Origin of the sequence: Microbacterium sp. ZW T6_19 (assembly GCF_044987465.1) — a bacterium.
Lineage (GTDB): Bacteria > Actinomycetota > Actinomycetes > Actinomycetales > Microbacteriaceae > Microbacterium > Microbacterium natoriense_A.
The window spans coordinates 169,949-273,497 of sequence record NZ_JBJDRH010000007.1; the positions used below are offsets into that span (position 1 = coordinate 169,949).

Genomic DNA, 103,549 nt, shown 5'->3' on the forward strand with positions numbered 1-103,549 from the left:
GGTGCGGCGTCGGTTGTCAGTCCTCGAAGGGGCGGGAGACGACGCCGGATGCGGTCTGAAGGACTTCCCAGCCGGCGTCGAGTTCCGCGATCGCGCGTCCTTCGAGCCAGGTGAGGGTCCAATGCCCGCTCAGTCCACGCGCTTCCACCTCGGCGATCGCCGGGCGGAGAGCTGCGGGGACCGAAGCAGGCGGCTCCGATCCGGTCGCCCAGCGCGTGCCCAGCTGCATCAGGCGCCCTCGACCGGAGCGAGTTCGATCGCCGTGACGGCGAAGGCCTCGGCTTCGGTGAACTCGAGCTGCTCGACGCGACCCACCGCACGAAGGTCGTCGGCAGCCGCGCGCAGGGCATCGAGCTTGGCCGACGGCGCGGCGATCGCGGCCCGTGAGACGGGGGTCTTCTGAGAGGCCTTGGCCTCGGTCTTCGCGCGGCGGATGCCGATAAGCGCTTCACTCGCCGCCGACAGCACCGCGGGGTCACCCTCGATGCCGAGCGGCTCGGGCCAGGATGCCGTGTGCACCGACCCCTCCTCGAACCACGACCACACCTCTTCGGTCGCGAAGGAGAGGATCGGTGCAAGCAGGCGGAGCAGGGTCGACAGGGCCAGGCGCAGCGCGAGGGCGGCGGATGCCTGTCCCACGTCGTTCTGGTTGTACGCGCGCTCTTTCACGAGCTCGAGGTAGTCGTCGCAGAACGTCCAGAAGAAGGCCTCGGTGACTTCGAGCGCCTTCGCCTGGTCGTAGTTCTCGTATGCCTTCGTGGCTTCGGCGATCACGGAGTCGAGCGCCGTGAGCATCGATGCGTCCAGCGCATGAGTGACCTGGGCGCCCTCCGGAACGGGGAAGGACAGCACGAACTTCGCCGCGTTGAGGACCTTGATGGCCAGGCGGCGGCCGATCTTGACCTGCGTGGGGTTCTGCGGGTCGAACGCCGCGTCCATGCCGAGCCGGCTCGACGCTGACCAGTACCGCACAGCGTCCGACCCATGCGTGTCGAGGATGTCCGCCGGCGTCACCACGTTGCCCTTGGACTTCGACATCTTCTTGCGGTCGGGGTCGACGATGAAGCCGCTGATCGCGGCGTTGCGCCATGGCGAGCGGCCGTCCTCGAGCGTCGAGCGCAGCATGGTCGAGAAGAGCCAGGTGCGGATGATGTCCTGTCCCTGCGGGCGCAGGTCGAACGGGGCGGTGAGCTGCCACAGCTCATCGTCGCGCTGCCATCCACCCGCCAGCTGGGGAGTGAGCGAGGAAGTCGCCCACGTGTCGAGGATGTCGGCTTCGGCCTCGAAGCCGCCAGGCACGCCGCGCTGGTCCTCGACGAACCCGTCGGGCACGTCGGTCGTCGGGTCGATCGGCAGAGCCGCGTGGTCAGGCGTCAGCACGCGGGCGTAGTCGCGCTCGCCGTTCTCGTCGAGCGCGTACCACAGCGGGATCGGCACGCCGAAGAAGCGCTGGCGAGACACCAGCCAGTCGCCGGTGAGACCGCCGACCCAGTTCTCGTAGCGCACGCGCATGAAGTCGGGGTGCCAGGCGAGTTCGTTGCCGTGCGCGATCAGCCGGTCGCGCAGTTCTGCGTCGCGAGCGCCGTTGCAGATGTACCACTGGCGTGTCGACACGATCTCGAGCGGGCGGTCGCCCTTCTCGAAGAACTTCACGGCGTGGTTGAACGGCTTGCCGACGGCGGTCATGTCGCCGGTCTCCTGCAGCTTCTCCACGATCTCCTTGCGAGCGGAGAACACCGTCTTGCCGGCGAGGTGCTCCTCGTACCAGGCACGGGCGTCTGCCGATCCGACCAGGGAGGGCGCCTCGGGGAGGAATCGTCCGTCGAGGCCGATCGTGGTCATGTTCGGCAGATCACGGCCATCGGCGGTGCGCAGCTCGCGCCACCAGATGATGTCGGTCACGTCGCCGAAGGTGCAGACCATCGCCGCGCCCGTGCCCTTGTCGGCGAGGGCGAGGTGGTGACCGTGGATCTCGATCTCCGCGTCGAAGAACGGCGTCTTGACCTTCGTGCCGATCAGATGCTTGTGCGGACCCTCGGGGTGCGTCACGATCGCGATGCAGGCGGGAAGAAGCTCGGGCCGTGTGGTCTCGATCGTGATCGCGCCGCTGCCGTCGGCGAACGGGAAATCGATCGTGTGATACGCCGTCTGCTGATCGCGGTCCTCGAGCTCCGCCTGCGCGATCGCCGAGCGGAAGTCGATGTCCCAGAGCGTGGGCGCCAGCGCCTGATAGGCCTCGCCGCGCTCGATGTTGCGCAGGAAGGCGAGCTGGCTCTGACGGATCGTGTCGTCGGAGATGGTGCGGTACGTCTGCGTCCAGTCCACGCTCAGTCCGAGCTGGCGGAAGAGCGCCTCGAACTGCTTCTCGTCCTCGACCGTCAGCCTCTCGCACAGCTCGATGAAGTTGCGGCGGCTGATCGGCTTCTGGTCGGCTGCGCGCGACGACTTGTTGTCGCCGCCCTCGAACGGCGGAGCGAAGTCGGGGTCGTAGGGGAGCGAGGGATCGCAGCGGACGCCGTAGTAGTTCTGCACACGACGCTCGGTGGGCAGGCCGTTGTCGTCCCAGCCCATCGGGTAGAAGACCGTCTTGCCGCGCATGCGCTCGAAGCGCGCCTTGATGTCGGTGTGGGTGTACGAGAACACGTGACCGATGTGGAGGGAGCCGGATGCCGTCGGCGGGGGCGTGTCGATCGAATACACGCCGTCGCGGCCCGACTGCGCGGCGCGGATGCGGTCGAACAGGTACGTGCCCTGCTCGGACCACGCCTCGTTCCACTTCGCTTCGAGACCTTCGAGTGCGGGCTTGTCGGGAATCACGGACATAAGGGAGGTCTCCTCGAGCGATGTATACGGCACTGTGTGAGCGTGCCTGAGTGTGGATGTGCTCCCAGTGTACCGACCGCGTAACGACCGGGCCGTACATCGACCGGGTCCAAGAATCGGCCGTAGAATCGGAGCATCCCGAATCGAACTTCCTGAGGAATCGTCATGCCTGCACGCCTCACGCGTCGCCTCCTTCCCCTCGCCGCGATCGCCGCGGCATCCGCACTCGTCCTGAGCGCCTGTGCGCCATCCGCCGGAGGGGAGAGCGGTGGCGACGAACTCGTATGGTCGATCGAAGGTGCGAATCTCTCGGCCGGGCACATGGATCCGCAGGTGAGCCAGCTCGACGTCTCGGGAATGGTTCAGCGCGCAGTGCTCGACTCGCTCGTCTTCCAGGAGGACGACGGCAGCTTCTCACCGTGGCTCGCCACGAAGTGGGACGTCTCTCCGGACAGCACCGAGTACACTTTCACGCTCCGCGACGATGTGACCTTCACCGACGGCGAGAAGTTCGACGCGGCCGCCGTCAAGGCGAACTTCGACCGCATCGTCGACCCCGAGACCGAATCGGCACAGGCGGCCAGCATGCTCGGCGCCGACTTCTACGACGGCACCGAGGTGATCGACGACTACACGGTGAAGGTCAGCTTCACGCAGCCGTACGCACCGTTCCTGCAGGCGGCGAGCACGCCGCAGCTCGGCTTCTACTCGCCGAAGGTTCTGAAGGAGTCGGCCGACAAGCTCAAGGCCGGCGGCCCCGGCATCACAGTCGGCACCGGCCCCTTCGAACTGACCGAGTACACGCCCGACCAGGAGATCGTGTACACGCGCAACGACGACTACGCCTGGGGCCCGGGCCAGGAAGGCTCGAAGGCCCCGAAGTTCGAGACGCTCCGCGTGGAGATCCAGCCCGAGGCGTCGGTGCGCACGGGCGTCATCGAGAGCGGCGAGTCCGATCTCGCCAGCAACGTGCCGCCGAACCTCGTGGCGGGCCTCGATGACGCGATCACGGTCGACTCCGTCGAGTACCCCGGTCTGCCGTACTCGCTGTACCTGAACGAGAAGTACGGCGTCTTCGCCGACGAGAAGGTGCGGCAGGCGTTCTCCCGCGGAATCGACATCGACGCAGCCGTCGACGAGATCTACTTCGGACAGTTCCCGCGCGCGTGGAGCGTCCTCGGGTCGACCACACCCGGCTACGACGCCTCTCTCGAGGGAACCTGGCCCTTCGACCAGGATGCGGCGAACACTCTTCTGGACGAGGCAGGCTGGACCGCACGCGACGCCGACGGCATCCGCATGAAGGACGGCAAGCGCCTGTCCGTCCGCTGGATCGCGTGGACCCCGATCCCCGACGACCGCGCCGCTCTCGCGAACGCGATCCAGTCTGATCTCAAGGAGATCGGCTTCGAGGTCGTACGCGAGGAGCTCGAGCCCGGCGCCTACAACGAGCAGTACGGACCCAAGACGTTCGATCTGACCGATTGGGGCTTCTCGGGCGTCGACCCCGACTTCCTGCGCAATCACCTGCACACCGACGGGTTCCAGAACGCCTCGCAGGTCTCCGATCCGGCGCTCGACGCACTGCTCGAAGACGCTGTGGCCACGAGCGATCAGGGCGCCCGTGACGAGCTCTACACCGAGGTGCAGCAGTGGAATGCGCAGCACGTCGCGATCGTGCCTCTCTACAGCCCCTCGGCGATCACCGCCGTGGGCGAGCGCGTCAAGGGACTCGACTACGACCTGTACGGCCGGCCGCTGTTCTACGATGTGAGCGTCGGCTGAACCCCAGCGGTCGTTGAGCGAGCACAGCGGGCGCCGTACCGAGCGAGCGGAGCGAGTCGGAGTGACGAAGCGCGTGAAGGCGGTGCTGCTGAGGATCGCCGGGATCGCCGCATCCGCTCTCGCCGTTCTCTGGGGGGCAGCCACCCTCGCCTTCCTCGCGTTCCGGGTGATCCCCGGTGACCCGGTGTCTGTCATGCTCGGGCCCCAGGCCCAGGTGAGCGACGCGGTCAAGGATTCCATCCGGGCGGAACTGGGACTCGATCGACCTCCGCTGGAGCAGTACGCGGCGTTCATCGGGCGACTCGCGCAGGGCGACCTGGGCGAGTCGTACCAGCTGCGGATGCCGGTCGCCGAGGTGATCGGCAGACAGCTCGGTGCGACGCTGCAGTTGTCGGCGGTGGCTCTCGTCATCGCGGTGGTCCTGGCTCTCACAGTGACGGTGCTGGTGCGGGGTCGGCTCGGGAGGGCGTTGGCCGCGGGCGTCGAGCTGGTCGTGCTGTCATCGCCGGTGTTCTGGATCGGCCTCGTGCTGCTCAGCGTGTTCGCGTTCGGGCTGGGTTGGTTCCCCGTATCAGGAGCGCGCAATCCGGCCACCATCGTGCTTCCCGCCGTCACTCTTGCGTTGCCGGTGGCCGCGCTTCTGAGTCAGGTGCTCAGAGACGGCCTGGTGCAGGCGGAGCGGATGCCGTTCGCCGAGACAGTCCGCGCACGCGGCGCCGGGCCTTCCTGGTTCACGGTGCGGCACGGACTGCGGCACGGCGGTGCAGGAGCGATCACGCTCGCCGCGTATCTGACGGGGTCTGTGCTGGGCGGTGCCGTGCTCGTCGAAACGGTGTTCGCACGCCCTGGGCTCGGACGCATCACGCTCTCGGCGATCAGCAACCGCGACCTGCCGGTCATCACCGGCATCATCCTGCTGAGCGCCCTGGTGTTCGTGTGCGTGAACATCGTCGTCGAGCTGTCGCATCCGCTTATCGACCCACGGCTGCGTTCACAGGACAGAGCTGCTCGATGAAGCGCGTACTGCTGTGGACGGCGGTCGCGGTGCTCGCCGTGATCGCGTTCGCGGCGCTCTTCCCCGACGTGTTGACCGCCAGAAGCCCACTGGAGACCGATGTGCGCTCCGCCCTGCTGCCGCCCAGCGCCGAGCATCTCTTCGGCACCGACCAGAGCGGACGCGATGTGTTCTCCCGCGTGGTCCACGGCGCCGGCCGGTCGGTGGGCATCGGGCTCCTGGCGACCGCTGTCGCTCTGATCGCGGGCCTGCTGATCGGTGCGATAGCGGGCGTCGCGCCTCGCGGCGTCGACGTCGCGATGATGCGCGTGAACGATGTGCTGATGGCCTTCCCTGAGTTCCTCGTCGCGCTCGTGGTCGTGGCCGTGCTGGGGCCGGGCGCGGTCAACATCGCGATCGCGGTGACGCTCGCGGCCGTCCCCGTCTACATCCGGCTCGCACGCGTGCAGACCCGGTCGCTGCGGCTCGCAGAACACGTCGAGGCCGCGCGGATCCTCGGAGTCCCGCCGCTGCGGGCGTTCGTGCGGCACGTGATGCCCGGTGTGCTCGGCTCCCTCAGCGTGCTGGCCACGATCGGAATCGGTTCGAGCATCCTCGCCGCAGCCGGCCTGAGCTTCCTCGGACTGGGACCATCGGAGCCGACGCCCGAATGGGGGCTCATGCTGGCGGGCGGGCGCAATGTGCTCGGCCAGGCGTGGTGGATCTCGGTCTTCCCCGGCATCGCCATCACGCTCACCGTGGTGGCGGCCACAGTCGTCGGTCGGGTGCTGCGCTCAGGGAGGGCCTCGTGAACCCAGCGCTCGAGGTGCGGGGGCTGCGCGTGAGCTTCGGCGGAACGCAGGTGGTCGACGGGGTCTCGCTCGCCGTCGAACCAGGGGAGTGCGTCGCGATCGTGGGGGAGTCGGGTGCGGGCAAGTCGCTCACGGCGCGGGCGCTTCTGGGGCTCCTCCCCGTCGACGCGTCGGTGTACGCTGATCGACTGCTGATCGACGGCGTCGAAGCCGACGGCATCGGCGAGCGCGGGTGGCGCAGACTGCGCGGTTCGCGCATCGCTCTCGTCTCGCAAGACGCCCTCGTGTCGCTCGACCCGCTCCAGCGCATCGGCCGTGAGGTCACGGAGGCCCGTCGGCTGCACGGTCTTCCAGACGGCCGCGATCAGGTGCAGGCGCTGCTGAGGCGAGTGTGGATGCCTGAACCCGAACTCCGAGCACGTCAGTACTCGCACCAGCTGTCCGGCGGTCTCCGGCAGCGGGCCCTGATCGCCTCGGCACTGGCGGCAGATCCGGCGGTCCTCGTGGCAGACGAACCCACCACCGCGCTCGACGCCACGGTGCAGGCGCGCATCCTCGCCCTGTTGCGGGAGATCGCGGATGCGGGCACCGCCGTGCTGTTCATCAGTCACGACTTCGCCGCCGTGCGCCGCCTCGCCGATCGCGTGCTGGTGATGCGTCGGGGCGTCGTCGTCGAAGAGGGCCCTGTGAGCGAGGTGCTGGAGAACCCGCAGCACCCGTACACGCGTCAGCTCATCGAGGCGACGCAGCATTCACCCCGAGACGTGCAGATGCCCGTGTCGGATCACGTACTCGTCGCGACCCGGGTGTCGAAGGTCTTCGGCGAGACGGCGGCGGTGAGCGAGGCGTCGTTCGCGGTGCCGAAGGGGCGCACACTCGGCATCGTGGGGGAGTCGGGGTCGGGAAAGACGACGCTCGCGCGGATCGTGGTCGGCGTGGAGCGGCCGGATGCGGGCGAACTGCGCTGGGCGGGGGAGACCCGCGTGCAGCTCGTGCACCAGAATCCCCTGGGGGCTTTCGATCCGCGTTGGACGATCGGCCGGTCTCTCCGAGAAGCGCTCGCCGCGGGCGGCGTGCCGCGAGCGAAGCGCGCGGAACGGGGCGCCGAGCTCATGAACGAGGTGGATCTCGATCCTGTGCTGGCTCTGCGCCGGCCACTCGCACTCTCCGGTGGGCAGCGTCAGCGCGCGGCGATCGCCCGAGCGCTCGCCGCGGATCCGGACGTGCTCGTGCTCGACGAGCCCGTGTCGGCTCTCGACCCCTCCGTCCGCGAGCGGGTGCTGCAGCTGCTGGTCCGTCTGCAGCGAGAGCGGCGGCTCACGATGGTCTTCGTGTCGCACGATCTCGACGTGGTCGGGGCCGTGGCGGATGAGGTTCTCGTGATGCAGGACGGGCGGATCGTCGAGCAGGGCGCGACCGGTGCCGTGTTCGCGGCTCCGCAGCATCCGTTCACGAGGGAACTGCTCGCCGCCGGGTCGTGACCCTCAGTCCTTGACCTGGATGCCGATGCCCGCAGCGAGAACCGGCGCGAGCTGCTGAACCTGGAACGACGTCAGCGTGGTGCCGCGCAGGCTGTTGGCATCGAGGTAGCTCATGGCGTCGAGCCCTCGGAGGTCGACGTTGACCGCTCGCAGGCCGCGTGGATCCACTTCGTCGCTGGATGTTCCCGTGAAGCGCACCCGGGTCAGCTCTGCCTGCGGGAGATCGATCGTGCGAATGGCGCAGTCGACGATCTCGACATCTGTGGCCTTGGCTCCGCCGAGGTTCAGGTAGTCGAGGCGCAGGTCGCGCAGCTCGAGTTCGTCGATGCGCGCCTCGCTGAGATCGAGAGTGCCGATCCTTCCGCCGGAGATGCGCAGGCGTCGGATGCCGGCGTCTCGCATCTTCAGGGAGGCGATGCGGGCGCCCGTCACGGCGACGTCGAGAATCGTCGCGCCGGTGAGGTCGACGGCATCCGCGTCTGCAGCGATCGTGCACTGCTCGAGCGAGGCGTAGGCGAGGTTCGCGGTGCCCGTGAGATCGAGCCGGGCCGCGAGGAGGTCTGCACCTCGCGCCGCCACGGCAGGATCGAGATCATCTGGCAGGTCGGGCGGCGAGACGCGCGGTGCGGCAGGGGATTCGGGAGAGCGAGCCATGGTTCGAGCGTAGGTGCTGTCTTGGACACCGGTCGGCGGCAGCGCTTCGGAAGGCATCCTGCGCTTGAAAAGGACGTTCAGACACGGGGGATCCTTCCCTGGCGCAGTTGTCCGTCGCTGGAGCGGTTGAACCCCGCCACCACCCGCTCTGCACACCGCAGGGCTAGGACGGGTTCTCCACCGAACCGGGCGTTTCGCTGAGTCCGGGCGACCAAGCGGCCAGTGGATCCGGATACTGGCGGAGTGGCATCCACCGCTCAACTGCTCGCGCTCCTGACCGAACTCGGCGGGGTCGTGCGCGCTGTCGTGGTCGCTGAGCGCGGGATCTCGCGATGGGTTCTCGACGATGCCGTCGCGCGCGGTCAGGTGATCCGCCCGCGACGCGGCTGGATCGCTCTGCCCACGGCCGAGAGAACGCTGGTCGCCGCGGCGCGATTCGGCGTGGTGCTGACGTGTCGGACCCAGGCGAGTCTGCTCGGGCTGTGGGTTCACCATCACGGAGGGCCTCCGCATTTCGCCGTTACCCACAACGCCAAGCGCAAACTCGCGGTCGAAGCGAAACTCCACTGGGGCAGGCCCCTCGTGCCGAGAGATCCTGGCGCGCTCGTGGATCCCATCGAGAACGTCCTCGCGAACATCGCCGAGTGCGAGCCCTTCGAGCAGGCGCTCGCCACATGGGAATCCGCGCTCAACAAGTCTCTGGTCGCACTCGACGCCCTGCGCGGCTATTCATGGAAGCCCGCAGCGCGGCGGGTGCTCGAGCAGGCCATGCCCTTCGCGGATGCCGGGCTCGAGACGTATCTGCGAACTCGGCTCCGCTGGCTGAGAGTGCCGATCCTGACGCAGATCTGGATCGCAGGGCACCGCGTCGACACCTTGATCGGCGATCGTCTGATCGTCCAGATCGATGGTGCGCATCACGTCGGCGCACAGCGCTCGGAGGACATCCGGCACGATGCCGAGCTGCGGCTCATGGGCTACACGGTGATCCGGGTCTCGTACACCCAGATCATGTTCGAGTGGCCGATGGTACAGGACCTGATCATGCGCGCGGTGGCTCAGGGTCTGCATCTGGCGGTCTGAGAGCCAGCGCTTCGGAAGGCGAACAGCGGTTGAGCCGGACGATCGCAACAGAATCTTCCGTCCCAGGCGCGGTTTGCCTTCTAGGGTGCAGTCCGGTTGGAGGGAGAAGGAGCGGCGAGTGAAGAGGAGAGGGATGCGGCGAGCGCAGACCCGGGCGGGTGCGAGCGGATGCCGCCGCGCAGCGCGTACACTGGAGGGACGAGCATCGATCCGGCCATCACCGGGGAGCTCTCGGAAGAACGCTTTCGGCAGACGCAGCGCACGCGGCGGGTCGGAGTCAATAGAACCGAGCGGGGCAGGCCCGTCACAGCCGCAGTGAGAGTGGCCCCGCCGTGAGGCGCGGTAAGCGAGGTGGTACCGCGGTTCGCCTGGTCAGTGATCCAGGCAGATCGTCCTTGCGGCAGCATCCGCCACGACTCCTGCGAGACGACATGACCTACCCCCGCACCTCCGCCTTCGGCCCCGCGGCCGACGCTTCGACAGGCTCAGCGACCCAGGTCGTCGCACCGAGCCCGCGCTTCCCTGACATCGAGCGCGAGATCCTCGACTTCTGGCACGCTGACCAGACGTTCCGTGCGTCGATCGACCAGCGCGAGGGAGCCGACGAGTGGGTCTTCTACGACGGTCCTCCGTTCGCGAACGGCCTGCCCCACTACGGCCACCTGCTGACCGGCTACGCCAAGGACGTGTTCCCGCGCTTCCAGACCATGCTCGGCAAGAAGGTCGACCGTGTCTTCGGCTGGGACACGCACGGTCTGCCCGCGGAGCTCGAGGCGATGAAGCAGCTCGGCATCACCGAGAAGAGCGAGATCGAGGACATGGGCATCGACGTCTTCAACGCGAAGGCGAAGGACTCGGTGCTCGCTTACACGCACGAGTGGCAGGACTACGTCACCCGCCAGGCCCGCTGGGTCGACTTCGAGCGTGGATACAAGACGCTCGACCTCGGCTACATGGAGAGCGTGCTCTGGGCGTTCAAGACCCTGTACGACAAGGGTCTCGCCTACGAGGGCTACCGCGTGCTGCCGTACTGCTGGCGCGATGAGACGCCGCTGAGCGCGCACGAGCTGCGCATGGACGACGACGTCTATAAAGACCGCCAGGATCCGTCGGTCACAGTGTCGTTCCCGCTGGCCGGGGCGGATGCCGAGGCGAAGGGCCTCGCGGGCGTCCGTGTTCTCGCGTGGACGACCACGCCATGGACCCTGCCGACCAACATGGCGCTCGCCGTGGGCCCGGAGATCGAGTACGCCGTCGTCGCCGCGGGTCCCGAGGGTGCGTCCGAGGGCCTCGAGGGCGTGAAGTACCTCCTCGCGCAGGATCTCCTCGCCGGCTACGCGAAGGATCTCGGCTACGAAGACGCCGCGGCTGCGGCAGAGGCGGTCGAGCGCACGATCAGCGGTGCCGACCTCGGCGGGCTCCGCTACGAACCGCTCTTCGACTACTACGCCGACACCGAGACCTACGGCACCGAGAACGCCTGGCAGATCCTCGTCGACGACTACGTGTCCACCAGCGACGGCACGGGCGTGGTGCACCAGGCGCCCGCCTACGGTGAGGACGACCAGCGCGTGGCGGAGGCCGCCGGCATCCCGACCATCCTGTCGCTCGACGACGGCGGACGCTTCCTCTCGAACGTCACCGACGTCGCGGGCCTGCTGTGGATGGACGCCAACACGCCGATCATCCGTCTGCTCCGCGCAGAGCAGCGACTCGTGCGCGAGCAGAGCTACGTGCACTCCTATCCGCACTGCTGGCGCTGCCGGAACCCCCTGATCTACAAGGCCGTCTCCAGCTGGTTCGTCCGCGTGACCGACATCAAGGACCGGATGCTCGCGAACAACGAGCAAATCACGTGGGTGCCCGAGAACGTCAAGCACGGCCAGTTCGGCAAATGGCTCGAGGGCGCACGCGACTGGTCGATCAGCCGCAACCGCTACTGGGGCTCGCCCATCCCGATCTGGAAGAGCGACGACCCGGAGTATCCGCGCATCGACGCCTACGGCTCTCTCGAAGACCTCGAGCGCGACTTCGGCACGCTGCCGCGCAACCCCGAGGGCGAGATCGACCTGCACCGTCCCTACATCGACGACCTGACCCGTCCGAACCCCGACGACCCCACTGGGAAGTCCACGATGCGCCGCATCGAGGACGTGTTCGATGTGTGGTTCGATTCGGGATCGATGCCCTACGCGCAGGTGCACTACCCGTTCGAGAACCAGGAGTGGTTCGACTCGCACGCACCCGCCGACTTCATCGTCGAGTACATCGGGCAGACCCGCGGCTGGTTCTACGTGATGCACGTGCTCTCGACCGCGCTGTTCGACCGTCCGGCGTTCACCGGCGTGAGCTGCCACGGCATCGTGCTCGGCTCCGACGGCTACAAGATGTCGAAGTCGCTGAGAAACTACCCCGACGTCTCCGAGGTGCTCGACCGCGACGGCTCCGACGCCATGCGCTGGTTCCTCATGTCGAGCTCGGTGCTCCGAGGCGGCAACCTCGCCGTCACGGAAGAGGGCATCCGCGCCGGAGTGCGCGAGTTCCTGCTGCCGCTGTGGAACTCGTGGTACTTCTTCGCCACCTACGCCAATGCGGCGAAGGAAGGCGGATACGAGGCGTCCTGGAGGACCGACTCGACCGACGTGCTCGACCGCTACATCCTGGCGCGCCTCGGCGACCTCGTCCGCGAGGTGAAGAGCGACCTCGAGGGCCTGGACTCGACCACGGCATCCGCTCGTCTGCGGGACTTCGCCGAGGTGTTGACCAACTGGTACATCCGTCGTTCGCGCGACCGCTTCTGGGCCGGCACATCGACCGAAGCGTTCGACACGCTCTACACGGTGCTCGAGACCCTGTGCCGCGTGGCTGCCCCGCTCGTCCCGCTCGTGAGCGAGCGCGTGTGGCAGGGACTCACCGGCGGACGCAGCGTGCACCTGCAGGACTGGCCGGATGCCGACGCCTTCCCCGCCGCCGACGAGATCCGCGACGCGATGGACGCCGTCCGGGAGCTCTCGAGCGTCGGCAACGCGCTGCGCAAGAAGGAGAAGCTCCGCGTACGCCTGCCTCTCGCACGCCTGACCGTCGTGTCGCCGCACGCTGCGACGCTCGGACAGTTCGAGGACATCCTCCGCGAGGAGCTGAACGTGAAGTCCGTCGAGCTCGTGCCGCAGTCCGAGACCACGGCAGCCGACTACGGCATCGATCACCGCCTCAGCGTCAACGCCCGCGCGGCCGGCCCGCGCCTCGGCAAAGAGGTGCAGAAGGTCATCCAGGCCGCACGCAATGGCTTCTGGACCGAGGAGAACGGGATCGTCACGGCTGACGGCATCGCTCTGGAGCCGGGGGAGTACGAACTCGTGCTCGAGACCACCGGGCGTCCGGAGGGCGAGGCGCTCGCGATCGTCCCCTCCGGCGGCTTCGTGCTGCTCGACACGGCGACCACCCCGGAGCTCGAAGCCGAGGGCCTCGCCCGCGACGTGATCCGCGCCGTGCAGGAGACCCGCAAGAACGCGGGCTTCGACGTGAGCGACCGGATCAGGCTCGACCTGATCTTCGCGAGCGAAGCGGATGCGGATGCGGTCGACGCTGCCTTCGAGATCGCCGATGTCGCGGGGGAGACCCTGGCGCTCGAGCACGGAGTCCACCGCGGAGACGCCGGGGCGCCTGCTGCGGAGTTCACCGCCGTGATCCCTGCAGGGACCTACGCGAACACGGGCGACTTCACGGTCGCCGTCAGCCGGATCGGAGCAGCCTCATGAGTGCGCGCGAAAGAGCGGATGCCGTCTACGAGGCGCTTCTGAGCCGGGCGGGGGAGCGCTGGGTGCAGCCGCGCAAGGAGCGCGTCGCGCGCATCCTCGCGTTCCTCGATGATCCGCAGAAGACGTACCGCGTCGTGCACATCACGGGCACGAACGGCAAGACGTCGACCGCGCGCATGATCGAGACGCTGCTCCGGGCGCACGATCTGCGCACCGGTCTGTTCACGAGCCCCCACCTCGAGCGGTTCACGGAACGCATCATGATCGACGGCGAGCCGATCTCGGACGAGGCCGTCGCCGACGCCTGGGATGAGATCGAACCCTTCATCGGCATCGTCGACGCCGAGCTCGAAGCAGCCGGCGACGCGCCCCTGACGTTCTTCGAACTGCTCACGGTGCTCGCCTTCGTGGCTGTGGCGGACGCCCCGGTCGATGTGCTCGTGCTGGAAGTCGGCATGGGCGGTGAATGGGACTCGACGAACACGGCTGACGGAGACGTCGCGGTCTTCGCCCCGATCGACATCGATCACGCAGACCGGCTCGGAAGCACGATCGCGGCCATCGCCGAGGTCAAGGCCGGCATCATCAAGGAGGGTGCGGCCGTCGTCTCGGCCGAGCAGCCGGCCGAGGCCGCCGCGGTGCTGCGCCGGGTCGCCGCCGAGAAGAACGCCACGATCTCGTTCGAGGGAGCGGATTTCGGTCTCGCCGAGCAGAAGCTCGCCGTGGGCGGCCAGCTGCTGACGATCCGCGGACTCGCGGGAACCTACGCCGAGGAGTACCTGCCGCTGTACGGCGCTCACCAGGGCCACAATGCGGCCCTCGCGGTCGCCGCCGTAGAATCCCTGATCGGCGGCGGCAGCAAGCCGATCGCGGCCGACATCGTCACCGATGGCCTGCAGTCGGTGACATCGCCCGGTCGCCTGCAGCTGTTGGGCATCGCGCCGACTGTGATCGTCGACGCCGCCCACAATCCGCACGGTGCGGCCGCGCTCGTGCAGGCGATGGACGACAGCTTCGACTTCGACGAATGGGGCGTCGTGCTCGGCGTGCTGGCCGACAAGGACGCGGCGGGCATCGTCGCGCATCTGGCGCCGGCATCCGCTCACGTCTTCGCGACCGCGCCCGAGAGCGACCGCGCCAGCGACGCCGACGCCATCGCCGACCTCGTCGAGGCAGCCGGCCGCAGGGCGAGTGTCCACCCGACGCTGGCCGACGCCGCCGATGCAGCGCGCGAGTGGGCGGCCTCATCGGATCGACGGGCCGTCGTGATCGCGGGGTCCGTCGTGCTGGCAGGCGAGGCGATCGCTCTCGCCGAGGAAGAGGACTGGAAGTCCGGGTGGCGCGCGTGAGACCGCAGCGCACGCTTGTGCAGAAGCTCGCCCCGATCGTCCTGGGCTTCGAATCGATCGTGGTGTTCCTCGCCGGCCTCACGGTGTTCGGTCTGAAGGCGCTGCCCGCGGGCGTACCGCCTTGGTGGGGCATCGTCGGCGGCGCGGTCATGGGACTTGCGTGCATCGCCGTCGCGGGGATGATCACGAAGCCGTGGGCGATCACGGCCGGCTGGGTGATCCAGGCGATCATCGCCCTGTCCGCGGTGCTCGTACCCTCGATCCTGCTCGTCGTCGTGATTTTCGGCGGCATGTGGGCGTATGCGACGATCATGGGGGCGAAGCTGGACGCACGACGCCCCGCCGCCGAATCCCCGACTCAGACAGAGAGTGAATGACATGGCCACCGAAGAAACCCTCGTCCTCGTGAAGCCCGACGGCGTCGCGCGCGGCCTCACCGGCGCGATCCTGGCTCGCATCGAGGCCAAGGGATATGCGCTCGTCGACATCCGCCTGGTCGATCCGGACCGCGACCTGCTCGCCGCGCACTACGCCGAGCACGAGGGCAAGCCGTTCTACGAGCCGCTGCTCGAGTTCATGCTCTCCGGACCGTCCGTCGCGATCCGTCTCGCCGGCAACCGCGTGATCGAGGGCTTCCGCTCGCTCGCCGGCACCACCGACCCGACGACGGCCGCGCCCGGCACCATCCGCGGCGACTTCGGCCGCGACTGGGGCCTGAAGGTTCAGCAGAACCTCGTGCACGGCTCGGACAGCCCTGAGTCCGCCGCTCGCGAGCTCGGCATCTGGTTCGACTGAATCTGCCCGGAAACACGACGAACGCCCTCCCCGCCGGGAGGGCGTTCGTCGTTTCCGGTGAGGATCAGAACAGGCTGATGACCGACCCGATCACGTCGACACCTGCGAACTGCGCGAGAGCGATGATGAGCACGAAGGCGACGATGGAGGCGAGCGGCACCCACACGCCGAGGCGCTGCGCACGCTCGCGTGCGGACTCCGAGACGGGGAAGGTTCCGTTCTGGAACAGCTGCAGGACCGTGGAGAAGAACGTGGGAATGACGACCACGTACGTGAGAGCGCACCAGGGGCACAGCGTGTGCAGTTCGAAGAAGCTCTGCCCGATCAACCAGCAGATGAACACGAAGGCGCCGGTGATGCCGAGTCCGTACAGCGCCCAGAACCAGCGCGGGAACCTCGCCCCGGCGAGGATCGCGACTCCGACCACGAGAGGCGCCATCCACCCGGTCAGGCCGATGATCGGGTTCGGAAAGCCGAACACCGAACCCTGCCATGACTCGAGATTGGTGCCGCACTGCAGGAAGACGCTGACATTGCAGTTCAGGTTCGCGTCGGGGTTCTCCAGCACGGCGAACTTGTCGAGGGTGAGCTGGAACGCCGCCCACCAGCCGAAGACGCTCGCGATGATCAGCCAGACGGCATAGACGACGGGGCGGGTGCGCTGCTCGCTCATATGTGGATTATCACAGTGATGGCTATGCATCGGGCGAAAGCGCACCGGCGAAAACGACGCGGAGCCGCCTGGATGCCGCGAACCGCGGCACATGGTGCGATAATGGCCTGTGATGCATCGCTCGGCACACGCCACGGCGCGCATCGACGAAGACTTCGGGGCCGGATGCCCCACGTGACCAGAGCCATGAGCCGGTCGCACAACCAGTGAGTTCGCGGCACCCGCGGGTGCGGCATGAGATTTCGCGGGCACCATGTGCCCCGCGCGAGGAGCAAGCCAGAGATGGCCGATGAGACCAATGACTACGACGCCCCCACCCTCGACTTCGCTGCGGATGCTGACGCGCCCGCAGCGGTAGTCCCCGACGCTCCGGAGACCTCCGCGGTCTCCGAGGCAGCGGAGGGCACCCGGCCGGAGGACGCCCCGGAATCGACTGACGCGCCTCAGGACGAGGCAGTTGCATCCCCGGAGGCGAGCGACGCCGAGGCGCCGGAGGCCTCGAGCGATGGAACCACGGCTGAGCAGGCCGAAGAGGTCCAGGCGCCGGCTGATGCAGAGCCTCAGGCATCAGAGGTCGACGCGCCGGCGCAGTCCGCACCCGAGACGCCGAGCGTCGAGGAGCCTGCACCCGTCGAGACCCAGGTCACGGCCGTCACGCTCGGTCTGCTGCCCGAGGTGTTCGTCTCGCAGGTCTCCACTCAGCTGCACTTCTATGCTCCGGAGGTCGTGCCGCTGCCGGCCCGCACCGGACGCATCTTCGACCGCATCGCCGAGCGCGACCAGGAAGACGCCCCGGCATCCGCTCGTGGCCGTCGTCGTCGCCGCGGGGGCCCCGAGGGTGACGAGGAGCGTTCCGAGCCGCGTCAGCCCCGTCAGCGGGTGGTGGAGTACATCACCGAGCCGAAGGCCATCAAGGGCTCCACGCGTCTCGAGGCGAAGAAGCAGCGTCGTCGTGACGGTCGCGACGCCGGTCGTCGCCGTCCCGTCGTCACCGAAGCCGAGTTCCTCGCGCGTCGTGAATCCGTCGACCGCAAGATGGTCGTCCGATCCAAGAACGGCCGCACTCAGATCGGCGTCCTCGAGGACGGGGTGCTCGTCGAGCACTACGTCGCTCGCAACCAGGACGCGTCCCTGATCGGCAACGTGTACCTCGGTCGCGTGCAGAACGTGCTCCCCAGCATGGAGGCCGCGTTCGTCGACATCGGCCGCGGTCGCAACGCCGTGCTCTACTCGGGCGAGGTCGACTGGGACGGTGTGGAGACCGGAAACCAGCCGCGTCGCATCGAACTCGCGCTCAAGCCCGGCGACCGAGTGCTCGTCCAGGTCACGAAAGACCCGGTCGGTCACAAGGGCGCACGCCTCACCAGCCAGATCTCGCTCCCCGGCCGTTACCTCGTGTACGTGCCCGGCGGCTCGATGAACGGCATCAGCCGCAAGCTCCCCGACAACGAGCGTGCTCGTCTGAAGCGCATCCTCAAGGAGGTCCTCCCCGAGTCCTCCGGTGTGATCGTCCGGACCGCGGCGGAGGGCGCCACGGAAGACCAGCTCACCCGTGACGTGCAGCGCCTGACCGCGCAGTGGGAGCACATCCAGAAGCAGGTCGAGAATCAGCAGGCTCCCGCACTGCTGCACGCCGAGCCCGACCTGCTCGTCAAGATCGTCCGTGACGTCTTCAACGAGGACTTCACGAAGATGCTCATCCAGGGTCTGGACGCGCAGCAGACCATCCGCGCCTACCTCGAGAGTGTCGCGCCTGATCTGCTGGAGCGCGTGGAGCCCTACGAGGACGAGACCGACCCGTTCGACGCGTTCCGTATCACCGAGCAGATCGAGAAGGCGCTCGACCGCAAGGTCTGGCTGCCCTCGGGCGGATCGCTCGTGATCGACCGCACCGAGGCGATGACGGTCGTCGACGTCAACACCGGCAAGTTCGTGGGCTCGGGCGGAAACCTCGAGGAGACCGTCACGAAGAACAACCTCGAGGCGGCGGAGGAGATCGTCCGCCAGCTGCGCCTGCGTGACATCGGCGGCATCATCGTGGTCGACTTCATCGACATGGTGCTCGAGTCGAACCGCGACCTCGTGCTGCGCCGCCTGATCGAGTGCCTGAGCCGTGACCGGACGAAGCACCAGGTCGCCGAGGTCACCTCGCTCGGTCTCGTGCAGATGACCCGCAAGAAGCTCGGCCTCGGCCTGCTGGAGACCTTCAGCGAGGCGTGCGACGTCTGCGCCGGACGCGGTGTCGTCGTGCACCACGACCCCGTCGTGAAGCACCGCGCGCCGTCCAACGGCAACGGTCAGCAGAACCGCCGCCAGCGGGGAGGCAGCCCGCAGGGGCCTGCTCAGAGCGCGCCGCCCGTGCAGGTCACGACGCACAGCATCCCCGAGGGCGCGAAGTCCGCTCTCGCTCAGATCGCCGCATCCACTCGAGCGCCGCATGCCGACGAGGCAGCGGATGCCGTAGCGCCCGCTGCGGAGCACGCGTCCGGCTCCGAGCGTGCCAAGAAGCCCCGCAAGAAGCGGGGTGGCGATCGCAAGGCGCCCAAGTCGCCGGCGGAGGCGCTTCTGGACTCGGTCCTCGACGCCCTGCCGGAGCCGAAGGCTCCCGGTCAGGGACGGGGCCGTCGCCGCGTCACCACGGCCGCGCTGACCGGCACGCCGGTGGCCGTCAACAACGACGCCTCAGCGCCGGTCTCTGGCGGGGATCCGCAGTCCTGACGCGATGAGCCTGCGCACCAGCTCCTTGCCGGAGACATGGTGCGCGCCGGCGGCGACGAGCCGGGGGAGCATCTCCTCCGGCACGTCGTAGTGGTCGAGGTCGAAGGCGCGCGTAGGCACGCTCTGCGACCGAGCGAACGCGTGGAGCTCCTCGAGGCTCTCGTCGCTGACGAGATGCGCCCACAGCCGTCCGTGCGCGGGCCAGCGGGGGTCGTCGACGAGAACGGTCATGTGTCCAGCGTAGGTTCAGACACACCGCCTCGGGCGTTTTGCCTCAGTGCCCGGCATCCGGTAAAGTAGTCCCTTGGTGCGTAAGCCGCATCGTCCTCAATGGACGGAGCGGAGAGTCTTGCGTTCGCACCCGTCGCCCCGCGGCGCATGCAAGCAACAGTCTTCCCGTGAGATTCTCGGAGCCGACGTGCTCCCCAACGAAACAGGTATGAAGTGGTTTACGCAGTAGTGCGCGCCGGTGGGCGGCAGGAGAAGGTCGAGGTCGGCACGATCGTTCAGCTCGACCGTGTGCAGGCTGCCCAGGGCGAGAAGATCGAGCTGGCCGCTGTGCTGCTCGTCGACGGCGCCACGGTGACCACCGACGCCGACAAGCTCGCGAAGGTCAAGGTCACGGCAGAGGTTCTCGGCAACCTCCGCGGCCCGAAGATCATCATCCAGAAGTACAAGAACAAGACCGGCTACAAGAAGCGTCAGGGCCACCGCCAGGAGCTCACGCGCGTCAAGATCACCGGCATCAAGTAAGACCGAGGAGACCAGGACATGGCACACAAAAAGGGCGCAAGCTCCACCCGTAACGGTCGTGATTCCAACGCACAGCGTCTTGGCGTCAAGCGCTTCGGCGGCCAGCAGGTCCTCGCCGGCGAGATCATCGTCCGCCAGCGCGGCACCCACTTCCACCCCGGCGTGAACGTCGGCCGTGGTGGCGACGACACGCTGTTCGCTCTGGCCGCCGGTGCGGTCCAGTTCGGCGCGAAGGGCGGCCGTAAGGTCGTCAACATCGTCGCAGCAGCTGAGTAATCACAGCAGCACAGCAGACATCCGATTCGGGGCGGGCTTCGGCCCGCCCCGAATCTGTTTTTGAGGAGAGAGAGACATGGTCACCTTCGTCGACACCGTGACGCTGCACTTGCGTGCCGGTAAGGGCGGCAACGGCTGTGTCTCCGTGCACCGCGAGAAGTTCAAGCCGCTGGGCGGCCCCGACGGCGGCAACGGCGGCGACGGCGGCGACATCGTGCTCGTCGCCGACTCCCAGACCGGCACGCTGCTCTCGTACCACCACTCGCCCCACCGCTCGTCCGGCAACGGAGGACCCGGTATGGGCGACCACCGCTCCGGCTTCCTGGGTGAGACGCTCGAGCTCCCGGTCCCGGTCGGCACGGTCGTGAAGAACCCCGCCGGTGAGGTGCTGATCGACATGATCATCCCCGGTGAGCGATTCGTCGTCGCCAAGGGTGGTCAGGGAGGCCTCGGCAACGCGGCCCTCGCGACGCCCAAGCGCAAGGCTCCCGGGTTCGCGCTTCTCGGAACGCCAGGATACGAGGGCGACGTCGTCCTCGAGCTGAAGACGGTCGCCGACGTCGCTCTGGTCGGATACCCGTCCGCGGGCAAGTCGAGCCTGATCGGCGCGATCTCGGCTGCACGTCCGAAGATCGCCGACTATCCGTTCACGACCCTGCACCCGAACCTCGGGGTCGTGCAGCAGGGCGACTTCCGCTACACCGTCGCCGATGTACCGGGTCTCATCGAGGGCGCGAGCGAAGGACGCGGACTCGGCCTCGAGTTCCTGCGGCACGTCGAGCGCTGCTCGGCTCTGCTGCACGTGCTCGACTGCGCCACGCTCGAGCCGGGGCGCGACCCGATCTCCGATCTCGACGTGATCCTCGCCGAGCTCGCAGCCTACGAGGTGCCCGAAGGTCAGACGCCGCTTCTCGAGCGTCCGCAGCTCGTCGCGCTCAACAAGATCGACGTGCCCGAGGCGCGCGACCTCGCCGACCTCGTCCGTCCCGAACTCGAGGCGCGAGGATTCCGGGTGTTCGAGATCTCCACGGTGTCGCACGAGGGTCTGCGTCCTCTGACATTCGCGCTCGGCGAGATCGTCGAGAAGCACCGCGCCGAAGCAGCGCTGGAGGTTCCGCCGGAGCGGGTCGTCATCCGCCCCAGGGGCTCGAAGAAGGACTTCACGATCCGGGTCGAGGGCGGAACGTACGGCAACGTCTACCGCATCCTCGGCGAGAAGCCGGTGCGCTGGGTGCAGCAGACCGACTTCCAGAACGAAGAAGCCGTCGGCTTCCTCGCGGATCGCCTCGAGAAGCTCGGGGTCGAAGACGAGCTGTTCCGTCTCGGCGCGGTTCAGGGATCGACCGTGGTCATCGGCGAGGGCGACAGCATCGTCTTCGACTGGGAGCCGACGATGGCGTCGGCCGCCGAGCTGATGGTCGCCCCTCGTGGCACCGATCCGCGTCTGGCCCCGAACGCCCGCCGAACCACGTCCGAGCGCCGTGAGCACTACTACGAGCGCATGGACGCCAAGGCCGAGGCCCGTGCGGAGGTGGAGGCTCAGCGCCTCGCGGCATACCGCGAGGACGAGAAGTGACAGCCCGCACCCGCGCGGATCTGTCCACCGCCTCGCGCATCGTCGTGAAGGTGGGTTCGTCCTCGATCAGCGGCGACTCCTCCTGGCGCATTCCGATGCTCGTGCACGCGCTGGCGGCCGCGCACGCCCGCGGCACCGAGGTCATCCTCGTGTCGTCGGGGGCGATCGCCACCGGCATCCCGTTCCTCCGCCTCGACGCCCGCCCCACTGACCTCGCCACTCAGCAGGCCGCGGCGGCCGTGGGGCAGAACATCCTGATCTTCCGCTACCAGGAGGCACTGCGCCCGTTCGACATCGTGGCGGGTCAGGTGCTGCTCACCACGGGCGATCTCGAGCACCCGATGTCGCGATCCAACGCACGTCGCGCGATGGAGCGTCTGCTCGGGCTCCGGATCCTGCCGATCGTGAACGAGAACGACACGGTCGCCACACAGGAGATCCGCTTCGGCGACAACGACCGCCTCGGAGCCCTCGTCGCCCAGCTCCTCGAGGCGGATGCGCTCGTGCTGCTCAGCGACATCGAGTCGCTCTACACCAAGCCTCCGACCGACCCCGGCGCCCAGCCGATCGACACGGTCGCCCCCGACGCGGATCTCGCAGGTCTCGAGTTCGGCTCGACCGTCGTGAACAGTGTGGGCACAGGGGGAGCCGCGACGAAGGTGTCTGCCGCGCGACTCGCCGCCGCATCCGGAATCGGCGTGCTCGTTACGAGCGCAGATCTCGTCGAGAGGGCCCTGAACGGCGACGAAATAGGAACCTGGTTCGAACCGGCCGTCTCCTAGACTGGCGGGATGACCGATCAGACCCCGCAGGTGCGCCTGGAGCGCGCCAAGGAGGCGTCTCGCGCCACGGCCGCTCTCACCAGCGACGACAAGGCGCGAGTGCTCGAGGCCATCGCCGTGGCGCTCGAGCAGAATGCCGCGCAGATCATCGAGGCCAACGGCAAGGACATCGTCCGAGGTCGCGAAGGCGGCATCGGGGAGTCTCTGATCGACCGTCTGCGTCTCGACGAGAAGCGCGTCGCCGCTCTCGCCTCGGCTGTGCGCGAGGTGGCAGCTCTTCCCGACCCGGTCGGGCGCGTCGTGGGGGGACATCGGATGCCGAACGGCGTCGCGCTCGAGCAGGTGCGCGTGCCGTTCGGGGTCGTCGGCGCCATCTACGAGGCCCGGCCGAACGTCACGGTCGACATCGCCGCTCTCGCGCTGCGGTCGGGGAACGCGATCGTGCTCCGCGGCGGCAGCGCCGCACTCGAGTCGAACACCGTGCTGGTCGCAGTGATGCGCGACGCGCTGGCCGGAGCGGGGCTGACGCCCGAAGCGGTGCAGACCGTCGACGACTTCGGCCGCGATGGCGCCAAGGCGCTCATGCACGGACGTGGATTCATCGACGTGCTCGTTCCCCGTGGCAGCGCGGGGCTCATCGAGACGGTCGTCACCGAGTCCACCGTGCCCGTCATCGAGACCGGTGCGGGCAACGTGCACATCGTGCTCGACGAGAGCGCGCCCGACGACTGGGCACGCGACATCGTCGTGAACGCGAAGGTGCAGCGCCCGAGCGTCTGCAACGCCGTCGAGACGGTGCTCGTGCACCGTCAGGCGGCGCCTCGTCTGGTTCCTCTCGTCGCGAGCGCACTGCAGAGCGAGGGCGTCGCGATCCACGGAGACGACATGGTCGCGGGCCTCGTGTCGAACGTGATCCCCGCGACCGAGGAGGACTGGGCGACCGAGTACCTCAGCCTCGACATCGCGATGAAGGTCGTGGACTCGCTCGACGAGGCTCTCGAGCACATCCGTCGCTACAGCACGGGCCACACCGAGTCGATCGTGACGACCGATTCCCGCAATGCCGAGCGGTTCCTCGCCGAGGTCGACTCGGCCGTCGTGATGGCGAACGCGTCGACCCGGTTCACCGATGGCGGCGAGTTCGGCTTCGGCGCCGAAGTGGGCATCTCGACGCAGAAGCTGCACGCGCGCGGTCCGATGGGTCTTGCCGAGCTCACCAGCACGAAGTGGTTGGCGCGTGGAGCAGGTCAGATTCGCGGCTGAGGACTAGACTTGGGGGCGCTGTACAGCCCGCAGGTCACGAATTGGAGCAAGGATGAACCTCGTCGCACAGATCGCGATGGCCGCCGCAGAGACCGAGCACCACGGAAACGTGGCGCTCGAGACGCTGATCTTCGGAGTCATCGCCGCGATCGTGTTCACCGCGCTCGCTCTGGTGACGCTGTCGTACAAGAACGTCGCCAACCGTCATTCGGCCAAGGCCGAAGCATTCGCCGCGAAGCACGGCAAGGACGGGCACGGGGCGGGGCACGGCCACTAAGACCGCATGAGCACAACGACCTCGCGCGCTCCGCGCATCGGCGTGATGGGCGGGACGTTCGATCCGATCCACCACGGACATCTGGTCGCCGCCAGCGAGGTCGCGCACTCGTTCGATCTCGACGAGGTCGTCTTCGTGCCGACGGGCCGCCCGTGGCAGAAGCAAGACGTGACCCCCAGCGAGCACCGGTATCTGATGACGGTGATCGCGACGGCATCCAACCCGCAGTTCACGGTCAGCCGGGTGGACGTCGATCGAGAAGGGCCGACGTACACCATCGACACCCTCCGCGATCTGAAGCGAGATCGTCCGGACGCCGAACTGTTCTTCATCACGGGAGCGGATGCCGTAGCGCAAATTCTCAGTTGGAGGGACCATGATGAGTTGTGGGAGCTGGCCCATTTCGTCGCGGTCTCACGTCCTGGACATGTCCTGAGCACAGACGGCCTCCCACCCGGTGACGTCAGCCAGCTCGAGGTGCCGGCGCTGTCGATCTCGTCGACGGCATGCCGTGAACGGGTGCACGACGGAGAGCCGGTGTGGTACCTCGTTCCCGACGGGGTCGTTCAATACATCGCGAAGCATCATCTGTATCGGAGCAAGGCATGAGTACATCGGATCAGCAAGAGCACGGTCCGCTGACGCGCAAGCAGTTGCGAGAGATCCGACTGACGGGTTCGACGCCGGTCATCTCGGCAGAAGAGGCGGCGGCCGCAGCGGCAGCGCCCGCGGCGCCGCCCGTTCCCCCGCCGGTCCCGCCTCTGCCGCGTGCTGCGGAGCCGGCAGAGATCGCCCCCGCGCCAGGCGACGACGTCGATTCCTCCGGCGCTCCGCTGACGCGTCGTCAGATCCGCGAGCAGGAACGGGTCAAGACCGCATCCGTGCCCGTGCTCGGTGGCGACGAAAGCGCTTCGGCTGCCGAGGAGCCCGCCCCGCAGGCTCCCGCCGAGGGGCCGATCGAAGAGGACGTCGAGGAAGAGGCTGCCGCTACCGACGTCTCTCCGGCTGAATCGGAGGAGATCGTCTCCGGCGTCCCCGCGTTCGCGCCGCCGAGCTCTGCGCTCTCCGACGACGAAGACGATGACGACGACGAGCAGGTCGACGTCGCCCCTGTGAGCGCCGCCGCGGCCGTCGACACGGTCGGCGACGTGCCTCTCACCGAGAGCACCGCGCGGGTCGAGATCGATCCCGCGCACGTCGACGACGATCCCGTGGCAGCCGTCGCGGCGCTCGGCATCGAGGTGCAGGAGCCGCAGGATACGGAGCACGACGACGCGGACGACGTGCTCGCCGATGTGAAGCGCATCGACGACTCCGATCTGCCCGAAGGCGAGCGTCCTGTCGTGAGCGAGGCGTTCGGATACGGCGTCCTTGCGGATGCGGCTGAGCCGCAGCAGTCGTTCACTCCGTCGTTCGATGAGCTTCTCTCGGCCGACAGCTCTGGAGGCTCGCAGCACACCGCCTCCAACACCCTCATCTTCAACCCGCCGGCAGGGGAGGGGTCCCTCGACGGACCCGTCGCCTCGACCGGAGAGATCCTCGTCACGGGCTCCTACGAGCTTCCGCAGGGGATCGGCTCACAGGGCCACGCGCACGGCGTCGCCGACGGCAAAGACGTCGACTCCGTGCTGATCGACGGCGAGCTGCCTCCGGCTTCCTCGCCGACCCCGATCGCGGCGAGTGCCGCGATCAGCACCATCAAGCCCGCCGGTGAGGTCATCCGACCGCCGGCCCCCGAAAAGGGCAACAAGCTCATGCTCACCCTCGCGATCGTGGCGGGCGGTCTGGCGCTCGCGCTGGGTGTCGTCCTGATCGTCGCCTTCACAACGAAGTTGATCTGATGCAGTCACCTGAAACCGCCGAAGAAATGCTGCAGATCGCAGTCGATGCCGCCGTCAGCAAGGGCGGGGAGGATCTCGTCGCGCTGAACGTGTCCGAGCCCCTGCCGCTCGTCGACATCTTCCTGCTGGTCACCGGCAACAGCGAGCGCAACGTCGCCGCGATCGCCGACGAGATCGAGGACAAGCTCCTCGAGTCGGGGCACAAGCGCGTGCGTCGCGAGGGGCGAGCGGAGTCCCGTTGGGTTCTGCTCGACTTCGGCGACCTGATCGTCCACGTCTTCCACCAGGAGGAGCGGGTCTACTACGGCCTGGAGCGCCTCTGGAAGGACTGCCCGGTCGTGCCGTTCGAGCTCGCGGCCGACCCGGCCTGACATGCCCTTGCACCTGCTCACCGGAGCCGGTTCCGGAATAGGCTCGGTGGTCGCCCGACGACTGATCGACCGCGGTGACCAGGTGGTTCTGCTGGTGCGGGATGCCGGGCGCGCGCGACAGCTGGCGGAGCGGTTCCCCGGGGCTCAGACGCTTGTCGGCGACCTGTCGAATCCCGGCCGCCTGTCGTGGGCGCTGTCGAAGCAGGCGCTGCCGGAGCGCATCGATTCGCTGATCCATGTCGCAGGCGTGGTCGACCTCGGCGCCGTCGCCGATCTGCCGCCCTCCTTGTGGGAGCAGCAGCTCGCGGTGAACCTCGTCGGCCCGGCCGAGCTCACGAGGCTCCTCCTGCCGGTGCTGCGCGTCTCCCGTGGACGGGTGGTCTTCGTGAACTCTGGCGCAGGGCTCAATGCGCACGCCGGCTGGTCGGCGTATGCCGCGTCGAAGCACGGGTTGAAGGCGCTGGCGGATTCGCTGCGTGCTGAGGAGGCATCGCACGGCGTGCGGGTCACCTCGATCTACCCTGGCCGCACGGCGACGCCCATGCAAGAGAAGGTCCACCAGCAAGAGGGGCGCGAGTACGACGCCTCTCGCTACATCGCCGCCGAGTCCGTGGCGACGACCATCCTGCTTGCGCTCGACCTGCCGGACGACGCGCATCTCACCGATCTCACGGTGCGGCCGACCGGGTGATCGTCATCCGGCTTCTCCGCCGGATTGTCAAGGGTCTTCACCTGTGCCACGGCGTCGGGCAGGCTCTCTTCTGAGAGAACCTGGAGGGCCGCAGGATGGCTGCCGATCCCGATCCACGCTATGTGCTTCGCCGTATCACGACGTCGGAGTGGGTGATCAACGACCTGAGGTTCGCTCAGGACGACACGAGGCATGTGGTGGCCTGCGTGTACGAACTCGCGCCGACTGAGGTCGACGTGGTCTGGCTGAGAGACCTGCCGCTGCGGGGAACCTACGCGACCGCGTTCGAGGTGCTCGAAGACCTGGAGCGCATGCACGCGCCCAGCCGAGCCACGAAGCCGGTGCAGATTCCGCACCTGCCGCCGCTGATGGCAGACTGACCTTCTACTCGTCGGCGTCGGCGTGCTCGCCCAGCCAGCCGCGCCGGCGGAACAGGGTGAAGGCGATCACGTCGATCACGACGATCGCGATACCGGTGACCAGCCAGCCGTACTCCCACCTCACGAGAGGGAGGTTCTTGAAGTTCATGCCGTAGATGCCGGCGATCACGGTCGGGATGGCCAGGAGCGCGGCGAACGCCGAGATGGTCCGCATGTCCTTGTTCTGGCGGGTCCCCACGTTGCTCTGGTGACTGGAGACGAGTGCGTCGAGGGACTCGTGCTCGGTGGACGTCAGCTCTGACACTCCGCGGGCGTCGTTCGCAAGATGAGCGAAGTACGGACGCAGATGCCGCTGCTGCTCTGTGAGCCGCGCAATGTGCTCGCCCGATTGGCGTAGCGCCTCAGCGAGCCCGGATGAAGCTCTGTCGATCTGGCCGATGCGCTGCCTGAGCCGGTAGATGCGCCGGTAGTCCTCGCGTACGCGGCTGTCGAAGACCTCCGTCTCCAAGTTGTCCAGGTCCTTCTCGACGGCCGCCCCGAGTTCGACGAAGTCGCGCACCACGGCGTCGAGCACGCGATGCGCCGCGGCCAGGGGGGAGTCGACGCTTACGGCACCCGGCCCCTCGAGCAGCGCGTCGAGATCGCGGAACTCCGCCGTGTCACCCCTCTGCACGAGGACCAACTCGTCGGCGGTGAGGATCAGCGCCAAGTCGGTGTCGGTCATCGTCGTGCCTTCGTCCCCACGGTCGATGTCCCAGATCGAAAGGTACAGCTGCCCGTCGAACGACTCAGCCTTGGGCTGCTGACGCCCGGCGAGCAGATCGTCGATGACGAGCGGATGCAGGTCGAGGCGCTTCGCGATCTTCTCGAGCTCTTCGGGACCGGGGTTGGTCAGACGCGTCCAGGCACGCGAGGGCACGGGGTGTTCAGAGGCCGTCGGACTCGGAGTAGTCAGACTCATCGTCCGCCTCCGATGCCAGGCGGTCGGCAGCGTAGCTGTCGACGGCGTCCTGGTTGGCATCGGTGTCGAGCACCGTGTCCCCGTCGACCTCGCGGGTGGGCACGTCGTCCGTCTCGTCGTCGGCGTCGTCGGGGAACGGAAGCGGGGGGATCGGATTAGACATGGTCTTCCTCCTCATGATCGGTGCGGTCACGATACGACGCCGGGCGGCGTCTGCAGAGAGGGTTGACCCGAGGACTGCCGAGCGCTAAAAGCGTCGCGCGGGTCGTGGAGCGACGCGCCCGGGCGACGATCGCCGATTGGTGCTCGCGGCGATTCGTGTTGTATTCTTTTCAAGTTGCCCCGGCTGGTCCGGGGAAGCAGATGGGCCTGTGGCGCAGTTGGTAGCGCACCTGCATGGCATGCAGGGGGTCAGGGGTTCGAATCCCCTCAGGTCCACCGAATGAAGGCCCTCGGCTCTGCCGGGGGCCTTCTGCGTACCCGGATGCGAAGCTCCGGCGGCGGGCGTCAGCGACGGCTTCCCAGTAGGCTGAAGGATGCCGTTCCCACCGGAGCGGCGTGTTTTGAGATCATCCGTTTCGGGAGCAGTGTGACCGGTACTCGAGCCGAAGCGGCGTATCTGCGCGCTCGTGCCGCGTTCAAGATCCCCACGCTCGATCTGCTGCACGGGCGCTACGCGCCCTTCGTCGTCGCGGTGCTGAGCATCATGTTCACCGCCGAGCGGCCGACGGTAGCCGTCGCCGACGCGCATGTCGAGGTGGGCGAGATCCTCGCCGAGCTCCGCGCGGCCGGCTACGAGCAGGACGGCCGGGGACTGCCGTCGACGACCGGGCGCGAGGTCTGCCGATACTGGGTCAAAGTCGGGTGGCTCGGCCAGCAGATCGAAGGCGACACAGAGGTGTACCGCTGCACGGCGCACGCGGTGCGGGCGCTGGAGATCGCCGATCTCACGGGCGGCAGCACCCGAGTCTCGCACTCGCGCGTGCGCACGCTTCTCGATGCCGTCGAACGGCTGGCGGGTGACGCCGACGACGACCCGGCCAGACGGCTGGCCAGGTTGAGGGCGGAACGAGATGCTCTGGACGCGCAGATCGCGGCGTTCGAGAACGACGAGGCAGAACCCATAGCCGACGACGAGCTGCTCGAAGAAGCCGAGAACGTGCTTCATCTCTCCCGCAGCCTCCCGGCCGACTTCACCCGGGTCGCCGAGTCGATCAAAGCGATGCAGCGCGATGTCATCCGTGATCTCCGCCGTGATGAGCGGCCTACCGGCGAGGTCCTGCGCGAGTACCTTCTCCGTGGACAGCAGGTCATGCAGTCCACACGCGAGGGGCAGGCGTTCGCCGGCGCTCTGCGCGTGATCGGCGACCCCGAGCGGATCGACGCGCTCACCGAGCAGCTGCATGACCTGCTCTCGCGCCCGTTCGCGGACATGCTCGACGCGGCCCAGCGCGCGGAGCTCGACACGATCGGACGGCGAATGGAACTGGGCGTGCAAGAGGTGCTCACCGCCCAGCGGCGCGCATCGCACGTGATCGCCGCCCAGGTCCGCACGCACGACCCCGCGCGCGACCGTCAGGTCGACGAGCTTCTGCGCGACGTCATCTCGGGACTCCAGGCCTGGACGCAGACGCGTACACCCGAGACCCCCGTCGAGCCGCTGCGCCGGTTGCCGATCGCAAGCATCGGACACCTGCGGCAGTCTCTCAGCGATGTCCGTCCGCCCGAGCCCCCGGCGCCACTCGCGGATCGTGGCGACGACGCCGTGTTCCTCGACGCGGACACCCGGGCCTGGGGCGGCCCTCGGTATGCCGAGCTGGAAGCCTACGTCGCGCGACTCGGCGACGAGTTCGACCTCGGTGAGGCGTTCCTCGGGACCGACGAAGACACGCGGCGGCCGGTCGATCTGCTCGGCCTGCTCGAGATCGCGCACCGCAACGGGATGACCGAAAGCGAGGACGTGTCGATCGTCGAGGCCCTGCGGCCCGACGGCACGACGCGGCGGTTCGCTTTCGCAGCGGTGACCGCACAGACGACGAAGAACTCTGCGATGGCGCAGGCCGCGAAGGAGCAGACGGATGAGTGACCACGAACCCACCACGGCAGAGGGCTTCATCGAGCCGGTCTCGATGGAGGAGGACCTCCCCGAGCTGTTCCCCGGCGACAGGGGCGTGCTCGATCCCGAGGTCCGCCGCACTCTCGCGCTGATCCTGCACCGCCGCTTCCTGTTGGCGGACCGCAACCGTCAGGAATGGCGCACTCTGCTCGATCACCAGACCGTGATCGAGTCGCGGCTCAACGATCTGTACATCCGTCTGATCGTCGATCACGAACACGGTCTCGCCTACAAGCAGCAGATCCGCATCGACGAGCTCGACATCCCGATCCTGCTCCGCGACACTCCGTATACGCGTTCCGAGACCCTCGTGCTCGTGCATCTGCGCACGGTGTACGAGCGCGAGAACGTCGCAGGCGAGGCGGCGCCGCGCATCGACATCGAAGACGTCGAGCAGACCGTGCTCAGCTACTTCACCGATGCCGACGGCGACATCGCGCGACGGCAGAAGGCCGTGCGCGACGCGATGCGCAAGCTGGCGAACGACGGCATCATCAGCGAGGAGACGACGGGCCGCTATCGCATCGGCCCGCTGGTCGAGGTCGTGCTGAGCGCTCAGAAGCTCACCGAGCTTCGGGACTGGCTGCGTGAGACGGCGGCCGCTCGGGCGGCAGACGCCGTGGAGGCCGAGGACACGCGGGAAGGCGTGCTGTCATGACGATGATCGAGACGCTGTTCGGACTCATCCCGCAGGGCTCTCGCGGCCAGCAGTGGTTGGCGGAAGACCTGCAGCTGGTGAACTGGGGCGGCTACGACGGCGGACCGCACCGTGTGCGATTCTCTCCCGAGGCCACACTTCTGTGCGGAGGGTCCGGATCGGGCAAATCCACGCTCATGGACGCGTACATCGCGCTCATGATGCCGCACACGACGCCGTTCAACGGCGCCTCCAACGGCGGGGTCACCGGCCGCCCGCGCGGAGACGAACAGCGCAACGTGCTGTCCTACGGACGCGGAAAGCTCGACGAGACCCGCACCGAGGAAGGCACGAAGGTGCAGGTGCTCCGCGGCGACGGTGAGGACACCTGGACCGCGATCTCGATGACGTGGCTCGACCATGACGGCGCCCGGTTCACGGCCGTGCGCGCCTGGTACATTCCCGCGGGAGCACGGGTGCTCGAAGACACCGTGCGGGTGCGGGCGACCGTGCACGGCGCCTTCGATCTCGGCTCTCTCGAGCGCGCAGCCACCCAGCGCCTGACCGACGCATCCGTGCGGACCGCCGGCCTCGATCCCGTCGGCACCGACCGGGAGTTCTCAGCCCGCCTGCACGCGGTGCTCGGCATCGGGGCGGCCGGCGCCGGATCCAACGCGATGAGTCTGCTGGCCCGTATCCAGGCCGGGCAGCAGATCACCACGGTCGACGATCTGTACAAGCGCCTCGTGCTCGAAGAACCCGAGACCATGCGCACGGCTGACGCGGTCGTCACCCACTTCGACGAGCTCGAGAGCACCCGTCAGCGCATGCTCGTCGCCCGCCAGCAGGTGGCGGCGCTCGAGCCGATCCGTGATCTCCGTCTGAAGATCGAGACCACCGCGGAGCGGATGAGCCTGATCGACGAGGTCGGCATCTTCGCCGATCCGTCTTCACTGGCTTCGCTGTGGCGAGCCGAGCGGCGGATGGCTCTGCTGCGCGACGTCGAGGAGGAGCTGCGCGACCGCAAGCTGGCGCTCGACGCGTCGATCCGCGAGAAGCGCGTCCAGGCGGATGCGGCGGATGCCGAGCACGACGGACTCCGAGACCTGCTCCGCGAACACGGCGGCGACCGCCTGGAGACCGCGCAGCGCGAGCTTCGCGGGGTCGAGCGGCGCCTGCTGGAGGCTGAGGAGGCGCGGTCGCGCCTGGACCAGGACCTCCGGATGCTCGGCGTCGATGTCTCCACGAAGGAGCAGTTCGAGGCGCTGATCGCCCGGGCGCGCGCTGCGCTCGACGATTCCGCTGCGAAGGCGCGGGCTCGTGACGACTGGGCGCAGGCGCGGAGCGCCCGCGATGCGGCGTCGGCCGAGCTGTCGCGACTCGAACGGGAGCTCGCGGCATCCACGTCGTTCACCGGCAACATCCCCGCCGATCTCTACCAGTCGCGCGCGCGTCTCGCCGAGGCCGCAGGGCTCGAAGCCCACGAGCTGCCGTTCGTGGGCGAACTCGTCGAGGTGCAGACCGAGTACGAGCCGTGGCGGGAGGCCTTCAACCTCGCACTCGGCGGGTTCGCGACCACCCTGTTGCTCGATGTCGCTTACCTAGACAGGTTCCGCGCTGCGATCGACAGTGTGCGGACGCCACGGCGCCTGAACTACCAGGGCGTGCACACCGGCATTCGGCCGGGACGCGGAGGAGCGGCCGACACCCTGCCAGGTCGTCTCGACTACAGCAGCACCCCGTTCACCGGCTGGTTGCAGCTGCGGCTTGAGGAACGGTTCGGTTTCGTCTGCGTGAACAGTGCGGAGGAGTTCGCCGCGCACGATCAGGCCGTGACGATCACCGGACAGATCTCGCGGGGTGAGCAGGGAGCGCACGGCGGTCACGGGCGCGCGAACGTGCTCGGCTTCTCGAACCAGAGCAGACTCCGCGAACTGCGGGCCGCCGTGGACGCGGCTCGTCGCGAGCTCGACCAGGCCGAGGTGCGGCTCGACGTCGCCGCGGCCGATCTTGACGGCATCGACGCGCAGCGCGCGGCCTACGCGAAGATCGTCGACGTCACGTGGGACCGGATCGATGTCGACGCGCTGAACGCCGAGCGCGAGCGCTGGCAGTCGGTCGAATCCGATGTCGCACAGGCGAATCCCGACATCGCCGGCCTGCGCGACCAGATCGACAAGGCGAAGAAGTCCATGACCCGATTGCGTGAGGAGATCGCGGCGGCGACCGTCGAGCGGAACCAGGTGGAATCGACCTGGGGTGACATCATCGACGACGTCGACGCAGCCCAGAAGCTCATCGACGAGGCAGCCGACGGTGCCCGCGCGTTCGACACCGAGCATGCCGCGTATCTCGATGACCGCTTCGCCGCGCCGAGCGGCAGCGCGGCCACAGCATCCGCTCTGCTGACCCGCTTCGACAACGCGCTGTCGAGTGCGGGCCAGCGTCTCGCCGAAGATCACTCGCGCGCCGTCGAAGCCCATCAGGAGCAGCGCGAAGGCATGCGACGGCTCATGCAGACGTTCCTGGAGCGCTGGGAGAATCCGAATCTTCTGGCAGACCCCGACCTGTACGTCGATGATTTCGAGAACATCCTCACCGCGCTCGAGACGAGCGGCCTCCACGAGCTCGAGGGGGAGTGGCGCGACAGCCTGCTGAACCTCTCCGGCAACGACCTCACGAACCTCGATTCGACGCTCGCCCGCTCGCTCCGCGAGATCCGCGAGCGCATCGAACCGATCAACCGGATCATGCAGGATCTGCCGTTCTACGACGACGATCATCGGCTGCAGATCACCACGCGAGACAGCCAGTCCGAGGCTCGCAAGCGCTTCCGGCGCGATCTGCGCGAGGTCCGAGGACTCATCGAAAACGCCTCGACCGACGCCGAGCGCGAAAACGCGTATCGCAGGATGTCTCGGCTGATCGGACACCTGCGCAGATCGGCTCCGGACTTCAACGATCTCGTCGACGTGCGCAATCACGTGCGGGTGAGCGCCGAGCGGGTGACGGCCGACACCAAGCAGCACGTGGCGCTGTACGACCACATCGGGGAGAAGTCCGGCGGCGAGTCGCAGGAGCTCATCGCGTTCATCGTCGGCGCGGCACTGCGCTACCAGCTGGGGGATGCCGGCGCCGAACGCCCTCGCTACGCACCCGTCTTCATGGACGAAGCGCTGATCAAGGCCGACGCTCACTTCACCAAGCGCGCGATCGGCGCCTGGCGCGGTCTCGGCTTCCAACTCGTGATCGGCGCGCCGAACGACAAGTACAGCGCGATCGAACCGCATGTCGACGTGGAGTACGACATCCTCAAGGACACGCAGGGACGCTCGTGGGCGAAGCTGAAAGTCGGGCTCGCAGAGGAGCCGGCACGGGCGTGAACGTCGGGTGAACTCTTCCGGTGGCCCGGAGGCGTGAGCTGTGCCGAGTGCGAGACTCGCACCATGTCCGGCGAGCTCCTCATCCTGATCCTCGTGATCGTCACCGCCATCGGCTTCGACTTCACGAACGGATTCCACGACACCGGAAACGCGATGGCGACGTCCATCGCCACCGGCGCGCTTAAGCCCAAGGCCGCCGTCACGATCGCCGCGGTACTGAACCTCGTCGGCGCGTTCCTGTCGGTCGAGGTCGCCGCGACGATCACCAAGGACGTCCTGAAGATACAGACCGAGACCGGCGGTCTCGTCGAGGGGCTCAGCGCCCAGACGGCGATGACGATCATCTTCGCGGGCCTCGTCGGCGGCATCCTCTGGAACCTCATCACGTGGCTGCTCGGGCTTCCGTCGAGCTCCTCGCATGCGCTGTTCGGAGGATTGATCGGGGCGGGCCTCGCAGGCGCGGTGACGATCAACTGGGCAGGCATCATCGGCAAGATCATCGTCCCCGCCTTCCTCTCGCCGGTCATCGCCGGAGCCGTCGCCGCCGTCGGCACCTTCCTCGTCTACGCGATCACGAAGCGCGTGGGGGAGAAGCGTCGAGAGACGGGATTCCGCTGGGGCCAGATCGGCACCGCATCGCTCGTGTCCCTCGCCCACGGCACCGGTGACGCGCAGAAGACCATGGGCGTCATCGCTCTCGCGCTCATCGCCCACGGATCCCTCACCACTCAGGGCATCGAGGACGACGGCCTTCCGGTGTGGATCATCGTCGTCTGCGGCCTCGCCATCGCCGTCGGCACCTACCTCGGGGGCTGGCGGATCATCCGCACGCTCGGCAAGGGACTCGTCGAGATCGAGTCGCCGCAGGGCATGGCGGCGGAGGCGTCGTCGGCGGCCATCATCCTCACATCGAGCTCGATGGGCATGGCACTGTCGACCACCCACGTCGCCACGGGATCGATCCTGGGCTCCGGAGTCGGCAAGCCCGGGGGAGTCGTGCGCTGGGGCGTCGCGGGACGCATGGCGGCGGCCTGGCTCATCACGATGCCCGCGGCCGGCATCGTCGGCGCGCTGTGCTACTTCATAGCGAACGGCATCGGCGGGGTCACCGGCGCGATCACGGTCTTCGCGCTCCTGATCGTCCTCTCCGCGTACATGTATCTGCGCAGCCGTCGCCAGAAGGTCGACGCCTCGAACGTGAACGCTGAGTGGGACGGCAAGGTCGTCCCCGAAGCATCGGCCGCCACCGCAGCCTGAACGCACGCGAGAGAATCGGAGTCATCATGGACATCATCTGGAGCGACATCGCCCTCGCCGCCGGCCGCGTGCTGCTCGTCGGCGCGTTGTTCGGAGCCGGGCTCCCCGCGCTGTTCGCCCTCGGGCTGCGTCTGCACGCGGCCGGCGCGGGCGATCTCGACGGCGCTGAGCGCCGGCCCGCGTTCACAGTTCTCGGATACGTGCTCTTCGCGATCGTCGTCGCCGCGGTCGTCACCGGTGTGCTCTGGATCACCCGGTCGAGCCTGCACCACTATCTCGGCATCTCGTTGTTCGGAGCCTGAGGAGATCATCATGACCGACACCGTCGTCTCGTCGATCCTCCGCTGGCTTCGCGCCGGGTATCCGGAGGGCGTGCCGCCGAAGGACTACTATCCGCTGCTCGCGTTGCTGCGCGACACCTTGAGCAACGAGGAGTTCGAGGAGATCATCTCGCGCATCGAATCGCTGGATGCCGACCCTATCCGCGTGCGGGACATCAGGGCGGCCATCGAACACGTGACCTCGGAACGCCCGGGTGACGACGACGTGCGAGCCGTCGCGGCCCGCTTGGCAGCGGTCGGATGGCCGCTCAGCGGCGGCGCACGCAAACGCGCCCAGGAGCACGCAGCCGAGATCCCGGCCGAACCCGAGAGGGCGCACGCGAATCCCGTGCAGCGCGCTCTGGCGTGGTTGCGGGCCGGTTACCCGGACGGCATCCCCGAGACCGACTACGTGCCTATCCTCGCCCTTCTTCGACGTCGTCTGAACGACGATGAGGTGCGGGAGGTCGCTGATGCGCTCATCGCGCACGACATCGAGCAGGACGGCGTCGCGTCCCGTGTCGATGCGCGGGTGCTCATGACGAAGATACTCGGTGAGCTGCCGTCCGATGACGACCTGCGCCGCGTCGAAGCCCGCCTTGCCGAGTCGGGCTGGAACCTGGTCTGAGGAGCATCCCTGCAAGCGGCGTCAGGACGCCGCACTCGTCGCCACGCACACCGGCTGCACCCATTACCAGATCGCGCTCTGACGGCCTGCGGAACAACACGGCAGCCGAGGGCGTTGATGACGTCGTGAGCATCCTCGGCAGTGTGGTGATCGGAGCAGGTCAGGCCGGTCTGTCGGCGTCGTACCACCTGAGCCGTCTCGGTATCGGTCACGTCGTCCTCGACGCCGACGACGAACCAGGCGGCGCGTGGCGGCACCGCTGGGATGCCCTGACGATGCGCGACGTGCACGGCGTGGCCGAGCTGCCTGGCGATGCTCCTCCGCCTCGCGACGCCCAGCGCGCGAACGTCGCGGTGCCGGCGTACTTCGCGGCCTACGAGAAAGCCCACCGGCTGCCGGTGGTCCGACCGGTGAGAGTCGATCGGGTCGACGACGAAGACCGCGTGCTCGTGGTGCGCGCGGGGGAGCGCACCTGGCGGGCGAAGACGATCGTGAACGCCACCGGCACCTGGACACACCCCTTCCTGCCGCACTATCCGGGAATGGAGACGTTCCTCGGAGAGCAGCTGCACACCATCGACTATCCCGGGCCCGAGCACTTCCTCGGCAAACGGGTGCTGGTCGTGGGTGGCGGCGCCTCTGCGGTGCAGTTCCTCGGCGCTCTCGCACCGATCACCGACACCCTCTGGGTCACGCGCCGCGAGCCCGTGTGGCGTGACGACGACTTCACGCCTGAGGCGGGTGCTGCGGCCGTCGCGCTCGTCGAGCAGCGGGTCTCGCGCGGCCTGCCGCCGCAAAGCGTCGTGAGCGTCACGGGCCTCATGCTCCGCCCGCAGGAGCGCGAGGCCGAGCGCCTCGGCGCGTACGCCGCCCGCCGGCCGATGTTCGAGCGCATCGAGCCGGACGGCGTGCGCTGGGCCGACGGCTCCTTCGAACGGGTCGACGTGATCCTGTGGGCCACGGGTTTCCGCCCGGCCATCGGACATCTCGCACCGCTGCATCTGCGTTCGGCAGCTGGCGGGATCCAGCTCGATCGTGGCGGACGCGGCACGACGGCCGTCGCCGACCCGCGAGTGCAGCTGGTGGGGTACGGCCCCTCGGCGAGCACGATCGGTGCGAACCGGGCGGGGCGCTCGGCGGCGAAGGGCGTGCAGCGGATGCTGACGGCGGAACTGGCCAAGACGCGCTGACGTCTGCAGGAATCGTGATCGGTAGAGGGACTCGGTCGATAACCTGAGCACATGCTCCGCATCGTGTTCCTGATCGTCTGGCTGCTGCTGTCGACGTGGCTGCTCATCTGGACGGGCGAAGGCCTGTTCGGCGTGAATCAACGGCAGTCGATACTGCCCTTCGGCGGTGAGGACACTCTCGGCGCGCCGATCATGATCGGTGTCGCCTGGGGGCTGATCCTGACCTTCGGCGGAACCATGTCGGGGCTGGGGCGTCGCAAGAGGGTGAAGGGCGAGGCGCACATCGGCGTCGGCCGCATCGTCGAGGTCTCCCGCACCGGACTCACCGTGAACGACGTGCCGCAGTACGACCTCTTCATCAGAGTCACGCCAGGCAGCGGAGACGAGTTCGTCGCCCAGCTGCGAATGCTCGTCGATGCGAGCGACTTCGCGAGCCTGCAGGTCGGTCAGCCGGTGCCGGTGCGCTACAGCCTCACGGATCAGGACACGGTCGAGCTCGCCGACTTCAGCGACCCCGCCGTGCGCGACGCGATGCTCCAGTGGCGTATCGATCGTGGTCTCATCGACCCACGGCTCGTGAAGGCCAGGACGACGGGAACGCAGGTGCCGGCATCCGTGCTCGAGATGCGGCCGACCGGTCGCAGGCTCGAAGGGCAGAGCGAGCTCGCTCTGCGGGTGCTGATGGCGCCGGAAGGCGCCGAGACCTGGGAAGCCGAGACGACCGTTTTCGCCTACCCGCAAGCCCTCTCGCACTTCCAGGTCGGCGCTCCCATCTGGGCGTTCTACCGACGAGAGGATCCGCACACCGTCGCGGTCACGATCGAGAAGGAGGACGCGCGATGAACATCCTCGACACGCTGATCTGGCTGGTGAACTTCCCGGCCTCGCACGGCTACGCCATGGTGTTCATCGCCGGATTCTCGATCCTCGGGCTCTTCGCGATGTCAGCGGCGGGATCAGCACCCGGCGGCGCGCTGCGACGCGTCCGCGAGCGTGAAGGGCTCCTGAGGGAGACGGGCCCTCAGCCGGGGCGGATCACGGGTCGGCTCCGGCGCATCGGATTCCGCGTCCTCGCCTTCCTGATGCTCGCGAACCTCGTGATCGGCATCCTCAGCCTCACCGGTGTCCCCGTCACCCGGGCGTACATCTACGAGCATGGCCAGCCGACTGCCGCGACGCGTGACGGCGACTGGGTGACCTTCACGACCGCCACCGGCGTCGAATACACCCTGGAGAGCAACTTCTTCACGCCTGCCGTGTACCCCGATCGCGACGCGTACATCCCGTCGGGGGAGCCGGTGACCGTGCGCTACCTGCCGGGCCATCCGCAGGCGTTCGTGATCGACAGCACCCAGGGCCAGCGCTGACGTCGGGATGGGAGCGTAGGGTGAGAGCATGTCCCGTGTCATCGTCTTCGGCGGCCACGGCCGCATCGCACTCCTGCTCGCGCCGCTTCTCGTCGAGCGCGGCGCCGAGGTGACCTCGGTCATCCGGAACCCCGATCATTCCGCTGACGTCGCCGCAGGCGGGGCGCAGCCCCTCGTCGCCGATGTCGAGCAGCTCGACACGGCGGCGCTCGCGGAGATCATCCGCGGCCACGACGCCGTCGTGTGGTCGGCGGGCGCCGGCGGAGGCGATCCGCAGCGCACTTACGCGGTCGACCGCGACGCCGCCATCCGCACGATGGACGCCGCAGTTCTCGCGGAAGTGCCGCGCTACGTGATGGTCTCGTGGCTCGGCTCGACGGCCGATCACGGCATCCCGGAGGACGCCGGCTTCTTCCCCTATGCCGACGCGAAGTGGGCGGCCGACGAGCACCTGCGCGGCACCGACCTCGAAGGAACGATCCTCGCTCCTGGCACGCTGACCTTCGACGAACCGACCGGCCGCATCCGCCTCGACCCCGAGGGGCGCGGTGAGGTCTCGCGCGCCGACGTCGCCGCGGTGATCGTCGAGGCGCTCGACTCACCCGCGACGATCGGACGCACCATCCGCTTCGGCAACGGCACCGACGAGAACGCGGTCCCGATCGCCGGGGCCCTGTCGAACTGATGCCCCGGCGGCGTGCCGGTGCTGTCGCGCTCGCGATGATGATCGTCGCCGGTGCGATCCTGGGCGCACCCGTTCACGAGGCGTCGGCCTCATCCGCCGAGCATGCGGCCGTCGCGGGCGAAGCCGGCGGGCCCGCGGCGCGCGCGGCCGATCTCGTCGCGAGCATGACGACAGCCGAGCAGGCCGCAAGCGTGATCATGGGACACATCCCGTCGACCGACCCCGCCGCATTGAGTGCCTACATGGCGCAGGGGTTCGGCGGATTCATCCTGATGGGCGCGAACATGCCTGCCGCGTCCGCCGATCTGCCGACGGTCACGGGCTCTCTCACCGTGGACACCTCGCTGCCTCCGCTCATCGCGATCGACCAGGAGGGCGGGATCGTCTCGCGCCTGAGCGCAGACACCTATCCGGGTTCCACGGCGTTGAAGTCGCAGCCGGCCGATGTGACCGCGGCCGCTTTCGCCGCCCGCGCCTCCCTGGTCGCGCAGGCGGGCATCTCGGTGAACTTCGGCACCGTCGCCGACGTCACCGCCGATCCGTCATCGTTCATCTTCGGCCGTGCGCTCGGCACGGATCCGCAGGCGTCAGCCGAGCGAGTGGCCGCCGCGACGGCGGCGCAGGAGCCGTTCCTCGCCTCGACGCTCAAGCACTTCCCCGGTCACGGCGCGGCTCCCGGCGACTCGCATCACGCGATCCCTTCGACGAGCGAGTCCTTCGAACAGTGGCGAACGTCGGATGCAGTGCCGTTCGCGGCCGGAGTGGACGCCGGCGCGTCGGTGCTGATGTTCGGCCACCTCACGTACACGGCCGTCGACGCCGCGCCCGCATCGCTGTCGGCCCGGTGGCACGAGATCGCCAGAGACGACCTGGGCTTCGAGGGCGTGATCGTGACCGACGACCTTGGCATGCTGCTGTCCTCCGGCATCCCCGAGTATCGCGATCCCGTCGCCGACGCGGTCGCGGCGCTTGCCGCTGGTAACGATCTGGTGCTCATGATCGCCGGGTCGACTCCTGATACGGCGGGGCAGATGGCGGCGGGGATCGTCGCGGCGATCGAGAACGGCTCCCTCCCGCCCGAACGTCTCGCCGATGCGGCGACGCGCGTCCTCACACTGCGGCTGAGTCTCTCCGCGGCGAGCGCGGACTGGGCGCTGTGCTCTACGTGCGAACCGGCGAGCTGAGCCAGGCGCCGAGCAGGGCCCCGCGCAGCACCGCACCGCGTTCGGCGAATCCACGCTGCTGTCGCACGTACTCGGCCTTGCCCTCCGGAGTCTCGATGCGAACGGGCACGACGTCCCAGCCTGAGAGATCGTAAGGAGCCGCCTGCATGTCGAGAAGCCGGATGTCGCGCGCCAGCTCGAACGCGTCGAGCAGCAGTTCGCCCGGGATCAGCGGGCCGAGCTTCATCGCCCACTTGTACAGGTCCATTCCGGCGTGCAGACAACCCGGCTGTTCGAACAGTGGCTGATCGTCTCGCGTGAGAGGACTCCGGTTGCGGGGGACGGCGTCGGGGGTGAAGAAGCGGAACGCGTCGAAGTGCGTGCAGCGGAGATCGTGGCTCTCGACGACGGCGTCGGTCGCGTCCTGGCCCAGCCGCAGGGGCACCGGATGCCGATGTTCGTCCTGGCGGTAGACCATGGCCCATTCGTGCAGGCCGAAGCAGCCGAACTGACCCGGTCGGGAGGCGGTGCGCCGCAGCATCCGCTCGATGAGGCCCGCGAGTTCGGGTTTGTCGGCGGCGAAGACGTCGGCATCGGGGGTGACGTCGTCGCCGCTCGAGGAGTACCAGCGCCAGGCGGTGCGCTCCGGAGCGTCCTTCAGGGTGACGCCCGCCCCCGGATGCCAGCGGCGCAGCTGCGCCGGCTTGTACGCGTAATACGTGAAGAGGAAGTCCCACACCGGATGCTTCTCGCGGCGGGACGCCCGTGCGCGGTGCTCTGCGGTGAGAGCATCCGCGCGCTCCTGATGGGCCTGCGCGCGCGCCGTCCAGTCGGCACGGGAGAGGATCATGTCAGTGCAGGATGCCGGCGTCGCCGAGCAGGTCACGGAGACCGGCACCGTCCTCAGCGCTCACCCAGGGGGCGGCGTGCTCGGCGTGCTCCTCCTGGTCGGCGCGGCCGCCGGCCAGCACCGCCTCGGCGGGGAGCAGCCGTCGGATCGCGACCGCGGCGACCGAGTCGGGATGCTCTGCCATGAACTCGGAGTAGATGGCCTCGTCGTGCTGGCCGTCGTCGCCGATGAGCAGCCAGTGCACGTGCGGGAACTCTGCCGCGAGCCGGCGGAGGTTGGTGAGCTTGTGCTCGCGGCCGCTGCGGAACCAGCGATCGTGCGTGGGCCCCCAGTCGGTGAGGAGCATCGATCCGTTCGGGAAGAGGTGGCGGCCGAGGAAGCGCTTGAGAGTCGGGGCCACGTTCCAGGCGCCGGTGGAGAGGTACACCATCGGGGCGCCGGGATGCTGGCGCAGCAGCTGATCCAGGAGCACCGCCATGCCGGGGACGGGGAGGCGTGCGTGCTCGTCGACCACAAAGGAGTTCCATGCCGCGATGAACGGTCGGGGGAGCGCGGTGACCATCACGGTGTCGTCGACATCGCAGACGATGCCGAATGAGGTCTTCTCCGCCACGATGAAAGCCGTCGCTTCGACCGGCGTCTGGCCCTCGACCGAGACGGTGAATGTCTGCCAGCCCGGAGCGAGGTCGGCGTCGATCACGGCGTCGATCACACCGCCGCGATCGGCCACGACATGATGGGCCGTCTCGCCGATCCGCACGGTGACCTTCGCGAAGCTCACCGGGATGCCGACGAAGCTGCGCCAGCCGCGCACACTCGCGGGTTCGCCGGACTCTGTGCTCCGCTGCGGGGGCACGATCAGAACGCGGCCGACCACGCGGACCCAGCCGGGACCGCCGTAACCGGGGAAGGGCACGATCGTCGCGGCGCGGCCCCGACGGCGCGCTCGACCCTCACGCCATACGTGGAGGCGGTGTTCGAGTCGGGCGAACCAGTGGATTCTGGCGGCCGAAGGGGATGAGGCCATTGCCTCAGTCTTTCACGTCGGTGCCGGCTTCCGCGTCGTCGGAGTCGAGATGGCGTCGCTCCATACGGGCGATGACCTTCTTGCTGAGCAGGACGAGCAGCAGGAAGACGATGATGATGCCCACGAAGATGTAGCCGGCGAAGTGCACCTGATCGGCCAGCTCGTCGAAGCTGCCGACGGCGAGAGAGGTGATGCTGACGTACGCCGTCGCCCAGACCAGGCACGCCGGAGCCGTCCACGCGAGGAATCGCCGATACGAGTAGTGGCTCATCCCCACCGTGAGGGGGACCAGCGAGTGCAGCACGGGCAGGAACCGCGAGAGGAAGATGGCGATGCCTCCGCGGCGCGCGAGATAGCGCTCGGCCCGCACCCAGTTGTGCTCGCCGACGCGCCGGCCGACCCACGACGCCCGGATGTGCGGGCCGATCCACCGGCCGAGGCCGAACCCGATGCTCTCGCCGATCAGTGCGCCGACGACGACCGCGATCACCATGGCGATGCCCTGCAGAGCGCTGGTGATGCCGATCGAGGCGACCAGGACGACGGTGTCCCCCGGGAAGACGAGTCCGATCAGGATGCTCGTCTCCAGCATGACGGCGAGTCCGGCGAGCAGCGTGCGCGCAAGGGGATCGATCGACCGCATGAACTCGATCAGCCAGGGCACGAAGTCATTCACGCCACGAGACTACGCCGGGCGGCGCGATCTAGGCTGGAATGGTGCCCGAACCTCTGTCCGTCCGCGCTGTGACCGCACAGGTCGATCCGGCCGCGTTCTTCCTCTCCCTCGAGGCGATCTCGCCGGACGTGTTCTGGCTCGACGTCGGAGCGGGCGCCCGTGAGGGATGGAGCTTCATCGGCACCGGCGCGGTCGACCACCTGCCCGTCGACATGCGCATCGAGGGATCGGACGCGTCAGAGATCCCGTTCTCTGGTGGGTGGGTGGGCTGGTGCGACTACGAGACCGGTGCCCGAAACGCGGGAGCGCCCGCAGCGGAAGCCTTCGGCAGCGCCTGGCTGCGTGCCACGAGGATCGCGGCGTTCGACCATTCGACGGGGGAGACGTGGGCGATCGCGGCCACAGCCGATCTCGACGACTGGGCGGAGTCGCTCTGCATGCCTCTGCGACCGGCATCCGTTCCGCCCGTCCCGACCGCGCCCGCCGTCTCCGCACGTCACACCCCCGCCGAATACGCGACGCTGATCGAGGAGTGCCGTCAGCTGATCCGCGCCGGCATCGCATATCAGCTGTGCCTGACGACCCGGTTCACCGTACCTGGAGCGCACGACGCGGTCGCGGCGTATCTCCGATTGCGTGACGCCACCCCCGCGCACCACGGCGGCTTCATCCGCATCGGCGGCCGCGCGCTGCTCAGCGCGAGTCCCGAGCAGTTCCTGCATGTCGAAGAGGGAGTGATCCGCACGAAGCCGATCAAGGGCACCCGCCCCAGAGGTGCGGACGCCGAGTCGGATGCCGCGCTCGCCGCGGAGCTGCAGGCGGATCCCAAAGAGCGCGCCGAGAACGTGATGATCGTCGACCTCATGCGCAACGATCTCTCGCGGGTGTGCGATCCGGGCACCATCCGCGTCGACGGCCTGTGGGAGGTCGAGAGCTACCCCGCGGTGCACCAGCTGGTCAGCACGGTGAGCGGCAGAGCGTCGGAAGGGACGACCGTGGGGATGCTGCTCGAGGCGACGTTCCCGGCCGGAAGCATGACAGGGGCGCCCAAGCTGTCGGCCATGACGCGTCTGCACGCGCTCGAGGGAGGTCCGCGCGGCGTCTATGCGGGATGCTTCGGCTACGTCGGCCACGACGGCGGCATCGACCTCGCCATGGTGATCCGGAGCATCGTGATCGATGCCGGGCAGGCCGTAGTGGGTGCGGGCGGGGGGATCACCTGGCGCTCGGTCGCAGCATCCGAAGTCGCCGAGGTCGCCACCAAGGCCCGTGCGCCCCTGGCCGCACTCGGGGCCGGAATGCCTGCGCACTGGGGTTCGGATATCCTGAACTGATCCCGCTTTTTCCGTCAGATTGGTTGTGCGTTCGTTGTCTGAGACCTTCTCCACTGCTCCCGCCGAAGAAGAGGCACCCTCGGCGCACGCCATTCAGGCCAAGTGGCAGAAGTACTGGGCCGACAACGAGACCTTCGTCACCGGCGGCCAGGACGACAAGCGCCCGCGGCGCTACGTGCTCGCGATGTTCCCCTACCCCTCCGGCGACCTGCACATGGGGCACGCCGAGAACTACCTGTACTCCGACATCGTGGCGCGCTTCTGGCGCCACCGCGGACACAACGTCCTGAACCCGATCGGGTGGGACTCGTTCGGCCTGCCGGCCGAGAACGCGGCCATCCGCCGTGGTGCTGACCCGCGTGAGTGGACCTACCAGAACATCGATCAGCAGAAGGCGGGCTTCCGCGCCTACGGTGTCTCGTTCGACTGGACGCGGGTTCTGCACACCTCCGACCCCGAGTACTACCGCTGGAACCAGTGGCTGTTCCTCAAGCTCTACGAGCGCGGTCTGGCGTACCGCAAGAAGAGCCCGGTGAACTGGTGCCCCAACGACCAGACCGTGCTCGCGAACGAGCAGGTCGTCGACGGGCGCTGCGAGCGCTGCGGTGCCGAGGTCATCAAGAAGAAGCTGACCCAGTGGTACTTCCGCATCACCGACTACGCCGACCGTCTGCTCGACGACCTGAACCAGCTCGAGGGCTTCTGGCCGTCGAAGGTGCTGCAGATGCAGCGCAACTGGATCGGTCGCTCCATCGGCGCCGACGTCGACTTCCGCATCGAGGGTCGCGACGAGCCCGTCACGGTCTTCTCGACCCGCCCCGACACGCTGCACGGCGCGACCTTCTTCGTCGTCGCCCCCGACGGCGAGCTCGCAGCCGAACTGGCCGCCGACGCGCCCGTCGAGGTGCGCGAGCGCTTCCAGTCATACCTGGCCGACGTGCAGAAGACGACCGACATCGACCGCCAGGCCACCGACCGCCCGAAGACCGGCGTGTTCCTCGAGCGTTACGCGATCAACCCGGTCAGCGGCGAGAAGCTGCCGATCTGGGCCGCCGACTACGTGCTGGCCGACTACGGTCACGGCGCGGTCATGGCCGTGCCCGCGCACGACCAGCGCGACCTCGACTTCGCCCGCGCGTTCGACCTGCCGGTCAAGGTCGTCGTCGACACGACGGCGCCGATCACCGGCGCCATGCCCGTGATCGAGGTCGACGACGAGGGCGTGCCGATCGACACCGGCGCTGCGCTGGACGAGCAGAACCCGGCGTCCACGGGCATCGCGCTGACCGGCGAGGGCCGGATGATCAACTCCGGGCCGCTGAACGGCCTGTCGAAGCGCAACGCGATCGCCCGCGCGATCGAGCAGCTCGAGGCATCCGGCACCGGCCGTGCGGCGAAGAACTACCGTCTGCGCGACTGGCTGATCTCCCGCCAGCGCTTCTGGGGCACCCCGATCCCGATGCTGCACACCGACGACGGCCGGATCATCCCCGTGCCGGAGGACCAGCTCCCGGTGAAGCTGCCCAGCATCGAGGGTCTCGACCTGTCGCCCAAGGGCGCATCGCCCCTGGGTGCGGCCGAGGGCTGGGTGCGCACGGTCGACCCCGAGACCGGTGACCCTGTGCTGCGCGACCCCGACACCATGGACACGTTCGTCGACAGCTCGTGGTACTTCCTGCGCTTCCTGTCTCCGACCAGCGACGCCGTCGCGTTCGACCCGAAGGAAGCGGCGCGCTGGGCGCCCGTCGACTCGTACATCGGCGGCGTCGAGCACGCGATCCTGCACCTGCTGTACGCCCGGTTCATCACCAAGGTCCTGTTCGACATGGGGCTGATCGACTTCACCGAGCCGTTCTCCAACCTCATCAACCAGGGCATGGTCATCCTCAACGGCACGAAGATGTCGAAGAGCAAGGGCAACCTGGTGCTGTTCCAGGAGGAGCTCGACGCGCATGGCGCCGACGCACTGCGCGTGGGACTCGCCTTCGCCGGCCCCGTGGAAGACGACAAGGACTGGGCCGACGTCTCGACCACCGGTGCCCAGAAGTTCCTTGCGCGCGCGATGCGCATCGCCGGCGAGGTGTCGAGCCCCGTCGACGTCGTCTTCGACGGCGGAGATGCCGCACTGCGTCGTGCGACGCACAAACTGCTGTCCGAGGCGCCGGCGCTGGTCGAGCAGACGAAATTCAACGTGCTGGTCGCCCGCCTGATGGAACTCGTGAACATCACACGCAAGACGATCGACGGATCGGCCGGCTCGGCGGACCCCGCCGTGCGCGAGGCTGCCGAGACGATCGCCGTGATGCTCGACCTCATCGCCCCGCACACCGCGGAGGAGATGTGGGAGATCCTGGGTCACGAGCCGTCGGTCGGCCTCGTGACGTGGCGATCGGCGGATCCGGCACTCCTCGTCGAAGACAAGATCACGGCCGTCGTGCAGGTGGGCGGCAAGGTCCGCGCACAGCTCGAGGTGCCGGCGCGCATCGGCGAGGCTGAGCTCGAGGCTCTCGCCCGCGCCGACGAGCGCGTGATCCGCTCGATCGGCGACAAGGAGATCGTCAAGGTCGTGGTCCGGGCGCCGAAGATCGTCAGTTTCGTCGTCAAGGGCTAGTCCTTCTGCACGGAACCGTCACTTCTCCGAGTTCTCCACGGGACGCGGATCTGAGGCTCCGAGGGACCGCGGCCCGCGCTTAACGTGGGCGGATGCCCGACTCGCAGCCGCCGCTCGCGCCGCCCCGCAAGCTGCGGCTGAGCGTCGGCGCCGCGGTCGTGCTCGGCCTTGTCGTGCTCTCCGCCGCGGTCGGTCTCGGGATCATGCGGGGCCAGGCTGCGCCCACCGAGACGGTGCCGCTGACCGAGTCGACGGCGACTGCCACAGGAGAGCTGTACGTCCACATCCTCGGTGCCGTGCACGCGCCGGGCCTCTACGTGCTCGAACTCGACGCCAGGCTCGTCGACGCGGTGGCCGCGGCGGGCGGCACCACCGACGACGCCGATCTCACCGGCGTCAATCTGGCACGGACTCTCACCGACGGCGAGCAGATCATCGTTCCGACGAGCGGGGCCGGCCAGGCGGGAGCACCCGTGGAGTCTCCCGGGGATACCCGGATCGACCTGAACACGGCGGATCAAACGGCGCTCGAGACCCTTCCGCGCATCGGACCCGCCTTGGCCGAGCGGATCATCGCCTGGCGTGACGAGAACGGCCGGTTCGCCTCGGTCGACGATCTGCTGGCCGTACCGGGGATCGGCGAGAAGCTGCTCGAAGGCATCCGCGACGGGGTGCGGGTATGAGGCGCGACCTGCGCCTGCTTCCATTGGCCGGCACCGTATGGGCGGTGGCGCTGCTGTGCGTGTTCGTCCCCGCAGCCGCCGTCTGGGCCGTCGGCGCGGGCATCGTCGCCGCGGTCGCCGCGCTGGCGGTCTGGCGCCGCCGAGGCGCTCTCACCGTCGTCGTCCTCGCCTCTGGCGCCGCCGTGGCGCTGTCGGCGGCGCTCGCGCTGCCGGGCCGCGCCGAGGCGACGGCATGGGGCGGGCGGATCGTCGAAGCGACGGCCGAGATCACATCTTCCGCGTCGATCGGGCAGGACGGGCGGTTGTGGTTCGACGCACAGCTCACCGGCATCGGGTCGCCTGGCGGTGTCGCCCATGCCGCCGCCCCCATCCGCGTCGGCGTCGACTTCGGCGAGGGCTTCGACATGGGCGCGGGCATCAGGATCACGGGACAGGCTGCGCAGACGGATGCCGGGGAACGATCGGCGATCGTGGTGTTCGCGAGCGCAGCCGAGGTCGAGCGGACGGCGAGCGGCGTGTTCGCTCTCGCGGCGGAGCTGAAGGGCGACTTCGTGTCGCGATCGACGGCTCTTCCCGAACCGGGAGCAGGACTACTGCCCGGTCTGGCGATCGGTGACACGCGAGCCGTGACCGCAGACCTGAACGATGACATGCGTGCGAGCGGTCTGAGCCATCTCACTGCCGTCTCCGGCGCCAACTGCGCGATCGTCGTCGGTGCGATGTTCGGGTTGGTGGCTCTGTGCGGCGGCGGCCGACGCCTGCGCGTGGCGATCGCGGTCGCGGCTCTTGCCGGCTTCGTCGTGCTCGTGACGCCGGAGCCGAGCGTGATCAGAGCGGCGGTGATGGCGGGCGTGGCGATGCTGTCGGTGCTGCTCGGGAGGCCGAGCGCCGGCGCGGGGATGCTCGCACTGTGCGCCGCCGGCATCCTGATCGTCGATCCCTGGTTCTCATCGACGCCCGGATTCGCGCTGTCTGTCGTCGCGTCGGGAGCGCTCATCCTGCTCGCCCCGCCGCTCGCCCACGGCATGGAGCGGTGGATGCCGCGGCTGGTCGCCCTCGCGGTCGCCGTGCCGCTCGCGGCGCAGCTGGCATGCGGGCCGATCATCGCCCTGTTCGCCGAACAGCAGTCGCTGGTCGGCGTCGCAGCGAACATGATCGCCGACCCCGCGGCGCCGATCGCGACCGTGATCGGACTGCTCGCGTGCCTGGCCGCGCCCATCCCGCCGCTCGCCGATCTGCTCGCGGCATCGGCATGGCTTCCCGCCGCCTGGATCGCGACCACGGCGACGGTGAGCGCCGAGCTTCCCTTGGCCGAGCTGTCCCTGATCCCGGGGATCGGCAGCGCCCTGCTCGTCGCAGCGGTCAGCGCGGCGTTCGCCGTGGTGCTGATCAGGCCGGGCGGCGGCGAGGTGCTGATCACGCCCCTGCGGTGGGTACGCGGAGCGTCGGCTGCGGTGCTCGTCGTGGTGTTCTCCCTCGGAACATCGCACGTGCTGCTCGCCGGTCCGCTCGCGACCGCGACGAGCCCGGACGGGTGGTCCATCGCCGCATGCGACGTCGGGCAGGGCGATGCGCTGGTTGTGCGATCAGAGGGAGAAGTCGCCCTTGTCGACACCGGTCCGGAGCCTGGCCCGCTCGAGGACTGTCTCCGTGCGCTCGGCATCGATCGCGTCGACCTGCTCGTGCTGACCCACTTCGACCTCGATCACGTCGGCGGCGTCGACGCGGTGCAGGGACGCGTCGGTCAGGTGCTGCACGGTCCGCCCGGCGAGGAGCAGGACGAGCAGATGCTGGCGCGTCTCGTCGCCGGAGGAGCGGAGCCGGTCGACGCGTCCGCGGGGCTCTCCGGGACGCTGGGCGGAGCCTCATGGAAGGTGCTCTGGCCTCAGCGAGGTTCAGCGATCTTCCCGCCGGGGAACGACTCGAGCGTCGTCATGCTCTTCGAGGGCGGCGGAGTGCCGAAGTCCCTGTACCTCGGTGATCTGTCGGCGCAAGCGCAACGGATGCTGTTGCGCACCGCCCATCTCGGCAACGGGTTCGCCGTCGTCAAGGTCGCGCACCACGGGAGCGCCGATCAGGACCCGGGACTGTACGAGACTCTCCGCCCGTCCGTCGCAGTGATCAGCGTCGGCGAAGGCAACGACTACGGCCATCCCCGCGACGAGATTCTCGCCGTGCTCGACGCGCTGGGCGCTCACGTGCTGCGCACGGATCAGCAGGGGCGCGTGCTCCTCGGGATGGAGGGCGGAGAGCTCGAAGTGTGGACGGATAGGGGAGGATGACCCGCTCGAGCGGAGATGTCCTTCTGCTTCGGATCGTTCGGAGGCCGTTTCCGTGAGACACGTCTTCGCCTATCCCAAGGACGTGTCATTCGGTTCCGTCGGTCTCGGGTTCTTGGGCATCTCGACGCCGCACTGTGCGCCGAGCTGTGAGTGGGATCTTCTCGGTCTGAACTTCCGCGGGTTCATGATCGCCGCCGGGCTCATCCAGGTCATCAGCATGGTTCTCATCGTGCTGATGCGACGACGACGGCAGGTGCGGTTGGTGCCGGTCTTCGGCATCGCTCTCACCCTGATCCTGTGTGCACTCTCAGCGGTCATCGCTTACAAGGCGATGCTGTTCTTCTGAACGCCGCCGCTTCAGTCCGGAGCCTGCGGCGGTCCATCGGAGACAGCCCGCTCGGGTGAGTCTGTCGGCGGCCCCCGGTAGGCTGAGATCATGGCAGCTTCGCGTACTCCGGCACGAGGAACCGCGAAGGCGGCGAAGATCCCGCAGGTGTCATGGCGTGATCCGCGCCCGGCATCCGTCGTCCTGGTCTTCGGGCCCGAAGAGGTCTGCGCCGAGCGCGCGATCGCCGGGGTCCGCGACTATCTGCGCGCCGAAGACCCGGCGCTCGAAGTCAGCGACGTCCGTGCCGACGACTACGCCCCCGGCACCCTGCTGTCGATGACGTCTCCGTCGCTGTTCGGCGAGCCCCGTCTGGTGCGGGTCTCGGGCGTCGAGAAATGCTCCGACGCCTTCCTGCAGGAGGCGGTCTCCTATCTCGACCACCCGCAGGAAGGGGCGACGGTGGTGCTGCGGCACACCGGAGCCAGCGTCCGCGGCAAGAAGCTCCTCGACGCGCTGCGAGCCGGAACAGGTGCCGGCATCGAGATCGCGGTGCCGGCCATCAAGCGCGACAGTGACCGTGCCGACTTCGCTGCGGGGGAGTTCAAGGCGGCCAAGAAGCGCATCGCGCCGCAGGCGCTCCGGGCACTCGTCTCAGCTTTCGCCGATGATCTCACCGAACTCGCCGCCGCGTGCCAGCAGCTCATCGGTGACGTCGAGGGCGACGTCACCGAAGAGGTCGTCACCAAGTACTACGGCGGCCGGGTGGAAGTCTCGGCGTTCGTCGTCGCCGACACCGCCATCGCCGGCAGATACGGTGAGGCGCTCATCGCCCTCCGCCACGCCCTTTCCTCCGGAGCCGACCCGGTTCCCATGGTCGCGGCTTTCGCCATGAAACTGCGCACGATGGCCCGCGTCGCCGGCAACCGGGAGCCCAGCCGCCAGCTCGCGCAGCGCCTCGGCATGAAGGACTGGCAGGTCGACCGCGCCCGCCGCGATCTGGCGGGCTGGAACGAGCGCTCTCTGGGCATGGCGATCCAGGCCACGGCCAGAGCGGATGCCGAGGTGAAGGGCGCCGCACGCGACCCGATCTTCGCGCTGGAGCGCATGGTGACCGTGATCGCGACACGTCAGCCGTTCGGAGAAGACGCATGAGACTTCTGCTCGTCCGCCACGGACAGACGCCCAGCAACGTCGTCGGCGCGCTCGACACGGGCAGACCCGGCCCCGGCCTCACGGCGCTCGGACAGTCCCAGGCCGAGGCGATCCCTGGTGCCCTCGCCGACCAGGCAGTCGACGCGATCTACGCCTCCCCGCTGATCCGCACGCAGCTCACAGCGGCACCGCTCGCAGGCGCCCGTGGTCTCGACATCGAGGTCCTCGAAGGGCTCGAGGAGATCGTGGCGGGGCGCTGGGAGATGCACAACGACATGGAGGCGGTGCGCGCCTACATGGAGACGGCGAGCCGCTGGGCGGTCGGTGACCTCGACGCCGTCATCGATGGAGGCGAGTCGGGTCACGAGTTCTTCGACCGCTACGACAATGCGATCGCGAAGGTCGCGGCGGCGAATCCTGCTGCGACAGCCGTCGTCGTCAGCCACGGCGCGGCGATCCGCGTGTGGGCCGCCGCGCGCATCGCCGGCGTCGATCTGTCGGAGGCGGCGAAGTGGCGCATCTACAACACCGGGATGTGCGAGCTCCACGGAGACCCGCAGAACGGCTGGCAGCTCGTGCGCTGGGTCCGGGAACCGCTCGGCGGCGTCGAGCTCGAAGACGCACGCGCCCTCGATGTCGATCCACCGGCGCTGCGCCCTGCTCGCTGACAACTGCTCTTCGCCCTGCTCGCTGGCTCGTCCGCAGCATCCGTCACGTATACGGCCAGTGCGTTCGTCGGCCCGCCCGCGGCACCCGTCCTGCTTTCAACCGGTCCCGTCCGCAGGCGCAGATTTTGTCTGCATGCCGAAAACACGGATCTCGGCGTGCAGACGGGATCTCACCCTGCAGACGGGACGGACAACGAAAAAGCCCGCCTCGGAGGAGGCGGGCTTTTCATGAACGACGGCAGCTCAGAGAGCGGCGACCTGCTTGGCGATGGCCGACTTGCGGTTCGCTGCCTGGTTCTGGTGGATGACACCCTTGCTGACGGCCTTGTCGAGCTTGCGGGCCGCGGTCTTCAGCGCTGCCTCAGCAGCAGCCTTGTCTCCAGTGGCGACGGCGGCGCGGGCGGCGCGGACGTGCGTCTTCAGCTCGCTCTTCACGGCCTTGTTGCGCTCGTGAGCCTTCTCGTTGGTCTTGTTGCGCTTGATCTGCGACTTGATGTTTGCCACGTGTGGACGCTTTCTGTACAGGAGTTGTTTCGGAATGCCGGCTGGAGAAGAGGGCTCCTGCACGACGGTCGTGAGGGAAGAACCCACACGCAAGCCAAGAACCAAGCTTACCAGCATCCGTCCCGATCTCCCTAAATGGGGGCTGATCGCGAAACTCGGTCGCGCAGAACGTGGAACCGGGTGCAGAATCATCCCTAACCCGACATCGACGTCAAGGAACGTGCATGACACTCGCCCTCCCGCCCGGATTCCGTTTCTCGGCCGCCACATCCGCATTCCAGATCGAAGGATCCCGAGACGTAGACGGGAGAGGACGCTCCATCTGGGACGACTTCCTCGAGGCTCCTGGTGCGATCGTCGACGGCTCCACGGCCGACCCCGCGTGCGACAGCTACCGGCATCCGGAGTCCGATGTCGCCTTGGCCGCAGGGCTCGGGCTCGACCGCTACCGATTCTCGATCCAGTGGGCGCGAATCCAGCCCGAGGGGAGAGGCCGGGGCAACCTCGTGGCGCTCGATCACTACTCCCGCGTGGTCGATCTGCTTCTCGACGCCGGGGTGACGCCCTTCCCGACCCTGTACCACTGGGAGATGCCCGTCGCCGTCGAAGCCGACGGGGGTTGGCTGAACCGCGACACCGCGGCGCGATTCGCCGAGTACGCGGCTCTCGTCGTCGAGCGCCTGGGCGACCGCGTCTCGCACTGGTACACGTTGAACGAGCCGGCCATGACGACCCTGCAGGGCTATGCGACGGGAGCTCTCGCTCCCGGCAGGCAACTCCTCTTCGGTGCCTTGCCGACCGTGCACCATCAACTGCTCGCACATGCTGCCGCGTTCGAAGCGCTGAGGGCCGGCGGAGCGCAGCAGATCGGTCTTGTGAACAACCACACCTGGGTGCTGCCTCTGCACGACACCGACGCAGACCGCGCAGCCGCGCACATGTACGACATGATCCACAACCGCGTCTTCAGCGAGCCGCTGCTCGACGGCATGTACCCCGACCTGGAAAGCCTGGGATTCCCGCCGATGCCCGTACAGGCCGATGACATGGCACGCATCCGGGCATCGCTCGACTTCTACGGCATCAACTTCTACAACCCGACGACCGTGACCTCCGCGGCCCCCGACAGTCCGATCCCGTTCGGCATCGTGCCCACGCCGGGGGTGCCGGTCACCGGCTTCGGTGCGGAATGGCCGATCATGCCGAGCGCTCTGCGCGATCTGCTCGTCGATCTGAAGAGGAGGCATCCGCAGCTGCCCCCCGTGATCATCGGCGAGAACGGCGCATCGTTCCCCGAGCCGGCGACCGCCGGCCGTGTCGATGACCAGAACCGCATCGACTACCTCACCGGCCATCTGGCCGCCGTGGCCGAGGCGATCGAGGCGGGCGTCGACGTCGAGGAGTACACGGTGTGGTCGCTGCTCGACAACTGGGAATGGGCCGACGGATACACCCAGCGGTTCGGGCTGGTGCACGTCGACTTCGAGACGGGTGAGCGAACTCCCAAGGCCTCTTACGACTGGTACCGCGATCTGATCGCCCAGCACCGCGAGGAGGACGCGCGATGAGCTCATCGACGAAGGTCGGCTCCGGCTGGATGACCCTGTTCACACTCGCCTGGCTGGCGATCTGGACCGTGCAGCTCACTCCCGTGCAGCTGCTGCTGCCCCTGCAACTGGACACTCCGGAAGACGACTGGATCACGGGAGTGGTGTCTTCGGGCCTGGTGCTCGGCATCGGCGGCCTCGCGGGCATCATCGCCGGGCCCGTCGCCGGAGCGCTCTCGGACCGCGCAGGCGTGGGCCGTCGCCGTCGCCGGCCGTGGGCACTGGGTGCGGTCTGGCTGACGGCGGTATGCCTCGCTCTCACGGGGTACACCTCGGGGCCGTGGGCGGTAGGAGCCGCGTGGGTCGGCGTCTCGATCGGCGTGGCCGTCTCCTCGGCCGCCTTCACAGCGATGATCGCCGATCAGCTGCCGCCCAGGCAGCGGGGCGCCGCATCCGCCGCGGTCGGGTCGAGTCAGGCCGTGGGCATCGTTCTCGGAGTCGGACTGGTCGTGCTTCTCGGCCTCGACATCACCACGGGCTACTGGCTGCTAGCCGCGATCATCGGCGTGGTCGGCACGGCGGCGGCGCTGGCACTGCCCGACCCGCTCGCCGCTCAGGCGGAGCTGCCCGATCGTCGCCGCAGCATCCTGCTGAGCTCACTGCGCGACCGCGATTTCGCGTGGATGCTCTCCGGCCGCCTGGTCGCGAACATCGGCAACGCCCTCGGCACCGCGCTGTTCCTGTTCTTCCTGCTGCACGGACTGAACCAGCCGAACGCCGAAGCACAGGACAACCTGTTGCTGCTGATCGTCGTCTACACGGTGTTCGTGGTCCTCGCCTCTGTGCTCACGGGACTCATCTCCGACCGCACGGGTGACCGCCGCGGCCTGACCGTGATCGCGGCGTTCGTGCAGGCGGCGTCCGGTCTCGTCATCGCCCTGGTGCCGACCTTCGAGGCGACCATGGTGGCGGCCGCCCTCATGGGCCTCGGCTACGGCGCGTTCTCGACCGTCGGCCTGGCCTTCGCCGCCGATCTGCTGCCCGACGAGCAGGACCATGCCCGCGATCTCGGCATCGTGAACGTGACCGCGGCGCTGGGGCAGCTCATCGGCCCGATGCTCGGTGCGGGTCTCGTCGCGATGGTCGGAGGGTTCTGGCTCGTGTTCATCGCAGCGGCCGTGCTGTCGGTCATCGGCGGACTGCTCACCGCGGTGGCGAAGCCGAAGAACCGGCAGCCTCGACCGTCGCGATCGCGAGCCGCAGCACCGCGTTGAACACGCGCGGTCGCATGGTCGTGACGAGATGGGTGGTCCGCGGCACGACGACGAGTTCGGCGTGCGGAGCGAGACGGCGGAAGAGGGATTCGTTCAGGCGCAGCTGATCGAACTGGCCGTTCACGAACCACAGGGGAATCGTGATGCGCTGCAGAGCGGTCGCGATGTCGATGCCGGAGAGCGTGCGCAGCGCACGATCCTGCATGTCGAGGGCGTAGCCGCCGGCGGCGTAGTCGCCGCGGGTCTCGAGTGGGATCGTCGCACTGAGGATGCGCTCGGTGAGCCACATGCCGCGGTCGGGCAGTGCGTTGACCGCCCCTGCGATCACGCGGTAGGCAGCGAGGCCTGCGCCGCGGGGGAGCGCGGTGCAGGATGCCGCGATCAGACCGGCGATGGGGGGACGCTGCCTGCCTCCGGCGTAAGCGAGGGTCAGGAGCCCGCCCATCGAGTGCCCCACGAGCAGCACAGGGCCTCTCTCTCCGGCGTCACGCACCGCCGCATCGATCGTGTGCAGCGCCTCGTGCAGCGTGAAGTCCTCGTGCATGCGGGTGCCGTGCCCTGGCAGATCGATCGCGGTCGCCGGAGCGCCGATCGATTCAAGAAAGGCGAGCTGCGAGCGCCACATGGTGGCGGAGGTGCGGATGCCGTGCACGAGGACGATCTGGACGGTCACGGACTCAGCCTAGAACGCAGCGGGCACGAAAGAGGCGGGGCCGGTGGATGAACCACCGACCCCGCCTCCTGTTCGATTCGGAAGAGTTACTTCTCCCAGCCGAGGTCCTCGACCGGCGTGACGCCGAAGAGGTCCAGACCCACGTAGGGCTCCGGCGTGAGGTTCGCGAGACCCTTCTGGGCGACGTAGACCGACGGGCCGTTGTAGAGCGGGATGACGCCCCACGTCTGCTCGATGATCTTCGGCTCGAGCTTCATGGCAGCCGCGGTCCAGCTCTCAGCGTCCTTCTGCGACTCGACGTCGTCGGCGATCATCTTGTCGATGTCGGCCGTGCCGGTGCCCGAGAGGTTCAGACCGCTGTCGGAGCAGTAGATCTGGCACATCCACGCCGGTCCGAACGGGTCGGAGTCGGTGAAGCGGAGTCCGAAGATGTCCCAGTTCTTCGACGTGAAGTCGTCGGAGAAGTCGGCCGATGCACGGACCTCGATCTGGAGGTCGATGCCGAGCTCCTTCTCCTGGGCCTGCAGCGACTTCGCGAGAGCCTCCTGGACGGGGCTGTTGCTGAAGATCGGGTAGACGACCGAGAACTTCACGCCGTCCTTCTCGCGGATGCCGTCTTCGCCTTCCTTCCAGCCTGCCTCGTCGAGGAGCTTCTTGGCGGCGTCGACATCGTTCTTCAGACCGGCCTCACCGAATGCGTCGATCCAGCCATCCTGGAACGAGTACATGTTCAGCGAGCCGGCGGCCTTCTCTTCGTAGCCGAGGCCCTTCCACGCGATCTGCTTCTGCTGATCGATGTTGATGCCCATGAAGAAGGCCTTGCGGACGTTGACGTCCTCGAACTGCGGCTTGTCGGCGTCGACCATCAGAACCGTCTTGGCGGTCTGCTGGGCGCGGCGCACGACGGCGCCGTCGACGTCCTCGACCTGCTTCAGGCGCTCTTCGCTGCCCGCCTCGACCTGGTCGATCTCACCGTTCTTGAACGCGTTGATCGCAGCGTCGTCCTCGAGCGCGGTGAAGGTCACCTTGTCGAGCATCGGAGCGTTGCCCCACCACTCGGGGTTCGGCTTGAAGGAGACGAAGCCGGCGTTGGCGTCGAACTCGTCGACGGTGTACGGGCCGGCGCCCCACTCCGCGTTGAGGTTGCCGATGTACGCGTTGTTGAACGTCTCGACGTCAGCGTGCTTCGGGTTCAGGACACCACCGGTGAGGAACGCCATGGACGGCCAGGCGTAGATGCCGTCGAAGGTGACGACGGCCGTCTTGGCGGTGTCGCCCTGCTCGACGGACTTGATCTGCTTGTAACCGTCGGTCGCGTTGGGGTTATAGCCCTCGTCGTACGAGCGGTTCGCCTTCCAGGTCGCGTCGATGGAGGTCCAGTCCATGTCGGTGCCGTCGTTGAAGTGCGCCTTGTCGGTGAACGTGAAGGTGACGGTCGTGTTGCCGTCCTTCTCGCCGATCTCGTATGCGTCGAGGTAGGCGTCGTTCTTGTAGACCTCGCCCTCCGGCTTCACCAGGAGGATCTGCGGCATGTAGTAGTACCACAGACGCGCGGTGTCGGCGCTGGCGTCGCTGTTGAACGCGTTCAGCTGCTCCGGAACCTCATTGATCTCGAAGTTGACCTCGCCGCCCTCCTTGAGGTTCTCACGAGGCTGCGGGTTGTAGTCGGCGGCCTTGGTCTCGACGCTCTCGCCGCCCCCGTTGCCATCCCCGCCACCGGTGTTTCCGGAACCGCTCGCGCAACCCGCGAGGGCGAGTGCGAGGACGCCGCTGATCGCGATCGCCCCCAACAGCTTCTTGTGCTTCATGGTGCTCCTTTCGCCTTTCGGCGTTTCATAAAGGGAAGACTAGTTCTCGATGTCCGGGTGCCACAGCGTCGCGCAGTGAATACCGCCTAACTGTTATCGGACGGTGACCAGAGCGTCATCCGCTCGTCATCCGGAACAGCGGGAGGCCGTGATGATCGCCTCGCGCAAATGCCCGAGACGATCATCACGGCGTCGATCAGGCCGCCGTGACAGGACGCGTCGTCTGCGTCTCCGGGTCGAACACGACCCGCTCACGTGAGCGCTCGATGTCCGGATCCGGAACAGGGATCGCCGAGAGCAGGGCCTTGGTGTACGGATGCTGCGGATTGTCGAACACCTCGTCGACGTCGCCGTGCTCGACGAAGTCGCCGAGATACATCACGGCGACGCGGTCGGCGATGTGCCGGACGACCGACAGATCGTGGGCGACGAACAGGTAGGACAGTCCCAGTTTCACCTTCAGCTCGTCGAGCAGGTTGATCACGCCGGCCTGGATCGACACGTCGAGCGCCGACACCGGCTCGTCGAGCACGACGATCTTCGGGTTCGTCGACAGGGCGCGGGCGATGCCGATGCGCTGACGCTGACCTCCCGAGAACGCCTGCGGGAAGCGGTCGCTGTGCGCCGGGTTGAGGCCGACGAGGTCCATCAGCTCATCCACGCGTGCGTGGATCTCCGCCTTCGGCATGCCGATCGCCGACATGGGCTCTGCGATGATGTCGGCCACCGTCATGCGGGGGTCGAGAGCACCCATCGGATCCTGGAACACGATCTGGATGTCGCGGCGCAACTCGCGCTCGATCCTGCGGTTGTGTAGTTCGTTGACGCTGGTTCCGGCGATGATGATGTCGCCGTCCTTCTGCTTGACCATGTCCATGATCTGCAGCAGGGTCGTCGTCTTGCCCGAACCGGACTCGCCCACGATCGCCATCGTCTCGCCCTCGCGGACGTCGAAGCTGATGCCCTTGATCGCCTGCACTTCGCCGACCTTGCGCTTGAGGAACGCGCCCTTGAGCAGCGGGAAGGTCTTCGTGAGGTTCTTCACCTCGAGCGTGATCGGTCGCTCCTCACGCGGCATCCGGGTCAGTTCGCTCTCGGGGACCTCTCGGATCGGGTAGATCGGGAGACCGCCGAGGCGACCGTCGTCATCGATCTCATCCGCACGGATGCACGCGGCCAGGTGGGGCTCGCCAGTGCCGGTCGAGACCGGCAGCAGCTCGGGCTCGTGCGTACGGCACGCGTCCTTCACGATCGGGCAGCGGTCGGCGAACGGGCACGCGTCCGGAAGGTTGATCAGCAGCGGCGGGTTGCCCTTGATCGGAGTGAGCGGCTCCTTCTCGGCCTTGTCGATCCGGGGGATCGCGCCGAGGAGGCCGATCGAGTACGGCATCCGCGTGCGGTGGAACAGCTCGCGCGCGGGCGCGTGTTCGACGGGCTTGCCCGCGTACATGACCATGACGTCGTCCGCCGTGCGGGCGACCACTCCCATGTCGTGGGTGATCATGATGACCGCTGCCCCTGTCTCGTCCTGGGCCTTCTCGATCAGGTCGAGGATCTGCGCCTGGATCGTGACGTCGAGAGCGGTCGTCGGCTCGTCGCAGATGATGAGCTTCGGGTTGTTCGCCATCGCGATCGCGATAACGACGCGCTGACGCATGCCGCCCGAGAACTCGTGCGGGAACGACTTCATGCGCCGCTCCGGCTCAGTGATGCCGACGAGCTTGAGCAGCTCCACCGAGCGGTCCCACGCCTCCTTCTTGGAGAGGCTGCGGTGCACGGTGAGCGCCTCGATCAGCTGTTCCCCGATCGTGAAGACGGGAGTCAGCGACGTCAGCGGGTCCTGGAAGACCATCGACATGCCGTTGCCGCGGATCACCGACATCTGCTTGTCGCTCTTGCCGAGCAGCTCCTGGCCGTCGTAGACGATCGAGCCGGTGACACGGGCGTTCTCGTCGAGCAGGCCCATGATGGCGAGCGAGGTGACGGACTTGCCCGAGCCGGACTCGCCGACGATGCCGAGGGTCTTGCCGGCCTCGAGATCGAACGAGACGCCCCGGACGGCGTCGACGCGGCCCGCCTCTGAGGCGAAGCTGACCTTCAGGTCACGGACGGAGAGTACGGTGCTCATGCGCGGCCTCCCGCTGCAGACGTGGGATCGAGGGCGTCGCGCAGACCGTCGGCGATGAGAGCCATCGACACAGTGAGCAGGACGAGGGCGGCTGCCGGGAAGTAGAACAGCCACGGAGCGGTGACGAGCGAACTCGAACCGGATCCGATCAGGGCGCCGAGCGACACGTCGGGGATCTTCACCCCGAAGCCGAGGAACGACAGTCCCGTCTCGGTGACGACGGCGTTGACGACGCCGAGGGTGAAGTTGATCACCAGGAGCGAGCCGATGTTGGGCAGCAGATGGCGCAGCACGATCCTCATGCCGCTGACGCCCATGTAGCGAGCGGCGCTGACGTACTCGCGCTCGCGCAACGAGAGCGCCATGGTCCAGATCACTCGGGCGGGGAAGTACCAGCCGATCACGAAGATCATGATCAGCGAGATGACCCGCCAGTCGCCGCCGGCCTTGTTCGAGATCATCGCGAGGATGAGGAAGCTCGGGATCACCATCATGAAGTGGATGACCAGCAGAGCGATCCGCTCGGTCCAGCCGCCGAAGTAGGCGGCGGCTGTGCCGACCAGCGCCGACACGACGGTGGTTCCGACCGATACCGTGACGGCGATCATCAGCGAGCGCTGCAGACCGACCGCCACTTGCGCGAACAGGTCGTTGCCCGCGCTGTTGGTGCCGAACCAGTGCTCGGTCGACGGGCCCGTGTTGAGGTTCAGGAAGTCGAGCGCGGTGTGGTCGTAGCGGGCGATCAGCGGACCGATGATGGCGAACAGCACCAGGAGGACGAAGATGGCCATGCCCGCCATGGCGCCCTTGTTGCGGGCGAACCGGCGGGAGTAGAGGGTCCACTTCGACAGGCGCTTGGTGGCGACCTTCGGCGTGATGGCCGGCGCATCCGACGGGTGGACAGTGGGGTCGATCATGTCGGTGGTCATGTCAGCTCACTCTCACGCGCGGGTCGAGCACGACGACGGCGATGTCGGCGAGGACCGCACCGATCGCCGTGAGGACGGCGCCGAAGGCCGCGATCGCGACCGTGCCGTGGATGTCGTTCTTCGTGATGGTCTCGATGAAGTACTTGCCCATGCCGTTCCACGCGAAGATCGTCTCCGTGAGGACGGCCCCCGTGAAGACGGCGGGGATCGTGAAGGCGACCTGGGTGGCGACCGGGATCAGCGAGGTGCGCAGTGCATGCTTGCGGATCGCCTCCTGCTTGGTGAGGCCCTTTGCGCGAGCGGTGCGGACGTAGTCGGCGCTGATGTTGTCGAGCAGCAGCGACCGCTGCAGGAAGTGGATGCCGGCATAGCCGATGAGCACCAGTGCGAGCGTGGGCAGAGTGAGATGCTGCAGCACGTCTATCAGTACGGGGAAGAACCCCTCGACGTCTCGGCTGGCGTTGCCGGTGACGAAGAAGATCCGCACGCCGGTCGCGTTGTTGAGCCCGATGGCGAGCAGCACGATGCCGAACGCGGCGACCACGATCGGGATGTTCATCGTGATGATGCTGGTCGCCTGGCCGATGCGGTCGGCGAGCTTGTACTGCCGCGATGCGGTGTACACGCCGAGTGCGATGCCGAGGATCGTCGTGAGGATCGTCGCCCCGAGGACCAGCTCAGCGCTGACCCACATGCGGTAGGCGATCTGCTCGTTCACGGAGCCGCCGGTCGGGCTGACGCCCCAATCCCAGTGCAGAACGATGTTCGTGAGCCAGGTCCACCACCGCTCGATGAGCGGGACGGTGTCGCTGAGGTTGCGCGGCTTGAGGGTGTTGACGATCTGCTCTTCGGTCAACGGTGGGCGCCGGCCCACGTAATTGCTGCGCGGATCGAGAAAATTCCACGCAAGGAAATACGTGAGATTCGTCGCGACCACGATCATGAGCAGCCAGCCGAGAGCTCGGCGCGCGAGATACTTGATCAAGGGTGTGATTCTTTCTCTTTTACAGACGCTCGCCAGGATCTGCCGACGCAACGCTGAGCCGGGTAGTCATTCAATCACCAACGGCCGTTCTGCGCGACATGACGCCAGCACGCTGTCTGTGACGGAGTCCTATCGCCCGCGGGATTCGGTGTCATGCACTTCACCCGGGCAACTTCGCGAGACTATCACCGGATCGGGCTGATCGAGCATTAGCCTCCCCTGACCGTACAATCGAGGGGACATGTCACCACGCGCCCTCACACCTCTTCAGCCTGCCGCGACGCCCGCTGAACAGATCCGCAACTTCTGCATCATCGCCCACATCGATCACGGCAAGTCCACGCTGGCCGACCGCATGCTCCAGATCACGGGGGTGGTCTCGGACCGGGACATGCGCGCCCAGTACCTGGACCGCATGGACATCGAGCGTGAGCGTGGCATCACGATCAAGAGCCAGGCGGTGCGGATGCCGTGGCAGATCGACGGTGAGACCTTCGCCCTCAACATGATCGACACTCCGGGCCACGTCGACTTCACCTATGAGGTGTCGCGGTCGCTTGCGGCGTGCGAGGGCGCGATCCTCCTCGTCGACGCGGCGCAGGGCATCGAGGCGCAGACGCTGGCGAACCTCTATCTCGCGCTCGAGAACGATCTGCACATCATCCCGGTGCTGAACAAGATCGATCTGCCTGCCGCCGACCCCGAGAAGTACGCCAAGGAGCTGGCATCCCTGATCGGCGGGAAGCCCGAGGACGTGCTGCGCGTCTCGGGCAAGACCGGAGTCGGAGTCGAGGAGCTCCTCGACCGGCTGGTGCAGGAGATCCCGGCGCCGAAGGGCGATGCGGATGCTCCGGCCCGCGCGATGATCTTCGACTCGGTGTACGACGCCTATCGCGGCGTGGTGACCTATGTGCGCATGATCGACGGCTCGCTGTCGCCGCGCGAGCGCATCCAGATGATGTCGACCGGAGCGAACCACGAGCTCATCGAGATCGGCGTGTCCAGCCCTGAGCCGATTCCGAGCAAGGGCCTCGGTGTCGGGGAGGTGGGCTACCTGATCACGGGCGTGAAGGACGTGCGCCTGTCGAAGGTCGGCGACACGGTCACCACCGCTCGCAAGCCGGCATCCGTCGCGCTGGCCGGATACACCGATCCCAAACCCATGGTCTTCTCGGGCATCTACCCGATCGACGGCAGCGACTACGCCGAGCTCCGCGAGGCGCTCGACAAGCTCAAGCTCTCCGACGCCTCGCTGCAGTACGAGCCGGAGACGTCGGTTGCTCTCGGTTTCGGATTCCGCTGCGGCTTCCTCGGACTGCTGCACCTCGAGATCATCACCGAGCGCCTCTCGCGCGAGTTCGGCCTCGACCTCATCACCACCGCCCCCAGCGTGATCTACGAGGTGCTCACGAGCGACACGGGCGAGACCGTCACCGTCACGAACCCGAGCGAGTACCCGGACGGGCGCATCGGCTCGGTCTCGGAGCCGATGGTCAAGACGGCGATCCTCCTGCCGAAGGACTACGTCGGCACCGTGATGGAGCTGTGCCAGTCGCGCCGAGGCACCCTCCTGGGCATGGAGTACTTCTCCGAGGAGCGCGTCGAGCTGCGCTACAACATGCCGCTCGGTGAGATCGTGTTCGACTTCTTCGATCAGCTGAAGTCGAAGACGCAGGGCTACGCCTCGCTCGATTACGAGCCCTCGGGTCAGCAGGAGGCCGACCTGGTCAAGGTCGACATCCTGCTGCAGGGCGAGAAGGTCGACGCGTTCAGCTCGATCGTCCACCGTGACAAGGCGTACGCCTACGGCACGATGATGGCCGAGCGGCTGCGCAAGCTCATTCCCCGCCAGCAGTTCGAGGTGCCGATCCAGGCCGCGATCGGCGCGCGCATCATCGCGCGCGAGACCATCCGTGCGATCCGCAAGGACGTGCTCGCCAAGTGCTACGGCGGTGACATCACCCGAAAGCGCAAACTCCTCGAGAAGCAGAAGGAGGGCAAGAAGCGCATGAAGATGGTCGGCCGCGTCGAGGTCCCCCAGGAGGCGTTCATCGCCGCTCTCTCCGGAGACGTCGAGGGCAAGGACAAGAAGTAGGCGAGCCACCCCGGGTCCCCGAGCTCATCGAAGGGCGGCGCGTGGGGGTGATCGCTCAGGAAAGCCGAAGTAGGGTGGAGATCATGCGGCGCGGGACTTTCCGAGACGACACGGTGGACTATGCGGCCGTGGGTGCAACCCATGCCCCTGATCTGATGCAGTATCCGCCCGAGCGCAGCATCCCTGCAGAGCAGTCGTGGCGGATCGGCAGCGGGGCTGAGCGGTTCCAGACGGCCGGTGAGTCGTTGCTGTCGTGGACGGCGCAGCGCGCGGCGGGGCTCAGCATCGAAGACGTGCGCCCGGCATCCGGTCCCGCGTATGCGGGGGTGAGCTTCGACGCCGAGGGCAACCCGATCGCTCCGAGCCGTCGAGACGTGGAGCAGCGCTTCGACGCCGAGGGCACTCCGTTCGTCGGGCCCGGCATGACCCTGAAGCTGCACGGCCACGTCTCCGGCATGCGGGCCGACGCCGAACTGCGCGTGATCTCGGTCACGGAGGAGAAGCGGCGGATCGGCTTCGTCCTGGGAACCGTCGGAGGATCGGTGGTCAGCGGCGAGGAGTCCTTCGACATCGACTGGCGCGAGGACAACGACGAGGTGTGGTTCACCGTCCGCGCGTTCGACGCCCCGAACTCCTTGCTGTACCGGCTGCTGCCCGCTCTGGTGAGGCGGCGTCGCAAGGAGCTGTTCGCCCGCTACCTGCGGGCGATCTCGCCGCTGTACGCGACCCCCGTGTGATGGCGGGCCCGCTCCCTCTCGGCGATCCGGCCCCCGCAGACGGCAGACTGCCGTCGGATCTTCCGATCGATCCTGCCGTGCCGTTCTCGGCCTATCTGCACGTGCCCTTCTGCCGGGTGCGCTGCGGATACTGCGACTTCAACACCTACACGTCAGGTGAACTGCGCGGGGCGAAGCAGGAGGACTACGCGTCCACTCTGATCTCCGAGATCGCGATCGCGGAGCGTGTGCTCGCCGATGTCGGCGCCCTGCGACCGATGGACACGGTCTTCTTCGGCGGCGGCACGCCCACGCTGCTGCCCGCCGGCGATCTGGCGCGGATGCTGGATGCTGCGGCATCCGCCTTCGGCCTCGTCGACGGGGCCGAGGTGACCGTCGAGGCGAACCCCGACACGGTGACCCCCGAGGTGGTCCGCACCCTGGCGGATGCCGGCGTGACGCGGTTGTCGGTGGGCATGCAGTCGGCGGTCCCGCACGTCCTCGCCGCGCTCGACCGCACGCATCGTCCTGAGAACGTGGACACGGCCGTCGCTGCAGCGAAGGACGCCGGTCTCGCCGTCAGCGTGGATCTGATCTACGGCGCCCCCGGCGAGTCGCTCGGCGACTGGGAGCGGTCGCTGGACGCGGCGCTCGCGCTCGACTCCGACCACATCTCCGCCTACGCGCTGATCATCGAAGACGGTACCAAACTGGCGCGGCAGATCCGCCGGGGCGACGTGCCGACGCCCGATGACGATCTCCAGGCCGACATGTACGAGCTCGCCGACTCCCGGCTCGCCGCAGCCGGCTTCGAATGGTACGAGGTGAGCAACTGGGCGCGCCCTTCGACGACCTCGGGGACCCAGCACGACAATCGTTCCCGTCACAACCTGGCCTACTGGCGGGGGAGCGACTGGTGGGGTTTCGGGCCGGGCGCCCACAGTCACGTCGCGGGGCTCCGCTGGTGGAACGTCAAGCACCCGGCGGCCTATGCGCAGCGTCTCGCCGCTTTCGAGTCTCCGGCCGCGGGCACCGAGCGTCCGGATGACGAGGCTCGGATGCTGGAGCGGGTGCTGCTGCTGAGCCGGCTCGCCGAGGGCATCGCGGTCGCCGATCTGCCCGCGGCGAACCGCGCTCGGGTCGCCGGGCTGATCGCCGACGGTCTGGTCGACCCGGCAGCCGCGGTGCACGGCAGAGTGCGCCTGACCCTGCGGGGTCGACTTCTCGCAGACGCCGTGGTGCGCGAGCTGACCGACTAGGGGAGCAGGTCCATGGCGGTCGTCCGCCGCTGGGGGACCGTGGTGCTGATGGTGTCGAAGAGCCGTGTCAGCCGATCGGGGCCGTACACGGGCCAGCCGGGGTCTCCCGTCTTCACGAACGAGATCCACGACGCGTGCATCTCGGTCGCGAGCTCGCGAGGAGCATCTGGGCCCGCCAGCCGCTGCGCTTCCTCGTCGGCGAGCCGGTCGAAGACGAAGCCGAGTTCGAGGGCATGCGCCGCACGCAGATCGCGCACAGGGCTCCGCCACGCGAACTCGTACACGTGGGTCGGAGCCGTGCGCGCGCGGGCGACGCGGCTGAGCGGCGCGCGCAGCATGATGTCGGTCGCGAGCTGACCGAAGATCTCCCCGGTGGACGCGCCAGGGAACTCCGCCCGATAGGCCGCGACGGCGCGCCGGGGGATGCGCAGGGCCAGGCATGCCAGCAGCAGCTTCACTGGACGGATGGCGGCGAGCGCTGCGGGAGCGAACCACAGTCGGTACTCGTCGGTGTTGCTGCCGATCAGCAGAGGCGTGTCGATCTCGCCCAGCACCTCGTGCGGCGAATGGGGCAGGCTCTCCGGATCGATCGCGAACTGGAAGCCTGGGGCTCCACCGAGAGGCGACGAGCCGGCGGCCTGGTCGCGACGCGCTTCCAGCAGCTGATCCGGTGCGACGCCGGCGAAGGAACGGCGGTCGGCGGCGATCCCGAGACGCTTGGCCAATTGCGCGGTGACGCGACCTGCTCGGCCGGCGCTCTGCGCCTCGAGCGGACCCGACTCGATGATCGCGCGTGCGATCAGGGCGCGCGAAGAGGGGCGTGCGAGCAGGCCCGCCACGATGGCGCCTCCGGCCGATTCGCCCATCGCGGTGATCTGCCCGGGGTCACCGCCGAAGGCGCCGATCTCCGCATGCACCCACTCCAGAGCGGCTGCGGCATCCTGCAGCCCGAGGTTGCGGGGTGCGCCTTCGAGGACCGAGAAGCCTTCGGAGCCCAGGCGGTAGTTGATCGACACGAAGACGATGCCGGCGCGCGCGAACGCCTCGCCGTCGTACAGCGGGATGGCGGATGCGCCCCGCTCCAGCGCGCCGCCGTGGATCCACAGCAGCACCGGAGCAGCCGACGCATCGGTCGGCGCCCACACGTTCGCGGTGAGGATCTCGTCGCCTTCGATGCGCACGGACCCGAGCAGCTCGCCGATCGCGCCGGGGTAGGGGAGCTGCGGCGAGGTCGCCCCGAATGCCGTGGCGTCCCGTTCGTCCTTCCACGACTGCACGGGTTGAGGCGCGCGGAATCGGTTGTCGCCGAACGGCGCGGCCGCGTACGGGATGCCGAGGAAGCGGCGGATGCCCGCCTCGGCCGTTCCCCGGACCGCGCCGGATGAGAGGGAGACTGTGCACGGCGCTGGCATGAGCGCCATCCTAAGGTGTACGCGTTAGGATTGGCACTCTAGGTGTCAGAGTGCCAGACGGGAGGGATGCGATGGTCAGTGAACGAGGCCTTCAGGTGCTCCGGGCGATCGTGCAGGACTACGTCGAGACGCACGAACCCGTCGGCAGCCGTTCGATCGTGAATCGATATTCCTTCGGAGTCTCCGCGGCGACGATCCGCAACGACATGGCGCTGCTCGAAGACGAGGAGCTGATCACCGCACCGCACACGTCCTCCGGGCGTGTGCCCACGGACAAGGGCTACCGCGTCTTCGTCAACCACCTGGCACAGCTGCGCCCGCTCACGGTGGCGCAGCGTACCGCGATCGAGTCCTTCCTCACGGACCCCGCCGATCTCGACGACCTGATGGCCCGCACCGTTCGTGTGCTCACCCAGCTCACCGGCCAGGTGGCGCTCGCGCAGTATCCCTCCTTCGCGCGGGCCCACGTCACGCACCTCGAACTGGTGCTGCTCGCTCCGAACCGCATGCTGATCGTTCTGGTGACCGACGCCGGCGGGGTCTCGCAGCGGGTCACGGCGTTGCCGGAGATGGTGGACGAGTCGGATCTGGCCGTGCTGCGCGCGCGTCTGTCGGCCATGATCACGGGGCGGGCGGTGAGCGAGGCCGCCGAGCGTCTGCAAGGGCTCCTCGACGACGACATGACGAAGGACGCCGTGCTGCGCACACTGTCGAGCGTCGTGATCGATGAGCTGGGGGAGTTCCGTCAGGAGCGGCTGGTGATGGCAGGAGCGGCGACGCTCGCCCGCCGCGGGCAGGACTTCCGCGGCAGCATCCATCCTCTCCTCGAGGCGATCGAGGAGCAGGTGACGCTCCTGAGACTGATGAGCGAGATGGAGGCCGATGCCCATGGGCTGTCGGCCAGCATCGGCACCGAGAACGCGCCGTTCGGACTCGGTGAGGCGTCGATCGTGGCCAGCGACTACGCCGCCCCCGGCGGCACGGCGCGGGTCGGCGTGATGGGGCCCACGCGCATGGACTATCCGAGCAACCTCGCGGCGGCACGGGCCGTGGCCCGCTATCTGTCGCGGATGCTCGACGAAGACGAGGCGGGCCGCTGACGCGGCGCGCACGAAGACACACGCAGAAAGGCGATCGTGGCGGACCACTATGAGGTTCTCGGGGTGTCCCGGGACGCTTCCCTCGATGAGATCAAGAAGGCCTATCGGCGGCTCGCGCGTCAGCTGCACCCCGATGTGAACCCGGGCGATGACGCGGCAGAGCAGTTCAAGCTCGTCACGCACGCCTATGACGTGCTGAGCGACGAGGACTCGCGCCGACGCTACGACATGGGCGGCGGTGATGGGGCCTCGGCGAACTTCGGCGGGTTCGGCGGATTCGGCGACATCTTCGAGACGTTCTTCGGAGCATCACAGGGCGGCGGACGCGCCCGGCCGCGATCGCGTCGCGAGCGCGGCCAGGACGCGCTGGTGCGCGTGACCCTCGAACTCGACGACGTCGTCTTCGGCGCTCATCGCGACATCGAGGTCGACACGGCAGTGCTCTGCGAGACGTGTCAGGGATCGTGCTGCCAGGAGGGCACCTCGCCCGTCACCTGCGACATCTGCGGCGGCTCGGGCCACGTCCAGCGGCAGGTTCGGAGTCTTCTGGGCAACGTCGTCACCTCCCAGCCCTGCGGTTCCTGCGAGGGCTACGGAACGACGATCCCGTACCCCTGCGGCACCTGTGCAGGGCAGGGTCGTGTGCGTTCGCGCCGCACGGTGTCGCTCGACATCCCGGCCGGCGTCGAGACGGGGCTGCGGCTGCAGCTCCCGGGCTCCGGCGAGGTCGGCAAGGCCGGCGGCCCCAACGGTGACCTCTACGTCGAGGTGACCGTGAACCCCCACCCCGCGTTCAGCCGCGACGGCGACGATCTGCTGGCGACGCTCGAGGTGTCGATGACCGATGCGATCCTCGGCACCGAGACCACGATTCAGGGTCTCGACGGCGAGGTCGACCTCGAGATCCGCTCCGGAGTGCAATCCGGCGACGTGCTCACGATCAAGGGCCGCGGCATCACCCCCCTGCGCGGCACGCAGCGCGGCGATCTCCGCGTCGGTGTGCAGGTCGTCACGCCGACCAGGATCGACGCTGCGCAGCGCAAGCTCATCGAGGACTTCGCGAAGAAGACGAAGGCGCCCGCCCCTCAGCTGGCGCAGTTCCAGCAGGGGCTGTTCTCGAAGCTCCGCGACCGCTTCCGTTCGCACTGACGATGACGCTGCACTTCCTGGTCGAGTCGTCGACCGACTCCGATGCCGGCGACATCGTGTCGCTGACAGGCGCCGAGGCCAAGCACGCCGCCGTGGTCAGGCGTCTGCGGGTCGGAGAAGCCGTCACCGTGGGAGACGGGCGAGGAGTCTGGCTCACGGGTGTCGCCGAGGAGGTCGCACCGTCCCGCGTGGACGTGCGCATCGCGCAGCGTGTCGTGCACGCGATGCCGGAGCCGCGTCTCGTGCTCGCGCAGGCCCTGGCGAAAGGCGATCGCGACGAACTGGCGGTGCAGGCCGCGTGCGAGCTCGGCATCGACGAGATCGTGCCCTGGCAGGCGGCGCGCAGCGTGTCGCGCTGGGAAGGGCCGAAGGCGGCGAAGGGTCGCGAGCGCTGGGCGACGATCGTGCGCGAGGCCGCGAAGCAGGCGCATCGGGCCTGGGTGCCGGAAGTGACTCCGCCCGTCTCCACCGCCCAGCTCATGGAGCGGACCGAGACGCACCGAGTGCTGCTGCTCGATCCGACGGCATCCGTCCGCCTCTCGGAACTCGAACCGGACGGGCGCGACCTGGTGCTCGTGGTGGGCCCGGAGGGCGGCATCGCCCCGGAGGAGCTCGATCGGCTCGCGGATGCCGGTGCCGAGCGTGTGCTGCTCGGCGACACCGTGCTGCGCACCTCGACTGCGGGTCCGGCGGCGATCGCCGTGCTGTCCGCGCTGCTCGGCCGCTGGTGAGCTGCGCTCACTAGACTGGGACCATGAGCGAGCCTTCGATCTTCACGCGCATACTCACCGGCGACATCCCCGGCGAGATCCTGCTGGAGACCGAGCGCATCTTCGCGATCCGCGACATCAACCCGCAGGCTCCGCTGCACGTCCTGATCATTCCGAAGACAGAGGACTATCGAGATGTCACCGAGCTCGCAGCCGGTGACCCCGAACTGCTCGCCGAGATGGTGACGGTCGCCCAGCGACTGGCCGACGAGCACGCCAACGGCGAGTACCGGCTGATCTTCAACAAGGGCGCCAGTGCCGCCCAGTCCGTCTTCCACGTGCACGCCCATGTGCTCGGCAACTTCGAGGAGAACAAGCTCGTTGGCTTCTGACGACACCACTGAACGGATCTACGCCGACGGCGTGGCCATGGTCCAGCTGCTCGGTCCGCAGGATCGGCTGCTGCGGATGCTCGAGAAGGAGCATCCCGACGTGCAGGTGCTCGTACGTGGCAACGAGATCACCTTGACGGGCGAGGCGGCAGCGGTCGCCGCGGCCCGACGACTGGTCGACGAGCTGCTCACCATGACCAGGAACGGGCACGACCTGGCGCCCAGCGATGTCACGAGCTCGGCGCAGATGCTGCGTAGAGACGGCGGCCCCCGGCCGAGCGAAGTGCTCGGCGAGGCGATCCTGTCCACGCGGGGCAAGGTGATCCGACCGAAGACCCCGGGTCAGAAGGAGTACGTCGACGCGATCGAGGAGAACACGATCGTGTTCGGGATCGGCCCCGCCGGCACCGGCAAGACGTACCTCGCCATGGCGAAGGCCGTGCAGGCGCTGCAGCGCAAAGAGGTCACGCGCATCATCCTCACGCGTCCCGCCGTCGAGGCGGGCGAGCGACTCGGATTCCTCCCCGGCACGCTGACCGACAAGATCGATCCCTACCTGCGGCCGCTGTACGACGCGCTCAACGAGATGATGGATCCCGAGATCGTGCCGCGGCTGATGGCCACGGGGACGATCGAGGTCGCCCCCCTCGCCTACATGCGCGGGCGCACGCTGAACGACTCCTTCGTCGTGCTCGACGAGGCGCAGAACACCACGCCCGAGCAGATGAAGATGTTCCTCACCCGTCTGGGCTTCGGCACGAAGATGGTCGTCACCGGCGACATCACCCAGGTCGACCTGCCCCAGGGATCCTCCGGGCTCCGCCTGGTGACCCGCGTGCTGAACGACATCGACGACATCCACTTCTCCCGGCTGACGAGTGAGGACGTCGTGCGTCATTCGCTCGTCGGACGCATCGTCGACGCGTACAGCGAGTACGACGAGAAGCGCACGGCGCAGCGCTTCGAGCGCGAGCAGGCGGCCGAGTTCGCCAACCGCGCCGATCGCCGGGGCGCACAGCGCCCCGGCCCCAGAGACCGGATGCCGAAACGAGGACTCTCATGATCGAGATCAACAACGAGTCGGCGATCGATGTCGACGAGACCGTGCTGCAGCGGCTGACCGACTTCAACCTCGCCCAGCTGCACGTCAGCCCCGACGCCGAAGTGGCGATCGTGCTCGTCGACGAGGGCGCGATGGAAGCCCTGCACGTGCAGTGGATGGACGAGCCGGGCCCGACCGATGTCCTGAGCTTCCCGATGGACGAGCTGCGCCCGGGTACGGAGGACCGTCCGACGGCCCCCGGTCTGCTCGGCGACATCGTGCTGTGCCCGCAGGTCGCCGAGACACAGGCGCAGGCCGCGGGCCACACGCTGATGGACGAGCTGATCCTGCTCACGACCCACGGACTGCTGCACCTGCTCGGCTTCGATCACGCCGAACCCGACGAGGAGCGTGAGATGTTCGGTCTGCAGAAGGAACTCATCCAGGGGTTCGCTGCGGCTGAACGCCGACGATGACCGTCGCCTTCCTCCTGATCGGCGCCGTGCTGCTGGTCGCCTTCGGCGGTCTGATGGCGGCGATCGACGCCGCGTTCGGGGTGAGGTCGCGCGCCGACCTGGAGGAGATGGGATCCGAGGGGCGCAACGCGCATCAGCTGGCGCGCATCGCCGCCGATCCTGAAGCCCACGTGAACGCGGTCGCCTTCATCCGCGTGCTGTCAGAGACGACGGCCGCCGTGCTGGTCACCGTCGCATTCTCGAACCTCTTCGAGAACATCTGGTGGGCGATGCTCGCCGCCGCCGTCCTCATGACCGGCATCACCTTCGTGCTCGTCGGCGCCAGCCCGCGCACCTTCGGTCGTCATCATGCGGATCGGATGCTGCGCGCTTGCGCACCTGTCGTGCGCGGAGTGCGGATCATCCTCGGCCCGCTTGCGCAGGGTCTGGTCGTGCTCGGCAACCGGGTGACGCCGGGCGCCGGACGCAGCACCTTCAGCTCCGAGGAGCAGCTGCTGAGCATGGTCGACGAGGCGGCGTCGAACGCCCTCATCGAAGAGGACGATCGGGATCTCATCCATTCGGTGTTCGATTTCACGGATCAGTTCGTGCGCGCGGTGATGGTGCCGCGCACCGAGATGGTCGCGGTCGACGCCACGGCGACGACGAGCGAAGCGATGGCGCTGTTCCTGAACCGGGGTGTGTCTCGGATGCCCGTCGTCGATGATGAGGCCGACGATGTCGTGGGCGTTCTCTATCTCAAGGATCTGGTGCAGTTCGCCTTCCGCGACGAGAGCGCCTGGCGCGCCGCATCGATCCGGCCGATATCACGCCCCGCCACCTTCGTCCCCGAGTCGATGCGCGCCGAGACCCTCTTGCAGCAGATGAAGCGCGATGCCGTGCACGTGTGCCTCGTGATCGATGAGCACGGCGGCATCTCGGGCCTCGTCACCCTGGAGGATCTGATCGAGGAGCTCGTCGGTGAGATCGCGGACGAGTACGATCAGGTGTCGGCGGAAGTCGTCGATCTCGGCGAGGGCAGGTACCGCGTGAGCGCCCGTCTTCCGCTGGAGGATGTCGGCGATCTGTTCGGACTCGAACTCGAAGACGAGGACGTCGACTCGATCGGCGGACTGCTGGGCAAGACGCTCGGACAGGTTCCGCAACCGGGAGCCACGGCGGTCGTCGACGGCCTCCTGCTCACGGGCGGGGCGTCGAGAGGGCGCGGCCGTGGAATCGCGACCGTGTTCGTGGAGAGGGCGCCCGGAGCGCCCGATGAAGGAGAAGCAGACGATGACTGAGCAGGCCAGAAGCGGCTTCGTGACCTTCGTCGGACGCCCGAACGTGGGCAAGTCCACCCTGACGAACGCGCTGGTCGGCGAGAAGATCGCGATCATCAGCGACAAGCCGCAGACGACCAGGCGGGCGATCCGCGGCATCGTGAACCGGCCCGAGGGTCAGCTCGTGATCGTCGACACGCCCGGCATCCACAAACCTCGTACGCTGCTCGGCGAGCGGCTGAACGATCTCGTCGAGCAGGTTCTCGGCGATGTCGACGTGATCGGCTTCTGCGTGCCCGCGACCGAAAAGGTAGGCCCCGGCGATCGCCGCATCGCCGCATCGCTCGACGGGTATCCGCGGGCGAAGAAGATCGCGATCGTGACCAAGACGGATGCCGCGAGCCGCGATGAGATCACGGAACGGCTGATGGAGGTCGATTCGCTGCGCGAGGACTGGGCCGCCGTCATCCCACTGTCGGCGCTCACGCGTGACCAGCTCGAGGTGCTGTCCGACGAGGTGCTGGCGCTCATGCCGACCGGCCCCGCTCTCTACCCCGAGGGGATCACGACCGACGAGACAGAAGAGGACCGCATCGCGGAGATCATCCGCGAGGCCGCCCTCGACGGAGTGCGCGACGAGCTTCCGCACTCGATCGCCGTGGTCGTCGACGACATCGCTCCCCGTGAGGGAAGCGATCTGACCGACGTGCACGCGTCGATCGTGGTCGAACGCGACAGCCAGAAGGCCATCATCATCGGTCACAAGGGCTCGCGCCTGCGTGATGTCGGGGCGAAGGCTCGCGGCGAGATCGAAGGACTGCTCGGCACCCGTGTGTTCCTCGGACTGCACGTCAAGGTCGCCAAGGAGTGGCAGCGCGATCCGAAGCAGCTCGGCCGACTCGGATTCTGACATGGGCGCGCTCCGTCACCAGGCGGCGAGGCCGCCGCTGCCGCCCTCATGAAGGCGAGCAGCGAAGACCCGAACTCGCTGCGCAACGAGGTCTTCTCCCGTGTGTTCGATGAGAACTGGGCTGCCGTCAGACATCACGTCGAATGCGTGGTCGACGACGATGCCGAGGTGACCGAGATCGTCTCAGAGGTCTTCTTCAGCGCGTGGTCGCGACTGAAACCGCACCGACCGTACGATCGCGCCTGGTTGCTGAAGTTCGCCGATCGGTCTCTGCGCCGGCGATGGAATCGAGTGGCCGACCGCCGCGCGGTGACCGCGGCCGTGCATGCCGGCCTCTCGAACGAGGACGCGGAGAGCGGGGCATCCGCAGATCACGCTGAAGTCCTGAGAGCTCTCTCTGGTCTCAACGTGCGCGAACGGCGTATCATCATGCTCACGTACTGGGACGGACTCGCGGTGGGGGATATCGCCGGGTCGATGGGTGTTTCCCGTGCCTGTGCGGATCGGATTCATCGTCGCGCACACGAGAAGCTGCGCCGGGGGCTGGGCCTGGAGGGGGCAACTGATGCCGAAGATCACTGACGAGGAGCTGGATCGGCTGCTGGTCGAGGCCGCACCGGCTCGCACGCCGATCGACGCGAAGCCGGACGCTGAGGCCCTCGCGATGCTCGAGCGGATCATGGCCACCGACCCGCACCCGCACCGGAAGCGCAACCGCGTGATCGGTGTTCTCGCCGGCCTTGCAGCCGCTGTCACCGCCACAGTCATCGGCGTCAACGTGCTCGTGCCGACGAGCGCCGCAGTGGCCGGCTCTCCTCAGCCTCTCGATTTCTCGGGCGCGAGCACGGTCGCGGAGACGATCGAAGATGCACAGGCTGCTCTCGCCCGGGGGCCAGGACCCGTCGAGCCGGTGAGGTTCGTGCGCTCGGCGACGTGGTCGTTCAACATCGACGCCGACTACGGCACCTCAGTGGTGGTTCCGCAGCTGGTCACGCTGCAGTGGGACGCCGATCAGTCCGGTCGGGTGACGGTCATCGACGGCGCCCCCTATGACCCTTCCGATGCGTCGGCGAACGTGTCGGCGGAAGTCACCAGCAGCGGTCGCGTATCGATGGACCTGAAGATGGCTCCCGGCGAGTTCGCGAGCCCCGTGGCCGCGCCCCCCGGAGCGGCGCGCGAGGACATCGCGGCGGCCCTCGTCGCGTTCGGGATGCCTGCCGATCCGACTTCCTACGACGTGCTGATGGCGGCTTCGGCACTGCTCGAGCAATGGACGCTGACCAACGAGCAGGAGTCGCAGATACTCGCGATCCTCGACGACACGGAGGGCGCTACTTCTCTCGGTACGACCGTCGACCGGCTCGGCCGCGACGTCGCCGGTCTGCGCGTGACGTCTGCGGATGGCGCGGCGAGCGATGTCGTGCTGCTCTCGGCCGACTCCGGCCGCATCGTCGGCTTCGAGCGGACCAACATCCTCGAAGACGACGTGCTTCCAGCTGGGGCGGTCATCGCCTACCGTCTGTTCGACGTGCCGGAGGAGGTCGCGAAGTGACGGCGGTCCGGTCGCTGATCGCGATCGCGACGGGTGTGCTGCTGGCGATCACGGCTGTGTCGCCGGCCGATGCGGTCGATGACGGACGCGTCGACGTCGCGCCGGAGGTCGCACAGATGCTGGAGGAGGTTCCCGGCGGCGTGCTCATCGACGGACATCATGCCGTCTGGCCGGCGCTCCACATGGAACTCGTCGTTCCGACCGGTTCGCCGCGCTCGTTCTCGGCGTCGTCGGTGGGCCCGTGCCCGAGCGGCGGGGTCTGCCTGTTCGCGGGATACTCCCTCGGCGGCACGATGCTCGCGTTCAGCACGTGCGGAATCCACTCTGTCCCCTCTTCGTTCAGTGCGCGCTCGCTCGCGCATGCGCGCTCCTCCGGGTACACACAGGCCCGCAACGGGACGACGGTGCTCGCCACGGCGTACGTCGGCGGATGGGCCAACATCTACGGCACGACGACGAATCTCCGCTGCGTCCTCTGATACCTGTGCCCCGCTGTGTCAGTCGACCTCTCTGAAGGCCGAAGAGACGATCACCACGCCGTCGCCGTAGAGCGCATTCACGGAGTCCTGCAGGGTGCCGTCATCCCACGGGACCTCCACCCAGACGTAGCCCCGCTCGGTCCGGACCTCGGTCGCCTCCGCGCCGAGTCGCTCGGTGACGTCGTCCTGTATGCGAGCGAGTTCGGCATCCGCCGTCGTGCCGACCTCGCCTCCCGTAGGATCCTCCGGTCGAATCGGGTCGTACAGGGCGAGCATGATCGGCGGATCTGTCACGGCGACCTTCTCGCCGTCGAAGATGCCGTAGACGGCGTAGGTTCCCCAGGTCGTGGTGTCGGCCGTCTCACTGCCGTCGACGCCCTCCCAGGTCCAGCCCTCGAGCGGGACACCCGAGCACTGCGGAGGGTGGGATTCGGCGACCGCCCCCAGACAGAGCTGCACATGGCCGCCGCCATCGATCACGGTGCCCGTCGCGATCACCCGCCCGTCGGGTGCGGGCGCCGTCACGAGCGACACACTGGTCGGTGCAGGCGAGCTTCCCGGCGAGGTGCTGCAGGCGGTGAGCGCGAGAAGCGCGAGGGCGGATGCGACGCCGACGATGGCGCGGGTGCGAGGGGTGCTCATACCTGTCAGTGTCGGCGGAGGTCCGATCGTCTCAGCGGGATCGACCTGCTAGCATGGCGGCATGCCTTTCGGCGGTCTGCTTCTTCTTAGCTGCCGCGACGAGTCCTGATAACTAGGGCCTTCCTCGTCGCGGCGCTTGTGTTGGCCCGTTCAATCTGACGAAGAGAAGAAGCCCCATCATGAAGAACAATCAGCGCCCGTCGTCGATGCCGATTCACAAGTACCGGCCCTACCACGAGCAGCTCGCCGTCGAACTCCCCGACCGCACCTGGCCGGACGCCCGCATCACGCAGGCGCCCAGGTGGTGCGCCGTCGATCTCCGTGACGGCAATCAGGCTCTCATCGACCCGATGTCGCCCGAGCGCAAGCGAGTGATGTTCGAGTTGCTCGTCGGCATGGGGTACAAGGAGATCGAGGTCGGCTTCCCCTCGGCGAGCCAGACCGACTTCGATTTCGTCCGTCAGCTCATCGAAGAGAACCTGATCCCGGACGACGTCACGATCCAGGTGCTGACCCAGGCGCGGGAGCACCTGATCGAGCGCACATACGAGTCGATCGCCGGAGCCAAGCAAGCGATCGTGCACCTGTACAACTCCACCAGCGTGCTGCAGCGCGAGGTCGTGTTCCGCACCGACAAGCAGGGAATCGTCGACATCGCACTCGAAGGTGCTCGACTGTGCCGGAAGTTCGAGAAGACGATTCCCGACACGCAGGTGTACTACGAGTACTCGCCCGAGAGCTACACGGGCACCGAGCTGGAGTTCGCGGTCGAGGTCTGCAACCAGGTCATCGAGATCTTCGAGCCCACGCCCGACCGCAAGGTCATCATCAACCTGCCCGCGACCGTCGAGATGGCCACGCCCAACGTGTACGCCGATTCGATCGAATGGATGAGCCGCAACCTCGCCCATCGTGAGAACGTCATCCTGTCGCTGCATCCGCACAACGACCGCGGCACCGCGATCGCCGCGGCCGAGCTCGGCTACATGGCCGGAGCCGATCGCATCGAGGGATGCCTGTTCGGCAACGGCGAGCGCACCGGAAACGTCGACCTCGTCGCGCTGGGCATCAACCTGTTCACGCAGGGCATCGATCCGCAGATCGACTTCAGCGACATCGACCAGGTCAAGCGCACGGTCGAGTACTGCAACCAGCTGCCGGTTCCCGAGCGCAGCCCCTGGGCGGGCGACCTGGTGTTCACCGCGTTCAGCGGCTCGCACCAGGACGCGATCAAGAAGGGCTTCGAGGCGATGGCGGCGACGGCCGAGGCCGAGAGCGTCACGGTCGACGAGATCGAGTGGGCGGTGCCGTATCTGCCGATCGACCCGAAGGATCTCGGACGTTCCTACGAGGCCGTCATCCGCGTCAACTCGCAGTCTGGCAAGGGCGGTGTCGCGTACCTGTTGAAGGCAGACCACGCGATCGACCTGCCCCGCAAGCTGCAGATCGAGTTCTCCGGGGTCGTCCAGGCGAAGACGGATGCCGAGGGCGGCGAGCTGACGAGCGAGCAGATCTGGTCGATCTTCTCCGACGAGTACCTGCCGGCCGACGACTCGGCGGCGAAGTGGGGCCGCTTCGAGCTGCTGGCCACGCAAACGCGCAGCGACATGTCGGGCGAGGTGATCCTCGACGTCGTGCTGCGCGACGACGAGCAGCAGCTGACGGTCGCGGGTTCCGGGAACGGACCCGTCGCGGCGTTCGTCGAGGTGCTCCGTGAGCAGGGCTTCGACATCACCGTGTACGACTACGTGGAGCACGCCCTCAGCGCGGGAGGCGACGCGCAGGCGGCCGCCTATGTCGAGCTGCAGGTCGGCGACCAGCGCCTGTGGGGCGTCGGCGTCGACGGAGACATCTCGACCGCCTCGCTCAAGGCGATCGTGTCGGGCGTGAACCGCTCGATCCGCACCCGCGCGCAGGAGCTCGCCGCCGTCTGAGACGTCTCGCTCCCCGTCCGGGGACGACCTTTTCGCTCCCACGTGGCGCCTCTGGTCGGAATCCACACAGGATTCCGACCAGAGGCGCCAGTTTCAGTTCGGCGGGTATCGAGGATGCGGCACCTCTTGTCGGATCGGCTGGCGGATTCCGACGGCAGGTGCCACATGGAGGCCGCGGCGTTCGGCCGGCCGCGGCAGGTGACCGAGGGCTCAGTCGGCGGAGGGCTTGATGATGGGGATCATGCCGGTCTCCGCGGCTACACGGCGCCGGTAGAGGCGGCGCTGCTCCGGCAATGAGACGTCGAAGCTCACGGCCAGGATGCGGATCACCGCGGTGACGACGATGCCGATGATCGCGGCGAGGGTGACCGACATGCCGAAGCCCTGCACGGCGATCGCGATGAAAGCGCATCCCGCACCCGCGGCGACGGCGTATAGCGAGCCGACGTGCATGATCGCGGTCGGCAGGCCCATCAGCATGTCCCGCAGCACCCCGCCCCCGACTGCGGCACATGCGCCGATGAACACGGCCGGGACGGGCGGGACGCCGAATGCGATCGCCTTGCTCGTCCCGAAAGCGCCGAACATTCCGATGACCACGGCATCGAGCACGACGATGACCTTGTTGAGTCGGTTGAAGAGTCCGGCCAGCAGCATCCCGAACAGCGCCGCACCCGTGGCCGTCACCAGATACCAGTCGCTCTTGAGCGAGGCGGGCGGTACCCCGAGCAGGATGTCGCGGATGAGTCCGCCGCCCATGCCGATCATGATGCCGATGATCGCGACACCGAGCCAGTCCAGGCGTCGCTGCCCCTGGAATCCCGAGGCGAACATCGCGCCCTGCACGCCGCCGAGGCCGACGCCGAGGAGATCAGCCCAGAGCGGAACGGTGAAGAGCGGTTCGGTCACCCCTCTATTGTCCCGCACGGAGGATAATCGAGAGGTGCCGACGTACCGAGATGAAGCGGTGATCCTGCGCACTCACAAGCTCGGTGAGGCGGATCGCATCGTCACCATGCTCTCGAGACGGCACGGCAAGCTGCGCGCAGTCGCGAAAGGGGTGCGGCGCACATCGTCGAAGTTCGGCTCGCGCCTCGAACCGTTCATGGTCGCGGACGTGCAGCTGTACCAGGGGCGATCGCTCGACATCGTGCAGCAGGCGGAGTCGCTGGGCTCCTACGGCGCCGAGATCGCCGCGCACTACGATCGGTTCACCGCCGCCAACGCCATGGTCGAGACGGCCGATCGCCTGAGCGATTCCGAGGCGACGCCCGAGCAGTATCTTCTGCTGGTCGGCGGGCTCCGCGCGCTCTCCCGGGGCGAACACGCCGCGCGCAGCATCCTCGACTCCTATCTTCTGCGCGTCATGGCGTTGTCCGGCTGGGCGCCCTCTCTCGGGGACTGCGCCCGGTGCGGTGCACCCGGTCCGCATGCGAACTTCATCGGACAGCTCGGCGGGATGGTGTGCCGGAATGACGCGCCGGCGGGAAGTCCCAAGATCGCAGAACGGACGATCGCATTGCTGCGATCGCTCATGGCGGGGGAGTGGGAGATCATCGACGCGGCTTCTCCGGTCGAGACCTCGGCGGCATCCGGACTCGTCGCCGCCTACGCCCAATGGCACCTCGAGCGCGGCATCCGCTCGCTCGCTCACCTGGAAGGAAACCGGTGACCCCGAAGCCGTACACGCACAAGGATGCCGTCGCATACCGTCCGCTGGACTGGACCGGAGTGCAACCTCCCGTGTTCCCGAAGGTGCCCGAGCACGTGGCGATCGTCATGGACGGGAACGGCCGGTGGGCGAACCGCCGGGGACTGAACCGCATCGAGGGGCACAAGGCGGGCGAGGAGGTCCTGCTCGATGTGGTGGCCGGCGCCATCCAGGCCGGTGTGAAACACCTGTCGGTGTACGCGTTCTCGACGGAGAACTGGGCGCGCTCGCCCGAGGAGGTGCGCTTCCTGATGGGGTACAACCGCGACGTCCTGCACCGTCGGCGCGATCAGCTCAACGAGTGGGGTGTGCGGGTGCGCTGGGCGGGGCGGAAGCCGCGCCTGTGGGGCAGTGTGATCAAGGAGCTGCAGTACGCCGAGCAGCTAACCCGCGGCAACGACGTGCTCACCCTCACGATGTGCGTCAACTACGGAGGCCGCGTCGAGCTCGTCGACGCGATGCGGGCGATCGCGTCGGATGTCGCCGCCGGGCGGGTCAAGCCGAGCGCGATCACCGAGAAGACGATCCGGCGCAACCTGTACGTCCCGGACATGCCCGACGTCGATCTGTTCGTGCGCAGCTCGGGGGAGCAGCGGACCTCGAACTTCCTCCTGTGGGAATCGGCTTACGCCGAGATGGTCTTCCTCGACACGCTGTGGCCGGACTTCTCCCGCGAGGAGCTGTGGCGCGCGATCGGCGTGTACCTCTCGCGAGATCGCCGCTTCGGCGGCGCGGTGGATTCGCCCGATCAGGCCTGAGCCCGCAACCACCGCTCGGTCTCGCGCGGATTCCGCAGCCGCACGATCGTCAGGTGCGGGAAGCGCTCTTCGACGACCGGCATCCGCTCGCTCCATTTGCGCAGCGTCCTCGTCTGCCAGAGCAGGATGTTCTCCTCAGGGTCGCGGCGGAACAAGCTGAGAAGGCCGCGCTCGGTGTTGCCGTTCCACAGACGGGTGCGCAGCAGCTGTCGTGACGCGGTCCGGCGGATGAGGCGCGCGCGCACGACCCGGTACGGATAGTCGAGCCACAGCACCACCTGCGCGCGCGGGGCGAGGATGTCATCCGTCCCCTTGCTCGTGTACTGCCACTCGGTGACCCAGCGATCCTCTCCGGCGAACGCGCGCACGTCGTCGAGGAAGCTCGGACGAGGGGTCCAGTCCGGACCGTGGAAGAGTCCGTCGATCTCTATGTGGCGGAGTCCCCATCTGTCCTCGACCCGCCGAGCGAGAGTCGTCTTGCCCGAACCGGTGACGCCGGCGATCAGCACTCTGTCGGGTCGGAACGGCAGGAGATCGGCGGAAGAGAGCATCCGAGAAGCCTAGAACGGAATAGCGCCCGGGCGCATGCGGTTGGATGAGAGTGTGACTGAACCCATCTCGATCGACATCTGGTCCGACATCGCCTGCCCGTGGTGCTACATCGGCAAGCGCAATCTCGAGAAGGGTCTCGACGCGGTGGCCGCTGATGAGGACGCCCCGCAGGTGAACATCACGTTCCACTCGTTCGAGCTGTCGCCCGACACTCCCGTCGACTTCCACGGCGATGAGGTCGACTTCCTCGCAGGTCACAAGGGCATGCCGCGCGCGCAGGTCGAGCAGATGCTCTCGCACGTCACCGGTGTCGCGGCGGAGGCCGGTCTCGCGTACCGGTTCGACCTTCTGCAGCACACCAACACCGTGAAGGCGCACGAGCTGCTGCACTTCGCGAAGGCCCAGGGTCTGCAGCACGAGATGGAGGAGCGCCTGATGTCGGCGTACTTCACCGAGGGCCGGCATGTCGGCCGCATCGACGATCTCGTCGATCTCGCGATCGAGGTCGGACTGGATGCCGACGAGACCCGTGAGGCTCTCGAGTCGGCTGCCCACCTGCCCGCCGTCCGTCAGGATCAGGCTCAGGCTCAGGCCTACGGCATCCAGGGCGTGCCGTTCTTCGTGATCGACGGCCAGTACGGCATCTCGGGTGCGCAGCCTCCTGCGGCTTTCGAGAACGTGCTGCGCGACCTCTGGTCGAAGCGCGGCGACTCCGTGGAGGCGTGACCCGCCGCGCTTCGACCGGCCGTCAGACCTTCTGCTGAGCAGGAGCGAGCGGCAAGGGCTCCATGGGCTGATCGTCTGCGGTGAGGTCGATGCCGAGGTCGCGGGCGTAGACGACGCGGGTCGAGATCGACACGGCCTCGCCTGATTCGGTGAGCTCGAACACGCGACCGCCGCGCATCCTGTTGCGTTCGGCCCCTTCGAGTCCGTACGCGCCGAAACCCGTGCCCGGGGCGTAACCGAGTCTGACCCCGTAGTAGTCGCCGACGTAGTCGTTCACATGGTCATGCCCGACGAAGACGCCCTTCACATCGCCGCGTTCGAGGATCGCGTTGAACATCCCGGAGTTGAACGGACCGGGGCACTCGTCTTCGTTGCGCTCTCCGACGATGCCGTGGCGCGCCCTGCCGCGGGCGGCATCCGCCTCCGTGCGGGTGTCGACTCCTCCCCACCACATGAAGCGGTGCTCCCACAGCGCGATGTGGATGAACATGAGACCGGGCACCTTGCGGCCACCGCGTCGCTCGAGAGACGTGGACTGATCGCGATACCAGGCGACCTGGTCCATGCGCAGCCAGTCCCACGTGGGGTAGCCCGAGAAGTCCTGGCCGTTGATCGCGTCGGGTGCGTAGCGGCCCGAGTCCATCATCCACAGTGCGAACGCATCGCGGTTCTTCTTCGTCGACGAGGCGACCGGCACGAGGGTGTTGCTCGTGCCCGTCAGACCAGCGGCGTTGTCGGCGTTCAGATTCCAGGCGTATGAGCGGTAGATCTGGAGCATGCCCGCTTCGTCTACGCCCGACTCGGGCAGGGAATCCTCGTCATGGTTGCCGTAGGTGACGGCCCACGGGATGCCGCGCGACTCCATGGGCCACACGACGTTGTTGATCGCCTGCTTCACCGCGAGCCGGGTCTCGCAGCCACTCGAGATCACGTCTCCGTTGATCACGACGAAATCGGGTTTCTCCTGGTCGAGGATCTTCTCGATGAGCTCGACCGTGCGTCGATCGGTCTGCTCGTCATCCTGAGTGTCGTTGAACTGCACCACCTTGAACGTCCCGTCGGCGCGGAATCGCAGCTTCGGGGCGTTAGGCCGCGGCTTCCCTGCGCCTGAGCCGGCGGCTGCGGCAGGAGCGGGTGGTGGCGCCGGATCGGCGTGCGCGGCACTCACCGGCAGGGCGGCGCCCAGGGCGCCCAGCGCTCCGGCAGTGAGGACGGCGCGTCGGCTCATCGGCATTCGATCGGGCATTCCTGGTCTCCTTCGTCGTGCGGCGGGATTCGCCGCGGCGAGACTAGGGAGTGCAGGTGGCGACGATCTGACCTCCAGGTGAACACGCGTTCACCTGGAGGGGCGTCAGAGCGCCCGCAATCAGCCGACGCTGGAGAGCGCCGCCTCGATGGCTCCGACGATGGCGGGGTCGTCCGGCGTCTGCTTCGGTCGGAAGCGCTGCACCGATCCGTCGGGGGAGACGAGGAACTTCTCGAAGTTCCACTCGACCCGTCCGGCTTTGCCGCCGGCATCCGGAGTCTCCTTGAGTGCCTTGTACAGTTCGGCGGCGCTCCTGCCGTTCACCTTCACCTTGTCGTTGATCGGGAACGTGACGCCGTAGGTGACCGAGCAGAACTCGAGGATGTCGTCGACCGAACCCGGTTCCTGTCCGAAGAACTGGTTGCACGGGAAGCCGACCACGCTGAAGCCCTTGTCACCGTAGCGGCGCTGCAGTTCTTCAAGCTGCTCGTATTGGGGGGTGAGGCCGCATTTCGAGGCCACGTTCACGACGAGGACGACGTCGGCGCCGAGATCGTCGAGCGTCTTCTCCGCTCCCTGAGCGTCGACGAAGGGGATGCTGCGCACTGCGGAATCGGTCATATCCACAGCTTAGGTCGATGGGGCGCCATGGGCTCCGCGTCTGGGAGAATGGAAGGGTCATGACTGTCGCCACCGCTCCCGCCCGCCCGCTCCGCATCGGACCGATCGACCTCGACGTGCCCGTCGTGCTCGCGCCGATGGCCGGCATCACGAACACCGCGTTCCGTCGCCTCTGCCGCGAGTACGGAGCAGGGCTGTATGTGAGCGAGATGATCACCTCGCGCGCACTGGTCGAGCGCAACGAGAGCACGATGCGCCTGATCCGCCACCACGAGTCCGAGACACCGCGTTCGATCCAGCTCTACGGCGTCGACCCGAAGACGATCGCCGACGCGGTCCGCATCATCGTGGCCGAGGATCATGCCGACCACATCGACCTGAATTTCGGATGCCCGGTGCCCAAGGTCACCCGTCGTGGCGGGGGAGCGGCCCTGCCCTGGAAGAACCGTCTGTTCGCGGACATCGTCACGCAGGCCGTCAAGGCGGCGGGAGACATCCCGCTCACTGTGAAGATGCGCAAGGGCATCGATCACGACCACCTGACCTTCATCGAGGCAGGCCGCGCCGCCGAAGACGCGGGCGCGGCGGCAGTCGCGCTGCATGCACGGACCGCCGGCGAGTACTACTCGGGTCACGCGGACTGGAACGCCATCGGCGAGCTCAAGCAGGCCGTCACCAGCATCCCCGTTCTCGGGAACGGCGACATCTGGTCTGCGGAGGATGCCGTGCGGATGATGGGGCAGACCGACTGCGACGGCGTCGTCGTCGGGCGCGGCTGTCTCGGCCGCCCGTGGCTGTTCGGCGACCTCGCCGCGGCATTCGGCGCAGAGTCGACCCCAGTCGACGCGACCCTCGGGTTCGTCGCCGACGCCTTCCGCCGTCACGCCGAGCTTCTCGTCGAGTTCTTCGATGACGAGGATCACGGATGCCGCGACGTGCGCAAGCACGTCGCCTGGTACTTCAAGGGCTACCCGGTCGGCGGCGACATCCGCACGGGACTCGCGATGGCATCCAGCCTCCAGCACATCGACGATCTGCTGGGCCAGCTCGATCGCGATGCGCCATACCCCGGAGCGGATGCCGAGGGTCAGCGCGGTCGCGCGGGCCGACCGAAGCGCACCTCCTTGCCCGACAAGTGGCTCGAGTCCCGGGAGATCGGCGAGTCGACGTCGGAGATGATGCGCGGAGCGGAGATCGAGAACAGTGGCGGTTGACCTGCCGGCAGGCTCAGCCGCCCAGCGGACCGACGGCTACGACCCGCGCGACGCCGAGCGCTACTTCGCCGAAACGCACCGATCCGAGCGAGACGACTTCGCGCGCGATCGCGCGCGCGTGCTCCACTCGGCAGCCCTTCGTCGTCTGGCCGCCAAGACGCAGGTGCTGAGCCCCGCCAGCACCGCCGACTTCGCGCGCAACCGGCTCACGCACTCCCTCGAGGTCGCCCAGGTCGGCCGTGAGCTCGCCACCGCCCTCGGCGTCTCGGCCGACGTGGTCGACACCGCGTGCCTCAGCCACGACCTCGGCCATCCGCCGTTCGGCCACAACGGAGAGCGGGCGCTCAACGAATGGGCGGAGGACATCGGCGGCTTCGAAGGCAACGCCCAGTCGCTGCGCATCCTCACCCGGCTCGAGGCGAAGGTGCTCGACGATGACGACCGCTCTGTCGGTCTGAACCTCACGCGCGCGAGCCTCGACGCCACCTGCAAGTACCCGTGGACTGCCGACAGCCCGGTTCCCGACCCCGGCGGCCGCCTCAAGTTCGGCGTCTATCCCGATGACGAGCCGGTGTTCCGCTGGATGCGCGAGGGGGCGCCGGGGCGGCTTCGCTGCATCGAGGCCGAGATCATGGATCTCTCCGACGACATCGGCTATTCCGTGCACGACTTCGAAGACGCCATCGTGAACGGCTACGTCGACGTCGCGCAGCTGTCGGACGCGCGTGAGCACGAGGCGTTGATCGACCGCATCCAGCAGTGGGTGGGCTACGACTTCACCCGCGACGAGCTCGCCGATTCGCTGTACCGTCTCGCCGGGTTGCCGATGTGGTTGAACTCCTTCAACCGCTCCCGGCAGGACCTCGCCCGGCTGAAGAACCTCACCAGCGACTTCATCGGCCGGTTCGCCCGCGCGTCCGTGTCCGCCACGCGGGAGGCGTACGCGGGGCCTGCGCTCGTGCGCTACAACGCGCACGTCGTCGTGCCGCGCGTCGTCGAGACCGAGATCGCGGTGCTCAAGGGCATCATGGGCCAGGCGATCGTCACGATCGACGCTCGCAAGGGCGTCTACAAGGAGCAGCGACGCGTGCTCAAGCGGCTGGCTGACTCCCTGTGGTCGACCGATGCCCTGTGGTCGGCTGGCGCCGACGTGCTCGAACCCGCGTTCGCGGCGGACTTCGTGGCGGCGGCGAACGATGCCGAACGCGCAAGGGTCGTGGTCGACCAGATCGCGAGCCTCACGGACCAGAGCGCGATCGACTGGCACAACCGCCTGGTCGGGGAGATCGACCCCGCCGAGGTAGGCATCTGGAGCCCACGGCACGCGCGCCCGGGGGCTCGCCCTGCGACACCGGCCGAGCGCCGCTCCGTCGCCGAGGTGCGCTGATGCCCCGCATCCGTCAGGCCGATGTCGACGAGGTGAAGGCGCGCACGAACATCGCCGACATCGTCGGAGAGCGCGTCGCGCTGAAATCTGCCGGCGTCGGATCGCTCAAGGGTCTGTGCCCCTTCCACGACGAGAAGAGCCCGAGCTTCCACGTGCGGCCGCAGGTCGGCTACTATCACTGCTTCGGCTGCGGGGAGTCGGGCGACGTCTACTCCTTCCTGCGTGAGATCGACCATGTCAGCTTCACCGAGGCCGTCGAGCGGCTGGCCGGACGCATCGGCTACTCGCTGCACTACGAAGACGGCGGGGCGGCACCCGAGACGAGCGGACGGGCCCGGCTCTACGCCGCGAACACCGCAGCGGCCGAGTTCTTCCGTGCGCAGCTGCTGTCTCCTGATGCCGAAGCCGGCAGGCGGTTCCTCGGCGAACGGGGGTTCGATGCGGGAGCGGCGGCGCACTTCGGCGTCGGCTTCGCCCCTCGTGGCTGGGACGGGATGCTGAAGGCGCTCACCGCCCAGGGATTCACGAGAGACGAGCTCAGCACCGCCGGTCTCGTCTCGACCGGCCAGCGCGGCGTGTACGACCGCTTCCGCGGACGCCTGGTGTGGCCCATCCGCGACGTGTCGGGGCAGACCATCGGATTCGGAGCCCGCCGTCTGTTCGACGACGACAAGGGCCCGAAGTACCTGAACACCCCGGAGACGCCCATCTACAAGAAGGCGCAGGTGCTGTACGGGCTCGACCTGGCCAAGAAAGACATCGCGCGCGGAGATCCGCGACGTGTGGTCGTCGTCGAGGGTTACACCGACGTGATGGCCTGCCACCTCGCGGGTCTCACGACGGCGATCGCGACCTGCGGAACCGCCTTCGGCACCGATCACATCAAGGTGCTGCGCCGGGTGATGGGCGACGACAACGCCTCGGGCGAGGTGGTGTTCACCTTCGACGGCGACGAAGCGGGGCAGAAGGCAGCCCTGCGCGCATTCACCGAGGACGACCGGTTCAAGGCGCAGACCTTCGTGGCTGTGGCTCCCGACGGACTCGACCCGTGCGATCTGCGCCTGCAACGGGGGGATGCCGCGGTGCGCACCCTCATGGATGCCAAGGTGCCGATGTTCGAGTTCGCGATCGACCGCAGGCTGGGGGGTTTCGATCTCTCGACGGTCGAGGGCCGCGTCGGCGCACTGCGTGCGGCGGCTCCCATCGTCGCCGAGATCAAGGATCCGCTGCTGCGTCCCGGCTACGAGCGCGTCCTCGCTCGCCGCCTCGGCATGGACCCGACCGAGGTCCGCAGCGAGGTGCGACGCTCGGGCCGCACCGCTCCTCCCGATGCTCCCCGCCACGAGCAGCCACACGGCGATGGGCCCTCAGGCGGGCCGGCACTCGCGCCCGTGACGCTCGCGAGCCTGCCCCGATCGGCGGAGGTCGCGCTGGAACGCGACGCGCTGATGGGGGCGCTGCAGTACGGGCACCAGATCGATCAGGGGCTGTTGGGCAGGGCGTTGAGCTCGGCATTTCGCACGCCGGGTCTCGACGCCGTGCGCGAAGCGGTCGCATCCGCCCCCGACCGCACCAGGGCGGGGTGGGTGACCGAGGCGGTCAACGCCGTGCGTGAGCCCTATCGCTCCCTCGGCGGCGAGCTGCTGATGACGCCGTTCCCGGCGCGTGACGAGGCCGGTGCGGTGGCATCGGCGACAGATCTGTGTCGGCGTCTCATCGTGCGCAGCCTCGACGATGAGAAGAACGAGCTGCTGGGGGCGGTGCAGCGCGTGCCCGCCGACTCCGACGGAGGCCGCGCACTGCGCATGCGCCTGCGCGATCTCGACGTCGAGCGTCAGCGCTTCGCCGAGTCGTAACGGGTTCCGCCGCCGCGCGCAGGGCAGGATGGAACCATGTCCCGCCGGCACGACCCCACGCACGCGATCGACTGCTCGGATCTGGTGATCGACCGTGCAGGCCACGGATCGCCGACCCGGGCCGTCGACGGCGTCACCTTCTCGCTCTCACCTGGCGGACTGATCTGCGTCGCCGGCCCCACGGGGTCGGGAAAGTCGTCGCTGGTGCTGGCCCTGGCCGGTTCCACGGATCCGTCCGTGCGCATCGTGGGCGGCAGCGCACACGTGTGCGGCGTGAACGTGAGGCGTCCTGGGCGCAAGCATCGGGTCCTGACCTACCGCACCGGATTCGTGCCACAGGGCGCCGGTGCGGATCTGCCGCCTCGGCTCACGGTTCAGGAGGTCATCGCCGAGCCGATCCTCGCGCGGGAACGACGGGTGAACACCAAAGCCCTGTCGATCCGTGTGGCGACTCTGCTCGACGAACTGCATCTTCCACTCGGGACGGCCGCGAAGTTCCCATATGAGCTCAGTGCCGGCATGAGGCAGCGTGTGGCGATCGCTCGGTCGTTCGTGCTCGAGCCGCGTGTTCTGATCGCCGACGAGATCCTCGCGAACCTCGACCTCGAGGTGCGTCCGGTGGTCTTCGACGCGATCACCCGTCGACGCAAGGAGCTGGGAATGGGGGCGCTTCTCGTGACGAACGATGCCGACTTCATCCGCGAGCTGAACGCCGAGACGCTCATGCTCAGAGGAGGCCACGTCGTCGCCCGGGGTGTCGGCAAGGACCTGCTCTGGGCGCCGAACGCCGAGGCGGATTCGCAGCCATGACGTCCCCGTGGCTCGACACGCCCGAGGCGTGGCCCGTGTCACGACCACGCGAAAGTATTTGCTAGGATTGACGAGTTGCCCGCGCAGCGGAGCACATTCCTCGGTAGCTCAATTGGCAGAGCAGCCGGCTGTTAACCGGCAGGTTCTTGGTTCGAGTCCAAGCCGGGGAGCCAAGACCCCCGGCCTTCGCATGAAGGCCGGGGGTTCTCCCTTTCCCACCCCAGTCGATGAAGGCCTGGCGGATGTCCCGATCCCCGCAGTTCGCGCAGCTCGGCGCCCTCCTGCTCGAGGCAGGGTTCTCGGCGACCGACGCACGCGACGCTCTCGAGGAGATCCGCGAGCGCATCGCGCCGGAGGAGGAGCTCTCCTTCGCCGTTCTTCCGGAAGCGGTGTTCGTGTCGCCGCTCACGGGCGAGGCGGGCTCGATCCTCAGGATGAGCTTCGCGTCGTCGTTGTCGACCCGGCAGTCCGCGATGGTGAGCCGCATGATGCACCGCCTGCGCGACGGTCGGATCACGCTGGAGCACGCGCTGGGCGCGGAGCAGCAGCGCATCAGAAGTGCGACGATGCGGATGCCCCTGGTGCGCTGGACCGCCGGCAACACTCTGCTCGCCGCCGGGCTGGCCGTGCTGTTCCGGTGCCCCTGGTGGGCGGTTTTGGTGGCGGCCATCGTCGCGGGTCTGATGGGCGCGCTGTCGGTGCTGCTGCGGCGCATCCGACCCGCTGCCGCGATCGTGCCCTTTCTCGTCGCGCTGCTGTCGACAGTCCTCGTGAGCGAATCGGCGGCGATGCTGGGCTACTCCTCAGTGCCGCTGTTCGCCGTCTGCGCGCCGATCGCGATCCTGGTCCCTGGCGCTCTCATCACGAACGCACTTCTCGAACTCACAGCGGCGGATGTCGTCTCGGGCGCATCCCGGCTCGTCTACGGCATCGTTCAGTTGGGTTTCATGGCTGCCGGGATCGCCGCCGGAAGCGCATGGATAGGACTCACGATCGACCAGGACTCCGCGTTCCTGCTCGCCGACGTCAGCGGGGTGCTGAGCGCCGGCCCCGCCTGGGCATCGCTGCCGTCGGCCGGGTTCAGCTGGATGGGCGTGGCAGCCCTCGCGATCGGCATCAGCATCGCGTTCGGCGCCGGGTACCGGCTGACCGCCGTGAGCATCGCCGCGATGGGCGTCGCCTACGCCCTCCTGGTGCTGATCGCACCGTTCGCCGGGAGCGCGATCGCGACCGGCGCCACAGCGTCTGTGCTCTTCATCATCGCGAGGCTCGTCGAGCGCTCGTCATTCGCGATTCCGGCGACGATCACTTTCCAGCCGGCGTTCCTGCTGCTGGTACCGGGAACCGTCGGCCTCGTGGCGATCACGTCGTTCGACGTCGCCCCCGTCGCCGCGGCTCTCGCCGTGTTCGTGAGTCTGTGCATCGGAACGAAGCTGGGCTCCATCGTGGTCGACACCCACTGGTGGCGGCTGTTCCGGCGTCGGTCGAGCGCGGTATGACAAGAGAAGAGGCCCCGCCGACTGGCAGGGCCTCTCCTCTTGCTGTGTGAAAGTCGCTCAGAGACCGGTGCCCGCGAGCGAGCCGGTGGTCTGCCCGGCGGGGTTCGTGACGACGCACTGGATGACGCGGTCGTTCAGCTGGTCCCAGGTGTCCTGGGTCGGGGTGATCGGGTAGACCTCGAGCGTCGACGAGTTGTAGTCGATGCCGATGAAGTTGGTGAAGGCGTCGCCGATGCACTCCTGCGAAGCGGCGTCGACAGCCTCGCTGGAGAACTCGCCGTCGTCCATCTTGAGCTCGTAGTAGACCTCTTCATCGTGCGGCTCTTCGCAGGGGACGACGTCGGCGTCGGAGAGCAGACCCTCGGGGCTTTCCATCTTGCAGTCGCCGACCTTCAGCGCGAAGATGTCGATGTTCGAGCTCTCGGTGACCTGGCCGGACTCCTCGTCGCGGTCGGCGTCTCCCGAGCCGCCGCCGAGGATGCCGTTCAGCGCGCTACAGCCGGTCAGTGCGAGCGACAGTGCTGCCGCAGCACCTGCGAGAGCAAGTGCGCGACGCGTGCGCAGTTTCATCATGTGTACCCCTCCAGAGACAATGGTGCGCGGGCGCATGAAGGCACCCACAGATATGACGCTATCTCGCCAGAAGTCTGTGATGCAACTTGAAAATGCCTTTGATCAGGCTGGGAGAGTCATCCCTCGAGGTCGTCGATCCCGGGCGTCCAGCTGACGCCGGGACGGCCCCATCCGCGCTTGCGGGCGATCTTCTGCACGGTCTTCCAATCCCCGTCCGACAGCCGGTCGACGTAGATGATGCCGTCGAGATGGTCGAACTCGTGCTGCATGATCCGCGCACGCCATCCGTCGACGTCGATCGAGACGGGGCCGCCGTCGAGATCGGTGCCGGTGACGCGCACGCGCTCTGAGCGACGCAACGGGAAGCGCTCACCGGGGAAGGACAGGCATCCTTCCGATTCGAGATCGGGATCCGGGTCGCCCGGCTCCAGAGGCACCATCCACAGCTCGGGGTTGATGAGAACGCCGCGCCAGGGCTGGTCGTCGTCGTCCACGTACGAGTATGTGTAGATACGCAGGGGCACGCCCACCTGCGGAGCGGCGAGTCCGACGCCGGGCGCCGTGTCCATGGTCTCGTACATGTCCGCCACGAGCGAGCGGATCTCGTCGGTGATGCCATCGACGGCAGATGCGGGGGAGTGCAGGACGGGATCGCCCATGATGCGAATCGGAAGTACAGCCACGCCATAACCCTACTTGGGCGAAAGCGCCGGGTAGTGTCGTAGGGTGAGCATTTCGGTGTGGCTGAGCAGCGAGGACGTGAGCGAGCAGCTCGTCGGCGTCTTCAACAACCCCAAGCTCCTGCTCGGCATCCCGCTGGCTCTGGCCGGTGCCGTTTTCATGTCGCTGGGCGCGCAGTACCAGCACCGAGGCGTCGAGAAGGTCGAGCAGCTCAGCGGTTCGGATGCTGCGTCCGGCCTCACCTTCGATCAGCTCAAGCGCCTTCTGGCCCGGCCGTCCTGGTTGGTCGGAACGCTGATGCTCGCCCTGGCGATCGTGTGCCAGCTCTCGGCACTGGCTGTGGCGCCCCTGATCGTCGTGCAACCGCTCGGGGCGATCGCCCTGGTCATCACGACCCTCCTCAACGCCCGGGTGTCGGGTCACACGCCCACCAAGCAGTCGATCACAGCCATCGTGTGCTGCGTCGGCGGCATCTTCCTCTTCGTCTCCTTCGCCGCAGTGTTCGCGACCGAGAAGGCCATCGGCGACATCGAGCTGTTCACGATCCTGGCGATCCTGCTGGTCGTGATCATCGCGCTCGGCGCCGCCTGGCTCGTTCTGCGCCACCGGATGCGGGCGCTGTTCTACGTGATCGGCGCCGGCATCCTCTACGGCTTCGTCGCCACGCTCGCGAAGGCGACGATCAACCGCATCGAGAACGGCAGCTTCGACTGGATCACGGTGATCTGCGTGATCGCTCTCGTCGCGGCATCCGCGGTCGGCGCGTACTTCGTGCAGACCGCCTACGGCTCGGGTCCGCCCGACCTCGTGATCGCCGGCCTCACCGTTGTCGACCCGATGGTCGCCGTGCTGATCGGCATGCTCGTGCTGGGCGAGGCCGCGGCCGCCCCCGGCTGGGTGCTGGCGATCTTCGGCCTCGCCGGCGCGATCGCCGTCTTCGGCGTCGTCGGGCTGGCCCGCTATCACCCTCAGGTGCTCAGCGAGAGCCAGGACCTCGGCATCGAGCGGGGCTCGAGTGCCGGCCCTTCGACAGGCTCAGGGCCCCAGTAGCTCCCAGTGCCACAGTAGGGATCAGTGCCCAGTAGATCAGGGCCCAGTAGATCAGGGCCCCGTAGATCAGTAGGCCGGGTCGATCAGGTCGGGGGAGACCTCTGAGGCCGCGGCCTCGTCGACGAAGAACACCGTGCGCTTGCGGCCCTTCGCGCCTGCTGCCGGCACGCTTGTGTAGCTCGCCCCTGCGAGGGCGAGCCCGAGAGCGGAGGCCTTGTCGGCGCCCGTGATGACGAGCCATACCCGCTTCGACGAGTTCAGGACGGGGCGCGTGAGCGTGACGCGTTCGGGCGGAGGCTTGGGCGAGTCCCGCACGGGAAGCACCGCGGCATCCGTCACCGTCACCTCGGGGCGATCGGGGAAGAGCGAGGCGATGTGCCCGTCGGGGCCGACTCCGAGGAAGCAGACGGCGAAGGTCGGCCATGGGTTCTCGTCGGTTGCAAAACGGGCGAGCTCCGCGGCATACGCCGCGGCCGACTCGTCGAGACCGAGTCCGCTGTCGGGCCCGGCGACCTCGTGCACGTTCTCGGCGGGCACGTCGATGCGATCCAGCAGGGCCTCGCGGGACTGCACGGAGTTGCGATCGGCGTGGTCGCGCGGAACGTAGCGCTCGTCACCCCACCAGAAGTGCACGAGCGACCAGTCGATGCCCGCCGAACGCGGATTCTCCGCGACGGCGCGCAGCACCGAACCGCCCATGGAACCGCCGGTCAAGGCGATATGGGCGACACGGCCGCTGCGCGTGCGAGCACGCAGACGCGTGATGAACCTGTCAGCCACTCTGGCCGCGAGTGCGGCCGGGGTGGGTTCGACGACGACCCGCTTCTCTGCGGGCGCTGCCTGCATCGACATCATTCTCCTGTCTCGGGCGGACCCAGCTTCTCCCAGCCCTCGGTGATGACTCGACCGTACAGGACGTCGGGGTCGAGGCGACGCAGCTCCTCCGCGAGGCACTCCCGGAGAGTGCGCCGCGGCAGATGCAGGTCGTGGTTCGGCTGATCGGGCTGCGTGAGCACCGCGATGCCCGGCGCCGGGCGCTCGAGCAGGATGTCTCCCGCTGCGCGCGTGAGACGCACGGACTTGATGCCCTCCTGCCAGTTCTCCGGATCTTCGTACGACCAGCGCACCGGCACGTCGAGGGCCATCTGCAGCCACGCGGCGAGCAGTGCCGTCGAGGGCGACGCGGAGGCGCCGCGGACCTCGACCGCCGTGACCTCGTCGAACGGCGGCTGGTCGAGCACGGCGGCGAGCTGCTCACGCCAGTGCGTGAGACGGGTCCAGGCGAGGTCCGTGTCGCCGGGTGCGTGCGTCGCGCCCAGAAGGTCCAGGCGCTCGCGCACGTCGGACGCCGTCGCGGCATCCGTGATCCGGCGCTGTGCGATGCGTCCGAGGGGCGACGCCGATGGCGCGACCGGCGCGTCCTCGGGCCACCAGGCGACGACGGGCGCGTCAGGCAGCAGGAGACCGGTGATCAGGCTCTCCTCGTTGCTGGCGGCTTCGCCGTATGCACGGAGCACGACGACCTCGCTCGCCCCGGCGTCGCCGCCGACGCGGATCTGCGCGTCGAGACGGGACTCGCCGTCACCGGTCGTGAGCACGATCACCCGCATGGGGTGCTCGCGAGAGGCGTCGTTCGCAGCGTCGATGGCGGCTTCGGCGACGCCGTTGCGCGCCGAGATCACCAGGGTGAGCACGCGCCCGAGGGCGACCACGCCGCCCTCTTCGCGCGCCTTGACGAGGTTCTTCGCGACCTGGCTGACGGTCGTGTCGGGAAGGTCGATGATCACGGTCGTCTCCAGACTCGTCCGTCGCGGGCCAGCAGGGCGTCGGCGGATGCCGGGCCCCAGGAACCGGATGCGTACTGCTCGACAGGACCGCCCTCTGCGGCCCAGAACTTCTCCACCGGGTCGAGGATCTTCCAGGAGAGCTCGACCTCCTCGTGGCGGGGGAACAGGGGAGGGTCGCCCAGCAGGACGTCCAGGATCAGCCGCTCGTACGCCTCGGGGCTCGCCTCGGTGAAGGCGTGGCCGTAGCCGAAGTCCATCGTCACGTCACGCACGTTGGTGCCGTTGCCGGGGACCTTGGAGCCGAAGCGGAGCGTGACGCCCTCGTCGGGCTGCACGCGGATGACGAGCGCATTCTGCCCGAGTTCCGAGGTGTTGCTGCGGCCGAACAGGTGCTCCGGGGCGCGCTTGAACACGACGGCGACCTCGGTCACGCGGCGGCCGAGACGCTTGCCGGTGCGCAGGTAGAACGGCACGCCCGACCAGCGGCGCGTGTCGATCTCGAGCTTGATCGCGGCATAGGTCTCGGTGGCGGACTCCGGGTCCATGCCCTCCTCGTCGAGGAAGCCGGTCACCTTCTCGCCGCCCTGCCAGCCGCCGGCATACTGCCCGCGGGCGGTCGCGAGCGCCAGGTCGTCCGGCACGTGCACGGCCGCGAGCACCTTCTCCTTCTCAGCCCGCAGATGCTCGGCCGAGAGGCTGATGGGCTCCTCCATCGCCGTGAGGGCGAGGAGCTGCAGAAGGTGGTTCTGGATGACGTCACGGGCAGCGCCCACGCCGTCGTAGTAGCCGGCGCGGCCGCCGACGCCGATGTCCTCGGCCATCGTGATCTGCACGTGGTCGACGTAGTTGCGGTTCCAGATCGGCTCGTACAGCTCGTTCGCGAAGCGCAGCGCCAGGATGTTCTGGACCGTCTCCTTGCCGAGGTAGTGGTCGATGCGGAAGATCGAGTCGGCCGAGAACGCGACTTCGAGGGCTTCGTTCAGCTCGCGAGCGGATTCGAGGTCGTGACCGAAGGGCTTCTCGATGACGACGCGGCGCCAGCGGTCCTCGCCCTGATCCTCGCCGACGAGTCCCGAGTCCTTGAGCTGCTGCGCGACCACCGCGAAGGACTTCGGCGGGATCGACAGGTAGAAGGCGTGGTTTCCCATCGTGCCGCGCTCGGTGTCGAGCTGGTCGACGGTCTCCCGGAGCCTGGCGAAGGATGCCGGGTTGTCGAACTCGCCCGAGACGAACCGGATTCCCTGGAGCAGCTGCTCCCAGGTCTCCTCGCGGAAGGGCGTGCGGGCGTGCTGCTTGACGGCGTCGTAGACGACCTTCGCGAAGTCCTGATCCTCCCAGTCACGGCGGGCGAACCCGACGAGGGCGAATCCGGGCGGCAGCAGGCCGCGGTTGGCGAGGTCGTAGACCGCGGGCATGAGCTTCTTGCGCGAGAGATCACCGGTCACACCGAAGATCACGAGGGCGCTGGGCCCCGCGATCCGGTTGAGGCGACGATCGTCAGGGTCGCGCAGCGGGTTGTGCCCGCGCGAGATGGGAACAGACATCGGTGGGGGATTCTCCTGGCTGTTACTTCTGGGCTGCTTCGAAAAGGGTGAGGACGTCAGCCGACGAGTCGGTGATCGTCAGCGTGACGACCGGACGGCCATGATCGGCGAGAACGGCCGCGTCGCCCGCGGCCTGTGCCTGGATGAGCTGACCGAACGTGAACGGGCGGTCGGGGATCTCGAGATCGACGTCCGTCCGCTCGAGGATCTGCACGAACACGCCCTGTGCAGGGCCGCCCTTGTGGTACTGGCCGGTGGAGTGCAGGAAGCGGGGTCCCCACCCGAATGTGGCCGGTCGCCCCGCGTCCGCGGCGACGAGCTCTCGGAGGCCCTGCAGCTGCGGGACGTCGATGCGGTTCACGTAGGCCTGGATCGAGACGTAGCCGTCTTCGCCCAGACGTGCCCAGAGCGCGTCGAGGACGCCCTCGACCGTTCCCGACGCTGCGAGGGCGGCATCCGAGACGCGGACCTCGACGCCGTTCTCGACGAAGACCGGTGCCGTGGGTTCCGGCCGCACGTCGAGCAGACCGCGGGCTGCGACCTTCGCCGATTCGACGTCGGGCTGGTCGAAGGGGTTGATGCCGAGCAGGTGACCGGCGATGGCCGTCGCGTACTCCCACACGATGAACTGCGCACCCAGCGTGCCCGAGACGAGGATCTCGCCGGGGTGCTGCTCGCGCAGATGGAACTCGTTCGCGTCGTCGACCAGCCTGACGATCTGCAGATCGGTCGGCGTGGCGTCGAGCTCGGGAGAGACCGGAAGAAGGACGACGGGAAGGATCCCGGTGCCCTGCTTGCCGGTGGACTCGGCGATCAGCTGCTCGATCCAGTCGGGCAGCCCTTCGATGTGCGTGCCGTCGGTGATGAGCCCGAGCTTGTCGCGGCGAGGACTCGTGGCCGCGATGGCGGCGGCGAGACGCAGGGCAGGGTTCTCGGCCGAATCGACCGCGACCTCGAGCAGAGAGGCCTCTGCTTCGTCGAGGAGTTCGGCGACGTCGACGCCTGCGAGCCCTGAGGGCACGAGGCCGAACGCGGTGAGCGCGGAATAGCGTCCGCCCACGTTCGGATCGGCGTTGAACACGCGATAGCCAGCTGCTCGCGCCGACACGTCGAGAGGGGAGCCCGGGTCGGTGACGACCACGATCCGCTCCACCGGGTCGATCCCGAGATCACGGAACGCGGCCTCGAACGTGCGCCGCTGCGAGTCGGTCTCGATCGTGGATCCCGACTTCGACGAGACGACGAGAACCGTGTTCTCGATGCCGTCGTCGAGGGCCGCGAGCACCTGCCCAGGAGCAGTCGAATCGAGGATCGTCAGCTCGAGACGTGCGGTCTGCGCGATGACCTCCGGCGCGAGCGAAGACCCGCCCATTCCGGCGAGCACGACGCGCGTGACGCCCTTCCGAGCGAATTCCTCGCGCAGCGCGACGATCTCCGCCACGAGCGGGCGAGAGACCGTCACGGCTTCGACCCACCCGAGCCGGACGGAGGCCTCGGCCTCGGCATCCGCACCCCACAGCGTGGCATCGCCGTTCGTGATGCGGGAGGCCACGAGGTCGTGCACCAGACCGGGAACGGTCTCGTCGATGGCGGCCTTGGCCGCGCCCGACGCGTGCAGCGCGAATGTCATCGCTGCGCCTCGAGCCCTTCCTTGACCTGGGTGAGCAGATCGTGCCACGAATCGATGAACTTGGCGACGCCCTCGTCCTCGAGAACCTGGGTGACATCGGCGAAGTCGATGCCGAGCTCCGCGAGTCCGGCGAAGACCGCGCGAGCCTCCTCGTAGCCGCCCGTGATGGTGTCACCGGTGACCACGCCGTGGTCGAACGTGGCCTCGAGCGTCTTCTCGGGCATCGTGTTGACGACGCCCTGCGCGACCAGCTCGGTGACGTAGAGCGTGTCGGGCAGCGCCGGGTCCTTCACGCCGGTCGACGCCCACAGCGGGCGCTGCAGGTTCGCGCCGGCCTCGAGGAGAGCCTTGGCGCGATCGCCCGCGAAGGTCTGCTCGTAGAGCTCGTATGCGAGACGGGCGTTCGCGAGGCCGGCCTTGCTCTTGAGAGCCTCGGCCTCGGGGGTGCCGATCGCCGACAGGCGCTTGTCGGTCTCGGTGTCGACGCGCGACACGAAGAACGAGGCGACGGATTCGATGGTCGACAGGTCGATGCCCGCGGCCTTCGCGGTCTCGAGACCCGTCAGGTACGCGTCGATGACCTCGGCGTAGCGCTCCAGGCTGAAGATCAGCGTGACGTTGACGCTGATGCCGGCGCCGATCGCCTGGGCGATGGCAGGAAGACCGGCCTTCGTCGCGGGGATCTTGACAAGCAGGTTCGGACGGTCGACCTTCGCCCAGAGCTCCTTGGCCTGCGCCACGGTGCCCTCGGTGTCGTGTGCGAGATCGGGGGAGACCTCGATCGAGACGCGGCCGTCGACGTGGTTCGACGCCTCCCAGACGGGACGGAACACGTCGAGTGCTGCGGCGACGTCCTGCGTCGTGGCCGCGAACACGGCCTCCTCCGCGGTCGCGCCGGATGCGGCGAGCTCGGTGACCTGCGCGTCGTACGACGTGTCGTCGGGGTTGGTGATCGCGTTCGCGAAGATCGTCGGGTTCGTGGTGACGCCGACGACGTTGCGCGTCTCGATCAGCTCGGTCAGGTTTCCGGAGTTGATGCGGGCGCGAGAGAGGTCGTCGAGCCAGATGCTGACGCCGGCTGCTGCGAGATCTGCGGTGGGGGTGCTCATTGTCGTGACTCCTTGATCAGTTGGCCTGTGCGGCCAGGGTCTCGCGGGCGGCGGCGATGACGGCCTCGGTCGTGATGCCGAACTCGCGGAACAGGGTCTTGTAGTCGGCGGATGCGCCGAAGTGGTCGATGCCCACGGAACGACCCCGGTCGCCCACGATGCCGCGCCAGCTGAGGACGGAGCCCGCTTCGACGGAGACACGGGCGGTGACGGATGCCGGCAGCACCGACTCGCGGTAGGCCTCGTCCTGCTCGGCGAACCACTCCAGCGACGGGGCGGAGACCACACGGACGTTCACGCCTTCGGCGGCGAGAGCCGCACGGGCGTCGACGCCCAGCTGCACCTCGGAGCCGGTCGCCACGATGATGACGTCGGGGGTGCCGTTCGGCGCCTCGGCGAGGACGTAGGCGCCGCGGGCCGTGTTCGACGCCGAGGCGAAGACCTCGCCGGATGCAGCGCCCTCACCACGTGCGAACACCGGGATGTTCTGACGGGTCAGCGCGATGCCCGAGGGGCCGCCGTTGCGCCGGAGGATCTCCAGCCACGCCGCCGCGGTCTCGTTCGCGTCGGCCGGGCGCACGAGCGTGAAGTTGGGGATCGCGCGCAGGGTCGCGATCTGCTCGACCGGCTGGTGCGTGGGGCCGTCCTCGCCGAGGGCGACGGAGTCGTGCGTCCACACGAAGATGCTGGGGATGTCCATCAGCGCGGCGAGCCGCACCGGGGGGCGCATGTAGTCGCTGAAGATGAGGAAGGTGCCGCCGAACGGACGTGTCGGACCGTGCAGCTTGATGCCGTTGACGATCGCGCCCATCGCGTGCTCGCGGATGCCGAAGTGCAGCACGCGGCCGTAAGGGCTGCCCGACCACTCGTGGGTCGACCACTCGGCGGGGATGAAGGACTTCGCGTCCTTGATCGTGGTGAGGTTGGACTCGGCGAGGTCGGCCGATCCGCCCCACAGCTCGGGGAGCTCGGCGGCGAGGGCGTTGATGACCTGGCCGGATGCGGCGCGGGTCGACACGTCCTTGCCGGCCTCGAACACGGGGAGAGCCGAGTCGATGTCGGCCGGGAGCTCGCCCGCTTCGAGGCGGTCGAGCAGCACCTTGCGCTCGGGGTTCGCGGCGGCCCAGGCGTCGAAGGACTCCTGCCAGGCCGCGCGGGCCTCGGCTGCGCGGGCTGCGAGCCCGCGGGTGTGGGCGATGACGTCGTCGGCGACGGCGAAGTGCTGCTCGGGGTCGAAGCCCAGGACCTTCTTGGTCGCGGCGAGCTCGTCGGCGCCGAGGGCGGCGCCGTGGATCTTGCCCGAGTTCTGCTTGCCGGGCGACGGCCAGCCGATGATCGTCTTCAGGATGATCAGCGACGGCTTGGAGGTCTCGCCTTGCGCGGCCTCGATGGCGGCGTGGAGCTCGGCGACGTCTTCGACGTACTCGCCGCTCTTCTTCCAGTCGACGACCTGAACCTGCCAGCCGTACGACTCGTAGCGCTTAGCGACGTCTTCCGTGAAGGCGACGTTGGTGTCGTCCTCGATGGAGATCTGGTTCGAGTCGTAGATCGCGATGAGGTTGCCGAGCTGCTGGTGTCCGGCGAGCGAGGACGCCTCGCTGGTCACACCCTCCTGCAGATCGCCGTCGCCGGCGATGACGTAGATGAAGTGGTCGAACGGGCTGGTGCCGGCCGCCGCCTCGGGGTCGAACAGACCGCGCTCGTAGCGCGAGGCGTACGCGAAGCCGACGGCCGAAGCCAGGCCCTGGCCGAGCGGCCCCGTGGTGATCTCGACGCCCTTGGTGTGACCGTACTCGGGGTGCCCGGGGGTGAGGGAGCCCCATGTGCGCAGCGCCTTCAGATCGTCGAGCTCGAGCCCGAAGCCGCCGAGGTACAGCTCGACGTACTGGGTGAGGGAGGAGTGACCCGCAGACAGGATGAAGCGGTCTCGGCCGAGCCAGTCGGTGTCTGTCGGGTCATGACGCAGCACCCGCTGGTAGAGGAGGTAGGCCGCCGGCGCCAGGCTCATCGCGGTGCCGGGGTGGCCGTTGCCGACCTTCTCCACGGCATCCGCAGCCAGAATGCGTGCGGTGTCCACCGCGCGCCGATCGATCTCTTCCCACTGCAATTCCGACACGGTGAAGCCCTTCTCCAACAGTTCGAGAGCGCCCGGATTGCACTGTCGCGGTCCGCAACGATACGGATGGGGATGCTTGAGCGCCGGGCGCGCGAGTGATTTCAGCATAGCGCTGCGTGTCACCTCGTTACATCGTCTTACAACGCTTCACCTCGCTCAGAATTCCGATGTGAGAACACGGGCGACGGCGGGGAGGCGTCGACGGGTGCCGTAGACTGAAAGGGCTGTCTATGCATGCGCTGAGGAGGCGATCGAGATCTCGACGATGTCTGATCAGACCGTTGTGAAGAAGTCCATCGGTCGCACGGTGAAGGCCTATGTCGCCCTCACGAAACCGCGAGTGCTCGAGCTTCTGCTGGTCTCCACGGTCCCCGTCATGTTCCTCGCCCAGGGCGGGATGCCGGACCTCTGGTTGGTTCTCGCGACGGTGATCGGCGGCTCGATGAGCGCGGGATCCGCGGCCGCGTTCAACATGTATCTCGACCGCGACATCGACGCGCACATGCACCGCACCGAGAACCGGCCGCTCGTGACCGGCGAGATCACCCCGCGAGGCGCGCTCATCTTCTCGTGGACCCTCGCGATCCTCTCGACGGTGTGGCTCTGGGCCACGACCAACTGGCTTGCAGCCGTGCTCTCGGCATCCGCGATCTTCTTCTACGTGGTGATCTACACGATCATCCTCAAGCGGCGCACCGAGCAGAACATCATCTGGGGCGGCATCGCGGGGTGCTTCCCCGTGCTGATCGGGTGGGCGGCGGTCACCGGGTCCCTCGACTGGCCCGCGTTCATCCTGTTCGCCCTCATCTTCCTCTGGACGCCGCCGCACTACTGGCCGCTGTCGATGAAGTACAAGGACGACTACGACGACGTCGACGTGCCGATGCTCGGCGTCACGCGCAACGCGTCGCAGGTCGGCCTGCAGGTCATCCTGTACGCGTGGGCGACGGTCGCCTGCTCGCTGCTGCTCGTGCCGATCGCGGGCATGGGCCTGGTCTACACCGTGTCGGCTCTCGTCTTCGGCGGCTGGTTCATCTACGAATCGCACCGTCTCTACAACCGCGCCGTGCGCGGTGGCGAGGCGCGGCCGATGCGTGTCTTCCACGCCTCGATCACCTACCTGACGCTCATCTTCGTCGCGGTCGCGATCGACCCGCTGCTGCCCTTCTGAAGGCTGTTGTCGTACTGAGAAGAGACAGAGGCGGGACTCATCGATATCGATGAGTCCCGCCTCTTTTTTTTTGTTAGCTG

Annotated in this window: 96 protein-coding genes and 2 tRNA genes; 68 read left to right on the forward strand and 30 right to left on the reverse strand. The window is 68.0% G+C overall.

All coding sequences use genetic code 11. From position 1 onward, the window contains the following. Positions 1-16: 16 nt before the first annotated feature. Positions 17-229: a hypothetical protein gene (locus ACI3KT_RS12520; RefSeq protein WP_292908357.1), complete on the reverse strand. Its 213-nt coding sequence runs from the start codon at positions 227-229 to the stop codon at positions 17-19. After that, a complete protein-coding gene (gene valS / locus ACI3KT_RS12525) occupies positions 229-2,823 on the reverse strand; it encodes a valine--tRNA ligase (RefSeq protein WP_404904563.1) in 2,595 nt (864 codons plus the stop codon). Before valS ends, ACI3KT_RS12520 begins: the two co-directional genes overlap by 1 nt. Positions 2,824-2,988: 165 nt before the next feature. Here valS and ACI3KT_RS12530 point away from each other — a divergent pair, with 165 nt between their 5' ends. The 4 genes from ACI3KT_RS12530 (at position 2,989) to ACI3KT_RS12545 (ending at position 7,895) form a co-directional block, all read left to right on the forward strand. Next, positions 2,989-4,608 carry an ABC transporter substrate-binding protein gene (locus ACI3KT_RS12530; protein ID WP_404904564.1) on the forward strand — a complete coding sequence of 540 codons (1,620 nt, stop codon included), beginning with the start codon at positions 2,989-2,991 and terminating at the stop codon, positions 4,606-4,608. Positions 4,609-4,669: 61 nt separating this feature from the next. Beyond that, positions 4,670-5,623: an ABC transporter permease gene (locus ACI3KT_RS12535; RefSeq protein WP_404904565.1), complete on the forward strand. Its 954-nt coding sequence runs from the start codon at positions 4,670-4,672 to the stop codon at positions 5,621-5,623. Further along, positions 5,620-6,414, forward strand: a complete 795-nt coding sequence (locus ACI3KT_RS12540; protein WP_292908365.1) for an ABC transporter permease — start codon at positions 5,620-5,622, stop codon at positions 6,412-6,414. The genes ACI3KT_RS12535 and ACI3KT_RS12540 overlap by 4 nt, the downstream gene beginning before the upstream one ends. Continuing rightward, complete coding sequence (locus ACI3KT_RS12545; RefSeq protein ID WP_404904567.1) at positions 6,411-7,895, forward strand: ATP-binding cassette domain-containing protein; 1,485 nt, start codon at positions 6,411-6,413, stop codon at positions 7,893-7,895. Before ACI3KT_RS12540 ends, ACI3KT_RS12545 begins: the two co-directional genes overlap by 4 nt. Positions 7,896-7,898: 3 nt before the next feature. Here ACI3KT_RS12545 and ACI3KT_RS12550 read toward each other — a convergent pair whose 3' ends face one another. Then, the gene (locus ACI3KT_RS12550) at positions 7,899-8,549 is read right to left on the reverse strand and encodes a pentapeptide repeat-containing protein (RefSeq protein WP_404904569.1); all 651 of its coding nucleotides are present in this window, start codon (positions 8,547-8,549) and stop codon (positions 7,899-7,901) included. Positions 8,550-8,792: 243 nt separating this feature from the next. Here ACI3KT_RS12550 and ACI3KT_RS12555 point away from each other — a divergent pair, with 243 nt between their 5' ends. The 5 genes from ACI3KT_RS12555 (at position 8,793) to ndk (ending at position 15,534) form a co-directional block, all read left to right on the forward strand. Further along, positions 8,793-9,632, forward strand: a complete 840-nt coding sequence (locus ACI3KT_RS12555) for an endonuclease domain-containing protein (RefSeq protein WP_404904572.1) — start codon at positions 8,793-8,795, stop codon at positions 9,630-9,632. A 431-nt stretch (positions 9,633-10,063) separates the two neighbouring features. Beyond that, the gene (gene ileS, locus ACI3KT_RS12560; RefSeq protein WP_404904573.1) at positions 10,064-13,390 is read left to right on the forward strand and encodes an isoleucine--tRNA ligase; all 3,327 of its coding nucleotides are present in this window, start codon (positions 10,064-10,066) and stop codon (positions 13,388-13,390) included. After that, on the forward strand, positions 13,387-14,739 hold the full coding sequence (locus ACI3KT_RS12565) for a bifunctional folylpolyglutamate synthase/dihydrofolate synthase (RefSeq protein WP_404904575.1): 1,353 nt from the start codon (positions 13,387-13,389) through the stop codon (positions 14,737-14,739). Before ileS ends, ACI3KT_RS12565 begins: the two co-directional genes overlap by 4 nt. Continuing rightward, a complete protein-coding gene (locus ACI3KT_RS12570) occupies positions 14,727-15,116 on the forward strand; it encodes a DUF4233 domain-containing protein (protein ID WP_404904576.1) in 390 nt (129 codons plus the stop codon). Before ACI3KT_RS12565 ends, ACI3KT_RS12570 begins: the two co-directional genes overlap by 13 nt. A 1-nt stretch (position 15,117) precedes the next feature. Continuing rightward, positions 15,118-15,534 carry a nucleoside-diphosphate kinase gene (gene ndk, locus ACI3KT_RS12575; protein WP_102192635.1) on the forward strand — a complete coding sequence of 139 codons (417 nt, stop codon included), beginning with the start codon at positions 15,118-15,120 and terminating at the stop codon, positions 15,532-15,534. Positions 15,535-15,598: 64 nt separating this feature from the next. Here ndk and ACI3KT_RS12580 read toward each other — a convergent pair whose 3' ends face one another. After that, a complete protein-coding gene (locus ACI3KT_RS12580; RefSeq protein WP_292908384.1) occupies positions 15,599-16,207 on the reverse strand; it encodes a vitamin K epoxide reductase family protein in 609 nt (202 codons plus the stop codon). A gap of 282 nt (positions 16,208-16,489) precedes the next feature. Between ACI3KT_RS12580 and ACI3KT_RS12585 the strand changes: the two genes are divergently transcribed. After that, positions 16,490-18,925 (forward strand): Rne/Rng family ribonuclease, encoded by a 2,436-nt coding sequence (locus ACI3KT_RS12585; protein WP_404904578.1) that lies wholly within the window; start codon positions 16,490-16,492, stop codon positions 18,923-18,925. Here the strand turns inward: ACI3KT_RS12585 and ACI3KT_RS12590 are convergent. Next, positions 18,890-19,156, reverse strand: a complete 267-nt coding sequence (locus ACI3KT_RS12590) for a DUF4031 domain-containing protein (protein WP_292908388.1) — start codon at positions 19,154-19,156, stop codon at positions 18,890-18,892. The two genes, ACI3KT_RS12585 and ACI3KT_RS12590, sit on opposite strands and share 36 nt — an antisense overlap. A gap of 213 nt (positions 19,157-19,369) precedes the next feature. Here ACI3KT_RS12590 and rplU point away from each other — a divergent pair, with 213 nt between their 5' ends. From rplU to ACI3KT_RS12645, 11 genes are all read left to right on the forward strand, one after another. Beyond that, positions 19,370-19,678 carry a 50S ribosomal protein L21 gene (gene rplU, locus ACI3KT_RS12595; protein WP_045258321.1) on the forward strand — a complete coding sequence of 103 codons (309 nt, stop codon included), beginning with the start codon at positions 19,370-19,372 and terminating at the stop codon, positions 19,676-19,678. A gap of 18 nt (positions 19,679-19,696) precedes the next feature. Beyond that, a complete protein-coding gene (rpmA, locus tag ACI3KT_RS12600) occupies positions 19,697-19,954 on the forward strand; it encodes a 50S ribosomal protein L27 (RefSeq protein ID WP_028501603.1) in 258 nt (85 codons plus the stop codon). Between the two features lie 76 nt (positions 19,955-20,030). Next, positions 20,031-21,530 (forward strand): GTPase ObgE, encoded by a 1,500-nt coding sequence (gene obgE, locus ACI3KT_RS12605; protein ID WP_292908393.1) that lies wholly within the window; start codon positions 20,031-20,033, stop codon positions 21,528-21,530. After that, positions 21,527-22,312, forward strand: a complete 786-nt coding sequence (gene proB, locus ACI3KT_RS12610) for a glutamate 5-kinase (protein ID WP_307297601.1) — start codon at positions 21,527-21,529, stop codon at positions 22,310-22,312. Before obgE ends, proB begins: the two co-directional genes overlap by 4 nt. A gap of 9 nt (positions 22,313-22,321) precedes the next feature. Then, positions 22,322-23,575 carry a glutamate-5-semialdehyde dehydrogenase gene (locus ACI3KT_RS12615; protein ID WP_404904579.1) on the forward strand — a complete coding sequence of 418 codons (1,254 nt, stop codon included), beginning with the start codon at positions 22,322-22,324 and terminating at the stop codon, positions 23,573-23,575. Positions 23,576-23,627: 52 nt separating this feature from the next. Further along, positions 23,628-23,852: a hypothetical protein gene (locus ACI3KT_RS12620; RefSeq protein ID WP_292908398.1), complete on the forward strand. Its 225-nt coding sequence runs from the start codon at positions 23,628-23,630 to the stop codon at positions 23,850-23,852. Between the two features lie 6 nt (positions 23,853-23,858). Next, on the forward strand, positions 23,859-24,461 hold the full coding sequence (nadD, locus tag ACI3KT_RS12625) for a nicotinate-nucleotide adenylyltransferase (RefSeq protein WP_292908400.1): 603 nt from the start codon (positions 23,859-23,861) through the stop codon (positions 24,459-24,461). After that, the gene (locus ACI3KT_RS12630) at positions 24,458-25,693 is read left to right on the forward strand and encodes a hypothetical protein (protein ID WP_404904581.1); all 1,236 of its coding nucleotides are present in this window, start codon (positions 24,458-24,460) and stop codon (positions 25,691-25,693) included. The genes nadD and ACI3KT_RS12630 overlap by 4 nt, the downstream gene beginning before the upstream one ends. Next, positions 25,693-26,064, forward strand: coding sequence for a ribosome silencing factor (rsfS, locus tag ACI3KT_RS12635; protein WP_292908404.1), 372 nt, complete (start codon positions 25,693-25,695; stop codon positions 26,062-26,064). Before ACI3KT_RS12630 ends, rsfS begins: the two co-directional genes overlap by 1 nt. A gap of 1 nt (position 26,065) precedes the next feature. Then, positions 26,066-26,755: an SDR family oxidoreductase gene (locus tag ACI3KT_RS12640; protein ID WP_292908406.1), complete on the forward strand. Its 690-nt coding sequence runs from the start codon at positions 26,066-26,068 to the stop codon at positions 26,753-26,755. 95 nt (positions 26,756-26,850) lie between these two features. Continuing rightward, a complete protein-coding gene (locus ACI3KT_RS12645; protein ID WP_307297595.1) occupies positions 26,851-27,135 on the forward strand; it encodes a hypothetical protein in 285 nt (94 codons plus the stop codon). 4 nt (positions 27,136-27,139) lie between these two features. On the opposite strand, the gene ACI3KT_RS12650 is transcribed toward ACI3KT_RS12645, so the two are convergent. Both ACI3KT_RS12650 and ACI3KT_RS12655 read right to left on the reverse strand, forming a co-directional pair. Continuing rightward, positions 27,140-28,054 carry a CorA family divalent cation transporter gene (locus ACI3KT_RS12650; RefSeq protein WP_404904582.1) on the reverse strand — a complete coding sequence of 305 codons (915 nt, stop codon included), beginning with the start codon at positions 28,052-28,054 and terminating at the stop codon, positions 27,140-27,142. A gap of 7 nt (positions 28,055-28,061) precedes the next feature. Continuing rightward, entirely contained in the window at positions 28,062-28,259 is a 198-nt protein-coding gene (locus tag ACI3KT_RS12655) for a hypothetical protein (protein ID WP_404904584.1), read from the reverse strand. Positions 28,260-28,461: 202 nt separating this feature from the next. Between ACI3KT_RS12655 and ACI3KT_RS12660 the strand changes: the two genes are divergently transcribed. The 12 genes from ACI3KT_RS12660 to ACI3KT_RS12715 all read left to right on the forward strand — a co-directional run bounded on the left by ACI3KT_RS12660 (position 28,462) and on the right by ACI3KT_RS12715 (position 40,863). Then, positions 28,462-28,534, forward strand: a tRNA-Ala gene (locus tag ACI3KT_RS12660). 151 nt (positions 28,535-28,685) lie between these two features. After that, positions 28,686-30,182: a DUF3375 domain-containing protein gene (locus ACI3KT_RS12665; protein WP_404904586.1), complete on the forward strand. Its 1,497-nt coding sequence runs from the start codon at positions 28,686-28,688 to the stop codon at positions 30,180-30,182. After that, positions 30,175-30,870 carry a DUF4194 domain-containing protein gene (locus tag ACI3KT_RS12670; protein ID WP_404904587.1) on the forward strand — a complete coding sequence of 232 codons (696 nt, stop codon included), beginning with the start codon at positions 30,175-30,177 and terminating at the stop codon, positions 30,868-30,870. Before ACI3KT_RS12665 ends, ACI3KT_RS12670 begins: the two co-directional genes overlap by 8 nt. After that, entirely contained in the window at positions 30,867-34,232 is a 3,366-nt protein-coding gene (locus ACI3KT_RS12675; protein ID WP_404904588.1) for an ATP-binding protein, read from the forward strand. The genes ACI3KT_RS12670 and ACI3KT_RS12675 overlap by 4 nt, the downstream gene beginning before the upstream one ends. Before the next feature lie 63 nt (positions 34,233-34,295). Further along, positions 34,296-35,489, forward strand: coding sequence for an inorganic phosphate transporter (locus tag ACI3KT_RS12680; protein WP_292908420.1), 1,194 nt, complete (start codon positions 34,296-34,298; stop codon positions 35,487-35,489). Positions 35,490-35,515: 26 nt separating this feature from the next. Beyond that, positions 35,516-35,791: a hypothetical protein gene (locus ACI3KT_RS12685; RefSeq protein WP_404904590.1), complete on the forward strand. Its 276-nt coding sequence runs from the start codon at positions 35,516-35,518 to the stop codon at positions 35,789-35,791. A gap of 10 nt (positions 35,792-35,801) precedes the next feature. Further along, on the forward strand, positions 35,802-36,437 hold the full coding sequence (locus ACI3KT_RS12690) for a DUF3349 domain-containing protein (RefSeq protein ID WP_404904591.1): 636 nt from the start codon (positions 35,802-35,804) through the stop codon (positions 36,435-36,437). Between the two features lie 125 nt (positions 36,438-36,562). After that, a complete protein-coding gene (locus ACI3KT_RS12695; protein WP_404904593.1) occupies positions 36,563-37,627 on the forward strand; it encodes an NAD(P)-binding domain-containing protein in 1,065 nt (354 codons plus the stop codon). 51 nt (positions 37,628-37,678) lie between these two features. Then, positions 37,679-38,470: a hypothetical protein gene (locus tag ACI3KT_RS12700; protein ID WP_307297574.1), complete on the forward strand. Its 792-nt coding sequence runs from the start codon at positions 37,679-37,681 to the stop codon at positions 38,468-38,470. After that, positions 38,467-38,994: a hypothetical protein gene (locus tag ACI3KT_RS12705; RefSeq protein WP_292908430.1), complete on the forward strand. Its 528-nt coding sequence runs from the start codon at positions 38,467-38,469 to the stop codon at positions 38,992-38,994. The genes ACI3KT_RS12700 and ACI3KT_RS12705 overlap by 4 nt, the downstream gene beginning before the upstream one ends. 28 nt (positions 38,995-39,022) lie before the next feature. Further along, positions 39,023-39,679, forward strand: coding sequence for an SDR family oxidoreductase (locus ACI3KT_RS12710; protein ID WP_404904595.1), 657 nt, complete (start codon positions 39,023-39,025; stop codon positions 39,677-39,679). After that, positions 39,679-40,863: a glycoside hydrolase family 3 N-terminal domain-containing protein gene (locus tag ACI3KT_RS12715; RefSeq protein ID WP_404904597.1), complete on the forward strand. Its 1,185-nt coding sequence runs from the start codon at positions 39,679-39,681 to the stop codon at positions 40,861-40,863. Before ACI3KT_RS12710 ends, ACI3KT_RS12715 begins: the two co-directional genes overlap by 1 nt. Here ACI3KT_RS12715 and ACI3KT_RS12720 read toward each other — a convergent pair. The 3 genes from ACI3KT_RS12720 to ACI3KT_RS12730 are packed head-to-tail and all read right to left on the reverse strand — an operon-like array spanning position 40,841 to position 43,395. Next, positions 40,841-41,692: a 3-methyladenine DNA glycosylase gene (locus ACI3KT_RS12720; RefSeq protein WP_292908436.1), complete on the reverse strand. Its 852-nt coding sequence runs from the start codon at positions 41,690-41,692 to the stop codon at positions 40,841-40,843. The genes ACI3KT_RS12715 and ACI3KT_RS12720 overlap by 23 nt on opposite strands. Position 41,693: 1 nt before the next feature. Continuing rightward, positions 41,694-42,719 carry an App1 family protein gene (locus tag ACI3KT_RS12725; RefSeq protein WP_404904599.1) on the reverse strand — a complete coding sequence of 342 codons (1,026 nt, stop codon included), beginning with the start codon at positions 42,717-42,719 and terminating at the stop codon, positions 41,694-41,696. Between the two features lie 4 nt (positions 42,720-42,723). Then, positions 42,724-43,395: a DedA family protein gene (locus tag ACI3KT_RS12730; RefSeq protein ID WP_404904601.1), complete on the reverse strand. Its 672-nt coding sequence runs from the start codon at positions 43,393-43,395 to the stop codon at positions 42,724-42,726. A gap of 41 nt (positions 43,396-43,436) precedes the next feature. Here ACI3KT_RS12730 and ACI3KT_RS12735 point away from each other — a divergent pair, with 41 nt between their 5' ends. From ACI3KT_RS12735 to ACI3KT_RS12765, 7 genes are all read left to right on the forward strand, one after another. Next, a complete protein-coding gene (locus ACI3KT_RS12735; protein WP_404904603.1) occupies positions 43,437-44,729 on the forward strand; it encodes an anthranilate synthase component I family protein in 1,293 nt (430 codons plus the stop codon). 34 nt (positions 44,730-44,763) lie between these two features. Beyond that, complete coding sequence (leuS, locus tag ACI3KT_RS12740; protein WP_404904604.1) at positions 44,764-47,340, forward strand: leucine--tRNA ligase; 2,577 nt, start codon at positions 44,764-44,766, stop codon at positions 47,338-47,340. 92 nt (positions 47,341-47,432) lie between these two features. Further along, positions 47,433-48,023 carry a ComEA family DNA-binding protein gene (locus ACI3KT_RS12745; RefSeq protein WP_307297556.1) on the forward strand — a complete coding sequence of 197 codons (591 nt, stop codon included), beginning with the start codon at positions 47,433-47,435 and terminating at the stop codon, positions 48,021-48,023. Then, complete coding sequence (locus tag ACI3KT_RS12750) at positions 48,020-50,305, forward strand: ComEC/Rec2 family competence protein (protein ID WP_404904606.1); 2,286 nt, start codon at positions 48,020-48,022, stop codon at positions 50,303-50,305. Before ACI3KT_RS12745 ends, ACI3KT_RS12750 begins: the two co-directional genes overlap by 4 nt. A gap of 52 nt (positions 50,306-50,357) precedes the next feature. Then, positions 50,358-50,651 carry a hypothetical protein gene (locus ACI3KT_RS12755; protein ID WP_404904607.1) on the forward strand — a complete coding sequence of 98 codons (294 nt, stop codon included), beginning with the start codon at positions 50,358-50,360 and terminating at the stop codon, positions 50,649-50,651. A gap of 90 nt (positions 50,652-50,741) precedes the next feature. Further along, positions 50,742-51,785: a DNA polymerase III subunit delta gene (gene holA, locus ACI3KT_RS12760; RefSeq protein WP_292908448.1), complete on the forward strand. Its 1,044-nt coding sequence runs from the start codon at positions 50,742-50,744 to the stop codon at positions 51,783-51,785. Further along, a complete protein-coding gene (locus tag ACI3KT_RS12765) occupies positions 51,782-52,453 on the forward strand; it encodes a histidine phosphatase family protein (RefSeq protein ID WP_404904609.1) in 672 nt (223 codons plus the stop codon). The genes holA and ACI3KT_RS12765 overlap by 4 nt, the downstream gene beginning before the upstream one ends. Positions 52,454-52,696: 243 nt before the next feature. Here ACI3KT_RS12765 and rpsT read toward each other — a convergent pair whose 3' ends face one another. Further along, the gene (gene rpsT / locus ACI3KT_RS12770) at positions 52,697-52,957 is read right to left on the reverse strand and encodes a 30S ribosomal protein S20 (RefSeq protein ID WP_207483805.1); all 261 of its coding nucleotides are present in this window, start codon (positions 52,955-52,957) and stop codon (positions 52,697-52,699) included. A gap of 224 nt (positions 52,958-53,181) precedes the next feature. On the opposite strand from rpsT, the gene ACI3KT_RS12775 reads away from it, so the two are divergent. Both ACI3KT_RS12775 and ACI3KT_RS12780 read left to right on the forward strand, forming a co-directional pair. After that, on the forward strand, positions 53,182-54,525 hold the full coding sequence (locus ACI3KT_RS12775) for a GH1 family beta-glucosidase (RefSeq protein WP_404904611.1): 1,344 nt from the start codon (positions 53,182-53,184) through the stop codon (positions 54,523-54,525). Next, positions 54,522-55,778, forward strand: a complete 1,257-nt coding sequence (locus ACI3KT_RS12780; protein WP_404904613.1) for an MFS transporter — start codon at positions 54,522-54,524, stop codon at positions 55,776-55,778. Before ACI3KT_RS12775 ends, ACI3KT_RS12780 begins: the two co-directional genes overlap by 4 nt. Here ACI3KT_RS12780 and ACI3KT_RS12785 read toward each other — a convergent pair. The 5 genes from ACI3KT_RS12785 to ACI3KT_RS12805 form a co-directional block, all read right to left on the reverse strand. Beyond that, on the reverse strand, positions 55,708-56,451 hold the full coding sequence (locus ACI3KT_RS12785) for an alpha/beta fold hydrolase (protein WP_292904429.1): 744 nt from the start codon (positions 56,449-56,451) through the stop codon (positions 55,708-55,710). The genes ACI3KT_RS12780 and ACI3KT_RS12785 overlap by 71 nt on opposite strands. An 86-nt stretch (positions 56,452-56,537) precedes the next feature. After that, positions 56,538-58,259, reverse strand: a complete 1,722-nt coding sequence (locus ACI3KT_RS12790; protein ID WP_404904614.1) for an ABC transporter family substrate-binding protein — start codon at positions 58,257-58,259, stop codon at positions 56,538-56,540. Between the two features lie 196 nt (positions 58,260-58,455). Beyond that, a complete protein-coding gene (locus ACI3KT_RS12795) occupies positions 58,456-60,387 on the reverse strand; it encodes an ABC transporter ATP-binding protein (protein ID WP_292904425.1) in 1,932 nt (643 codons plus the stop codon). Continuing rightward, positions 60,384-61,316, reverse strand: coding sequence for an ABC transporter permease (locus ACI3KT_RS12800; RefSeq protein ID WP_292904423.1), 933 nt, complete (start codon positions 61,314-61,316; stop codon positions 60,384-60,386). The genes ACI3KT_RS12795 and ACI3KT_RS12800 overlap by 4 nt, the downstream gene beginning before the upstream one ends. Position 61,317: 1 nt before the next feature. Then, positions 61,318-62,301 (reverse strand): ABC transporter permease, encoded by a 984-nt coding sequence (locus ACI3KT_RS12805; protein ID WP_292904421.1) that lies wholly within the window; start codon positions 62,299-62,301, stop codon positions 61,318-61,320. Between the two features lie 241 nt (positions 62,302-62,542). On the opposite strand from ACI3KT_RS12805, the gene lepA reads away from it, so the two are divergent. The 3 genes from lepA (at position 62,543) to hemW (ending at position 66,371) form a co-directional block, all read left to right on the forward strand. Beyond that, positions 62,543-64,396 (forward strand): translation elongation factor 4, encoded by a 1,854-nt coding sequence (lepA, locus tag ACI3KT_RS12810; RefSeq protein WP_292904419.1) that lies wholly within the window; start codon positions 62,543-62,545, stop codon positions 64,394-64,396. A gap of 83 nt (positions 64,397-64,479) precedes the next feature. Then, positions 64,480-65,133 carry a DUF1990 family protein gene (locus tag ACI3KT_RS12815; RefSeq protein WP_404904616.1) on the forward strand — a complete coding sequence of 218 codons (654 nt, stop codon included), beginning with the start codon at positions 64,480-64,482 and terminating at the stop codon, positions 65,131-65,133. Beyond that, a complete protein-coding gene (hemW, locus tag ACI3KT_RS12820; protein WP_404904618.1) occupies positions 65,133-66,371 on the forward strand; it encodes a radical SAM family heme chaperone HemW in 1,239 nt (412 codons plus the stop codon). Before ACI3KT_RS12815 ends, hemW begins: the two co-directional genes overlap by 1 nt. On the opposite strand, the gene ACI3KT_RS12825 is transcribed toward hemW, so the two are convergent. Continuing rightward, entirely contained in the window at positions 66,368-67,783 is a 1,416-nt protein-coding gene (locus tag ACI3KT_RS12825; protein WP_404904620.1) for a carboxylesterase/lipase family protein, read from the reverse strand. The genes hemW and ACI3KT_RS12825 overlap by 4 nt on opposite strands. A gap of 71 nt (positions 67,784-67,854) precedes the next feature. On the opposite strand from ACI3KT_RS12825, the gene hrcA reads away from it, so the two are divergent. From hrcA to ACI3KT_RS12880, 11 genes are read left to right on the forward strand one after another with little or no spacing between them, the layout of a single operon-like run. Continuing rightward, positions 67,855-68,883, forward strand: coding sequence for a heat-inducible transcriptional repressor HrcA (gene hrcA / locus ACI3KT_RS12830; RefSeq protein WP_404904621.1), 1,029 nt, complete (start codon positions 67,855-67,857; stop codon positions 68,881-68,883). 36 nt (positions 68,884-68,919) lie between these two features. Next, positions 68,920-70,032, forward strand: coding sequence for a molecular chaperone DnaJ (gene dnaJ, locus ACI3KT_RS12835; RefSeq protein WP_307297383.1), 1,113 nt, complete (start codon positions 68,920-68,922; stop codon positions 70,030-70,032). Between the two features lie 2 nt (positions 70,033-70,034). Beyond that, positions 70,035-70,763 (forward strand): 16S rRNA (uracil(1498)-N(3))-methyltransferase, encoded by a 729-nt coding sequence (locus ACI3KT_RS12840; RefSeq protein WP_307297381.1) that lies wholly within the window; start codon positions 70,035-70,037, stop codon positions 70,761-70,763. A gap of 23 nt (positions 70,764-70,786) precedes the next feature. Continuing rightward, positions 70,787-71,134 carry an HIT domain-containing protein gene (locus ACI3KT_RS12845; protein ID WP_404904623.1) on the forward strand — a complete coding sequence of 116 codons (348 nt, stop codon included), beginning with the start codon at positions 70,787-70,789 and terminating at the stop codon, positions 71,132-71,134. Between the two features lie 37 nt (positions 71,135-71,171). Then, on the forward strand, positions 71,172-72,197 hold the full coding sequence (locus ACI3KT_RS12850) for a PhoH family protein (RefSeq protein ID WP_292909779.1): 1,026 nt from the start codon (positions 71,172-71,174) through the stop codon (positions 72,195-72,197). Beyond that, positions 72,194-72,652, forward strand: coding sequence for an rRNA maturation RNase YbeY (ybeY, locus tag ACI3KT_RS12855; RefSeq protein WP_017202321.1), 459 nt, complete (start codon positions 72,194-72,196; stop codon positions 72,650-72,652). Before ACI3KT_RS12850 ends, ybeY begins: the two co-directional genes overlap by 4 nt. After that, positions 72,649-73,932, forward strand: coding sequence for a hemolysin family protein (locus tag ACI3KT_RS12860; protein WP_404904625.1), 1,284 nt, complete (start codon positions 72,649-72,651; stop codon positions 73,930-73,932). Before ybeY ends, ACI3KT_RS12860 begins: the two co-directional genes overlap by 4 nt. Then, positions 73,925-74,821: a GTPase Era gene (era, locus tag ACI3KT_RS12865; RefSeq protein ID WP_307297372.1), complete on the forward strand. Its 897-nt coding sequence runs from the start codon at positions 73,925-73,927 to the stop codon at positions 74,819-74,821. Before ACI3KT_RS12860 ends, era begins: the two co-directional genes overlap by 8 nt. 48 nt (positions 74,822-74,869) lie before the next feature. Then, a complete protein-coding gene (locus ACI3KT_RS12870; protein WP_404904626.1) occupies positions 74,870-75,403 on the forward strand; it encodes an RNA polymerase sigma factor in 534 nt (177 codons plus the stop codon). Beyond that, entirely contained in the window at positions 75,387-76,373 is a 987-nt protein-coding gene (locus ACI3KT_RS12875; RefSeq protein ID WP_404904629.1) for a hypothetical protein, read from the forward strand. The genes ACI3KT_RS12870 and ACI3KT_RS12875 overlap by 17 nt, the downstream gene beginning before the upstream one ends. Further along, positions 76,370-76,852, forward strand: a complete 483-nt coding sequence (locus tag ACI3KT_RS12880; protein ID WP_307297364.1) for a hypothetical protein — start codon at positions 76,370-76,372, stop codon at positions 76,850-76,852. Before ACI3KT_RS12875 ends, ACI3KT_RS12880 begins: the two co-directional genes overlap by 4 nt. 18 nt (positions 76,853-76,870) lie before the next feature. Here the strand turns inward: ACI3KT_RS12880 and ACI3KT_RS12885 are convergent, their stop codons facing one another. Further along, the gene (locus ACI3KT_RS12885) at positions 76,871-77,494 is read right to left on the reverse strand and encodes a hypothetical protein (protein WP_404904631.1); all 624 of its coding nucleotides are present in this window, start codon (positions 77,492-77,494) and stop codon (positions 76,871-76,873) included. Positions 77,495-77,673: 179 nt separating this feature from the next. On the opposite strand from ACI3KT_RS12885, the gene leuA reads away from it, so the two are divergent. Beyond that, positions 77,674-79,428 carry a 2-isopropylmalate synthase gene (gene leuA / locus ACI3KT_RS12890; RefSeq protein WP_404904632.1) on the forward strand — a complete coding sequence of 585 codons (1,755 nt, stop codon included), beginning with the start codon at positions 77,674-77,676 and terminating at the stop codon, positions 79,426-79,428. 210 nt (positions 79,429-79,638) lie between these two features. Here leuA and ACI3KT_RS12895 read toward each other — a convergent pair whose 3' ends face one another. Continuing rightward, entirely contained in the window at positions 79,639-80,337 is a 699-nt protein-coding gene (locus ACI3KT_RS12895) for a trimeric intracellular cation channel family protein (protein WP_404904634.1), read from the reverse strand. 34 nt (positions 80,338-80,371) lie between these two features. On the opposite strand from ACI3KT_RS12895, the gene recO reads away from it, so the two are divergent. Continuing rightward, entirely contained in the window at positions 80,372-81,100 is a 729-nt protein-coding gene (recO, locus tag ACI3KT_RS12900) for a DNA repair protein RecO (RefSeq protein WP_292909619.1), read from the forward strand. Continuing rightward, positions 81,097-81,897 (forward strand): isoprenyl transferase, encoded by an 801-nt coding sequence (locus tag ACI3KT_RS12905; protein WP_404904636.1) that lies wholly within the window; start codon positions 81,097-81,099, stop codon positions 81,895-81,897. Before recO ends, ACI3KT_RS12905 begins: the two co-directional genes overlap by 4 nt. Here ACI3KT_RS12905 and ACI3KT_RS12910 read toward each other — a convergent pair. After that, positions 81,888-82,448, reverse strand: a complete 561-nt coding sequence (locus ACI3KT_RS12910; protein WP_404904638.1) for an AAA family ATPase — start codon at positions 82,446-82,448, stop codon at positions 81,888-81,890. The genes ACI3KT_RS12905 and ACI3KT_RS12910 overlap by 10 nt on opposite strands. 52 nt (positions 82,449-82,500) lie before the next feature. Between ACI3KT_RS12910 and ACI3KT_RS12915 the strand changes: the two genes are divergently transcribed. Next, positions 82,501-83,175, forward strand: a complete 675-nt coding sequence (locus tag ACI3KT_RS12915; protein ID WP_292909625.1) for a DsbA family protein — start codon at positions 82,501-82,503, stop codon at positions 83,173-83,175. A gap of 22 nt (positions 83,176-83,197) precedes the next feature. On the opposite strand, the gene ACI3KT_RS12920 is transcribed toward ACI3KT_RS12915, so the two are convergent. Continuing rightward, the gene (locus ACI3KT_RS12920; RefSeq protein WP_292909627.1) at positions 83,198-84,421 is read right to left on the reverse strand and encodes a metallophosphoesterase family protein; all 1,224 of its coding nucleotides are present in this window, start codon (positions 84,419-84,421) and stop codon (positions 83,198-83,200) included. A 120-nt stretch (positions 84,422-84,541) separates the two neighbouring features. Further along, on the reverse strand, positions 84,542-85,042 hold the full coding sequence (locus tag ACI3KT_RS12925) for a glutathione peroxidase (RefSeq protein ID WP_307297350.1): 501 nt from the start codon (positions 85,040-85,042) through the stop codon (positions 84,542-84,544). A 59-nt stretch (positions 85,043-85,101) separates the two neighbouring features. Here ACI3KT_RS12925 and dusB point away from each other — a divergent pair, with 59 nt between their 5' ends. The 6 genes from dusB (at position 85,102) to ACI3KT_RS12955 (ending at position 91,808) form a co-directional block, all read left to right on the forward strand. Then, positions 85,102-86,256 carry a tRNA dihydrouridine synthase DusB gene (gene dusB, locus ACI3KT_RS12930; RefSeq protein ID WP_404904640.1) on the forward strand — a complete coding sequence of 385 codons (1,155 nt, stop codon included), beginning with the start codon at positions 85,102-85,104 and terminating at the stop codon, positions 86,254-86,256. Further along, positions 86,246-87,643, forward strand: a complete 1,398-nt coding sequence (locus ACI3KT_RS12935; RefSeq protein WP_404904642.1) for a deoxyguanosinetriphosphate triphosphohydrolase — start codon at positions 86,246-86,248, stop codon at positions 87,641-87,643. The genes dusB and ACI3KT_RS12935 overlap by 11 nt, the downstream gene beginning before the upstream one ends. Next, entirely contained in the window at positions 87,643-89,499 is a 1,857-nt protein-coding gene (dnaG, locus tag ACI3KT_RS12940) for a DNA primase (RefSeq protein WP_404904644.1), read from the forward strand. The genes ACI3KT_RS12935 and dnaG overlap by 1 nt, the downstream gene beginning before the upstream one ends. Positions 89,500-89,535: 36 nt before the next feature. Further along, positions 89,536-90,309 (forward strand): ATP-binding cassette domain-containing protein, encoded by a 774-nt coding sequence (locus tag ACI3KT_RS12945; protein ID WP_307297344.1) that lies wholly within the window; start codon positions 89,536-89,538, stop codon positions 90,307-90,309. A gap of 97 nt (positions 90,310-90,406) precedes the next feature. Next, positions 90,407-90,482 (forward strand) — tRNA-Asn (locus ACI3KT_RS12950). Between the two features lie 69 nt (positions 90,483-90,551). Continuing rightward, entirely contained in the window at positions 90,552-91,808 is a 1,257-nt protein-coding gene (locus ACI3KT_RS12955; protein WP_404904646.1) for a threonine/serine exporter family protein, read from the forward strand. 57 nt (positions 91,809-91,865) lie between these two features. Here ACI3KT_RS12955 and ACI3KT_RS12960 read toward each other — a convergent pair whose 3' ends face one another. Together ACI3KT_RS12960 and def are read right to left on the reverse strand one after the other, a co-directional pair. After that, on the reverse strand, positions 91,866-92,381 hold the full coding sequence (locus tag ACI3KT_RS12960; protein ID WP_292909639.1) for a septum formation family protein: 516 nt from the start codon (positions 92,379-92,381) through the stop codon (positions 91,866-91,868). Positions 92,382-92,497: 116 nt separating this feature from the next. Then, on the reverse strand, positions 92,498-93,064 hold the full coding sequence (gene def, locus ACI3KT_RS12965; protein WP_292909641.1) for a peptide deformylase: 567 nt from the start codon (positions 93,062-93,064) through the stop codon (positions 92,498-92,500). Between the two features lie 49 nt (positions 93,065-93,113). On the opposite strand from def, the gene ACI3KT_RS12970 reads away from it, so the two are divergent. Next, a complete protein-coding gene (locus ACI3KT_RS12970; protein ID WP_404904658.1) occupies positions 93,114-94,112 on the forward strand; it encodes a DMT family transporter in 999 nt (332 codons plus the stop codon). Positions 94,113-94,178: 66 nt separating this feature from the next. On the opposite strand, the gene pgl is transcribed toward ACI3KT_RS12970, so the two are convergent. The 6 genes from pgl to tkt are packed head-to-tail and all read right to left on the reverse strand — an operon-like array spanning position 94,179 to position 102,298. Further along, entirely contained in the window at positions 94,179-94,958 is a 780-nt protein-coding gene (gene pgl, locus ACI3KT_RS12975) for a 6-phosphogluconolactonase (protein WP_404904648.1), read from the reverse strand. 5 nt (positions 94,959-94,963) lie between these two features. Next, a complete protein-coding gene (locus ACI3KT_RS12980; RefSeq protein WP_404904650.1) occupies positions 94,964-95,899 on the reverse strand; it encodes a glucose-6-phosphate dehydrogenase assembly protein OpcA in 936 nt (311 codons plus the stop codon). After that, positions 95,896-97,443, reverse strand: coding sequence for a glucose-6-phosphate dehydrogenase (zwf, locus tag ACI3KT_RS12985; protein WP_404904651.1), 1,548 nt, complete (start codon positions 97,441-97,443; stop codon positions 95,896-95,898). The genes ACI3KT_RS12980 and zwf overlap by 4 nt, the downstream gene beginning before the upstream one ends. A 22-nt stretch (positions 97,444-97,465) precedes the next feature. Then, positions 97,466-99,073, reverse strand: coding sequence for a glucose-6-phosphate isomerase (locus ACI3KT_RS12990; protein ID WP_404904653.1), 1,608 nt, complete (start codon positions 99,071-99,073; stop codon positions 97,466-97,468). Beyond that, positions 99,070-100,182, reverse strand: a complete 1,113-nt coding sequence (gene tal / locus ACI3KT_RS12995) for a transaldolase (protein WP_292909653.1) — start codon at positions 100,180-100,182, stop codon at positions 99,070-99,072. Before tal ends, ACI3KT_RS12990 begins: the two co-directional genes overlap by 4 nt. A gap of 16 nt (positions 100,183-100,198) precedes the next feature. Further along, a complete protein-coding gene (tkt, locus tag ACI3KT_RS13000) occupies positions 100,199-102,298 on the reverse strand; it encodes a transketolase (RefSeq protein WP_292909655.1) in 2,100 nt (699 codons plus the stop codon). Positions 102,299-102,554: 256 nt separating this feature from the next. Here tkt and ACI3KT_RS13005 point away from each other — a divergent pair, with 256 nt between their 5' ends. Further along, a complete protein-coding gene (locus ACI3KT_RS13005; protein ID WP_373426330.1) occupies positions 102,555-103,469 on the forward strand; it encodes a heme o synthase in 915 nt (304 codons plus the stop codon). Positions 103,470-103,549: the final 80 nt, after the last annotated feature.

What these genes read in the sequence shown, in the direction of transcription:
- ACI3KT_RS12520 (WP_292908357.1), bottom strand. Translation starts at nt 229, where the DNA reads ATGCAGCTGGGCACGCGCTGGGCGACCGGATCGGAGCCGCCTGCTTCG.
- valS (WP_404904563.1), bottom strand. Translation starts at nt 2,823, where the DNA reads ATGTCCGTGATTCCCGACAAGCCCGCACTCGAAGGTCTCGAAGCGAAG.
- ACI3KT_RS12530 (WP_404904564.1), top strand. Translation starts at nt 2,989, where the DNA reads ATGCCTGCACGCCTCACGCGTCGCCTCCTTCCCCTCGCCGCGATCGCC.
- ACI3KT_RS12540 (WP_292908365.1), top strand. Translation starts at nt 5,620, where the DNA reads ATGAAGCGCGTACTGCTGTGGACGGCGGTCGCGGTGCTCGCCGTGATC.
- ACI3KT_RS12550 (WP_404904569.1), bottom strand. Translation starts at nt 8,549, where the DNA reads ATGGCTCGCTCTCCCGAATCCCCTGCCGCACCGCGCGTCTCGCCGCCC.
- ileS (WP_404904573.1), top strand. Translation starts at nt 10,064, where the DNA reads ATGACCTACCCCCGCACCTCCGCCTTCGGCCCCGCGGCCGACGCTTCG.
- ACI3KT_RS12565 (WP_404904575.1), top strand. Translation starts at nt 13,387, where the DNA reads ATGAGTGCGCGCGAAAGAGCGGATGCCGTCTACGAGGCGCTTCTGAGC.
- ndk (WP_102192635.1), top strand. Translation starts at nt 15,118, where the DNA reads ATGGCCACCGAAGAAACCCTCGTCCTCGTGAAGCCCGACGGCGTCGCG.
- ACI3KT_RS12580 (WP_292908384.1), bottom strand. Translation starts at nt 16,207, where the DNA reads ATGAGCGAGCAGCGCACCCGCCCCGTCGTCTATGCCGTCTGGCTGATC.
- ACI3KT_RS12585 (WP_404904578.1), top strand. Translation starts at nt 16,490, where the DNA reads ATGGCCGATGAGACCAATGACTACGACGCCCCCACCCTCGACTTCGCT.
- ACI3KT_RS12590 (WP_292908388.1), bottom strand. Translation starts at nt 19,156, where the DNA reads ATGACCGTTCTCGTCGACGACCCCCGCTGGCCCGCGCACGGACGGCTG.
- rpmA (WP_028501603.1), top strand. Translation starts at nt 19,697, where the DNA reads ATGGCACACAAAAAGGGCGCAAGCTCCACCCGTAACGGTCGTGATTCC.
- obgE (WP_292908393.1), top strand. Translation starts at nt 20,031, where the DNA reads ATGGTCACCTTCGTCGACACCGTGACGCTGCACTTGCGTGCCGGTAAG.
- ACI3KT_RS12615 (WP_404904579.1), top strand. Translation starts at nt 22,322, where the DNA reads ATGACCGATCAGACCCCGCAGGTGCGCCTGGAGCGCGCCAAGGAGGCG.
- ACI3KT_RS12620 (WP_292908398.1), top strand. Translation starts at nt 23,628, where the DNA reads ATGAACCTCGTCGCACAGATCGCGATGGCCGCCGCAGAGACCGAGCAC.
- nadD (WP_292908400.1), top strand. Translation starts at nt 23,859, where the DNA reads ATGAGCACAACGACCTCGCGCGCTCCGCGCATCGGCGTGATGGGCGGG.
- ACI3KT_RS12630 (WP_404904581.1), top strand. Translation starts at nt 24,458, where the DNA reads ATGAGTACATCGGATCAGCAAGAGCACGGTCCGCTGACGCGCAAGCAG.
- rsfS (WP_292908404.1), top strand. Translation starts at nt 25,693, where the DNA reads ATGCAGTCACCTGAAACCGCCGAAGAAATGCTGCAGATCGCAGTCGAT.
- ACI3KT_RS12640 (WP_292908406.1), top strand. Translation starts at nt 26,066, where the DNA reads ATGCCCTTGCACCTGCTCACCGGAGCCGGTTCCGGAATAGGCTCGGTG.
- ACI3KT_RS12645 (WP_307297595.1), top strand. Translation starts at nt 26,851, where the DNA reads ATGGCTGCCGATCCCGATCCACGCTATGTGCTTCGCCGTATCACGACG.
- ACI3KT_RS12655 (WP_404904584.1), bottom strand. Translation starts at nt 28,259, where the DNA reads ATGTCTAATCCGATCCCCCCGCTTCCGTTCCCCGACGACGCCGACGAC.
- ACI3KT_RS12670 (WP_404904587.1), top strand. Translation starts at nt 30,175, where the DNA reads ATGAGTGACCACGAACCCACCACGGCAGAGGGCTTCATCGAGCCGGTC.
- ACI3KT_RS12675 (WP_404904588.1), top strand. Translation starts at nt 30,867, where the DNA reads ATGACGATGATCGAGACGCTGTTCGGACTCATCCCGCAGGGCTCTCGC.
- ACI3KT_RS12680 (WP_292908420.1), top strand. Translation starts at nt 34,296, where the DNA reads ATGTCCGGCGAGCTCCTCATCCTGATCCTCGTGATCGTCACCGCCATC.
- ACI3KT_RS12685 (WP_404904590.1), top strand. Translation starts at nt 35,516, where the DNA reads ATGGACATCATCTGGAGCGACATCGCCCTCGCCGCCGGCCGCGTGCTG.
- ACI3KT_RS12690 (WP_404904591.1), top strand. Translation starts at nt 35,802, where the DNA reads ATGACCGACACCGTCGTCTCGTCGATCCTCCGCTGGCTTCGCGCCGGG.
- ACI3KT_RS12700 (WP_307297574.1), top strand. Translation starts at nt 37,679, where the DNA reads ATGCTCCGCATCGTGTTCCTGATCGTCTGGCTGCTGCTGTCGACGTGG.
- ACI3KT_RS12705 (WP_292908430.1), top strand. Translation starts at nt 38,467, where the DNA reads ATGAACATCCTCGACACGCTGATCTGGCTGGTGAACTTCCCGGCCTCG.
- ACI3KT_RS12710 (WP_404904595.1), top strand. Translation starts at nt 39,023, where the DNA reads ATGTCCCGTGTCATCGTCTTCGGCGGCCACGGCCGCATCGCACTCCTG.
- ACI3KT_RS12715 (WP_404904597.1), top strand. Translation starts at nt 39,679, where the DNA reads ATGCCCCGGCGGCGTGCCGGTGCTGTCGCGCTCGCGATGATGATCGTC.
- ACI3KT_RS12720 (WP_292908436.1), bottom strand. Translation starts at nt 41,692, where the DNA reads ATGATCCTCTCCCGTGCCGACTGGACGGCGCGCGCGCAGGCCCATCAG.
- ACI3KT_RS12725 (WP_404904599.1), bottom strand. Translation starts at nt 42,719, where the DNA reads ATGGCCTCATCCCCTTCGGCCGCCAGAATCCACTGGTTCGCCCGACTC.
- ACI3KT_RS12745 (WP_307297556.1), top strand. Translation starts at nt 47,433, where the DNA reads ATGCCCGACTCGCAGCCGCCGCTCGCGCCGCCCCGCAAGCTGCGGCTG.
- ACI3KT_RS12750 (WP_404904606.1), top strand. Translation starts at nt 48,020, where the DNA reads ATGAGGCGCGACCTGCGCCTGCTTCCATTGGCCGGCACCGTATGGGCG.
- holA (WP_292908448.1), top strand. Translation starts at nt 50,742, where the DNA reads ATGGCAGCTTCGCGTACTCCGGCACGAGGAACCGCGAAGGCGGCGAAG.
- ACI3KT_RS12765 (WP_404904609.1), top strand. Translation starts at nt 51,782, where the DNA reads ATGAGACTTCTGCTCGTCCGCCACGGACAGACGCCCAGCAACGTCGTC.
- ACI3KT_RS12775 (WP_404904611.1), top strand. Translation starts at nt 53,182, where the DNA reads ATGACACTCGCCCTCCCGCCCGGATTCCGTTTCTCGGCCGCCACATCC.
- ACI3KT_RS12780 (WP_404904613.1), top strand. Translation starts at nt 54,522, where the DNA reads ATGAGCTCATCGACGAAGGTCGGCTCCGGCTGGATGACCCTGTTCACA.
- ACI3KT_RS12790 (WP_404904614.1), bottom strand. Translation starts at nt 58,259, where the DNA reads ATGAAGCACAAGAAGCTGTTGGGGGCGATCGCGATCAGCGGCGTCCTC.
- ACI3KT_RS12795 (WP_292904425.1), bottom strand. Translation starts at nt 60,387, where the DNA reads ATGAGCACCGTACTCTCCGTCCGTGACCTGAAGGTCAGCTTCGCCTCA.
- ACI3KT_RS12800 (WP_292904423.1), bottom strand. Translation starts at nt 61,316, where the DNA reads ATGACCACCGACATGATCGACCCCACTGTCCACCCGTCGGATGCGCCG.
- lepA (WP_292904419.1), top strand. Translation starts at nt 62,543, where the DNA reads ATGTCACCACGCGCCCTCACACCTCTTCAGCCTGCCGCGACGCCCGCT.
- ACI3KT_RS12815 (WP_404904616.1), top strand. Translation starts at nt 64,480, where the DNA reads ATGCGGCGCGGGACTTTCCGAGACGACACGGTGGACTATGCGGCCGTG.
- hemW (WP_404904618.1), top strand. Translation starts at nt 65,133, where the DNA reads ATGGCGGGCCCGCTCCCTCTCGGCGATCCGGCCCCCGCAGACGGCAGA.
- ACI3KT_RS12825 (WP_404904620.1), bottom strand. Translation starts at nt 67,783, where the DNA reads ATGCCAGCGCCGTGCACAGTCTCCCTCTCATCCGGCGCGGTCCGGGGA.
- hrcA (WP_404904621.1), top strand. Translation starts at nt 67,855, where the DNA reads ATGGTCAGTGAACGAGGCCTTCAGGTGCTCCGGGCGATCGTGCAGGAC.
- ACI3KT_RS12840 (WP_307297381.1), top strand. Translation starts at nt 70,035, where the DNA reads ATGACGCTGCACTTCCTGGTCGAGTCGTCGACCGACTCCGATGCCGGC.
- ACI3KT_RS12845 (WP_404904623.1), top strand. Translation starts at nt 70,787, where the DNA reads ATGAGCGAGCCTTCGATCTTCACGCGCATACTCACCGGCGACATCCCC.
- ACI3KT_RS12850 (WP_292909779.1), top strand. Translation starts at nt 71,172, where the DNA reads ATGGTCCAGCTGCTCGGTCCGCAGGATCGGCTGCTGCGGATGCTCGAG.
- ybeY (WP_017202321.1), top strand. Translation starts at nt 72,194, where the DNA reads ATGATCGAGATCAACAACGAGTCGGCGATCGATGTCGACGAGACCGTG.
- ACI3KT_RS12860 (WP_404904625.1), top strand. Translation starts at nt 72,649, where the DNA reads ATGACCGTCGCCTTCCTCCTGATCGGCGCCGTGCTGCTGGTCGCCTTC.
- era (WP_307297372.1), top strand. Translation starts at nt 73,925, where the DNA reads ATGACTGAGCAGGCCAGAAGCGGCTTCGTGACCTTCGTCGGACGCCCG.
- ACI3KT_RS12870 (WP_404904626.1), top strand. Translation starts at nt 74,870, where the DNA reads ATGAAGGCGAGCAGCGAAGACCCGAACTCGCTGCGCAACGAGGTCTTC.
- ACI3KT_RS12875 (WP_404904629.1), top strand. Translation starts at nt 75,387, where the DNA reads ATGCCGAAGATCACTGACGAGGAGCTGGATCGGCTGCTGGTCGAGGCC.
- ACI3KT_RS12885 (WP_404904631.1), bottom strand. Translation starts at nt 77,494, where the DNA reads ATGAGCACCCCTCGCACCCGCGCCATCGTCGGCGTCGCATCCGCCCTC.
- leuA (WP_404904632.1), top strand. Translation starts at nt 77,674, where the DNA reads ATGAAGAACAATCAGCGCCCGTCGTCGATGCCGATTCACAAGTACCGG.
- ACI3KT_RS12910 (WP_404904638.1), bottom strand. Translation starts at nt 82,448, where the DNA reads ATGCTCTCTTCCGCCGATCTCCTGCCGTTCCGACCCGACAGAGTGCTG.
- ACI3KT_RS12920 (WP_292909627.1), bottom strand. Translation starts at nt 84,421, where the DNA reads ATGCCCGATCGAATGCCGATGAGCCGACGCGCCGTCCTCACTGCCGGA.
- ACI3KT_RS12925 (WP_307297350.1), bottom strand. Translation starts at nt 85,042, where the DNA reads ATGACCGATTCCGCAGTGCGCAGCATCCCCTTCGTCGACGCTCAGGGA.
- dusB (WP_404904640.1), top strand. Translation starts at nt 85,102, where the DNA reads ATGACTGTCGCCACCGCTCCCGCCCGCCCGCTCCGCATCGGACCGATC.
- dnaG (WP_404904644.1), top strand. Translation starts at nt 87,643, where the DNA reads ATGCCCCGCATCCGTCAGGCCGATGTCGACGAGGTGAAGGCGCGCACG.
- ACI3KT_RS12945 (WP_307297344.1), top strand. Translation starts at nt 89,536, where the DNA reads ATGTCCCGCCGGCACGACCCCACGCACGCGATCGACTGCTCGGATCTG.
- ACI3KT_RS12955 (WP_404904646.1), top strand. Translation starts at nt 90,552, where the DNA reads ATGTCCCGATCCCCGCAGTTCGCGCAGCTCGGCGCCCTCCTGCTCGAG.
- ACI3KT_RS12960 (WP_292909639.1), bottom strand. Translation starts at nt 92,381, where the DNA reads ATGATGAAACTGCGCACGCGTCGCGCACTTGCTCTCGCAGGTGCTGCG.
- pgl (WP_404904648.1), bottom strand. Translation starts at nt 94,958, where the DNA reads ATGCAGGCAGCGCCCGCAGAGAAGCGGGTCGTCGTCGAACCCACCCCG.
- zwf (WP_404904651.1), bottom strand. Translation starts at nt 97,443, where the DNA reads ATGTCTGTTCCCATCTCGCGCGGGCACAACCCGCTGCGCGACCCTGAC.
- ACI3KT_RS12990 (WP_404904653.1), bottom strand. Translation starts at nt 99,073, where the DNA reads ATGACATTCGCGCTGCACGCGTCGGGCGCGGCCAAGGCCGCCATCGAC.
- tal (WP_292909653.1), bottom strand. Translation starts at nt 100,182, where the DNA reads ATGAGCACCCCCACCGCAGATCTCGCAGCAGCCGGCGTCAGCATCTGG.